A 115,343-nucleotide genomic window follows, 5' to 3' on the forward strand; every position below is an offset into this window, starting at 1 on the left:
GTAAGTGCTGTGAGGCATTGAGCTAACCAATACTAATTGCTCGTGAGGCTTGACCATATAACACCAAAATGGTTTTTACTGTCGTTGTTCCAGACAACGAACAGTACTTCCTCCTTCCATGGAGGTCGAGTGTGAAGAAAACACAACCGCTGTACTACAGACTACGATACCAACACTGGTTTGATACTTGGTTATCACTATTTCAAAAGTTTTATTGTTAAAGACTCAAGTTCACGAACTTGCGTGTTTTGGCTAAGGCAAACAGAAGCCACCCAAAACGATCGCAAACCCGTTTGCTTGACGATCATAGAGGCGTTGAACCACCTGATCCCATCCCGAACTCAGAAGTGAAAGGCGCCATCGCCGATGGTAGTGTGGGGGATCCCATGTGAGAGTAGGTCGTCGTCAAGCATCATACAAAGGAAGCCCTGATAGCCATGCTGTCAGGGCTTTTTTGTGCCTGCGGTTTTCCTAAACGCATAGATTCCGCCCCCCTCCTTTTGTGTCCCGCTTCGCTTACGCTCATCTCATGCTTCGACGTGTCAGTGCGTGACCTCAAAAGCGTGCGCCTTATGGCATCGATTAGAGAAGGCGTTCAGAAAAACAGAGACATAGGCATCACCTGATCCCATCCCGAACTCATAAGTGGCTCTCAACACGCCGCAGGCGCTCACCATCGCCGATGGTATTATGAGGATCCCATGTGAGAGTCCAGCAAGGGGATAGATATCGTCAAGCATCATACAAAGGAAGCCCTGATAGCCATGCTGTCAGGGCTTTTTTGTGTCTGCGGTTTTCCTAAACGCATCCACCACTCAGCTAGACTCCGCACCCCCTTTTGTGTCCCGCTTGCGCCCATCTCATGCTTCGACGCTTAAGCCCGTGACATCACAGGGATACTTAAACCTCGAAAAGTAATCCCTTATATGAGTGCGTTGCTGGCCGTTTGGACGCGATGCTTACTAGGTCTAATGACTCGTACTCAGGAAGAGCAGCTGTAATGACTGACACCGCCCATGCGATAAAACTCTTCTGGGCGCAAACGATAGTATTTATCTTCCATTTCTTGAGACTGCTCTTGGTAGGGGGCATTCAGTACTTCTTGTAGCTCTTTGATCAACGCGTAGTTGCCTTGTTCCGCTTGTTGATATGCTGGTACTACGAGCCATTCCCGCCATGTGTATTTTGGGTTTACCTGTATCATAGTTTTGCTAATGCCGGCTTGTTGCTCGCTGGCATTAATAGTGGTACGCCATCGATCGAGCCATTGCTGCCAATGATTTAATTGCTCTTGGGTTGGCTGTTGGTAAAAGCTACTGGTCAGGGCAGAGATTTCTTGGGGTACGTGGGACAGCTCACGGAAAAACATATTGAAGTCAGCACGAGTACTGACCATCAATTTTAACAGTTGTACCACAAGCTCAGAGTCATAGACTTCAAGTCCTAGTTTGCTCGCCCACATTGCTTCGACTTTTTGTTGCATGACATGGCTGAACTCGTCACGGATTTGCAGCAACGCCTTGTGGGCAGTCGGTTCACTTTGTAGTAATGGCTCTAATGATTTGCAAAACATACTGAAATTCTGCTGCGCAGCTAGTGGCTGATTCAAGAAGGAAAAGTGGCGACCGCCGCCTGTCCAAGGCTGGAAAGCCGGGTCGAATATTTCACAAAATCCGAATGGGCCGTAATCTAGGGTGTATCCTCCTGCGGGGCAGTTGTCGCCATTAAAGTTGCCTTGGCAGTAGCCGACACGAATCCAGTTAGCCACTAAGGAGCTTAGCCTTTCACGGAACAATTGAGCTAGCTTGAGCAGCTTGTCAGAGAAGCCTAGAGCAGGATCGATTTCTTCTTGGTACTCTCTGTCGATTAAATGCAGCACTATCATTTCAAGCTCTTCGAGTGCATCGAAATGAGCGTTGTTACGAGCGCGACGAGCAAACAGTTCTAGCTGACCGACACGTATGAATGACGGCGCGACTCGGGTTGAAATCGCCACTGGATTGGAGACCATTACTTCTGGGTCATTGGACTGAGAGCCTTCGTAGTACCAAGGGCGGTCTACGCGCTCGGATTTTGATACGAACAAGCTAAGGGAGCGAGAACTAGGAATCCCAAGGGCGTGCATCGCTTCTTGTGCTAGAAACTCGCGTACGCTTGAACGCAGTACGGCACGACCATCGGCACCGCGACAATAGGGCGTCCGTCCGCCACCTTTTAGTTGCATTTCCCAGCGCTTATCCTTGAAAACGCCTTCAAATATCGACATAGCGCGTCCGTCGCCATAGCCATTGCCTGTGCGAAAAGGGCATTGCTGATTATATTCAGTACCGTAAATGGAGAGGGCGTAACCGGTAGCCCAGCCAAGCTTTACCATCGGGGCTGGTGCTTTAGACAGGTCCCCAGAAAAAACACTTTGAAAACCTGGTGCTTTTGCCAATTCATGGTCTAACCCAAGTTCATCAAAGAAAGTGGTGCTGTGGGCAATGTATTCAGCGTTTGGTAAAGGCGTCGGCGTTACCGGTACATAATGACCCGAGTAGATTTGTCTTGGTCGATGATCCTCGCCATTTTCGTGAGCTTCAGGGTCAGGCTTGAGTGACTCTATTAAAGAGTAGTCAGCCAACTCAGCGAATTCGTTAATGGTGCAGATCTTGGGGTTGAGATCACTGGTATTGTCGTTTGCCATGCAGGATCTTCTCTCTTAAATAATCGTAGTTTGAATTCGGCTTATTTTGGACTTATGAAAATAAGAATGTTCTCGCTTTATCGCACTATTATAGTACTAAGGGGGTTGGTTAATGAATTTATCGAATTGAACCTTATTGCTTTATGAATAGCTGCGCACTTTTTTTAACTATTTCGATAATATTAGATATTGATATTGTCGATGAAAACAAGGGTTTAGTGAATGAGCAGTCAATCGTGGGTAACGAAGTTATACAAGTGGATTGTACAGTCCAGTGAAAAAGATAATGGAGACAAGCAATCGGTCGCTAAGAACTTTTTAAAATTAATTTCTGCTCAGTTTCTGACGAATACCGGTGATGCCATCGTAAACCCAAAGGTAACGCTGCCATGGTTGATGCAAAGCGTTGGAGCGCCTACATTTTTAATCGCTTGGTTGGTCCCGATTCGTGAGTCAGGCTCTTTGTTGCCGCAACTGTTTATAGCAAGTGCTATGAGGCGGTTAGCAATTCGTAAATGGGTCTGGGTATCTGGAAGTGCCGTACAGGCTTTGTCATTATTGCTCATGGCTTTGGTCGCTAAATCACTAGATGGCCTAGCTGCGGGAGTGTGTATTTTGCTATTGCTGACATTATTCAGTTTAGCGAGGGGGTTAAACTCTGTTGCAACGAAAGATATTTTAGGTAAAACCATTCCAAAGTCTGAACGCGGTCAAGTAACAGGGTTATCAGCTAGTGCTGCTGGATTGGTTACGATTGGTATTGCTGTGATGATGGCTGTGAGCTATCTGTATGACTGGCATACATCGGCATACTTTGTGTGGGGGCTCGTTTTAGGCGCTGTTTTATGGCTTCTATCAGCACTGATATTCTCTAAGGTAGAAGAGCCCAAAAGTGAGACTGAAGAATCTGAGTTTAGTTTTTTTGATTCGCTAAAACAGCTGGCATTACTTAAAACGGATAAATCATTTCGTCATTTTGTTATCACACGAGCGTGTTTTCTAGGTACGGCCTTAAGTGCCCCTTATTATGTTGTGCTAGCAGAGGATCGTATTGGTAACTCTGTTTGGGTTTTGGCAATGTTTATGGGATTAAGTGGTCTTGCTGGCCTTTTATCAGGCCCTTTTTGGGGACGATTTTCCGATGTTTCTAGTCGTAAGGTATTAATTACAGCTTCGACGTTAGGTGCGATGACAGGTGTATTTCTATTTGTCATTGCTCAATTAGCACCTTCGGCATTAAGTTCGGTATGGCTTTTACCGCTATTTTATTTCCTATTAACGGTATTTCATCAGGGCATACGTGTGGGGCGTAAAACGTATTTGGTGGATATGGCTGAGGGTAATAAACGTACCAGCTATGTAGCGGTTGGTAATACCGCGATTGGTGTGATGTTACTGATATTTAGCTTAATCGGTATTTTGGGTGATGTATTTTCACTTGAGCTACTCGTTCTAGTGTATGCCATGATTACACTGATTGGCGTGGTCATGGCCATACGTTTACCAGATGTATCTAAGTCTTAGTGATCGGGTAACGGCACAGATGCACTTTGTTTAATCTTACTCAATACGAGTGTGGAACTAACATCGCGGACACCTTCCATATTCGAGAGCGTGTCACTTAAAAAGTCAGATAAGGAACTCAAGTCTTGAGCAATCACCCTTAACCAATAATCACAACAACCTGTGACTGAGTAACACTCCAAAACAGTGTCTATTGTTAAGATACGTTCTTGAAAATGTTTGCGAGCAAGGCTGTTACCTTTATCTAATGTAACGAAGACAAACGCGGTCACCTGGTAGCCAAGTTCGGCGCTATTTAACTGTGTATTGTAAGATTCAATAAGGTTGCTTTGTTCTAATCGCTGTAAGCGCCTAGAGCACTGTGAGGGAGATAGGTTAACTTGCTCAGATAAAGCAACATTAGATAAGCGTGCATTGGACTGAAGCGCTTTAAGTAGCTTCCAATCGTATGCATCTAATTCTAAGTGATTCATTCAAGGTTCCTTGGGAATGCTGCTCAGCTTATTGTTTGATTAATATGTTTAGTTGCTGAGTTAACAGTCTTATCCTAAGTAATTCTTATGAATAAACAAGCACATTGTTTGCTTTTTTTTGGGCAAATAAGAATAAATTTGTGCTGATATGTAAAAAAGGCTGCCGAAGGCAGCCTTTTCAGTAATTAATCGGAGGGTAAATTCTTCGATAACCAACCAAGCGCTTCATTGTAAGGCGCTGGCATGTTACTCAATGATTTTATAATCGATTGAAGTTGCTCTAAATCACCAGAACAAGCATTCAAATGGCCAACTTTACGGCCTGGACGAACGTCTTTACGATACCAGTAAAGTTCTAGGCCCTTGATTGCTAGCCAATCGTAATCAACGTCAACGCCGATTAAGTTAACCATCATACTTTGGTTTTTAACTTCTGCTGGTGCAAGAGGTAGCCCTGCAACGGCACGAACATGGTTTTCAAACTGGTTCACACTTGCTCCAGCTTGAGTCCAGTGTCCACTGTTATGGACGCGTGGTGCTAGTTCGTTGATTAGCAGCTCCTCACCACAACGGAAACACTCCATTGCCATGACACCGACATAATCTAAGGCATCCATCAGCTTGCCCAGCATGCTTTCAGCTTGGTCTTGTAAGTGTTCAAGTCGCTGCAGAGGAGAGATAGAAGCGTAAAGAATACCGTTGATGTGCAAGTTTAGTGTTAATGGGTAAAAGTACTTCTCACCATTCTTACCACGCACTCCGACAACAGACACTTCTTCATCAAAGTTGATCGCTTGCTCTGCAATCGCTAGGCCTTTCCAATCATCTGGAATCTCTGTGCCTTCGCTCTGTTTCAACCAATATTGACCTTTACCATCGTAGCCACCGCGACGGCGTTTCATTAGCACACGATCGCCCAAGGTTTGATAGGCTTTTTCTGCAGTTGAATCGTCTTCAACAGGAAACCAAGGTGCTGTTGCAAGCTCAAGCTTATCAATCCACTGCTTTTGCGTTAAACGATCAGCAAGTTGTGGAAAGGTTTCCAAGTTAACGAAGTTCGGGTGCGCCGAAAGTTGTTTTGTTGCGGCTGTTTCAGGCCAATCTTCACGCTCAGCTGTAACAATATCATCGGCTTTAAGAGGTAGTGTTTCATCTGTCTCAATATCTACAGGTCGAACATCTAAACCAAGTGGATTTGCCGCTTGTTTCAACATCGCGCCAAGTTGACCAGCGCCTAGTACCCAAATAGATGACATATTTTAAGCCTCACGTGGATCTGGATTAGCTAGAACCGTATCAGTTTGCTCATCACGGAATGAATCGATACGCTGCGCAAGCTCTGCATCTTCGTTAGCTAAAATTTGACAGGCAAGTAAACCCGCGTTGAATGCGCCTGCAGTGCCGATAGCAAGTGTTCCTACAGCAACGCCTTTTGGCATTTGAGCAATAGACAGTAGACTGTCCATACCATTTAACGCTTTGCTTTGAACTGGTACACCTAGAACAGGTAAGCGTGTGTGTGCTGCGACCATACCTGGAAGGTGAGCGGCACCGCCAGCACCGCCAATGATTACTTTGAAGCCACGCTCAACAGCACTTTCAGCAAACTCAGCAAGCTTCACCGGTGTACGGTGAGCTGATACCACCTCTACATGGTACGCAACGCCTAACTTGTCCATGATTTCTGCGGCGGATTCCATTGTGGCCCAGTCACTTTTTGATCCCATAATAAGGGCTATTTTAGCTTGCAAAGTCGTTCTCCTGCGCTGTGCTCCAACGGATATGAGGGGAGTGTCGGAGGTTAAATTCAAATCATAGGAGGAGCTGCGCTCAACTCCTGTAAATAGGGGCGATAATATAGCCGATTTTCGCCGAAACCGCGAGTTAGGCTGAGCTTAGAAACGACTTTTTTAGCGTTTAAGGAGGGATTTAACAAAAACAAAAAAGGCGAGTTTAGGTTCTCGCCTTTAGATAGCTTTCATAGTCCGGAACTTGCTTTTCAAAAGCTTCATCGAACAGCGGTGAGCTGATGAGAAAGTTTGCTGATGAAACGCTGCAGGCGATTGGGATATTCCATACAGCCGCGACACGAAGAAGTGCTTTGATATCAGGGTCATGAGGCATCGGCTCAAAGGGATCCCAAAAGAAAATCAAAACATCAATTTTGCCTTCTGCAATAAGACCGCCCAATTGCTGGTCACCACCAAGAGGGCCACTAATCAATGCAGTTACAGGTACTCCTAGGTGCTTTTGTAACAAATTACCTGTCGTGCCTGTTGCCATTAGCTCATGGTTAATGAGTTTGTCTTTATGTTGTTGAGCCCAAGACGTTAGTTCAGGCTTCATATTGTCGTGAGCCACCAAAGCAACGCGTTTACGCGCTGCAGTGGTGATGGTTTTTTTATCCATTAAACGACTTCGCCCACTTTTACGGCTTTGATCATATTACTGGTGCCATGAGATACCAAGTGATCACCTTTAGTCAGAATCACTAGGTCTCCATCTTTTACTAAGCCAAGCGATTTCACTTTATTCACTAGGCCTGAAATGATGGTGTCTACGTTGTACTCTTGAGAAGAGAAAGCAACCGGTGTGACACCACGGTATAACGCACATTTATTCAGCGTTTCTTGATTTGGTGATAAGGCAAAGATGGGGAGTCCTGATGAAATACGAGACAGTAACAAAGGTGTTGTGCCAGAGGCCGTTAAGCTAATAATCGCTTTCACCCCTTCAAGGTGATTAGCAGCATACATAGCAGACATCGCAATTGTTTCAGAAACCGATGTGAAGGTGATGTCTACACGGTGTTTAGAGCGCATCACAGAGGGTTGCTTCTCAGCGCCAAGGCAAACACTGTCCATCTTCTTAACCACTTCTTCTGGAAACGAGCCCGCTGCAGTTTCAGCCGACAGCATAACCGCATCCGTACCGTCTAATACAGCGTTTGCCACGTCGAACACTTCGGCACGCGTTGGCATCGCTTGAATGATCATGGTTTCCATCATTTGTGTAGCCGTGATCACAGGGCGATTTAACTGGCGACAGCGCTTGATCATATGTTTTTGAACGCCAATCAACTCTGCATCACCGATTTCAACACCAAGGTCACCACGGGCAACCATTACAGCATCTGATGCACGAATGATGGCGTCTAGCGTTTCATCGTCAGCAACGGCTTCAGCGCGTTCAACTTTGGCCACGATACCCGTTTCTAAGCCAGCAGCGATAGCCAGTTCACGGGCTTCTTCAATATCAGCTGCACTTCGAGGGAATGATACCGCAAGATAATCGGCTTTAAGTGCAGCCGCAGTGATAATGTCTTCTTTGTCTTTTGCCGTCAGAGCCGCAGCAGAAAGACCACCACCTTGGCGGTTGATACCTTTGTTGTTTGACAGAGCACCGCCGACAACCACTTTCGTAATGACTTCATTGCCTTTGACTGCAGTGACTTCCAGCACAACACGACCATCGTCTAACAATAGTACGTTGCCTGGAGAAGAGTCCGCCGCTAATTGTGGGTAGTCGATACCAACACGTGTTTCGTCGCCAGCATTCTTGTCAAAGCCAACATCAAGAATGAAAGTTGCACCTTCTTGCAATGTGACTTTCGTCTCTTTAAAGCGAGCAATACGGATTTTAGGGCCTTGAAGGTCACCTAGGATTGCCACATGACACTTATTTTTAGCTGCCATTTCACGCACGACTTTTGCGCGATCAATATGATCTTCTGCTTGACCGTGGGAAAAGTTTAAACGAAAGACGTTTGCCCCAGCCAAAATCAACTTTTCGATCATTTCTGGTGAACTTGAAGATGGGCCTAGCGTAGCAACGATTTTGGTTCTGCGAGTCATTTTTATTCCAAATAGAGAGTTAAAGCGTGGTAACAGTATAACAGAGACGAAAAAGGCTGCGTCAGCAGCCTTTGTGAAAATGCATTATTTAGCGTTTATAAAGGCAATGGTATTGTCTAGCATTCGGTTTGAGAAGCCCCATTCGTTGTCATACCACGCCATAACTTTAACCAGTTTTCCTTGAACGCGTGTTTGAGTCGCATCAAAGTTTGAGGTATACGTGCTGTGATTGAAGTCTGATGAAACCAGAGGTTCGTAGTTTACACATAAAACCTCTGCCAAAGTCGGATCTGATGCAATGGCGTCTTCAATGATTTTGTTCACTTCTTCAGCGCTTGTTTCACGAGGAGCAAGAAACGTTAGGTCGATCAGTGAAACGTTAATTGTTGGAACGCGAACGGCCATACCATCAAATTTACCTGCAAGTGCAGGGACGACTAAACCAACCGCTGCAGCTGCACCTGTTTTAGTAGGGATCATATTCATAGCCGCCGCGCGAGCACGGTACAGGTCTTCATGATAAACGTCAGATAAACGTTGATCATTAGTGTAAGCGTGAATCGTCGTCATTAAACCACTTTCAATGCCTAGCTTTTCATTTAACGGTTTCGCTATCGGTGCTAGACAGTTAGTTGTACAAGAAGCGTTGGATATAACGGTCATATCAGAGGTAAGTACGTCTTGGTTTACACCGTAAACAACAGTTGCATCGACTTCTTTACCTGGCGCTGAAATGATGACTTTCTTTGCGCCTGCTGTAATGTGAGCACCGGCTGTTTCTTTTGTTGTGAAGAAACCAGTACACTCGTAAACAACATCAACACCTAAATCTGACCAAGGCAATTTTGACGGGTCACGTTCAGAAAAAGTTAGGATTTTATCTTCATTGATGTATAGCGCTTCAGCATCAAAATCCACTTTTGCATTGAAACGTCCGTGAACTGTGTCATATTTAGTTAAGTGAGCATTGATTTTGGAATCACCAAGGTCGTTGATGGCTACGACTTGGATTTGGTCGCGCTTGCCAGACTCGTACAGAGCTCGAAGTACGTTGCGTCCGATACGTCCATAACCGTTGATAGCTACCTTAATCGTCATATCTCACTCCTAGTATTAAAGATACATTCTGTCCTAGTCGATAATTGTAGAACAGATTTCTTTCAGTCTTATTGTAAAAACACTACAAAAATAAAAAATTCTTAATGGCTGTAATTGAAGACAATGGCGTTATTGTTCAATAAACAGTCACGTCTTTGTAATATTCAATCATATAGCCTGTTTTATAGCTCTATTCTAACGAAAAAATCAATCCTTGACAGTATTTTTGGTAAAAAAATTACGTAAAAGGGTGCTTTCGACTGGTTTTAGCTTGTTTGTTGTATTTATTTTATTAAAATGTAGTAAAATTACATAAATTGATTTTATGTGTTTCTTATGGAATATAGACGGAGAAGAGATAATGAACCCTATTGTGGAACAAGTAACCCAAGCCATTATTGAGCGTAGTAAAGACCTACGCGCTCAATATTTAGCGGATATGAAGCAGGCTGAGTTAAAGGGTCCACATCGCGGAGCATTATCATGTGGCAACTTAGCGCATGGGTTTGCTGCCTGCCAGCCTCAAGAAAAACAGAAGCTGAAATTGATGGACGAAGCCAATGTCGGCATTGTTTCTTCCTACAATGATATGTTGTCAGCCCACAAACCTTATGAAAGCTATCCTGATATTATTCGTAAGGCCGTTGCAGAGATGGGATCTATTACACAGTTTGCAGGCGGTGTACCGGCTATGTGTGATGGCGTGACGCAAGGTCTTGAAGGAATGGAGCTGTCACTTTTTAGTCGCGACAATATTGCGCAAGGTGCCGCAATTGCACTTTCTCATAATATGTTTGATGCGGCACTATTTTTAGGTATTTGTGACAAAATTGTTCCTGGTTTGCTCATTGCAGCACTTCGCTTTGGCCACCTTCCTTGTTTCTTTGTGCCTGCGGGCCCAATGCCGTCAGGTATCACCAATGCTCAGAAAGCCGCGGTTCGTCAGCGCTTCGCAAAAGGAGAAGCGACTCGTGAGGAACTATTAGAGGCAGAGTCGGCGTCTTACCATAGTGCGGGTACGTGTACTTTCTATGGCACTGCAAATTCTAATCAATTATTGGTTGAAATGATGGGGTTGCAGTTGCCCGGCTCTTCCTTTGTGAACCCAGAAGATCCGATGCGTGAGGCGTTAACGCGCCATGTTGCTCAACTGGCAACGAAGACCACGGCGTTGGGGAATGATTACCGACCTATTTATAAAGTTATTGATGAGCGTTCTATTGTAAATGCCGTCGTTGGATTGCTCGCTACTGGGGGGTCAACCAACCACACGATGCATATTGTCGCGTTCGCTCGTGCCGCAGGTATTCTTATTAATTGGCAAGATTTTTCAGAGCTATCAAAAGTTGTGCCCCTGCTAACACGTATTTATCCAAACGGCCAAGCAGATATTAATCATTTCCAAGCGGCGGGCGGTATGGCGTTTTTAACCAAGCAACTGTTAAAAGGCGGTTTGCTGCATGAAGACGTAAATACCATCATGGGGCACGGCTTAACCCACTACACCAAAGAGCCGTTTATGGATGGTGATAATGTGGTGTGGCGTGACGGTATTGAAGTCAGCCTGGATGAAGAGGTGGTTCGTCCTATTGAAAACCCATTCAGTCAAGAAGGGGGGTTGTCGCTTTTGAAAGGCAATCTTGGTCGTGCAGTGATTAAAGTATCAGCCGTGAAAGAAGAAAATCGCATTATTGAAGCGCCCGCTGCTGTGTTTCACGATCAGAATGATTTAGTGGAAGCGATCCGCAGCGGTGAGCTAAAGCAAGATTGTGTCGCGGTTGTTCGATTCCAAGGCCCGAAAGCCCTAGGTATGCCTGAGCTACATAAGCTCACACCGTACTTAGGTAACCTTCAAGATCAGGGTTATAAAGTAGCGCTGGTGACCGATGGTCGTATGTCGGGAGCATCGGGCAAAGTGCCAGCGGCGATACATTTAACGCCTGAGGCGTTGGCTGGCGGTGTCATTGGTAAGATTCAAACGGGTGATTTGGTGCGATTAGATGCTATAGAAGGCACGTTAACGGTTTTAATTAGCGATGATGAGCTTGGCCATCGTGAGCAAGCACAATGCGATTTAACCGCTTCTCATCAAGGTATGGGGCGCGAACTGTTTGCCAGTTACCGTATGTTAGTGAACGGTGCTGAACAGGGAGCATGTAGCCTGTTTCATGATTAATAGATTTCTCTGACTACTAACGTTTGTTAGTAATGGTGTTTAGGCCTCTTCGGAGGTCTTTTTTTTGACTTCAAAAAATTGAAGTCAAAAACTACCGACGTAGTTGATAGGCAAAAAAAAGCCGAGCACATAATACATGCTCGGCTTTTGTTGATAGTAACTCTATTAAACGTTTAGTCTAAAGTTTCTAGATTCTTTTCGTAAGAATCAAAAGTATCCAATACTTTTTTCTCTGGAGCTCCACTCATTAAGCTGACAACAACAATTGCCAGTGTAGAAAGAATGAAGCCTGGTACGATCTCGTAAACATCGAAAATGCCACCAGAGATTTGTTTCCAAACAACGATCGTAATACCACCGACTAAGATACCTGCTAAGGCTCCGTTACGGTTCATGTTGCGCCAGAATAAGCTAAGGATAACCGCAGGGCCAAATGCTGCGCCAAAACCTGCCCATGCATAAGATACAAGGCCTAATACAGAACTCTCAGGGTTAAAGGCTAGAATCAAGGCAATAATTGACAGAGCAACAACTCCTAAGCGACCCACATTAACAATTTGTTTCTGCGTAGCGTTAGGATTGATCCAAGATTTGTAAAAATCTTCTGCTAAGGCTGATGATGATACAAGTAGTTGAGAATCGGCAGTACTCATGATTGCAGCCAAAATTGCTGCAAGTAAAATACCGGCAACCACTGGGCTAAATACGGCATTTACCAAGATCATAAAGATCTTCTCGCCATCGGCTAATGAGCCACCCATGTTTGTGTCAACATAGACGATACCAACTAGACCGATCAGTAAAGCACCTACCATTGAAATAGCAGTCCAACCAACAGCGATACGACGAGCTGTTGCGATGTCTTTATTTGAACGTGCTGCTTTGAAACGAGCCAAAATATGAGGTTGGCCGAAGTAACCGAGGCCCCAAGCGACCAATGAGATGATACCAATCATACTTAAAGGCTCGCCATTAACATCATTCCATAGTGTCAATAGTTCAGGGTTTTTATCAGCAAGTGTTGTCGTAAGTGTTGACCAATCACCTTCCATGATGGCAAATGGCACGATGGCCAATGCGGCACACATCAAAAGACCTTGAACTAAATCAGTCCAAGATACAGCTAGGAAGCCACCGAATAGCGTATACGAAACAACACAAACAGTACCGATTATAACCGCCCAGCGGTAATCTAGACCAAATACAGTTTCAAATAGTTTACCGCCAGCAACAAGGCCAGAGCTGGTATAAAAAAGGAAGAACAGCAAGATAAAGAAGGCTGAAATCGTCTGAATCAGTTTAGAGTTATCTTGGAAGCGGCTAGAGAAATACTCCGGAAGTGTTAGGGTATTTGACTCAACACTATAAGTACGTAAGCGCTTTGCACAGATTAACCAGTTCAAATAGGTACCCGCTAATAAGCCACCGGCAAGCCAAAGAGACTCCATGCCTGCAGCAAAAGCGTAGCCAGGTAAGCCTAGCAGTAACCAGCCACTCATATCAGAAGCACCCGCTGAGAGTGCCGTAGGCCAAGGACCTAATGAGCGACCGCCAAGGAAATAGTCTTCCGAACTAGATGTGCGTTTGTATGCATATAAGCCAATACCTAGCATGACCACTAGATACGCTAGGAAGGTGAAGCTTATCGCTAAGCTATTGTCGATCATTTTTTAGTCCTCTTATTATCATAGTCAGTGAGGCACATTGTTTGCCAAGCAAGATTGTGACCGGTAAACACAATTAACTCGCTAGGCTGCCCCGTATTTAATAATCTTTATTGTGACAAGAGTTGGCAAAGTGCCACCACTGGCCACTATTTGGCGACAAGGATGCACTTTATTAAATCTAACGGACGATTCTATGTATCAATAGGATAGGATTCTTTCAGAAAAATCCGGCAAATTATCGAAATACTACGATGTAACAATAAAGATGGTTTGAGTGCATGACTCAAAAGTAGAATATGCTCTAAGCCTAGTCCGGCTTAGAGCATAAGTATAGGGTCATTCTTGCTTTGGAAGGCGCGTATCTTGAACACTCAACTTAAGTTTGCGTAGGTGCTCATTAAACTCTGGACCACGTTTTAGCAGGACACCAGTTGCCAACGCATCGATCAGTGTTAAGTACACAATTCGCGAGCTCATTGGCGTATAGATATCCGTATCTTCTGTTTCTTCGATCGGTAACACGATCGAGCAGTGTTCTGTTAGAGGTGATCCTGGGTTGGTTATTCCAACAACAGTCGCACCCGCTTCACGAGCCACTCGAGCGGTTTCAATCAACGGCAATGTTCGGCCAGAAAGTGAAATCACGACCACCGCATCACCCGGGTGAGTGCCCGCTGCAGCCATGCGCTGTACAAGAATATCTGTGTACGCTACAACTGGCATATTTAAACGGAAAAACTTATGGTGAGCATCTTTGGCAACGGGGCCTGAGGCACCTAAACCATAGAATTCAATGCGTCGTGCTTGAGCCAGTACATCAACGACACGGCTGATCAGTGCCTCTGGTAGGAGCTCTTGAGCACGCGTTAAGTTGTTCTTTGCAGCTTCAAAGATTTTGTTGGTGATGGCGCCAGCGGCATCATCAGGCTCAACGTTTAAGTTTACATAAGGTGTTCCTTTCGCCAAACTCTGCGCGAGCGCTACTTTGAAATCAGGAAAGCCACTACCGATCAGACTACGACAAAAACGGTTAACCGTTGGTTCACTTACTTCGGCACGTGCGGCAAGTTTCGCAATGCTGGAGTGAATAGTCGTTTTAGGGTCGGCTAAAATGGCTTCAGCAACCTTACGTTCAGATTTACTCAACGTACTCAGTTTTTCTTGGATTCTGCGAATAATGTCTTCGTGCTTATTCATTTATGTGCTTCAACAGTATTGTATTGACTCGAATGGTTATCAACGACATTCTGACAGCGGTTTGTTCCTCTGGCAATAAGTGATTGAAAATGTGTCCACTTTCTAAGTATTTGAAACAAATGAACTCTATCTTGCCGGAACAGGAGGGCTTGGAGGTTACTGAGTTAGATGAAGGCTTTTCCAACCACACTTATCACATCCATTGGCCTTATAACCTAGGCATTGTCGTAAGAATTTCCGCTTTGAATGACGCTGCTTTCTGTGTGAATCGTAGTGCAGAACTTGAAATATGGCAAAAAGCTGCAGAATATGGTCTGACTGCTCGAGTGCTTTGGAAAAATGAGCTTAACGTAGTCGCCAGTGAATTTTTAAACGGTAAAACCTATTCTTGGGACGTCAAACATACGACGTTGACGTTAGTGCCTATTTGCCAAGCAATGCGTGAATTACATCGTATTGCAGCAGTGACTCATGAGTATGACGTATATTCTCTTATGGCCTCTTGGTTGGATCACATCGAGCATCATCCTAATCATCATGAAATCAAATATTTATATCAGCAGGCTTTGGTATTCTTTGCAGCCTTAGACGCACCTGTTCGACCAGAACGGCTCAGGGTTTGCCACAATGATCTTAATCCTAAAAACATGCTCGTAAAAGATGGCGAGGTGCGTTTAATCGACTGGGAGTGTGCAGGCATGAACGACCCGCTATTTGATTTTGCGGTATTAGTACATTCGCATCATTTGAATGATGAGCAAGCCAAACAAGCTTATCTGATTCTATTTGAAGCGAAGCTAGACGCGTATCACTCTGCAATCATCACTCAATATCGTCAGGCCTACGTGTTAAGGGAATTAATTTGGTTGCTGTTAAAGCACCTCGTCAGTGGCACTCAAGATTTAGACTGTTTGCAGTGGTATCATGCATTGCTAACAGACCCCGTGTTTAACCCTTACTTTACAGCAGAGTGACTATGAACCTTGCAGCCGATTGGCAAGCTTATCTAGCAGAAGAATTTGATAAAGAATACATGCAGTCATTGCGTGACTTTTTGGTAAAAGAAAAAGAGGCCAAAAAGGTGATCTTCCCGCATTCAAGTGATTGTTTTAATGCGCTCAATGAAACTCGATTTGCAGATGTCAAAGTGGTGATTTTAGGGCAGGACCCTTACCACGGTCCGAACCAGGCGCACGGACTTTCATTCTCGGTTAAGCCAGGAGTGAAAACACCGCCCTCATTGGTCAATATCTATAAAGAATTGGAAGCAGATCTTAGTATCCCTATCGCAGATCACGGTTATTTAATCAATTGGGCGCGACAAGGGGTGTTACTGCTGAACAGTGTGTTAACCGTTGAGGCATCAAAGGCAGGTTCGCATCAGAAAAAAGGGTGGGAAACGTTTACCGATCAGATCATTCAACTGATTAACGAGCACCACCAAGGGGTTGTGTTTATGTTGTGGGGGGCTTATGCGCAAAAGAAGGGTCGCCACATTAATCGTGATAAACATCTAGTGCTAGAAAGTGTGCATCCGTCACCATTGTCTGCCTATCGTGGTTTTTTGGGGTGTGGTCATTTTTCTAAAGCAAATGATTATTTGCTTGGTATTGGTAAGGAGCCGATAGATTGGAGCGCTCACCTGCAACCTGTGGAGTAGGGCAAAGCTAAAAAGGCGCGCCGTTCCGCACGCCTTTCTATTAATGGCCTAGTACGTAAGGCAGTGGGATCAATTGCATCTCTTTGCCTTCAGATACCACACTTTTTATATCACTTTGATCGACGTTCAAAATTAACTGGGCGACGGTTACGGTACCAATTTGAGCCACATCGAATATTTCGCCTATCGTTTTGTCTTCTTCGTTAGCGACACTTGAGCCGATGGTAAGTGAGTTATCACTTACGGCTAAAGCTAAATGCTTCTTAGATTTTCCACGGTATTTCATGCGCGCGACAATTTCTTGTCCGGTATAACAACCTTTGGTAAAGCTAATGCCACCGTTGCGATGCATGTTGATCCATTGTGGCAAAATCTCTTCACGAAGACTTTCGCCAATGAGAGGGCGTGCTGCCAAGAGCCCCATTACCTGATGAGCTGCTGGGTCTTCTGCGTCCGGTAATTCTTCCATAGCGGGGGCAACCGTCAACGTTTCTTGGTAATAGGTGTTATTCAGAATTAACTGACTGCAGCCATCTTGATAAGTTGTCAAAATAGCGAGTTCGTATTGCTCTTGTGGCGTAGTGTTATCTGTCAAAGCAAACATAGAACTGACATGGAACTGTTCACTGACATTGTTTAACTCGGTCTTAAAAAATACTGCGTACTTTTTTAAATGAGCTAAAAGAGTGCCCAAAACATCCAGTTTTAATACCAGCTGGTAGGACTCAGGTGCCGTTTGCACGATAAAAAAGTTTGCAATAATACGACCTTTAGGGGTACAGACAGCACCAAATGTGCTGCTCTGCTCCGACACCAGTTTCATGTCAGCGGTGGTTTGGCCTTGCAGTAACTTCGCGCTATCTGGACCAATGACGGAAATGACACCTAGGTCAGAACGGTGACTGTAACTGGTAGCGGGAAGTATTTCACTAAGAAGCTGCTGGAGCTGCATAATGACCTCAAATAAGTAAATTTAATATTACTCATAATGTGGGGTATCCCCTGCTTAATTTCAATGAGTCAAAAGCGTAAATCTGCGTACAGTGTTAGAAGCGTATGATAATTGACGCTTTTTGCCTTGTACTGATACGTAAAAAGCGGATTTCTGTGAATTGATTGACTCCCGCCTTACTTCTTTTAACACTGATGAGATAGGGCGTTTTTAGACGCCGCATAATAATAAGCACATATATTGGGTAGGTAATCATCATGTTCTTAGGGTTGGATTTAGGTACATCCGGATTAAAAGGTGTGGTTATAAATGAGCAAGGGCACGTCGTGGCGCAGGCGAACCAACCTTTGAGTGTGAGTTCACGACGCGCAACATGGTCAGAACAGGCTCCTGAGGCATGGTGGCAAGCGCTTATAAATGTGTGCTCTGCGTTGTCAGACGTTGTCGATTTAAAACAGATTCAGGCGATCGGTTTGTCAGGCCAAATGCACGGCGCAACTTTGATTGATGTGAATGGTGCAGTATTACGCCCTTGTATTTTATGGAATGATGGCCGTAGCCAAGAGCAATGTAAGACTCTTATGGAAACGAACCCAGAGCTTATGTCACTTTCTGGTAACCTTGCCATGCCAGGCTTCACATTACCTAAAATATTATGGGTAAAAGAGAATGAACCGGAGATCTACGCGCAGATAGATAAAGTGCTGTTGCCGAAAGATTATCTCGCTTACCGATTAACGGGGGTATTTTCGAGTGACTGTTCTGATGCCGCAGGAACGTTATGGTTAAACCCACAAACACGTCAGTGGGATGAGCACTTGCTGAAGCTGACGGGGCTTTCTCTTGCTCATATGCCGAGTGTTCATGAAGGTGCTCAAATCATCGGACAGCTGTCGCCCAGTGTGGCAAGTGCCCTAGGTTTTAATGACGTTCCTGTCGTCGCGGGGGCAGGTGATAATGCCGCAGGTGCTGTCGGAATGGGGATAACCGAACCGGGCCAAGGTTTTGTTTCGTTAGGCACTTCAGGGGTCTATTTTGTCGTATCAGAGTCACACAATGCCAACCCTGAAAACACAGTGCATGCCTTTTGTCATGCTTTGCCAAATCGTTGGCACCAAATGGGCGTAACGTTAAGTGCAGCGAATTCGCTATCTTGGTTTGCTAAGACGTTGTCGATGTCTGTTGCGGATCTGTTAGATGAACTTGAACTCTCATCGATTCGTAAAACCTCTGTTGTTTTCTTACCTTACTTAAATGGTGAACGAACGCCAATTAACGATTCCCTTGCTTGTGGACAGTTTTTTGGTCTTCGTAGCAGTACTCGCCGAGAGGAGATGACCTTGTCGATACTTGAAGGGATTGCCTTTTCCTTGCTTGATTGTCAAAACGCTTTGGAGAGTGCGGGCAGCTCAGTGAATGAATTGTCGTTGATTGGCGGTGGCGCTCGCAGTGAATTATGGCGCAGTATCATTGCGAGTATATTGGGTAAAACCCTAACATACCGTGATGGTGGCGATGTCGGACCTGGGCTCGGCGCTGCGCGTTTAGCGCTCTTGGGTAAAAAAGAACAGGACGGTCAAGATATAGAGGCATTGATCAAGCAACACTGTCGTATGCCTGAAGTACTGGCAACCCATTCACCTGAGCAAGATATGCAGTCCTATTATCAAGCCAAGCATGTAATTTACCAGCAGCTCTATCGCAGTACCGAATCACTGAATACTCAGATGTCACAGTTGTGTTGAAATTTTGAATAAGAAAAGCCGTCATCAAGTGGACGGCCAAAATAATCCTTATGACGAAAGTGTCAGAGAAAGGCTTAACCTTCAATACGCTGATAGTATTGAGTTCTAAAATCTCTCGGGGTAACCCCTTTTAGTTCGTGAAAACGGCGGTTGAAATTGGCCACATTGTTGAACCCTACCTGAAAGCAAATATTGGCAATTTGTTGATCTGTTTCGGTCAATAAATTGCAGGCTCGGCTGATGCGCATGCGGTTTACAAACTCTGTAAAACGGTTACCTGTGGCTTTTTTAAAGAAGCGCGAAAAGTGGCTATCGGACATGCCAATCAAGCTTGCGACATCTGCTAAAGTAATGTCATTGGCGTAGTTTTTGGAAACATAATCGACAACAGTATTAATCTTACGCTGTAACGTCTCGCTGGATTTCAAGTCGATTTGTACTGTTGATAATAAACGGTAACTGCGGCTTTGTGATAACTGATGCAGTAGCGGCAAGGCTAGGATAACTCGTTGAAGCCCCGATGCATCGCGTACCTTGGAGAAGGTTTCTTTTAAATAGTGGTAATCTATATCGAAGAACTCAATGCCAGATTTTGCGCGCTGTAACATCGGCATGATCTCCGCAAGTTCAGGAAAAATTTTAGCACCGTATTCAAACGATTCATGATCAAAACGAATCACCATATCACGTAAAGGCACACTGGTGTCTCCGTCTTGGCAGATCCAATTATGCGGAAGACGAGGGCCCGTTAGAATCAACTGTCCAGGTTTGTAATTACCAATGTAATCGCCGACGAACACTTTGCCTTGGGAGGCGACTATAAAGTGCAACTCATAATCAGTGTGCGCATGCCAGCGAATTAGCTCGCTTGGGTAGCCGTGTTCTAGGTAGCGGATCGTCTCAATATCATCATCGACGAGCTCGTATTCGGGGGTGACTCTTTTTGTTGTTATGGCCGACATAGTATTACCTATTTATTCAAACGACACGATAGCCCCAATGCCATGACAGTCATTGGGGCCAGTTGTGTAGACACTTTAGTTTAGCAGGTAAGTGTCTCGTTATTTAGCTATCTAATGGTCGCTATTGGGTCTGGGTGTATTGCTGTTGCATTGATCGAATCGCTTGGCTCAGTTGCGCTATGAACTGCGGATGCTGACGTGGTATGTCGCCCCATAAAAAGCGGTCATTAGCAAATGCCTGAATGCCTTCTTCATCATCGCTGTATGGCTGCAAAGATTCTAAGTTTGGCTCATGATAAGGTGTCGAAATAGAACCTGTGCGTGCTTTTTGAAAGTAAACGAACCAAGCCGCAATACCTTCAATCGTCTTACTGGGCGTTTGGCCTAACTGATAACACCCCGTGAGTGATGGATAAACGAAAATTGGGAATTTGGCATAACCATCGGTACAAATACGCTCAACGGTATCGCCAATGTTGGCATTGCTAAAACGACGCTCGATGATGTCTGCATACGCCTCTAGATTGACAATAGAGTTGCCAATAGCTGGGATGGCATCTTGATGCACAAAGTCACGAAAGTACTGGCGTAAAGCCTCATCGCGCATGGCTTCGTCAAAATATGTCATACCTTTTAAAGCGGCTTGATAAACGACATTGGTATGGCCTGCATTCAGAATGCGAATTTTAGCTTCTTCGTAAGGGTCTACTTGATCGACAAATTGTACACCGACTTGTTCAAGAGGCGGCTTCGCACCCGCGAAATTATCTTCTACGATCCATTGGATAAAGTCCTCGCCCATAACCGTCAGTTCATCATCGGTAGCAAAACGTTGTTGTACGTCTTGCACATGCTCGGGACTGGGTTTTGGTGTAATGCGATCGACCATGGAGCATGGAAAAGCCACATTTTCGTTGACCCATTGTGCGAGTTTTTGGTCGCCTTTTGCATTAAGAAACTGCATTAATCCAGCTTTTAATACGTCTCCGTTATGACGTAAATTATCGCAGCAGAGCAAGGTGATTTTTGCTTGGCTTGTTTGACTCCGAAGTTTTAATCCTGCGTATAAAAAAGCATACAGCGTATGACGTTGACCCGCTAAATCGCCTTTAATTGCGGGATGGTCCAGCATCAAGTGGCGTGTTTCATCAAGGTAATAGCCGCCTTCTGTGACAGTCGATGTGACAAGTTGAGTCGCGCTATCGGCCATCTGCTGATCTACTTGATCGGGGGTTTTCGCACCATCGATTTGTTTCACCAGTGAGCGAATGTGTTGGTATACAGTGGCACCGTCTGCAGCCATTGTTTTAAGAATATATTCGCCATTTTGTTCGATAAAACGAGCAAATTGAGCGCTGTCTTGGGGGCGAAGATTAACCCCTGTAATGCCCCATTTTTTTCCTTCAGGCAGGGCTAATAAACGGTCAAAATAGACCGCTTGATGGGCGCGATGAAATGCCCCGACGCCTAAATGCATCACCCCTGACGTGACATCGCTTCGAACATAATCTTGGCACTGTATTTGATTGGTATTTTGACCGAATGTTAGGCGGTTAGTCATGGCATGCCTCCTCTGCGATCACAGAAAAGACGCGGTCATTCTGGTTAAATAAAATCACTTCTTCACGTTCTAGTGAGATGTGAATTTCCTCGCCATCTTTAATGGTTGTGCGAGCTGGAGCTTTAACGATGATGGTTTGATTATTTGCGAGGCGAACATGGGTATAGGCCTCTGAACCAAGATGTTCAATCAGTTCTACCTTGCCGATAATATCACCACCAGATTCGACGATGTGCATATGTTCTGGGCGCACGCCCATTACAACGCTATCAGGTAGCGGCCCGCGAGTACGAGCAACAGGGAAGTCGATGCTGGCATTGAGCAGTTTTAGATGTAAGGTGTTGCTTTCTCGAACCACATTATCTAACGCAATCAAGTTCATCTTTGGCGTACCAATGAACTCTGCCACAAAGCGGCTGTTTGGTGAGCGGTACAGCTCTAAGGGAGTGCCCACTTGCTCAATTTGGCCAGCGTTTAAAATCACCACGCGATCGGCCAAGGTCATGGCTTCTATTTGATCGTGGGTTACATAAATCATCGTGGTGCCGAGCTTCTTATGCAGGCGCGCAAGCTCTAAGCGCATTTGTACACGAAGGGCTGCGTCTAGGTTTGAAAGCGGCTCGTCAAATAGGAAGACTTTCGGTTGACGAACAATGGCGCGGCCGATCGCCACACGTTGGCGCTGACCACCAGAGAGCTCTTTAGGTTTACGCTCTAACAGTTTGTCCAATTGCAAAGAGGCGGAGACCGATTTGACCTTTTCATCAATCACGCTTTGCTCTTCTTTCGCCAATCTTAGGGCAAAGCTCAGATTATCGGCCACAGACATGTGGGGATACAACGCATAAGATTGGAACACCATGGCCAAATCACGTTTTGATGAAGCCAGTTCGGTAATATCGCGGCCGTCCAATTCGATGTTGCCGCCAGTACTAGACTCTAAGCCGGCAATGGTGCGCAGTAGAGTGGATTTACCGCACCCAGATGGCCCCACAAAGACTATAAATTCGCCTTCTTCAATTGCCAAGTTGATACCACGTAACGCGTGGTAATTATCGTAGTGTTTCTGCAGATCGGTAATGTTTAAGTAAGCCATTATTGTTATTCCTATAGACTATTTCACAGCGCCAAATGTAAGGCCTTGTACCAGTTGCTTTTGGCAGAACCAGCCAAAAATGACGATTGGGGCACAGGCAAGCGTTGAGGCAGCTGACAGTTTTGCCCAAAACAAGCCTTCAGGGCTTGAGTAAGAAGCAATCATCGCCGTTAATGGTGCGGCTTCTGACGCCGTTAAATTGAGTGACCAGAAGGCTTCATTCCAGCATAAAACGATGGACAATAAGCCTGTTGAGGCAATGCCACCAACGGACAGGGGTAACACAACTTTGATCATTTCATCCCATGGTGTCGCGCCGTCCATACGGGCCGCTTCTAGGATTTCTTTAGGTAAATCTTTGAAGTATGAGAACAGCATCCAAACAATGATAGGCAGGTTCATCAGAGTAAAGATGATCACCAGTCCTAACTTTGAATCCAGCAGACCGTAATCACGAGACAAAATGTAAATCGGCACCAGAACCCCAACCGCAGGAAGCATCTTGGTAGATAGCATCCACAGTAAGATGTCTTTGGTGCGTTTGCCCGGGAAGAACGCCATGGAGTACGCTGCGGGAATAGCAATGATCAGCGCTAGAATCGTCGCGCCAAATGAGGTGACGACTGAGTTCCATGCGTGTTTTAGGTAGTCACTGCGCTCTTGTACCACGGTAAAGTTCTCAAGCGTTGGTTCAAAAAACAGCTGCGGTGGAACGGAAATGGCCTGCAATTCCGTTTTAAAGGATGTGATAAACATCCAGAAGATTGGAAAGAACAGCAGTAGTGCAACGCACCAAGATGCTAATCCGACCAGAAGGGTTTTGAGTTTACGTTGTTGCGTTAAAGTCATAATGATTACCTCACACTGTTAGGTTTTTGCCGACAGCGCGGATTAAGAAAAAGGCAACGATGTTGGCCAACAGTACGGCGAATAGACCACCCGCTGAGGCGACGCCTACGTCGTATTGCAATAAAGCTTGGTTGTAAATTAAGTAAGCTATGTTGGTACTGTCGTAACCTGGGCCCCCCCCGGTAGAAACATAGATCTCAGCGAAAACGGCCAATAAGAAAATTGTCTCGATCATGACAACTACGGCAATAGGGCGGGCCAAATGAGGTACCGTTAAGTAGCGGAATATATGCCAACCGTTGGCGCCATCCATTTGTGCCGCTTCTTTTTGTTCCGTGTCTTGAGACTGAAGCGCGGTAACAAATACTAAAATGGCGAACGGTAGCCACTGCCAACTCACCATAATAATGATCGACATAAGAGGATAGTCAGATAGCCAATCGATGGGCTCTAATCCGAAGGATTGAGAGATCCAAGCGAAGATTCCATAGACCGGGTTCATCATCATATTTTTCCAGATCAACGCATTGACGGTTGGCATGATGAAGAAGGGGGAAATCAATAAGACTCGGACAACGTTTCGTCCAAAGAACGGCTTATCAATCAGTGCCGATAAGGCGACCCCGAGCACCACGGTAATCAGTAGTACTGAAATCAACAGAATGAGCGTATTGGAAATGGCAATCCAGAAACCTGGGTCGGTAATGAAAAACTCAAAGTTCATCCAGCCAACGAAGTTATTACGACCCGGGTACAGAAGATTGTAATTGATGGTGGAAAAATAAATGGTCATGGACAATGGCACCAGCATCCATGCTAAGAGCAGTAGCACGGAGGGAGCCATCAGTAAGCGAGTAATGGAACGCTTCATGGGATTTTCTCTCGTTATTGTAGCTTTTAGAGCGCGTCTCACGACGGAGGAAGTACACCGAAAGGTTGTTAACCTTTCGGTGTAGAAGCTCTACTTTGTGAACTTAGTAGTAACCGGCTTGACGCATTTGACGATCAGCAGAACGATTAGCGGATTCCAGAGCTTTATCAACGGATAAGCTGCCAGCTAAGGCACCGGAGACCATTTGTCCTGTTGTTGTACCAATCGCTTGGAATTCAGGAATGGCCGCAAATTGAACACCGACGTAAGGTGAAGGTTCCAGCGTGCTGTCATTTGGGTTGGCTGAATTGATGGCCTTAAGTTCAGCTTCAGCAAACACGGCTGCTTCACGGAACTTAGGATTATCATAGGTTGATTGACGTGTGCCTGTTGGTACGGCACCCCAACCATTTTTAGCCCCTACAAGCTGGATGTATTCTTTAGAGGTGGCCCAGCGTACGAATTTTTGCGCGGCGTCAGCGTTATTCGTCGCGGCCGGAATGCCTAGCGCCCAAGACCAAAGCCAGTTAGCACCTTTCTCTGTAACGGCATAAGGCGACTGAGCAAAACCAACTTGATCTGCAACTTTCGATTGTTTTGGATCGGTAACAAAAGAGGCGGCAATGGTGGCATCAATCCACATACCACACTTACCTTCGTTGAACAGTGCTAAGTTTTCGTTAAAGCTGTTACCGCTGGCACCTGGTGGACCATAGTTATCCAGCAAATCGACATAGAATGAAACGGCATTTTTCCATTCGTCCGACGTTAGCTGCGGCTTCCAATCCATGTCAAACCATCGAGCACCAAAGGAGTTGGCCATCGCGGAAAGGAATGCCATATTGTCCCCCCAGCCAGCTTTACCACGCAGGCAAATACCGTATATGCCATTATCGGGATCATTCATGGCCGCAGCGGCATCACGAATGTGCTCCCAGCTATCGCGGTCGCTAATCGTTACGCCAGCTTTCTCAGCGAGATCTTTACGATACATGACCATAGAGCTTTCCCCATAAAAAGGGGAGGCAAACATAGTGCCATCATAAGAAAGACCGCCACGGATAGAAGGTAAGATATCCTTTACATCATAAGAGCCGCTGGTATCAATGGGCTCTAACCAGCCGCGTTCTCCCCAAATAGGTGCTTCGTACATACCTATGGTCATCACGTCATACAGACCACTACCATTGGCAATGTCTTGAGTGACATTTTGGCGCAACACGCCTTCTTCGAGTGTGACCCATTTTACTTTGATGTCTGGATTTTGTTTTTCGAATTCAGGTGTCAGCTTTTGCATCTCGATCATGTGACCGTTATTTACCGTTGCAACGGTAATTTGTGTTTCAGCAAACGTATTAAAAGTGGCGAGCGTAACAGCGCATGCGATGGCTGTTTTGGTAAGACTTTTCATAGGTTCTCCCATTTGGGTAAGTTTCTTTTTATTGTCGCACCTAAAAAGCTTGATCGATTGTTGATCAAGTAGTGTAAGAATAGGACAAGTCTTAATTGACTCACTAGTACATTAACAATGGATAGTGGTACTTTTTTGTTTCTTTAGAGGCTATATGTATGAATATGTAGTCAAAATAATACTCTTTTGACTGTGTAGATCTTGCTGTCTCACTAAGTAAAATCTAAAGACTCATATCAAGAATGCATTATTTTGCTATATCGGCTGGTTTGCCCGGACTAAGCGAGGGGCTATAATGGCGCCTCTATATTGGGGAGACCTTTCATGACTGATCAAATTGAATCGAAGGATTCACCAGGCTTTAAGCGTTTAAAATGGCAATGCCGCCGTGGAATGTTGGAGCTAGATGTATTATTTGAGCCTTTCTTAGAGGATGTGTTTTTATCACTAGAAGAAGAGGATAAGCAGCGTTTTTACAAGCTTATCGAATGTGAAGATCAAGAAATTTTTCCTTGGTTCATGCAGAAAGAAGTACCTGAAGATCCAGACTTAGCTCGTATAGTCCATGTGATTGTGACTCGTGTGCAGCCAGAGAACTATCGCGCTTAAGCCTTCTAGGCTTGCTAAAGTGGTATCACTGCTATGGCTTATAGCTGTGACTGCTTTAGTGATTTTATTGCAATGGTCAGTAGTGGCTCAATGCCTCTGCTGGTTAGCGTTAGCAGCTATATTTGTACGACAAATGCGCCAACCTGAGGTCATCGTCGAATGTTATGATGACCGAGTGGAGTGGGTTCAAAAGCAAGTTTCTGAGTACTGCCAGTTACACTATCTAACGGAGCATTGGATGGTGGTTAAAGTTCCGATGGCGCAAAAAATTACCTTTTCTGACAAACTCTCCACCCTGATTAACCGCTATCGTTTGGTTTATAGAGACCAAATGACGACAGCGGATTACCGCTATTTACGATCTAGGCTAAGCGTGGACAAGTTGATGGGCTTTCCAGCTCAGAGGAACGAATCCTCGGCTTTAAAATAGTCGGGGTACTCTTTTCGTGCTTGTCTGGATAGTCCAAAGTAAAGTGCAGGCCACGGCTTTCTTTGCGGGCCATGGCTGACTGAATAATCAAGTCTGCAACAACGGCAAGGTTTCGTAACTCAAGTAAGTCGGCCGAAACACGGTAATTGGAGTAGAACTCTTCGATCTCGGAAAGCAGCAAGTCGACTCGGTGTTTCGCTCGCAATAAACGTTTATTGGTGCGCACAATTCCGACGTAATCCCACATGAAACGGCGCAGCTCATGCCAGTTATGGGTGATCACAACGTCTTCATCAGAGTCCGTGACTTTTGAAGAATCCCAATCAGGTATTTGATAATCTGCGCGCGGCTCGTTGTCCGCTAGCATTTTTTGCGCTGCAGAGCGTGCGTAAACAATGCACTCGAGTAACGAATTACTGGCAAGACGGTTAGCGCCATGCAAGCCAGTATAGGACGCTTCCCCAATCGCATATAAGTCGGCGACATCTGTTGTACCATGTTGGTCTACCACAACACCGCCGCAGGTGTAATGCGCTGCAGGAACGACAGGTATAGGGCCTTTGGTCATGTCGTGACCATAGTTTAGGCAGCGCTTATAGATGGTTGGGAAGTGTTCTTTAATGAATTCAGGATCCTTGTGGGAGATATCCAGCAATACGTGCTTAACCCCTAAGCGTTTCATTTCATGGTCAATAGCGCGGGCAACAATGTCGCGCGGCGCGAGTTCGCCACGGTCATCAAAATTGAACATGAAACGAGTGCCATCGGGAAGCAACAAACGACCCCCTTCACCACGCACAGCTTCAGATATTAAGAACGTTTTTGCTTTGGCGTCATACAGGCAAGTCGGGTGGAATTGGTTGAACTCCATATTGCCGACGCGACAACCGGCGCGCCATGCCATGGCGATACCATCACCTGAAGCTGTATCCGGGTTACTGGTGTATAAATACACTTTACTGCTGCCCCCTGTCGCAAGTGCAACACGGTGAGCATGAAATACTTCTACTTTGTCTTCTTTTTGATTCAATGCGTAAAGACCAATGACGCGATTCTCTTCGCTTAAACCAAGTTTCTGGGTGGTCACCAAATCAATGGCGACACGGTCAGGATAGAAGTGAATATTAGGATGAGCCAGCGCATTCTTAACCAGGGTTTTAGAAATGGCTAAGCCTGTTGCATCGGCAGCATGGATAATACGTCTGTGACTGTGCCCCCCTTCTTTGGTTAGGTGGTAGTCTTCGCTTGCTCCATTGCGGGTAAACGGTACGCCTTGATCAATCAACCAGTCGATGCTTTGTTTGGAGTTTTCTACGGTGAAGCGAATAGCGTCTTCATTCCCCAGTTCCGCGCCAGCATTAATGGTATCCTGAACATGGGAATCCACGGTATCTTTGTCAGACATGACCGCCGCGACACCACCTTGAGCGTACAACGTAGAGCCTTCTGAGATGTCGCCTTTCGTCAAAATCGCAACTTTGTGCTCGTTAGCAAGCTCAAGTGCAAGAGTTAGACCGGCTGCGCCTGCGCCGATTATGACAATGTCGTGGTGAAGATGTTTGCTCATGTTGTTGTTCTAAGTAGTGTTAAACAGAATTAATATTACACTTCTTTAGAGCTTCAATGAATACCTCAGTGCGACACTCAAGTCGTACAACAGATGAAATAAATAGAATTCAATGCTTCTTAAAGGTACAAAGTATCTTTTCATGGAACTCTCCAAACCGCACGTTGTCCATATATGCAACAACTTGGTGGGCACAGTATGTTAATGAATTATGAGGTGCCTATGCAGCACGAAACGTCCAGTGATGAGGCGTTAGTTAAGCGAGTTCAGAACGGTGATAAGCGCGCATTTGATTTGCTGGTATTGAAATATCAGCACAAAGTAGCCGCGTTGATATCCCGTTATATTCAGGACAAGCATGAAGTGCTGGATGTGGCTCAAGATAGTTTTATCAAAGCGTATCGGGCAATTGATAGCTTCCGAGGGGAAAGTGCGTTCTACACTTGGCTTTACCGTATCGCGGTGAATACTGCGAAAAATTACCTTGTTAGCCGCTCTCGTCGGCCTCCTACTAGCGATGTTGAATTGGATAACGAAGACGTTCATGCGAGCTATAGGGAACTTTCCGACGGTGGTACGCCAGATGCTAACCTGAACCGTGATCGTTTAGAGTCAGAGATTCAAAGTGCGATCAAAGATCTACCGGAGGAGCTGCGTGGGGCATTAACCTTACGTGAGTTTGATGGTTTGAGTTACGAAGATATTGCCCAAGTCATGGATTGTCCTGTGGGTACTGTTAGATCGCGTATTTTTCGCGCCCGTGAAGCTGTGGAAAAACGTATTCGTCCCATATTTGGGGGAGGAGAGTAGTTATGTCAAAATTCTACGACAAACACAGCTCGGGCAATGATGATAGTTTATCGGCATTTTTAGATGGTGAAGCCACGCATGCTGATATTGATGCATTGTTAGCAAGTGATAGGCAAACGCTCGCAAGCCAAGTCGATCGTTATCACCGCATTCACCAAGCGATACAGCCTGAGCAAACGTTATTGATTGATGATGCGGGATCTTTCTTAGATCAAATTCATCGAAAATTAGACGAAGGTAAGCAAGACACAAATGTGGTGGCATTTCCGACCCAAAGCCAAGCTTTAACTAAGCCTGAAAAACTTGAGCAAGTAACATTGCCAAATATGGCATCAAGATCAAGCTTGTCGAAACGTTCGGTGTTTTCGGGGCTGGCGGTCGCCGCAAGCGTCGCATTTGCTGTTGTCCTCGGCGGTAATGTTTTATTGCAAGGTGATAGTACGGCTCAAACACCAGTATTTGCAGCAACGCCCCCTGTTCAGCAAATGCCTACTGAGCCGTTTAGTGCGCGCAGCGCTGAAGAGGCACTGCAAAACAATGAGCGTCTACAGAACTACTTGCGTCAACATGCTCAGCAAGCTTCGATGACAGTAGGCCAAGGCATGATACCGATGGCGAGAGTCGTGGGTTACCCACAAGGTAAACCGCAATGATTCGTGGGTTAGTCCTTTCACTTTTGGTGCTTACAAGTAGCACCCTCTGGGCTGCCCAGTCCGGAGTGGATTGGCTGGCCCGCATGACTGAGTCGTTTGACTCCGTTGCCTACGATGGCGTATTTGTCCATCAAGAAGCTGGCATGATGAATTCTATGCGTATTCGCCGAGGCTTAATTGGAGGTGTAGAGTACGAAAGTTTAGAGGATTTAGACGGTCAGCGTATTACGGTCATTCGAGTTGATGACAGTGTGATTTGTGTTTTTCCTGAAAAAGAAGATTACGTTGCAGGTTTTTTACCTGCTGAGCCGTTTCGACGTTTTCAAAAGCTCGATAAAGATCGTTTAACCCAAGCGTATGATGTTGAGGTGGCTCAGGAAGGTCAACGTATTGCCTCGCGCAGTGCGGTTAAGCTGACATTGACCCCTAAAGATGAATTTCGCTACGGACATGAGTTTTGGGTAGATAAAGAGAATGGCTTTCTACTGAAGCATGATGTCTTAAACTCTGATAACAAACTGCTCGAGCGAATTCAATTTACCTCAGTCGAGTTTTCGCCTGACTTGAAAGAAGCCGACTTCGCCCCCAATGATGACTCTTATACCCAAAAATTTGTAGAGATAGAGCCTGAAGTTGTTTCCCGTCATTGGCATTTTGACTGGTTGCCAGAGGGCTTTGACCTTGTTTGGAAAGATGCTCGTCGCATGAATGACACCACCAACATGTTATTGCTGTCTGATGGTATGAGCACAGTGTCTGTCTTTGTAGAGCGCACCGATAAAAAGCGTCCGCAAGCCTTAATGAATTTAGGCGCGACCATCGCGGGTGAAAAAAGTATTAAAGTGGGTGACCAAATGTTTCTTTTAACCCTTGTTGGTGAAGTGCCTGCGCAGACGATCCAACGTCTTATGGCAGTTATGATGCCGGGTTCAAATAATGATTGAAGAAAATGGTACGGTGCTGTCTATTGAAGATGGCATTGCAGAAGTGGAAACCATTCGCACCAGTAGTTGCACCAGTTGTCGTGCACGCCATGGTTGTGGTCATCATACGATTGCAAAAGTGTCTAACAGCAACCGTATGTTGATGAAAGCGATCGCTACTGATGACCTAAAAACGGGGCAAAGTGTGGTGGTTGGGATCCCTGAAGACACATTATTGCAGGCCTCTTTGTGGATGTATGCCGTACCTCTACTTGGGCTAGTGCTTGGCGCTTCATTACCTGCACTGGTTACGGAACAAACGATTGTTTCGGTTGTCGGAGCGATAAGTGGATTTGCTGGTGGTTTGCTGGCGGCGAAATGGAAGTCGTCTCAAGAAACTAAGAATCCAGATTATTATCCGCGAGTTCTGAGAATCAATACAAATCAGGCCAAGATCATTCCGGTGGTTCAAAAAGCCTGAAAAATCCCTCTTCACCTGACACTATAGCAACATACTAACTTTGGTACGTCTGAGGAGACCAATACATGAACAGATTGCTAAAACGTGTGAGCTGGGTCAGCGTCAGCTTATTGATGCTGCTCTCTTCACTGGCAAACGCAGCGAATCTTCCTGATTTTACGGATCTAGTTGAAGATGCTTCACCCGCAGTGGTGAACATCAGTACCGAGCAAACCCCTTCTTCTGACAAACGTCAATTAAACCCTGATGCGCGTGAGCTGAACGAGTTTTTTCGTCATTTCTTTGGCCAACAACCGTTTGGTCAGCAGCAACCACAGCAGCCGCGTCAGCGTCAACGTAGTTCACTTGGTTCGGGTTTTATCATTTCCCATGATGGTTATGTATTGACCAATAATCACGTGATTGATGGTGCGGATGTGATTCATGTTCGGTTAAATGACCGTCGCGAATACGAAGCGACATTAGTGGGTACCGATGCTCGTACTGATTTAGCGTTGCTTAAGATTGAAGCTGATGATGACTTGCCCATTGTGAATATGGGTGATTCAGACGATCTAAAAGCAGGACAGTGGGTGCTGGCCATCGGCTCACCATTTGGTTTTGATTACACTGTTACAGCTGGGATTGTGAGTGCTATTGGTCGTAACTTGCCAAGTGACAACTATGTGCCTTTCATTCAAACCGATGTTGCAATTAACCCTGGTAACTCAGGTGGTCCACTGTTTAACCTGGATGGCGAAGTAGTGGGTATTAACTCACAAATCTACACGCGCTCAGGTGGCTTTATGGGTGTGTCGTTTGCAATTCCGTCAAATGTTGCCATGTCTGTGGTTGAACAGCTTAAATCGGACGGCAAGGTCTCACGAGCTTGGCTAGGTGTGTTGATTCAAGATGTGAACCGTGATCTTGCTGAATCGTTTAATCTAGATCGACCACATGGTGCACTGGTGAGTCGTGTGATGCCGGATTCGCCAGCGGAAGAAGCTGGTTTGAAAGCAGGCGATATCATTATGGCCTTTAACGGTAAGACCATTGAACACTCTTCTGAATTACCTTATTTGGTTGGCGAGCTAAAAGTGGGGACGGATGCGAAAGCACAAGTATTCCGCGATGGTAAAGAGCGCACCATTACCATTGCACTAGCTAAACGTCCTGATACAGCTAAAATTGCGCAGCAAAAAGCTGATGAGAATCGTTTGGGAATGACTGTTACTGAAGTGCCTGAAAGCATGGATGTCGACGCAGGTGTCATGATTCAGCAAGTTTTAGGCGGTGCTGCAGCGCGAAATGGCCTTCAACAAGGTGATGTGATCACCATGCTTAACGGCGAAACGATCGAAGGTGTGGCAGAGTTTAATCGAATTGCACAAACCATTCCGGCAAACCGTTCGGTTCCAATGCGTGTTATCCGTGATGGTTACCCAATGTTTATTCCTTTTAAAATAGTGGAATAACACATCATTTAGATGTTTAAAGGCTCGCTATTGTCTCCAGTAGCGAGCTTTTTTTGTGTTTAACTTGAATGAAAAGTTTAGACGTGTAAGTATTTTTGCGATTAATTGAGTCTGTTGTGTGTTCAAATTTTATCTGGAGGGGTTGTGGAGACTGTTGAAAAGGGGATCTGCTTTCGCTTGGGAGAAGAGCGTTATATACACCCGCTTCATTGCGTAAAAGAAGTTCTAAGCTATCAATCTCCTTCGCCTGCACTAGGCAGTAGCCCTGGGGTAGAGGGGATGATCGAGGTTCGCGGTAATATGGTGACGGTTTTATACGGTTCGCATCTTTTGGGTATCAACCCAAACCAGTGTGATAAAGAAGGCCACATTGTCGTCATCGACCTTCCTACTGGTTACTTTGGCGTGAGAGTAGAAAGCGTTGAAAGAGTAATGGACCTGCCAGATTCATTAGAAATAGGCAGTGTAGAATACCGCTCTCATCAGTGCATACAGGGAACTATGCTGGAAGAAGGTGAGTTGTACATTATGGTCGATTTTTCAGAATATTGTTCGGCCCTGAATTGAGTCTGAGTGATAAACCAGCCACATCGATACCGCTGGTTTATCACGATCAAGAAAGCTAACTAGAAAACTAAAACTTTTTTGCAAAAATTTTAGAATTGCGTTGATAGTTATAGAGCGCTTGTTTTTGAGCTGGCAAAGATTCTAGATTAGTTTCTTTGAAACCTCGTTCAATAAACCAATGAGCAGTCCGTGTTGTCAGTAAGAAAATAGTATCAAGCCCCTGCTGTTTTGCTTCGGCTTCAATACCTTTAAGTAAGCGTTCGCCACGATTAGAGCCTCGGTATTCTGGGGAGACTGCGACACAAGCTAACTCTCCAGCACGCTCTTGTTCAAACGGATAGAGTGCAGCACATGCGACAATTGCGCCATCGCGCTCAATCACAATGAAGCGCTCGATCTCATTCTCTAGCAACTCACGGGAACGGCGGACCAAAATGCCTTTGTCTTCCAGTGGTGTTAGCAATTGCATCATGCCGCCTACATCTTCAATGGTTGCTAAGCGCAGTCGTTCATAGCTGTCTTCATCAATCATAGTGCCAGAGCCTTCACGAGTGAATAACTCACTTAGTAGGCCACCGTTTTCATTGAATGAGATGATATGCGAGCGAGGAACTTGTGCCCGTACCGCCATCAGACAGGCTTCTAGAGCATTACGTGTTTCTGGTGAAAGACTACCTTGCGCCAAAATCGTGTCAGCCTGATGCGCCAGTAACTCAGAAAACAACTCGTCTTTTTGATCAAAAATGCCCTCATCTTCAGTAAAGATGATGAGTTTGTCGGCTTTCAGCTGAATTGCTGCTTGGGTCGCAACGTCTTCTGCTTTGAGGTTAAATACTTCGCCAGTGGGAGAAAACCCTAAATGTGGCAAAAGCACCATGTTGTCATCTTCTAGAAGTCGGAAGATGGCATCACGGTCAATGCGGCGCACTTCTCCCGAGTGGCCGTAGTCAATACCATCAACCACACCTAGTGGTCGTGCCACAACGTAGTTGCCACTGCAAACACGCAGGCCGGCATTGGCCATAGGTGTATTCGATAACCCCATGGATAGCTGTGCTTCTAGCTGCACGCGCACCGCTGAAGAGGCTTGAATGACATCGATGAGCTGGTCTTGCGGCGTGACACGATAGCCGTCTTCAATACGAGACGACAACCGTCGGTTACCCAGCGCTCGGTCAATTTGTGGTCGTGCACCTTGCACAAGCACCAGTCGAATGCCAAGAGAATCCAGCAAGGCTAGATCATGGATGATGTTGGAAAAGTTAGGGCTCTCAAACGCTTCACCAGGAATTAAAATCACCAGCGTTTTACCGCGGTGCGCGTTGATGTAGGGTGAAGAGTGGCGAAACCAATCTACGTAATTGAGCTCGTCAGACACGTGATGCCTCATTTTCTGTACTCGGGGTTAAACAATAGCGTTCCACTAATCCTTTGATGACGTGCTGCATGGGCGCGATTTGATCGAGCGCCATAAACTCGTTTGGCTGGTGGGCTTGATCGATGGACCCAGGGCCTAATATTAACGTTTCCATACCTAATTGGTTTAAAAACGGTCCTTCTGTTGCAAAGGCTACTGTGGCGGCATCTTTTTGTGTGAGTCGTTCACACGCTTTAATAATATCGGACTCTTTCTGGGTTGAAAATGATGGTACATCTGGGAACAAGTGATGTAACTCGATTTGAGTTCCTGTATTTTGCTCAATGCGAGGCAACAAAGCGGTGATTTCTTGATACAAAGACTGGTTATCCATCCCCGGTAAGGCACGAATATCGAATTCTAATTCACAACGACCGCAAATACGGTTGGGGTTATCACCCCCATGGATGCAACCAAAGTTCATGGTTGGGTAGTCAATCACAAAGTTGGCATCGCGGTAGGTTTGTTTTAAGCCGTTTCGGTAGATCATCAGCTCTGACATCACGGCGTGCATGGCATCCAATGCATTGCTACCCAGCGCAGGATTTGAAGAGTGCCCCGCTTGGCCAGTGATACGAACTTTCTCCATCATAATGCCTTTATGAGCGTGAATAGGCGTTAATGAAGTAGGTTCGCCAATGAGCGCATAGCGGGCTTTAGGGCGACCTTCTTTGACCAAGGCACGAGCACCGTCCATGGAACTTTCTTCATCGGCCGTCGCAAGAATGATCAAAGGTTGCTCAAGCTTGCTTAAATCCATGTTTTTGAGGGTATCTATGACGATGGCAAAAAAACCTTTCATATCGCAGGTGCCTAAGCCGTAGAGCTTGTTGTCGCGTTCATTAAGCTTAAATGGATCACTCTGCCAGCGGTCTTCATCGTATGGAACGGTGTCCGTATGCCCAGACAGCACTAATCCGCCAGCCCCTTCACCGATCGTAGCGATCAGGTTCACTTTGTCTGGTTGTCCTGGCAGTGGCATGATTTCACATTGAAATCCTAGTCCTGTCAGCCAATTTTCTAATAATAAAATGACACCTTTATTTGACTGATCCCAACTTGCTTGGCTACAACTGATAGAGGGCGTGGCGATCAGTTGGGACATCATGCTCAGTAATGAGGGAAGTGAGGTCATGAGATACTCCTGTTGCGTACAGTGAAATTTATCTTACACACGTTCGCTTCTGGTAAACTTGCTTCTTTGCACAGTTGTCTCCGGCAAATCCGGAAGTTATGAGGTTATGAAATATGGCTACCGAGCTTGAACTAAAGTTAATGGTTCACCCCGAGTATCTCAAGTCTGCATGTGATTTTCTCGATGAATTTTGTGAAAAAAACGTCAGTTCAAGCAGTGCCCGCCAAGCGACGCTCGATTTAATGAATGGCTACTTCGATACTGCTGATGGTTTGTTATTGGGAAACGGCATTGCTCTACGTGTCCGTGCTGTTAATCAAGCCTATATTCAAACCGTCAAAACACGCGGCAGTAGTCGTATCGGTATGCATGCCCGAGGTGAGTGGGAATGGTCTTTACCTTCCGACGCGTTAGATTTAACGCTATTGAAAGAGGTACCGTTGTCCGATGCTTTACAAGACATGGCATGGTCACGGGATTTAATAGAAGTCTTCCGTACCGATTTTAAACGTCATGTCTGGTTAATCCATTATGAAGGTGCCGTCATTGAAGTGGTTTGTGACGAAGGTGAAGTGTCCTCAACGTTTGGTCGGGACAGCATTTGTGAGTTGGAGTTAGAGCTTAAGTCTGGCCCTGAGACCGCCTTGTATAGTTTTGCAAAATACATCGCCATTGATATTCCAGTTCAAGTCAGTGTCGTTTCGAAAGCCCAAAAAGGCTCGCGTTTAAAACACCGTCGTATAGAGTTTCCGAAAAAACCGAATGCGCAAGCATCGATGATGAGCTTTGCGGAGTACTGGTACGAAACATGGTTAGTGTATTGGGAAGCTATGTTCTATCTAAAAGACGAAGCGTTGCTGCAACCCATTCGATCGGCCTTACAACAATTAAAACAATGTGTTCCTGCACAAATTTCCGAGCAGTTGGAATCTCTAGATCAACGATACGATGCTTTTTTCAAAGCCAATGACGAGTCTTTGCTGTCGGGATTGGCAGGCACGTTAGAAACGGGAATAATGATGTTAGAGACGGGGCAGTGGCTGAACAAGCAGCTTGACTAAATCATGCCCGTTGCGTGAATAAAAATAAGGATGATAACTTGACGCTGACACCGATATCCCAAGTACATGCGCTCTTCACCCAAGAACAATTAGACATTAAGAACCAAGCCATTAGCGATGCAATTGCACGTCGCATGGGGCTGGAGGTGCCTAATGATGTATTGAGTCAAGCTGAGCGAATCTGGCTGTTGAGCGAATACGTGCATAAACAGCTGACTCGTTTTCCTCACTGGCTGGAAAGTTTGCTAGAGCCGGCTCAAACATTAGCGCCGCCAACGGTTGAACAGCTCTATGCCGGCGAAAAAGCCTGGGGGCAAGCTGTTAGCGAAGAAGTGCTGTTGCCAGATTGGGATGAAGCCATGCTGATGCAGCAACTACGTCGTTATCGACATTGGTGGATGACGCGCCTGATTACCAGCGATATTCAGCAAACAGTAGACTTGGAAACTCTGACAGCCCATTTAAGTAAGTTGGCTGATGTGGCTGTGAACGTTAGCCAACAATGGTCTATGCGTCAGTACCAAAATTTATACGGTCAAGCGCTCGATAGTGCTGGTGAAGCACAAAAACTGATCGTCATAGGTATGGGGAAACTCGGTGGTTATGAACTCAATTTGTCTTCTGATATCGATTTGGTGTTTGCGTTCCGAGAACACGGGGAAACCCAAGGCGGCAAAAAAGCTATATCACATCAAGAATACTTCACCAAAATCGGTCAGAAACTGATTCAACATTTGGATCAAGTGAATGCGGAGGGTTTTGTCTTCCGCGTTGATATGCGTCTACGTCCGTTTGGTCAATCTGGCGCATTGGTCATGAGCATGGACTCTTTGGAAAACTACTACCAAGATCAAGGCCGTGACTGGGAACGTTATGCGATGATTAAAGCGCGTGTTATGGCGGGTGATGCGCAAGACGTGCTTGAATTTGAGTCGATTCGCCGTCCTTTTGTGTATCGCAAGTATCTTGATTTTGGTGCCATTGGTGCGTTACGTGATTTGAAATCCATGATTGCCAAAGAAGTGCGTCGTAAGGGGATTGAACACAATATTAAACTTGGCGAAGGGGGCATTCGTGAAGTGGAATTTATCGTGCAAGCGTTACAAATACTGCACGGCGGCCGAGATCAAAGCCTACAAAAACCTGCCTTGTTTAAGGCGCTTCCAGTATTAGGTCAAGATGGCTATCTACCAGATGATCAGGTTCAAAGCTTGTTGTCTGCGTACCGTTATCTACGTCGTGTTGAGCATGCTCTTCAAGGTGCTGCAGATGAACAGACTCAGTTGTTACCAGATGACCATTTGTCGCGTACTCGATTAGCCTATCAAGTTGGCGAGCCAAACTGGCAAACTTTGTTGGACACGCTTTGGCAGCATCGACATAAAGTACACGAATGCTTTCAAAATCTTATTGATGATGGTGAAGAAAACTCCAGTGATCAGTTGGCAGAAGAAGCATGGCGAGTGATTTTAAAGCAACCGCAAGAGCAAACGCTGATTGAAGAAGCAATAGATGCGATTGCGTGGCAAGACGCAGAAGTCGCTGCTCAAGTGCTAGCTCAGTTCTTGGGATCACGTGCCGTGGCTTATATGCAGCCGATAGGGCAGGAGCGATTAGCCGTATTCTTAGCGGCATTGATGACCTGTCTGGAAGAGGAAGCCTTTCCCGATTTGGTGCTACAGCGCATCATTCCCATCATGGAAGCGGTAACTCGACGAACCTCTTACCTTGTGCTGCTGTCGGAAAACCAAAGCGCCATCGTACATTTGATAAGGTTGTGTCGTGAAAGTGTTTGGTTTTCTGAGGCGATTTCAAATTCTCCTTCGTTGTTAGATGAGTTATTAGATGCTGATACACTTTTTTCGCCACCCTCTAAGTCGGGTATGGCACAAGAGCTACGACAAATATTAGTTCGATTGCCAGAAGAAGATGAAGAAGCACACATGGATGCCATGCGTCGTTTTCGTCGCTCTATGATCATGCGAATTGCCGCCTGTGATATCACGGGTGTATTACCACTCATGAAAGTAAGTGATCACTTAACTTGGCTGGCTGAAGTTTTGTTAGAGCAAGTATTACAACAGGCTTGGCATTATTTAACTCAGCGTCATGGCTATCCCAGGCAAGATGGCGAACCAGTAACAACGCCTGAGTTGCTAATTGTTGGGTATGGAAAGTCGGGTGGTATTGAACTTGGCTACGATTCGGATCTGGACTTGGTATTTATTCATAATGCCCAGATAAAAAGCACCACTAACGGTGAGCGTAGCGTGGATAACTTGGTGTTTTATACACGTCTTGGCCAACGTATTATTCATTTGCTTACCAGCTTTACGTCGGCTGGGCGCTTGTATGAAGTGGACATGCGTTTACGCCCATCTGGTAATTCAGGCTTATTGGTAGCCAGCTTAGAGTCTTTTAAAGATTATCAACATAAGGAAGCGTGGTCATGGGAGCATCAAGCGCTATGTCGTTCACGTGTGTTAGCGGGTGATACTCAATTAGCCCAGCAGTTTAATGAAACCCGAGCAGAGGTTCTTAGCCGAAAGCGTAATCGCCCTGAGCTGAAAGAAGAAGTCATCAAGATGCGTGAAAAAATGCGTTCGCATCTTGATACCAGTGGTCGTGATAAAGGCTTCGATCTCAAGCAAGGGGCGGGTGGTATTATTGATATCGAGTTTATGGTGCAGTATATGGTGCTTGCTTGGTCTTACAAATATCCTAATTTAAGTGAGTTCTCAGACAATATCCGCCAGCTTGAAGCGGCCGCCGAAAATGGCTTATTAGAGGCTGACGTTGTCGCAAAGATGAAAGATGCCTATACCTTTTATCGTGCTACAGCCCACCGGCAAGCGTTACAAAAGCTGGGGCGTCTGGTGCCAGTGGAGACTCTAGAAGAAAACCAGGCTCTGATCTCCCAGTATTGGGATGATTTTGTAGAACAGCCATGTCAGTAGACATGTTAGAAAGCGCATGAAAGGCTTGAATGTTAAACTTTGTAACTAAAGGCGCTTTTAAAGCGGCTTATGTAAGATTAAGTTAAAGTGTATCGATGCTTTGCCGTAAAGGTGAAGTGAGTAAGACTAGGATAGTGTTGCTTACAGATATTTATTAGGAAGGGATACCACAGAAAAGAGGGTTGACTATGAATAGTGTCACTAATGTCAGCACGTCGTACGCGATGGAAATGATGGGTGTAGCGATGTCGAAAACGCAACAAGAGGAGCAAGGGCGTCAGGCTTTGCAACTGCTTGATAGTACTGCGTCGTCTTCTAAGCAGATTCAGTCTAGTGCGCCTGCTACTGGCAACCTTGGTCAAAACATCAACGTCAAAGCTTAGTATTTGATCGATGTTTAAAAAGCCGTTCACGTTTACCGTGAGCGGCTTTTTGCTTTTTAACGGCTTAAAGTTGGGGGCAATACCGTTTTTGCGGGTTGTCCGGGGATTTCTTTGGCCAATTTAGGCATCAAGTAACCTGGCAATTTCTCTGCGACTTGCCCCATAAGTCGTTGCGCGAATGACACCGATAGATCAAAGTGTGCCCCCCCTTCAATGGGGTCAAAGGTGAACATATAGTACGGTAAAATTCCGGCTGAAAATAAACGTTCGCTTAGGTCTACCTGCGCTTCTACCGAGTCGTTAACCCCTTTTAACAAGACACCTTGGTTTAATACGGTGACGCCTGCTTGTTTCAGTAAGGCTACTTTTTCCGCTACCGCTTGATCGATTTCATTGGCGTGGTTACTGTGCAGTACCAAGATAATGTCTAGGCTGCTGTTGTTGACCCACTCTAACAGTTCATGATTGATACGGTTAGGAATCACAATGGGTAAGCGGGAATGAATGCGTAGGCGTTTAAGTTGTGGCAGTGCATTCAGCTTTTCAATATGCGGCCCTAGCTGACTGTCTTTGAGCATCAAAGGGTCACCGCCACTGAGGATTACTTCGTTTACTTCTGGGTGCTGTTTGAGGTAATCGATTACACTGTCCCATTCTTTTTGCGCCAATTGGTTATCCCCATAGGGAAAATGACGTCGAAAACAGTAGCGGCAATTGACTGCACAGGTGCCTGTGGTAATCACTAAAATACGGCGCTCGTATTTATGTACGATGGCTTTTTGTGGATTGTGATTGCCTTCTTCTAACGGGTCTTTGCTGTAGCCTGCGATGGGCAGCATTTCGATGTCATCGGCTAAAACTTGTCTGAGTAATGGATCATTGGCGTTGCCATACTCCATACGCGCAACAAAAGGTCGTGGTACCAACATTTTAAAAGATGTCATGGCTTGTGTTGCAGACGGCATCGTTTGCTCAGTTAAACCGAGTAGTGGCATGAGCTCCGCTGGAGTTTTGATGGCTTGAGCCAGCTCAGTCGACCAATGAGGGGTCGTAGTATTTTGAATAGGGATCACGTCAAATATCTGCAAAATTAAGTTAAATTGAGTTATTATGTCGGCCAATCTTTGGCCGTTTGGCCAACGGCTCTAGTGAGTCTCGCATTATTATCGAGCGATTGACTCCTTGAACAAAGACTTGTTCGAACAGAGCCTTTATCTAAATCATGACATTGTGAGGATTTATGGCGAGTTATTCTACCAGCGAATTGCGCAGCGGTAACAAAGTAATGGTCGATGGCGACCCTTGTGCAGTATTAGACAACGAACACGTAAAGCCTGGTAAAGGTCAAGCGTTCAACCGTATCAAACTACGCAACTTAAAGTCTGGTCGTGTATGGGAACGTACGTTTAAGTCTGGTGAATCATTAGAAGCTGCAGATGTAATGGATACGGATATGGAGTATCTGTACACAGATGGCGAGTTCTACCACTTCATGTTAACGGATGGATCTTTTGAGCAGCACGGTGCCGATGCCAACGCAGTTGGCGAGACATCGAAGTGGCTAAAAGAGCAAGAAACGTACGTTGTCACACTTTACAACGGTGCGCCGTTGGCCGTTACGCCACCAAACTTCATTGAACTTGAAGTGACAGAAACCGATCCAGGTTTGAAAGGCGATACCGCAAACGGTGGTTCTAAGCCTGCTATTCTTTCAACTGGTGCGATGGTGCGTGTACCACTGTTTATCAACATTGGTGAGGTATTACGTGTTGATACACGTACCGGTGAGTACGTGTCTCGCGCAACAGGTAAGTAATTAGCTTTGTGAGAAAGCCCTCAAGCTGAGTGTTTGAGGGCTTTTTTTGTAGCTAAAATAGGCCATACAAGACGAACTGAGCAGCATGTACAATAAACAGATTTGGCAACCCACAGCGGATTTATCTACGCTGCAGTACCGCGCAAAGGTGTTCCATAAGATTCGAGCTTTTTTCTACGAGCGTGAAGTTTTAGAGGTGGACACGCCTTGCTTGTCGTTAGGCAGCATTAGTGACCCGCATATCGAAGTCTTGTCAACTCAAACAAAAACGCTTGGCAAGCACGTTACCTATTATCTGCAAACGTCTCCTGAATACGCGATGAAACGGTTATTGGCGGCGGGCGCACCGAGTATTTACCAATTAGGTAAAGTGTTTCGTGCTGAAGAAATTGGCCGTCGTCATGGCATTGAATTCACTATGCTAGAGTGGTATCGATTGGGATTCGATCATTGGCAGTTGATGAACGAAATAGACGACTTGCTCAGCGTACTGACGAACGATGTGATTATCTCGGAACGTTTAAGTTATCAAAACGCATTTTTACGCCATGTAGGATTGGACCCTTTTTCTGCATCGTTGTCATATTTACAGCAATGTTGCCACCAACATACAGAATACGGTCTTGAAGAAATGGATCGTGATACGTTATTAGAACTGCTGTTTACGACACTGATTGAGCCTCAAATTGGGCAAAAGCAACCCTGTTTTATTCACTCGTATCCTGCCTCGCAAGCGGCCTTAGCAAAGCAGCAAATTGAATTAAGTGGAGCGCGAACTGCAGCACGTTTTGAGTTGTATTGGCGTGGTATGGAATTGGCCAATGGTTACTTTGAGCTGACAGATGCGAAAGAGCAACAGCAGCGCTTACAAGAAGATATAGCGCAACGAGCCGAACACCATCAAGTGTGGCGCCAAGTCGACGAACGCCTAATTCGTGCGTTGGAAAAAGGGTTGCCTGATTGTGCTGGTGTCGCATTAGGTGTTGATCGTCTGCTAATGTTATTACTTGATAAGGCGCACATTGACAAAGTACTGCCATTTTCGGGTGCCCATGCTTAAACGCTAACAGAGAACTTTGAATGCCACGATTATTTGCTACCTTCAGTGATTGGTTGTCTTCGCCTCAAAGGGGCTTAGATCCAAAGCGATTTGCTTGGTTATATGTGGCGGTGTTTATTATCTGCTTGTTAACGCTGTGGCGGGGTGGCGATGCGCTCAAACAACAGCAAACCCAAGACCTCGCCATCGAAACCCAAGATCAGCTTGATCAACTTGCCAGTGTGGTTGAAAGTGTTATTGCGAAATATCAGCATATGCCGACGCTATTAGCGTCGAATGATCGAGTCCGAAAAGCGTTACGTGATGGGCTGCCATCGGATATCAATCAGCTTAACCGAGAGTTGGAGCAGATTAACCGCATTACCGAAGCTTCTGATAGTTACATTATTAATACTGATGGCGATACGATTGCCGCCTCTAACTACCGTTTAAGTACATCTTTTGTGGGTGGGAATTTTGCTTTTCGCCCTTACTTCAAAGATGCCATTCGTGGCAAACCGGGGCGATATTACGCGCTCGGCACTACCTCAAATCGCCGTGGATATTATTTTTCCTATCCTGTTTTTGAAGGGGATAGCATCATTGGTGTCGCAGTTGTGAAAGTCGACTTGACCCAATTTGAAAAGCGTTTTAGCAATCAAGCTTATGACTTTTTAATGCTAGACCCCGATGGCGTTGTATTTAGCTCATCACGTTCCCAGTGGCTTTATAAAGTAATGGGTGAGCTGTCCCATGAAGAGTTGATTCGGATCGCAGAGTCTCAGCGTTATTTTGATCAAGCGATTGAAACGCTACCAATTGTTAGCCGAAGAGCGTATGGCGAACACTCTAATATCATCGACATGTTAGATAAAGCCACAGATAATTTAGGCAACGAGTTAGTTGAAAGACGCCGTTATTTGGTCATGAGTCGACCGATACAATTACTGAATTTCCAAGTGGCCGTGTTGGTTCCTCTGACACCTATTGAAGAGCAGATTGCACTTTGGCGAGCTATTTTTGCTGGTGGTATTACGATTACCGTGCTCATCTTTGGTCTCGCACACTTACGCTCTCGAATGCTAAAAGAGCGCTCTGATGCCATAGAAATGGCACGGCATAACCAAGCTTATATTCGAGAAGTGATTCAACATACGCAGGCAGGATTGGTGACTCTTGATGACCGTTATCGAATCGAGGCACTGAACCCCGCAGTCGAAACGCTTGCTGCTCGATCTCTTTCCAGCTTAATTGGTCAGCCTTTGTCTGACTTATTTCAGGTGTCCGATAATGATCGTAAGCGATGGGTGACGGCTTTATCGACAGTATCGACAGAAGATGAAATAAGGCTGACAACAGTTGAAGGTAAGTTTGATATTGAGGGAACCTCCCAAGACGTTGCTGTTGAAGCGACTTTATGTGAACTGCAGTTGCCAAATCGTCGAAGTCACTTAGTGACGTTTCATGATATGACCGAACGTAAGCGCTTTGAACAAGAAATCACCGATGCACGTCGAGCGTTGGAAATTCGAGTAAAAGAGCGCACCTCAGAATTGGAAGACGCCAACCAACGCTTGCGTCATGAAATCGATGAACATAAAGCTACTCAACAAGAACTGATACAAACGGCTAAGTTAGCCGTGTTAGGGCAGTTAAGTGCTGGGCTTAACCATGAATTAAATCAACCGTTAACGGCTATCCGCGCGTTTGCAGAAAATGGGCTTAAGTTTTTAGAACGTGGTAAGTATGACCAAGCAAAAAGCAATTTACAGCATATAAACCAGTTAGGGCATCACATGGGTGACATCATTGCCCGATTTAAGGTCTTTGCCCGAAAAGGTAATGTGGTGCATACCCCTATTGATGTGCAAACCGCGATAAAAGGCGCTATGAAAATTATGCAGCCACGCCTAAAAGAAGCCGATATTCAAGTTGATATGCCAGAGAATATTCAGGCGGCCGTATTGGCGGATATGGTTTTTTTAGAGCAAGTGTTGGTGAACCTGTTAGCCAATGCAAGTGATGCCATTTTAGAGACGAAAACAAGTGACAAACGGATCTTTATTCGAGTTCAGCCATTCTACAGAAAAGTGCATATTTATGTACGTGATACCGGCACAGGCTTGAGTGAAGATGCCATCAAGCATTTATTTGAACCATTCTATACGTCTAAGGCCAGTGGTACAGGTCTTGGCCTTGGCTTATCCATAAGTCATAGGATTATGGACTCAATGAATGGTGACTTGACCGCTAAAAATCATCCTCAAGGTGGTGCTGAGTTTTGTGTTACTCTAAACGCTTACGAGTTAGAACAATAATAAGGATTCTGCCATGTCAGAGCTTGATCACGTCATCGTTATTGACGATGAACAGTCGGTCCGAATGGCCATTTCGCAAACTCTACAATTAGAAGACTTTGATGTGGTGGAGTTTGCCAGTGCGCAAGGTGTTGCTGAACACGTATCGATAGACTGGCCTGGGGTTATTGTTAGCGATATCAATTTGCCTGGTATGAGCGGCCTTGAGTTATTTGAACACATTAAAAAAATTGACACTGAAATTCCGTTTATTCTGATTACGGGCCATGGTGACATCAGTATGGCCGTGAATGCCATTCGAGATGGTGCTTACGATTTCATCGAAAAACCATTTTCTAACGACGATTTTATTGAAGTAGTGCGTCGTGCTTGCGAGAAACGTCGACTTACTCTAGAAAACCGTAATTTACGTTTAGAGTTGGCAGCGCATAATGCGCCTGGCCCGCGTATTATTGGTAACACCCCAGGCATCCACCGTTTGCGCCAAGCACTGCTGCATGTAGCGGATACTGGTGCGGACATTCTCGTACAAGGGGAAACAGGTACTGGTAAAGAGATGGTGGCGCGCTTTATACATGAGCACGGCTCACGACGTAGTCATCCATTTGTTGCGATTAACTGTGGTGCTGTGCCAGATTCGATCATGGAATCAGAGTTGTTCGGCCATGAGAAGGGCGCCTTTACTGATGCTAAAACCCAGCGTATTGGTAAGCTCGAGCACTCAAATGGCGGCACGTTGTTTTTAGACGAAATCGAAAGTATGCCTATGTCCATGCAAGTTCGTCTACTGCGTGTATTAGAAGAACGCAAAGTTGAGCGGCTTGGATCAAATAAGGGCGTTGATTTAGATCTACGCATTCTAGCTGCAACCAAAGTCGACCTTAAAGAACTGAGTGAAACGGGTATTTTTCGTGAAGATTTATACTATCGCTTAAACGTTGTACGCGTCGACATCCCACCGCTGCGGGCTCGCAAAGAAGATATTCCTCTCTTATGGCAACACTTTTGTTTGGTTGCCACGGCCCAATATAAGCGTGAATCAGAGCCCTTAACCGCTGAGCGAATGCACAGTTTGATGAGCTATGATTGGCCGGGAAACGTCCGCGAACTACGCAACCTTGCAGAGCGTTATGTTTTGATGGGTGAGTCTGGTTCGTTTGAATTTGATCAAATCATTACCAATGAAACCAACCCAGGCATTATGACACTGCCTGAGCAAATGGAACGTTTTGAAAAAACTTTGTTAGAACAAGAGTTGATGCGTCAAAAAGGCTCCATTAAAGATACCATGGATGCGCTAGGTCTGCCGCGTAAAACCCTTTACGATAAAATGCGTAAGTACGACCTTGATAAGGACTTGTACAAGTCATAATTTATGTAGTCAGGAAAAGGCTGGGTCAAACAAAACTTATGGAGTTGCCAGCCGCTGACTGATCAAAGGGGAATGAATAATATTGATGCTGAGGTGATCATGTTTCAGTATTATTTCTGCTAAATTGGCACCAGATTCTAGTCTTCGATCTGTACGGGGTTGGTGCTGAATAAGTAGCCATCAAAATGAGCTGATTGGTGTTCAGAAAGTTCCATAAGCGTATCTTTTACATTTTCTAGGTGCTGCCACATTGCAACACGTGCGAGGTTTGCATTTTTCTGCTGGATTGCTCGCAAGATATTTTCATGGTCGACAAGCCACTTCTTACGGTACGCTTGGTCTGTAATATGACTATGTAGTTGTTTCCACATGGGACTATTTTCACGTCGATCCCATAGAGTCTTTACTAAATCCACAAGAACACTGTTTTGTGTTGCTTCCGCAATTGCCAAATGAAACAGTTTGTCGGCACCATGGTCATTGCCGAGCACATCGATACTTTGCTTCTCTTGCTCCAATGCTTCACGCATCTTGATAATGTCTTTTTTGGTAGCTTGTGTCGCCGCAAACTCTGCAACATGGCTTTCAAGCAACTGACGTGCTTGCATCATTTCAAATGGACCAACGTCATCTTTATCTAATGACCCTCCTAGGTCGCTACTCACTGAGGCCATATTGACTTCTTTGATCAAATAAATACCGCTGCCTTTACGAACTTCAATCAGACCCATGAGTTCAAGCATGATTAATGCTTCGCGTAACACGGTGCGGCTAACTTCTAAACGTTCTGCTATATCTCGCTCTGGTGGCAAACGGTCACCTACTTTATATTGGCCTTGCATCAATTCAGTGTGTAGTTTGATGCCAACCTCTTGATAAAGTCGTTTTGGTTTTATCAGTGTACTTATCATAGCGTTCTACTTTACTTGATAATGGGAGCGAACAGTTCATTGTTGCGATAGGTTTAGTAGTTATTATACCAGCGTTTTAAGGTGGTCATAGTGTTCACTACATCTCAATCATTGTGTGCTGATTAAATTGATTTAACCTGAGTGCATGTGAAAGTCTTACGACACAGATAGAAGATGAAATTGTTAATTGGTCAAGCAATTTTTGGTCGGTATCTTAATAGGTCTTGAATCACTGTTTAAAGGTATAGATTTAAATTAAAAGATCAGATGTCAATAAAAGGCCTAGGCAAATCATTGTCTAGGCCTTTTAGACATTAGATACTGCTTTCGAAACTACTTACTATCAAGCGCTTTGATACCTTTTACGTATTCAGAGATTGCTGGGTTTTCCTTCGCTTCGTTGAACATAGGCTCAACTGCTTTGATAAAGGCATCTTTATCAACATCTAGAATTTCTACCCCCATTTTGTCAGCTTTCTTTAGCTCTTCAACGGTGTATTCAGCCCAAAGCTTTTTCATGAAAGCGGTTGCGTCTTTACCTGCTTCCATGATGACTTTTTGATTGTCGTCAGATAGCTTGTTCCAAGTATTGGTACCGATAACCAGTACATCTGGAATCATAGTATGCCCGTCTTGACTGAAGTATTTAGCAACTTCACCGTGGCGATATGTGGTGACTGCACCAATGTTGTTCTCAGCGCCATCTACAACACCTTGTTGTAGTGCCGTGTAAAGCTCACCGAATGGCAGAGGCGTAGGAGCTGCGCCCATGAGCTCCATCATCTTAATGGCACTAGGGCTTGGTTGAACGCGAATTTTCATACCCTGTAGGTCGGACGGTGAGCGTACCGGTTTCGTGGTGTAGAAATTACGTGCGCCAGCATCAAAATACGCGACGCCAACAAATCCAAACTTCTCAGAATTACGCAGAATTTTTTGACCGACTTCATTGCTCTCCATTGCTCGGTAATAGTGATCGCGGTCACGAAAAATGTAAGGGATATTGAATGCGCCGTAGGCTGGATCGAATGACTCCAGCTCACTGGCATTCGATTTTGCCATATCCAGTGCCCCACTTTGTAGAAGCTCTAAAGATTCGCGTTGCGTACCCAGTTGCCCATTAGGATAAACACGAACTTTTAGGTCACCATCGGTTTTCTCTTTTACTTCATCAGCGAAATACTTTAAAGCCTTGTGTACTGGAGACTTTGTATCACCATTGTGGCTGAGCTTTAGCGTTTCGGCATAACTGAAAGAAGAAACTCCCAAGCAGCCAACAATGAGCGCGGAGGCAAATTTTAATTTAGCGTCTGTGATTTTTAACATTTGTATATCTCCAGTTTGATATTTTTATTGTCTTTTGGATTAGCAAAACCGATGTGACACAAATAATAATTGCACGCGATTAATGATTGGTCAATCAATTCGTGTGGTTTAGTTGACCAAATATAAAAATTGGTCCAACATGTTTAGGTCAGATAAAAACTAGAATAAGTGATTAATCTCTAAAAGAGGTACTGGGTGATGAAGTTCATGTATTGGGTAGACCGTATATTGTCGGCTATTTGTGTCACGTTGATGACCGTACTTGTTGTATGTGTTGTGTGGCAGGTGTTCTCTCGTTATGTCTTAGGGGCTCCAAGTACATCTACCGATGAGCTTGCGCGATTTCTGTTTATATGGGTCAGCCTATTAGGTGCTGCTTTTACTTTAGGTCAAAAAAAGCATTTAGCAATGGACTTTATGTTGCTTGTATTAGAAGGCAAAAAGAGAGCGACCTTGAATATCGTTATCACGTTAATCGGATTGGTTTTTGCCGTAGTGATTATGTTAATTGGCGGCAGCGGATTAGTACTTAAGACGCTTAGTCATGGTCAAGTGTCACCTGTACTAGGGTGGCAAATGGGATGGGTTTACAGCGCCATTCCCCTCAGCGGTGCCTGTATGGTGGTGTATTTGTTGCGAGACTTATTGGTTTCTAACTCCAAATAGTGGGGTGTCAGTTAATAGGTTGCTGTTTCTTCTTAGTTGTTTATAAAACTCTAATAAAAAAAGGAAAACAATGTGGAATGGTTAGTTGCACTCGTTCTGTTTGGTAGTTTCTTTGTCATGTTGGTGCTTGGTGTACCAATCTCTTTTTCAATTGCGGTGGCGTCGTTGCTGTCTATTATGGTGTCGTTACCATTTGATGCTGCATTGTCGGTGGCGTCTCAAAAAATTGCTTCGGGTATGGATAGCTTTACATTATTGGCTATTCCATTTTTCATCTTAGCTGGAAATATCATGAATCGTGGCGGCTTAGCATTGAGGTTGATTGAGTTCTCTCGACTGCTTGCTGGGCGCCTACCCGGCTCACTAGGTCATGTGAATGTCATCGCTAATATGCTGTTTGGGTCGATTTCCGGTTCAGCTGTGGCTGCGGCCGCCGCCGTTGGTGGCACGATGGCACCTTTGCAAAAGAAAAGTGGTTACGATCCTGTGTTCTCTACGGCTGTAAATATAACCTCTAGCCCAGCAGGTCTACTGATTCCTCCGAGCAACGCACTTATTGTCTACTCACTGATATCGGGAGGAACGTCAATCAGTGCCTTATTCTTGGGCGGTTATTTACCTGGGATTTTGATGGGAGCTTGCGTTATGTTGGCTGTAGCCATCGTGGCAAAAAAGAAAAATTACCCTGTGTCAGAGCCTGTCTCATTCGGCGAGGCTGGAAAAATCACCTTTCGTGCATTGCCAAGTTTAGGGTTAATCGTTGTCATTATGGGGGGGATTATCGGTGGTGTATTCACGGCCACTGAAGCCTCTGCTGTGGCAGTGGTTTACGCATTACTACTGGCTCTTGTTTACAGAGAAGTCTCTTTAAAAGATATGCCGAGTATTATCCTTGGCTCTGTCATGACAGCGTCGATGATCATGCTGTTGATTGGCGCGTCAATGTCGATGGCGTGGGCGATGGCGAATGCTGACATCCCTTATGCTGTGAGTGATGCATTGTTAGCGCTTTCAGATAATCCAATTATCATTTTATTAATCATCAACTTAATCTTGCTTGGTGTGGGTATCTTTATGGATATGACGCCGGCTTTGTTGATTTTTACGCCCATATTTTTACCAATTGCATTAGAGCTGGGAATCGACCCAGTGCACTTTGGCATCATTATCACCTTTAACTTATGTATTGGTATTTGTACTCCGCCAGTGGGCAGCGCCTTGTTTGTTGGGTGTTCTGTGAGTGGTGTCCAAATAGATAAAGTGATTAAGCCTTTGCTGCCGATCTTCTTCCTGTTGTTAGTCGCATTGCTTGCGGTGACATTTATCCCTGAAATTAGTTTGTTCTTACCGTCTCTTTTGCTTGGTTATTAACCTAGAAAGTTTGCCATTTTAATATTTTTGGAGAATTGAAATTATGAAGCCAATTACGAACTGGAAGCTTCTAGGTGTTGAAAATAGCCGCGTGGAAATTGAGTGTGATGACCGTCATCGACTGTATTTCTTTGTATTAGAGCCGAATGTGATTCGCGTGCTTCTGAAGAAAAATAACACGCTGCAATTGGATAACAGTTGGTGTATCTCACCTAATGATACTGAAACCGGTTGGGAAGGCCGCGATCGGATGAGTACCGAAGGCTTTTCTTGTCCCGACTTTCAAGTTTTTGAGCAGGGCGACCAGCTCACGATTGCAACGGCAGCTTTGCGTGTGACCTTATCCACGCCTTTGAAACTTACTTGGGAATACGCCGACGAGGCTGGTCAATGGCAATACCTTGCGTCAGACCGCCAAAGTGGTGCCTATATGTTGGGAGTAAAGTCGAATGACGTGCACCATTACATGGCACGCGACTTGTCAGATAAATATTATGGCTTAGGAGAGAAAACGGGTGATTTGAACCGCCACGGCTCACGCTACCAGATGCGCAATATCGATGCGATGGGGTACGACGCCAAGCATACGGATCCGCTTTATAAACATGTTCCGTTTTATATTGCGAAGACGACTCAAGCCAGCTTTGGGGTGTTCTACGATAACCTGTCTACGAGTTGGTTTGATCTGGGTAATGAGTTAGATAATTACCATGGTTATTACCGCAGTTATCATGCTGACGAAGGCGATTTAGATTTCTATTTTATGTACGGTGACAAAGTTGTCGATGTTACGAAAACCTATGTCAATCTAACCGGGCGTACGATATTCGGGCCGAAATGGAGTTTGGGATATAGTGGCTCGACCATGCTTTACACCGATGCAGAGAATGCGCAAGAGCAGCTCGGTGACTTTATAAAGCATTGTGATAACCACAGTATGCCGTGTGATTCCTTTCAATTGTCGTCTGGCTACACGTCTATTGGTAACAAACGTTATGTATTCAATTGGAACACCAGCAAGGTTCCTGACCCCGTTAAATTGAGTAGTGATTTTCATCAAGCGGGTCTTAAGTTAGCCGCTAATATTAAGCCATGTTTACTACAAGACCATCCGCGATTTGAAGAGGTTGCGTCGCAGAACCTGTTTATCCAAGATTCCGAATTTGACGCACCGGAGTCGTCACAGTTTTGGGATGATTCTGGCTCTCACTTAGATTTCACTAATCCGAATACTGTCCAGTGGTGGAAGAAAAATGTCACTGAGCAGTTGCTTGAGAAAGGTATTGATTCTACTTGGAATGACAATAACGAATACGAAGTATGGGACAGCGATGCACGTTGCGCAGGCTTTGGAAAGCAAACGCCGATCAAGCTGATTCGACCTTTGCAGCCTCTATTAATGATGCGAGCTTCGTACGAAGCGCAAATGGAATTTGCACCTTCGTTACGCCCATATTTGATTTCGCGCTCAGGTTGTCCGGGAATGCAGCGTTATGTGCAAACGTGGAGTGGTGATAACCGTACCAATTGGCAAACACTGCGTTACAACACACGAATGGGACTTGGGATGAGCCTATCTGGCTTATACAACATCGGACATGATGTGGGTGGTTTCTCAGGTGATCGTCCGGACCCTGAGTTATTTGTACGCTGGGTGCAAAATGGTGTGATGCATCCCCGTTTCACGATTCACTCGTGGAACGATGACCACACGGTCAATGAGCCTTGGATGTATCCAGAGGTCACACCGATTATTCGAGAAGCTATGGCGCTGCGTTACCGCTTGATGCCTTACTTATACGATTTGTTGTGGAAAGCCCACAAGCATCATGAGCCAATGTTACGTCCTACCTTTTTAGATCATGAGAGCGATGAGCGAACCTATGAAGAAAGCGATGACTTTTTACTGGGTAAAGACTTGTTGGTTGCGTCAGTCGTCGAACCAGAACAACGGACTCGTAATGTCTACCTTCCTGATAATGGTGATGGCTGGTACGACTTTCATCGCAAGACTTGGTATGCCGGTGGTCAAGACATTACGTTGCCCGCAGCACTAGAAGAGTTGCCATTGCTGGCTCGTGCAGGAAGCGTGATTCCTACCAGTAATCGAATTGCCCACGTTGATGCTGGCAAAGAGACACTGCGCAAATTCCTAGTTTTCCCACACAAAGGTACAGGGCAGCGTCATATATCGATATTTGACGACGATGGCCTCACGACAGGTTATTTGAATGACTTCTATCTGCAGCTCAACATCATTTTGTCATCCGATTTGTCGAGAATTGACTTAACCATCTCGCGAGAAGGCAAATGGAAACCTGCTTATGAAGACATTGCTTTTGTGCTGCCTGAGAGTGAGCAGCGCGACCTCTATGTTAATGGTCAATTGATGACCTCCTCTAAAGTGGTTCGTTTAAGTGGGCTAGTTTAAGCAAGTCAATACCTTGCCTTGCTAAGGAAGTGATATGAAAGCATTTATGACAGAAGATTTCTTACTGAGCACAGAGACAGCGAAACGCTTGTACCATGATTACGCCGCAGAGCAGCCAATTTATGATTACCACTGCCATCTGAATCCCAAGGAAATTGCAGACAATCGTCGTTTCAGTGATTTAGGTGAGATTTGGTTGGAAGGTGATCATTACAAATGGCGTGCTATGCGTACTGCAGGCGTTGAAGAGCATCTGATTACAGGTAATGCGAGCTTTAAAGAGAAATATCAGGCGTGGTCGCAGACCGTACCGCAATGCATTGGTAATCCCATTTATCACTGGACCCACCTAGAGCTACGCCGCCCGTTTGGTATTAACGGTGTATTGTTTTCCCCTGAAACAGCGGATGCCATCTGGGACCAATGTAATGAGATGCTACGACAGCCCGAGTTTTCTGCTCGCGGTATCATGCAGCAAATGAATGTCAAAATGGTGGGGACGACAGACGATCCTGCGGACAGTCTGGAACACCATAAATTGATTGCAAACGATGCAAGCTTTGATATTGCTGTCACACCAAGCTGGCGTCCTGATCGCGCATTCAAAGTGGAGCACGCTGGTTTTGTTGATTACCTCGCTAAACTTGGACGGTCAGCGGACATCGAAATTACTGGCTTCAATGATTTGATTAGTGCTCTGGCGCGACGTCTTGAAGTATTTGATGCACACGGCTGTCGAAGCGCTGACCATGGTATTGAAATCATGCGCTTTGCTGAGATCCCTGTGGAGGCAGATCTCGATACGATCATGTCAAAGCGTATAAACAATGAGTCTCTTAGCGCGCTAGAGATGGCCCAATTCTCCACTGCTGTGCAGGTTTGGCTAGGCCAACAATATGCCAAGAAAGGCTGGGTGATGCAGCTGCATATTGGTGCACAGCGTAATAACTCTTCTCGCATGTTTAAGCTAGTGGGCGGTGATTCTGGTTTCGACTCGATGGATGATCGAGCCTACGCCGCTCCCTTGTCTGACTTTTTGAATGCCTTGGATCAAAGTAACGAGCTACCGAAAACAATCTTGTACTGCCTGAATCCAATGCACAACGAAATGCTCGCAACGATGGTGGGTAATTTCCAAGGTGGCGGTGTGGCTGGCAAAGTCCAGTTCGGCTCGGGTTGGTGGTTCAATGATCAGCTTGATGGTATGCAAAGACAGCTCACCAGCGTGGCTCAGATGGGCTTATTGAGCCAGTTCGTCGGCATGTTGACCGATTCTCGCAGTTTCTTATCGTACACCCGTCACGAATATTTCCGCCGTTTGCTGTGTGACATGATCGGCGGTTGGGTAGAGCGTGGCGAAGCCCCAGCAGACATGACTCTTTTGAGTAACATGATGAAAGGTATCTGTGCGGATAATGCGAAATCATATTTTGGTTTTCAGGAATGATTGCCTCTTTCACCATACTAATAAGGAGTCATCAATGATTACGGTCCAAAGAAGTCATAGCACATACCTTCCTGAAAATGTAGGTGTTGGAATTGTGCATATTGGACTCGGTGCTTTTCATCGCGCTCATCAAGCCGTCTATATCGAGAAAAACCTCAATCGAAATCATGGTGGTGACTGGGGAATTTGCGCAGTGAATATCCGCTCGAATAGTCAATTAGTGGATCAACTAAAAGCCAACGACTGCCGCTATCACATTGCCGAATATCAGGATAGCCAACATGCTGAGTCGCGAGAGGTTAATGCTATTCGTGACGCTCTGTTTGCCGGAGAAGACAAAGAGCCTTTGTTCGACAAATTAGTGTCGCCTTCAACGAAAATCGTGACATTAACCGTGACTGAGAAAGGTTACTACTTAACACCTGCTGAAAAGGCTCTACGCCAAGATGACCCTCATATTCGGCATGATATTGCACACCCCACAGCGCCTAAAACAGCACCGGGGATTTTAGTCGAAGCGTTGCATAGAAGACGAGAGTTGGGCTTGCCGCCGTTTACAGTTTTAAGTTGTGACAACATGCCCAACAATGGCCGTTTAATCCGTAAAGCAGTATGCGCACTCGCGCGCCATCGATCCACAGAATTAGCTGAGTGGATTGAAGACAATGTCGCTTTTCCAAGCTCTATGGTGGATAGAATTGTTCCTGCAATGTCAGATACCTCCCGCGAGCGTCTGCAAGCGGAGTTACAGTGTAATGACCCTAATGCCGTGATGTGTGAGACGTTTAGTCAATGGGTTGTAGAAGACAACTTTCCACAGGGGCGACCTGATTGGGAGCACGACGGCGTGCAAATGGTCGAAGATGTTCACCCGTTTGAAACGATGAAACTGCGCCTCTTAAACGGCAGCCATTCTTTGCTTGCTTACGTCGGGCTTGCTGCAAACTACCAAACGGTTGCAGAGGCCGTAGCTGATAATCGCTTTGCTCAGTTGATTCGTCATTACATGAATGTCGAAGCTTCTCCAACACTGGATTTGCCAAAAAGTGTTGATGTTGAAGCCTACATTGAAAGGTTGGTGGAGAGATTTGGTAACGATAGCTTACAGCACCAGTTGACACAAATCGCAATGGATGGATCACAGAAAATCCCCCAGCGTTGGCTAAACGGTGCACAGGAAAGGCTGGATCATCGTGCTGACATAAATGCTACAGCGCTTGGCGTGGCGGCATGGCTCGCATTTGTAAGAGGTAAGGATCAAACAGGTCGTACCTACACCGTTGATGACCCCATGGCAGAGACATTTAGTGAACTGCACGCTCGTTGCCAAGATGCTAATCAACTTGTGAGTGAAGCGCTTAAATTAGATGACATTTTCCCTCGTCAGCTGGCGCTCAATGAAACATTTTCTAAAGCAGTGCTCAAAGCCTATCAAACAATTATTTCAAGTGGTGTAACGGCATGCTTAGGCGCCGACGACACGACTCATTTCGGAGGATAATATGGAACATACTTGGCGTTGGTTTGGACCCAACGATGAAACCACGTTGACGGATATTCGTCAGACAGGCGCGACCGGAGTGGTAACCGCATTGCATGAAATTCCGAATGGTGATGTCTGGCCTATTGAAGCCATCCAAGCACGGAAATCGATGATAGAAGCGCACGAACTTCGTTGGTCAGTGGTTGAAAGTGTCCCTGTGCATGAAGATATTAAAAAGCGTACTGGCAACTATGAAGAGTACATTGAAAACTATAAGCAATCCCTCCTTAACTTAGCAGCATGCGGAATTGATACGGTTTGCTACAACTTCATGCCAGTTCTTGATTGGACACGTACGGATCTTGATTTCGCTCTACCTGACGGTTCTCGTGCGCTACGCTTCGACCAAACAGCGTTTGCAGCCTTCGAGCTGTATATTCTTGAGCGCAAAGGGGCTGAGTTAGAATACAGCGCAGAAGAAAAGGCACAGGCGAAAGCGTATTTGGAAGCGGTAAGCGACCAGGACAGAGAGCGTTTGGTGGCTAACATTATTGCGGGTCTACCTGGCTCAGAAGAAAGCTATACCCTTGAGCAGTTTCGCGCCAAATTAGATGAGTACGCACACATCAATAAAGATACCTTGCGTGAACACTTGAAGCTGTTCTTGAAAGCTATTGTGCCTGCAGCGGAACAAGCTGGCTTGTGTTTGGCGATCCATCCTGATGATCCACCACGTCCTATATTAGGACTGCCTCGTGTTGTGTCGGTAAAAGAAGACATTGAATGGCTATTGAAAGCTGTGCCAAGCCCCGTTAACGGCATAACACTTTGTACGGGGTCTTATGGGGTCCGAGCCGACAACGATTTGGTCGATATGGTGCAGCGTTTTGGTTCCAATATCTTCTTTACTCACTTGCGTTCAACCAAGCGCGAAGAGGTGGCTGGGAGCTTTCATGAGGCCTCTCACCTTGGTGGGGACGTTGACATGGTAGGCGTCGTCAGAGCCTTGTTGCTGGAGGAGAAAAAGCGTCATGACAGCAACACGCCGCGTCTTATTCCTATGCGACCAGACCACGGGCACCAAATTCTGAATGATCTTGAGAAGAACGCTAAACCTGGTTATTCCAAACTTGGTCGTATGAAAGGTTTAGCGGAGGTCCGAGGCTTAGAGCTGGGCCTCAAGAGCACATTATAAGGGGGGCTGTACTGCATGAATGAGTCGAACAACCCAGTGCGGATCGCTTTCATTGGTGAATGCATGATACAGCTTCAGGGACCTCTGTTTGGCTCACTTAAGCAAAGTTGGGGTGGCGATACCTACAATACCGCATTGTACTTGCGCAGACTGCTGCCAGAGCAGTTTGAAGTGCACTACTTGACGGCGTTAGGGGATGACGCATTGAGTGAATATTTACAGCAAGCATGGCATGCGCAAGGGCTGGAAGTAGGTAATATTCGAACCATAGCTAACAAATCCCCTGGCTTATATCAAATCAGTACGGATGCCAGTGGCGAGCGATCGTTTCATTACTGGCGTAATGATGCAGCGGCTAAATACCTTTTTGACCAGCAGACTGTTGATGAGGTGGCAGATTTTCTCATGTCATTTGATCAAGTGTATGTGTCGGGCATTAGCTTGGCTATTTTGACGCAAGAAGGGCGCTCTGTATTACTGAGTGCATTAGAGCGATACGCCGATCACGCAGGTAAGATCGTATTTGATAATAATTACCGACCAGCTCTTTGGGTCTCGTTAGAGAAATGTCGACAGGCATACCGTCGTATTTTAGCGGTGGCCGATATCGCGCTTATTACCGAAGACGACGATCAGCTATTGTGGCAATACACCCGAAGTGATGAGATCTTTGCAGCCTATCAATGTCCGGAAGTGGTTATCAAGCGCGGCTCTGAAGCTTGTTTACTGCGTGTTAATGGCGAACGTATGGCCGTTCCGACTCAAGCTGTTGATAATGTGGTGGATACCACCGCAGCAGGCGACTCGTTCGCTGCGGGCTATTTGTTTGGGCGTCTGACATCCGAATCGCCAGAGCAATCAGTGCGCTATGGTCATATCCTTGCGGGTCGCGTGATTCGATATGCTGGGGCGATTATTGATGAATCTGCAATGCCAAATTTTTGCTAAATACACAATATTGTGGGTGTTAATCTGCTCGTCATTATTCAATTGATCTGGAACGTTTTGAGCTTCTCTTCAACTTGACTGTAGCGTGGATGCAATATTTCTGTGACGCTATTTATCGTGAATATTCAGTGTACTTTTAACGATTTTAGCAGCACGTTTGAGTACTCAGGGTTACTAAGAGTATTAGACCATTGCTCCAAAAGAATCTGAATAAAGAGGTCAGCCGACGGAGATACTGGAGTCAATGTACGTCGAATTAAACCGATAGAACGGTCAATTTTCTCGCCTGCTAAGGGGCGATAGGTGAGTACACTATTAGTGCCAAATGGCATTGCTAAGCGGGGGACAATAGACAGTCCAAGTCCTGTCTCAACTAATCCAAGTGATGTAGACAAGTGTTGTACTTCGTAAAAACTATTGAGGTTTACTTGGTCGCGTGCAATGGACTTATCTAGTAAAAGCCGATTACCGCTGGTACGGCTTACGCTTATCAATTTGTAATTTTCTAAATCCTTCCAAGTGACTTCTTCCAATGCCGTAAGAGGGTGATCTTGTCGCATACAGACGACGAAAGGGTCATCAATAAGCGGCGTAAAGCTCACTTCCGAATGCTGCGCAATAGCCATATTTATGCCAAAGTCTGCGTCACCTTGAATGACTGACTCAAGACCCTGATTAGCACTTTCATCGAGAATTCGAATTCGAATGCCGGGGTACTTTTCATTAAAAGGTTTGATCACAGAAGGCAAAAAATAAAAGGCGGCTGTCGGAATACAGGCAATGGTGATGGTGCCTTTTTGCTGGCTTGCCATGTCCTTTATCCCCAACACAGAAAGCTCAAACTCTTCTAACATTCGTCTTGCTTTAGGTAAAAACTCTCGACCCACAGTGGTCAATTTGGTTTTCCTAGTTGTTCGCTCAAATAGCGTCGCGCCCAAGACATTTTCAAGCTTCTGCATGCGTCGACTCAAGGCGGGTTGAGATAAAAATGTGGCTTCTGCCGCTTCATGAAAGTTACCCGTTTCTGCGACTTTAACAAAGATAACAAGGTCTTTAAATTCGATCTGATGCATAGATTCACCAATTGGCGGTGCGCCCGCAACAGGCGATTTTCGTTTTACCTTTGATGTAGACTATTTATACGACGGCATTCCTTTGATCGTCGTTGGTTTAGGGATCTTTGCCCTACCAGAAATTATTTCATTACTGATCAAAAATAAGTCGATTGCGACGAAAGGTAATCAGCTTGGTCAGGGGTTAGGTCAAGGCTTGAAAGACGTTATGAGCAACTTACCGCTCGTTGGACGTTCATCTGTTTTTGGTAGTCTTGTTGGTGCTATCCCAGGACTGGGTGGTTCGGTTGTGGATTGGATGACCTACAGTTTTGCCATGAGTGCTAGTAAAGATAAAAGCCAGTTTGGTAAAGGTGAAATCAAAGGTGTTATCGCCCCCGAGTCAGCTAATAATGCTTGTTCGTGCGGTAGTATGATTCCTACTATTCTATTTGGTGTTCCAGGTTCTGGCTCTGCAGCGGTATTTCTGGGTGGTATGTTGTTGCTGGGGATTCAACCTGGCGTATCAATGGTATCGACTCACCTTGACCTGACCTATACCATCATTTGGTCTTTGGCTTTAGCGAATATTTTAGGTGCGGCGTTATGTATTTTCTTAACCCGTCCTATTTCGATGCTTACTTACATCAAGTTCTCTATTTTAGCGCCGGTTATTTTAACCTTAATTCTGTTTGCTGCTTATCAAGCGACTCGTAGTTTTGGTGATTTCTTAGCGTTAGGCGGCATTGCATTGATTGGCGTATTGATGAAGAACGCAGATTGGCCTAGACCTGCATTCTTGATTGGCTTTGTATTGTCTGCGGGTGCAGAAAACTACTTTTTTCAAAGCATTCAGTTTTATGAGTACAGCTGGTTTACACGTCCTGGTGTGTTGATCATTGGTGCATTGATTCTGTGTGGCTTATTCCTGCCTACGGTATTCCGTAGAATGATGCGTAAACGTCAAACTCCTGAAGAGGCAAAAGCCGCGTCTGAAGCAGCACTTGTCACTAACTTCAATTTGGATATATGGATTGCAGGTTTGTTCTTGCTGATAGCCGTTGTATTTGGTTACCAAGTATGGGGCGAACAAACGTTAACAAGGGCCTTTCCATTGATAGCGGTGACTTTGTTGGGTGGTTCTTCTTTGATGGTCATCATTAACCATCTGCGTCATCGTGGGCAAATTGCTACGGCTGAAATTCGACAAGGGCTGTTCTATATAGTGGGCTTTTTCATCATGGCTTTCTTGTATTTCGAACTCGGTTTCTTAACCACTACTTTTGTTTTTTCACTGTCGTTTATTTACTTCTTTGCCCGTGCAGGATCAGTAAAATCGTTATCAATTGCTTTCGGTTTGCTGGTATTCCTTTTGGTGTTAGGTCGAGTGATGAGTGTCGACTATCCAGAAGGGTTGCTAGACGGCTATGTATTGGCAATAGCGAATCTGGTTTAACAAGTATCCGCTGACCCCGCGACTTGTTTAATGCCCGCCTACCTAGGCGGGCATTTTTTTGTCTATTACATAACCTATATAAAGGCTCTTTGCTGTTCGAAAAGGTATCCGCAAGTCTTGCTCAAGCTATTCTCAAAACCATAGTCTTTGTAGTAAATATCGCAACTCCCCAGTTTTTTTTTGCCGCATATATTAAACATGCTTTTGTAGATCGATTTCACATTGAGGCGATATATGCCAGCGCTATGCCATTACAGCATATGCTAAAGATAACAGTACTTGAATAAGCGGGTTTTACAGTTACATCATGCTCGATCTTGCTTCTGTGTATGGTCATCAGTGAAGCCATAGGTATTTAGATTCGCCTAAAGAAGCTAAAAAAGTGTCGGCTCATCATTTTAATCGTATTTTTAATACCATTTAAACGCTGATTGTTGGTCGTCTATTATGGTAGGGCATGTCGTTTTAGTGGAGGACTAGCAAAAAAAAGCGCCCTTAAGGGCGCTAATAACATGACAATAGTTAATGTCATAAAAGGGTGTTACTGGACAATTTCTGGTCCCATGATTGCATATGGAAGTGCAGTCGATAGAGCAGGGATGTAAGTTACAAGGATCAAGAAAACAAACAATACTGCTACGAAAGGCATGGCTGCTTTTACTACTCGAGCCAAGCTCATCCCGGTTATCCCAGAGGTTACAAAGAGGTTGAGACCTATCGGTGGTGTAATCATCCCGATCTCCATGTTTACCACCATGATGATACCTAGATGAATTGGGTCCACACCCAGCTCCATCGCAATTGGGAATACCACAGGTGCAACGATAACCAATAGACCAGATGGCTCCATAAACTGACCACCAATCAACAATAGAATGTTGACAGCGATTAGGAAAGTGAACCAGTTGAAACCAACACCTAGCATCCATTCTGTAATCGCTTGCGGAATACGCTCAGCGGATAACGTATGTGCGAACAGCAATGCGTTAGCGATGATAAACATCAGCATGATGGTTGTCTTAGTACCATCTAGCATGGTTTTACGAGTCTCTTCGCCAAATAAAGCAGGGAAGAAGCCACGTGCCATTAGCGAGAAATTACGACCCCAAATAGGCATACCCTGAGCAATACAGCTAACTAGGCTTGTTTCAAGCTTAGCACCACGTTTTGACACGTAGAAAAGAGCTAGCAACGCACCTAGAACTACACCAATAATAGCTCGTACACCAGCGGTCATTGCTTCACTGCCAGACAGAGCGAAGAAGGACATGATTTCCCATACTAGGAAAAATGACACTCCGTAAACCGTACCATTAAAACCAACACGTGCTGCGGGTGCATCCGTTTCTTTAGTCCATGTCTCGCCTTTAAGTGGCCCCATGTCGCGATACACGAATAGCGCAATGAAGATAGAGTAAATTGCTGCGACAACCGCGGCTTCTGTCGGTGTAAAAGCACCACCATAGATACCGCCCATGATGATTACGATTAGGAACAATCCCCAACCAGCGTCTTTACCTCCACGAATTAAATTGCCAAAGCCTTTCCACTCCTCCGCTGGTAGATTTTTGATACGTGCAACCACATAGATTGCCAACATCAACATACCACCCGCCATCAAGCCTGGGATAACACCCGCTAAGAACATACGACCAACAGATACGTCCGTTGCTGCAGCGTATACCACCATTACGATAGAAGGCGGAATTAAGATACCTAAAGTACCCGCATTGGCGATGATGCCGGATGCAAACTCTTTTGAGTAACCAACTTGGCGCATGCCAGCAATGGCAATGGTACCGATTGCTACCACGGTTGCTGGCGATGAACCAGACAATGCCGCGAACATCATACATGCCAACACTGACGCCATTGCCAGACCACCACGAAAGTGACCGACAGAAGCAATGGCAAAGTTAATCAAACGCTTTGCCACACCACCGGTCGACATGAATGACGACGCCAAAATGAAGAACGGAATCGCCAAAAGTGTGTAGTGTTGACCCGCACCAAATAACGAGATTGCTACCGATGACAAAGAGTCATGGGAGAAAAATGTGATGAACAGAATGGACGTTAAGCCCAAACAAATACCAACTGGCAACCCTATAAAGAGCAGAGTTAGTACCATACCAAATAAAATTAATGCTTCCACGATACGCTCCTAACCAATTAGTCTTTCAATGCACCTTTGTTCTCTTCAACAAGCTCTTGCGCTTCGTGACCACTGATCAACATATCACGCTTGCCTGTTGCGATGGCCAAGAAGGCCTGTAGAGAACGGTACGCTAGTAATGCCAAACTGATTGGCAGAATTACAAGTACTAACCAGCGATGTACACGCGGTTGAATGTCGAACGCTTCTACCATAAAGGCAGGGTAGCGGAGTTCTTCTTGTCCAAGACCAATGCGCCACATCTTGTACCAGTACTCAATGGCACCGCCACGGACGTCTATACCCAACATCGCGACCCAAGTCGAATCGAGCAGGATAAGACCATAGAGCATCGCACCTGCCGCACCGATCAAAGACAGCACTTTTGCAGTACCTTTGGGAACAGCATTCAGAAGGATATCAACGCCAAGATGTGAGCCAGTTTTTATGCCGTAGCTCATGCCTAGAAGGATCAGCCATGAGAACATAACCGTGTTAAATTCCAGCGCTGCGACCCAACCTGTGTTGAAAGCATAGCGCGCAATCACTTGGCCAAATGAAACAACCATAATCGAAGAAATAACTAGGACAAGTAAGTTCTCTTCAAATCGTTCCATGAATTTCGGAAAACGTTTTTCCAGCACCCATAGGGCTAGAATAAATATTAATAAGTATAAATGAGGCCAGTATGCCATGGGGGACTCCTAAACATCAGAAGGCAGCGTAAAAAGGCCTTTCACACCAGAGCTCACGGGTGGGTTAACACGTATGTGAAAGGCACGAAAGGGCTAGCTCCGAATGGAGCTAGCGTTGCTGCTCGGTGAGGCTGTGCTTATGCACCAGCTGCAGAGTTAATTAGATCTGTACCGATATCGCTCTCGAACTGTTTCCAAACAGGTTTCATTGTTTCAACCCATTCAGTACGTTGTACTGGCGTTAGCGTATTGATCGTTCCACCTGCTTTTAGGATATTTTCGCGGTTTGCCGCTTCTTTCGCTTTCACAGATTCATTTGCTTCCTGAGTTACAGCATCAGCAATAGCCATGAATTGAGCACGGTCTTCATCGCTTAAGCTCGATAGGAACTCTGAAGACGTCATAAATAGGTAAGCCAACAATTGGTGGTTGGTTTCCGTAATACTGTCTTGTACTTCGTAGAATTTTTTCGTGTAGATGTTTGACCAAGTATTTTCTTGACCGTCTACAACGCCTGTTTGAAGTGCACCGTATACTTCAGAGAATGCCATTGCTTGTGGTGAAGCACCCATTGCAGAAATCATTTGCTTCGCGACATCTGATGTTTGTACACGGAATTTAAGACCTTCTGCATCGCTAGGTACCATTAATGGTTTGTTAGCAGAAAAGTATTTCATACCTGACATCCAGTAACCTAGACCAACGAAACCAGCGTATTCGTCCATAGCAGTCAGAAGTTCTTTACCTTCGTCAGTATTAGTAAAGCGAATCGCATGATCCATGTCTTTAAAAATGAAAGGTAGATCAAAGACACCGTATTTAGAGGTATAAGAACCGAATTTGGAAAGGGACGGTGCTAGAAGTTGTACATCACCTAATAGAAGAGCTTCAAGCTCTTTGGAATCACCAAACAGTGTTGAGTTAGGGAAAACTTCGATACACAGTTTGCCATTCATTTCCTTGTTAACACGCTCAGCAAAATTATTAGCGGCAACCACTTTAGGGTGCGTTGTGCCACCAGTAACGTGGCTAAATTTAACAACGCGCTCACCTGAATCACAGTTTGCAAAAGCAGTAGTTGCAGTAAGTGCAAGAGCAGCAGTAGTTAGTGCAAGGCTGATTTTTTTCATTTTTATGACTCCAAATTTTAAATATTTATTATTGTTAGCTTGGGTATTGCCAAACATGCAACATAATTTGGTTGTTGCTGTCCGTACTTATTACACATTACGTGCCAACTTTTTAATTAATTGTTAGGTTGTTGAAAAGTAAGGGAATTATTTCTTTTAAGGTTTTTTAAGTATTGTAAGATGTGTTTATATGAGTGGAGCGTCGCCAATTGAAAAATCGAAATGGGTGAGGTTCCACCCATTGAAATTATGCTGATAAAAAAGAGATGACGGTGGCTTTTAGAGATTTAAAGAGATCTTTTTTACCACTGAAGCCTAAGTCATGAGCGTCTTTTTCAGTAAAGAGATTCAGAGCGCAGCCCAGTAATAGCAAGTGTTTAGGGTTATTTGGGTGTAGTTTTTTCTGTTCTAATAAATTGAGCGTTAAACGAAGTAATTGAGAACGCACGGAATCATAAGGGCGGTGGTGTTCAGAAAAATAGGTCAAATCTGACACCTCTTTGTCTGTTAATAATGGAATGTGTGGTTTTTCCCCCATGATACAGCTTGCTGCAATGGTACTAATTAAAATAGGGGTTAAGTCCTGAAGTCCAAGAGGCAGACTGTTTAGCCAGCATTGGCTAAATTGCTGGCACCATAAATGATGAGGGGGTTGGGCTATCTTAGATAGAGGTCTTAGCATCATTAAAGAGTAAGTACCGCTCGCTTGATCTTTTGCACTGCCTAGGCGTACTACCTTAAAGTCGTTTCGCTGCCAGAATGACACCACTTCAGGTGTTGCAGCAAAGCTAGTACAAAGAAAATCGATCTCTTGGCTAAGAGCAGCTTGGTAGATACTCTCGATAAGTTGGCAACCTAACCCTTGTCGTTGAAACGCCGGAGCAATGGCAATACGACTAATGCGCCAATAACGGTATTGACCTGCTTCTGCGATGCCTTCATGTGCTAATAATGACTGAGGTAACAAATGCCCTCGTGGACGACGGCGCCCTTCCATGACTTGATGCGCCAAGTCGTCGGGTAATGAACCTTCCTCACTGACAATCGCCACTCCGACCAATTGCCTTTGCTGGTAAATAAGAAACGTTAATACACTTGGATCATCGACTAGCCATCTCTTATTCTCTGGGCTTGTTTGATAGTGTGCACTCACCAATAATGAAAAAGCTTGATCTAGCAGATGAGGCTGTTGCAGCCACTGGGCTCCAGTTACAACGGTTGGTAAGTGCTCTAAATTTAGGTTTGGCTGATACTCTTGAAACAGCAGTTGATCAAGCCAGTGTTCTAGGGGGTCATTTTCCCCCCATCGTAATGGTTGTGATAAATTATGTTCATAACAGGTTTGTTTCGCCTGCTTTAGCTGCTTTCGAAAGCGTATGCCGAAGCCTCGCCCTGATCCCTCATAGCCATAGTCTGTACTGCTGAATACAACACATCGAGCTTTTCGAAGCATCCGGCTTAGCATAGGCAATGGAATGCTTGCTGCCTCATCAATGACTAAAACATCATAAGTAAGCTCATTGTCAAGCAACGCGTCTGGCGCTAAGAAAGGAAGCGGAGTCTCAGATAGCTCATTATAGCGCTGTGTTAAGACGCTAAGATTGTGAGGGCTGGAAGCACTGCAGACACAAGTTTGACCTTGTTGCTCCGCTTGGTAAATCAGCTCTGCTAGTGCAAATGACTTACCACGTCCCCTTGCAGCTAGCAAAATATGTGCGGATGCTGGCTTTGAGAGAATTCGATCAATCAACGTTTGTTGCTGCTCGGTAAGTTCATTTAGAGCTGGTACGTAAGGCGTAATGTTATCAGGCCAACTTTCTTTAAAAGGGGACTTAGGAGAATGAATGGCTTGCTCAAAAATATGTTTATACGTGCTTTTTACTTGGTGACTTTCTAAAGGCCAAGGTAAATAACGAGCTAATTCTAAATCTTCTCGTGTTCGCCATTGCCTACCTAAATGCAGAACTAGCAGACCACCGCCACGCAATGTCCCAGCTAGGATAGAAAGTGCAGCAAGATGTAAGCCATCAGAAAGATCTAAGAAGATAGCCTCATAGCTGTTGCCCAAGTATCGTTGTAAGCCATTAAAGTTAACTTGTTTGAATGATGACAGAGGTGTGAAATCATCAATGGGTAGCAAGGAGTGGCTAACCAGTAAGCAATGTTCTAGTCCAGAGCAATGTTGTGTGAATCGCGATAAGGTGTCTTCAATCGATGAATAACTGACAACACATTGGCGGTGAAGAGTTGGGTGGGTGAACATAGCAATTCCTGCTTTCAAACAAAGAAGCCTACTTAGTGTAGGCTTCTTTGAATGATACCTAGGTTCTGTATCGGAGCAACAACATAGATATTTAAAGTGTCGGAATAACTTGACTCAATTTCCCCGTAACTACCATTGAAGCAATCTAGAAAAGGGCTTTTTATAAGGTAAAGCGAGTTAAGTTTTTCTTCAGCTCCTGAGCCAAGCTATTAATGCGTTGACTTTGAATTTGCGAGTTTTGTGCTTCTTCATGAGTATTACTTGCAGCGGTCTGAAGGTCATCTACATTGCCTCGAATTTGCGTTGCGGCAACGCTTTGCTCCTCTGTTGATGCCGCTACACTCGAAATGCCATTGGCCACCACATTCATGGAGTCATTGATGCGAGAAAGAATCTGACTTGCACTCTTGGCTTGTTGTACGCTGTTTTCTACTTGATCACGTCCCTGTTGCATTGTATCAACTGCTGAACGGCTGCCTTTTTGTAAACGGTCAACAACTTGTTGAATTTCTTCCGTTGATTGTTGTGTTCGTTGAGCTAAAACACGCACCTCATCAGCGACTACAGCAAAGCCTCGGCCTTGCTCTCCAGCGCGAGCAGCTTCAATGGCCGCGTTAAGTGCAAGAAGATTTGTTTGCTCTGCAATTTCGTTTATCACATTTACCACACTACCAATACTTTCAGTGCTACTTTCCACATCTTGGATGGTTTGAGCCGCATGTTCAAAAGACGTCGAAAGGCTTGCAATCGTCGTTTCAACTTGTTGCGTTGCTTGATAGCCTTCTGTTGTTGTGGCATTCACTGAAACCGTTTCTTCTGACACTTCAGTTGAGCTGTGCGCAACTTCTTCAATAGAAGCGGATACCTGTTCGATGGCGGACGCTACTTGCGCACAACAGTCAGAGCTACTGGTAGCACTTTTTATCAAGTGATCATTTGAAGTGGAAATGTTTTTAGCCGAGTCTAGCAATTGCTCACTTGATGACTGAACTTCCTCTATAAGACTGATGAGTCCGTTGCGCATGTTTTGTACGGACACTTGTAGAACATGTGTTTCATTTTCACTGTTTTTAGAAACATCGTTTTTGAAGCGATATGTGAGATTGCCTTGGCCGATTTCACGAATACCTTTCGCTATGTCTGAAAGAGGTTTAAGTGAGAATTTGATAAATGCCCAGAGTGTTGCCGCTAGTAATATGGCGGTTACTACACAAATACCTATGATATAGAAGAGAACAGAAAGTAACTCTTCATTGTATTCAGCGCTGTACGTTTTAATAGCAACCACCCAGTCCCAGCCATCAACATGGTGATAAATTGCCTTAGATTCTTCGGCATTCTGATCTTGGCCGGCTACTTTGATCGTGTAGTAGATCACGCCTGACTTATCATCATACATTGATTCAAACGCTTTTTTGGCCGTAGGGAATAGGTCGAATAAGTTCTGGCCTAGCACTTTTTCGCTTGGGTGAATTAACAGTTTTCCTTGTTCTTCCTTGGTATCAGTGACGTAGATATAGCCACGTTTACCAATTTTAAGGGTACTAATATTTTGCTGTATCTCTTTTAAAAGGTTTTCATAAGGGATGGCAAGAACAAGCATAAGGTTCGGTTTGCCAGTAATGGTTTGATAGTGCACTAGGTAGTTTTGTTTGTTACTACGCCACTTTCCAGTGAAATGTTTTGTACTTGCTGGAAGAGTAATGTTGTCTGAAAATTTATTGGAAGTTGATGCCAGCAGATTAAGACGGCCGTTGTTTGAAGCTAACAGCAGGACTTCTGCCCCAACGTTATTTTTGATTTCATTCAGCTTTGAAGTCGACGCCTTCAGAGGTGTATTGCCCCAAGACCAAGAATTACCCTGCTGTGTAATTTCGGTTGCTAGAGTCGCATCAATGTATTTTGCCGAGCGCTCTAATGCAGTAGTGATATCAACATATTGAGTATGCAATTCATGGGCTAGTAGCTTTGCTTCTGTTTGTTGGTGATCCGTTACAATTGCATTAAGTTGCTTCTCGAATAATACATAAACAGCAAAAATCAAAATGGTGAAGATCAAAACAATTGCTATTAGCGAACCAGTCGCAAGTTGGGTCGGAAGCGACAACTGTCTAAGACGGCGAAACATAGATGCTAGGTCCTTTAATTATGTTTGCGAAATGCAAAGAGTTTGAGTGATCTTATAAAGAGGCTTACCCATAAAATCCAGCAATATCTTACGATTTTTTTACGTATTTATCATGAGAATTTTTAAGCAATGAGGTAAATCAAAGATATATTTAAAGAATTCGTCTTGAGAAAGTATGAAGAGCGTTTTTGATGGAAGAGCTGTAGAAAGGAGAAGATAATTTAAAGCGTTAGTGCCTGCAATGATGCAGGCACTTTTTGTAGTTAAATAACAAATAGATCCATAAACTTGTGGACCGCTGTTGCTTCCAGTTGTTGCTGATCTTTACATAAAGAGTAAATGTCGTTGCAACGAGCAGAGGGGAACCGAGTTACTAAATTGGCTCTGAACTTCTTCTCGAGTAGCGGAATGCCTTGTTCGCGGCGACGTCGATGACCAATCGGATACTCGACTGACACTTCCTCTGTTGATGTACCATCTTTAAAGAAGACTTGGATCGCATTGGCGATAGAACGCTTATCGGCCTCCAAGTATTCACGAGTAAAGCGTTCATCCTCAGTGATTTCCATTTTTTCACGCAGTTCATCAATAATGGGGTTCTGCAGATGGAAGTCGTCTTCATAGTGTTCAGCGATCAGGTTACCAAATGCGAGTGGTACGGCTGTCATGTATTGGAGACAATGGTCACGGTCAGCTGCGTTCGCTAATGGGCCGACTTTGGAAATGATTCGAATAGCGGATTCGTGGGTACGAATCACAATCTTCTCGATTTGATCTAAGCGATCTTTCACTTTCGGGTGTAAGGTGACGGCGGCTTCAGCCGCCGTTTGTGCATGGAACTCGGCAGGGAAAGAGATCTTAAACAGCACATTTTCCATGACATAGGTGCTGTAGTCCTGAGTAAACTTAAAGGCGCGATCTTCAGGTGCTTTTAACTGCTGGTCTTTATTGGTTTTAGAGAAAGACACATCGTAGAACCCCCATTGCGGCGCAGTAAGTACGCCGGGAATACCCATTTCACCCCGTAATGACATATCGGCTAGACGGACTGCTCGAGACGTAGCGTCCCCCGCCGCCCATGATTTACGTGAGCCAGCATTTGGAGCGTGGCGATAGGTACGTAATGCTGAGCCATCAACCCATGCTTGAGAGATCGCCGCCATGATTTGCTCACGGTTGCCGTCCATTAGCTTCGCAACAACAGCTGCTGAGGCAACGCGCACCAACAGCACATGACATAAACCAACGCGGTTAAAGGAGTTCTCTAGGGCAATCACGCCTTGGATTTCATGGGCCATGATCATGCCCTCTAATACTTCTCGCATGGTCAATGGCGCTTCGCCGCGAGAGACGCGTACTTGAGACAAGTGATCAGCAACGGCCAAAATACCACCGAGGTTATCTGATGGGTGGCCCCATTCTGCTGCAAGCCAAGTATCGTTGTAATCGAGCCAGCGAATAATACAACCGATGTCCCATGCCGCTTTCACAGGATCGAGAGTAAACGACGTGCCCGGTACTCGCGCGCCATTCGGTACAACAGTGCCTTGCACCATAGGGCCAAGGTGTTTAGTACACTCTGGAAAACGTAGGGCTAATAGGCCGCAACCAATAGTATCCATTAGACAGTTGCGAGCTGTATCGAGGGCTTCTTGGCTTTCAATTTTGAAATTTAATACATAATCCGCTATGTCTTGGATGACCTGATCGTATTCAGGGCGGTTATTTAAATCGACGTTTGCACTCATGGTGGTTCCTCTGATTCTTATCTAACCAGCTCATGCTGGTGTATCTGTCTATTAATCTCGGTCTGCAATATCTACCCAAGTGGCTTTTTCAGGGCCCGTGTAATCTGCGCAGGGTCGAATTATGCGATTGTTTGCGCGTTGCTCCATCACATGGGAGGCCCAGCCCGTCACACGTGAACATACAAAAATTGGCGTAAACAGCTTGGTTGGGATACCCATGAATCGATACGCACTGGCATGGAAGAAATCGGCATTACAGAAGAGCTTTTTCTCGCGCCACATAACTTCTTCACAACGTTCAGATACCGCATACAGATGTGTGTCGCCGACTTCTTCAGACAATCGCTTGGACCACTTCTTAATGATGTCATTGCGAGGGTCACGTTCACGATAGATTGCGTGACCAAAGCCCATAATTTTTTCTTTGTTGACCAATTTATCGAGGATCGCAGCTTCGGCTTCGTCGGCACTTTGCCAAGGCTCGATCATGTCCATTGCAGCTTCGTTGGCACCGCCATGAAGCGGGCCGCGTAAGCTGCCAATACCGCCTGTAATACAGGAGTGCATATCGGAAAGCGTTGAAGCACATACTCGTGCCGTAAAAGTAGACGCGTTAAATTCGTGTTCTGCATACAGAATAAGTGAGGCATTCATCACTTTTTCATGTAATGGATTAGGGGTGTCACTGTGCAGCATTGCTAGAAAATGCCCTGCTAGGCTGCTCACCGATGGGTTGAGTGTGTCGATACGAACACCGTCATGACTAAATCGATACCAATACAATATGATGGCAGGAAGCGTTGCTAATAAGCGATCGGCTACATCTTGTTGCTGACTAAAGTCGTTCTCCGTTTCAAGGTTACCTAGAAAAGAGCAGCCTGTTCGCATGACATCCATAGGGTGGGCGTCTTTGGGAATTAACTCCAAAGACGATTTTAGGGCTTGAGGCAGCTCCCGTAGATTCATTAGCTTAGTTTTGTAATGATCCAGTTCTGTTTGGTTTGGTAGTTTGCCATACAGAAGCAAATGCGCCACCTCTTCAAAACAGGCTTTTTCAGCCAATTCTTCTATGTCATAGCCTCGATAAGTGAGGCCAGAGCCCGTTTTACCAACGGTACAGAGAGCGGTTTCGCCTGCACTTTGACCTCGAAGGCCAGCGCCTGATAATTCTTTAGCCATTATTGATCTCCATTTTTATTTTTCGAGACTTCTTCAAAGCTACTACGTTCTTTATTTGTCTCTTTAGTGAGATATCTATTCGTGATCTTAAGTTAATTATTTATCTTTGGAAAAAAGCGCATCGAGCTTTTGTTCGTAATCGTGGTAATTCAAGAAGTCGTATAGATCCATGCGCGTTTGCATCGTGTCGACCACATTGCGCTGGTGGCCATCATTTAACAGGTGTTGATACACATTGAGGGCGGCTTGGTTCATCGCGCGGAAGGCACTGAGGGGATACAGCACCATATCGATTCCTGCGCTGGCTAACTCTTCACGACTAAACAGTGGCGTGGCGCCAAACTCAGTTATGTTAGCCAGTACTGGTACTTTTACAGCATCCACAAACTCGCGGTATTGCTCAAGAGTCAGCATGGCTTCGGGGAAGATCATATCAGCCCCTGCCTCAACGCAGGCCACGGCCCGTTCAATGGCGGAATCCATGCCTTCTACGGCTAACGCATCGGTTCGAGCCATGATGACGAAGCTGTCGTCGCTACGCGCGTCGACACAAGCTTTGATGCGATCTACCATTTCAACTTGACTGACAATGGCTTTATTAGGGCGGTGGCCACAACGCTTTTGCTGAACTTGATCTTCAATGTGAACGGCAGCCGCACCTGCTTTTTCCATTTGTTGCACGGAACGGGTGATGTTAAACGCACCGCCAAAGCCAGTATCAATATCGACCAGCAATGGCAATTGGCTGGCTGCAGTAATACGGCGTACATCTTCTAATACGTCATTCAGATCGGTCATGCCAAGATCGGGCAAACCGTATGAGGCATTGGCAACCCCACCACCTGATAAGTAAATGGCATGGTGGCCTGTTTGTTCCGCCATCATGGCGCAGTATGCGTTGACGGTACCAACGACTTGTAATGGTGAATGGTCTTTTATCGCTTGGCGAAAACGTGCGCCGGGTGATGCTAACGTCATACGATCCTCACTTTTATTGTTATTGGCTCGGTTGGCCAGTGTTACCCTGAGAAATGCTGTTGTGCAGCATCGCTTTTTTCAAAAGACTTGCGGCGCGACTAATGTGGCGACGCATGAGCAGTTCGGCTAGATCGCCTTCGCGGTTGGCGATGGCGTCTAGAATGGCTTTGTGTTCGCGCAATGCTTGACGTGGATCTGGGCGCGAGTCGGCCGTGTAGCGACGATACATACGAATCGTTGCATACAAATCTTGTGTTAATACGCGTATCAGTTTTTTGTTTTGACTGGCGTGAATAATACGCAGATGGAAGTCTTCATTGCCGTTTTGGCTGGCGTAGTGTTCATCTTGATTGGCGTCTAAATGCGCTTGGTGATCTTCTAGAAGCGTATAAAGTTGTTCAATTTCAGCTTCACTAATCAATTCCGCTGCCAAGCGTGCGGCCATTCCCTCCATCGCTTCGCGTAGCGTAAACGTGTCTAACAGGTCGGCTATATTTAGTTCAACTACACGCGCTCCCACATTGGCTGTACGTGTGATGAGGCCAAGGGTTTCCAGTTTTACTAAGGCTTCACGTAGTGGTCCACGAGACACGCCATAGCGTTTGGCGAGTTCCGGTTCTGAAATTTTACTGCCCAGTGGTAGCACCCCATCAATGATTTCAGCAGTTAAACGCTGAGTTAAATCATCCGGCAGTGTGGCAGACTTTAGAGTTGTGACCTTGTTCACGCTCATTTCCTATTTTGTTGTCTACAATGAAACCCGTTATAGAGTGAAAATGAGTATAGATCAATATGAATTGTCGACAATTCGACTTAGGTCTTAGTCTTTAAAGAAAACCAAATCCTACATTGTCGACAATGTTGAAGGTATTTCGGGATGTGTTACCAAGTGATCGATTGGTGGTTCCAGTCCATATAGCTGGCTTTTCCGTCCATTTCTAAGATATCGAGTAAGCTCAATAATTGCGAGGCGACAAACTCAGGTGTAAACAACTTCCCCTCAGGGACAGAGCGTTGGAAGGGTTCAGAAAGCGGTGTATCCGTAGTACCTGGGTGAAAAGCTAACAGCTTAACATTTTTGGCTCGCCTTGCGAGTTCCACTGAAAACGTCTGTACCATCATATTCAGAGCGGCTTTAGAAGCGCGGTAGCTGTACCAGCCTCCTAATTGATTATCACTGATGCTGCCAATACGTGCACTAAAAAAAGCCACTTTACAGGGCTCATTGCTTTTCAAATGCGGCGTTAAGTACTTTAACCAAAGCGAAGGCGTGACAGTATTCGCTTCATAGACTTTGAGCATGTTTTCAGCAGAGATGGCTTCCAGTTTACGTTCAGGTTGCAGAGAGTTTTGGTGCAAAATCCCTTGGCAAATAAATACTTTGCCGACAGGCGCGGTTAACGAAATCTGAGAACAGACTTGTTCAATGCTGGCTTCGTCGTATTGAGTGTTAATGGACGTGATTTTGGAATCAGAGAAAGTTTGTCCTCGGCTTATGGCAAGAATATGTTGGCAAGTATCTTCTTTTACTAACTTATCGATTAATGCTTGTGCAATTTTACTACCGGCACCGACAACAATGGCTGTGTGTGACATGGAGCCTCCTTCGTATAATAATGAAGCATACGCAGAAGACGTGTGACTCGGATGACTAGCGAGGAGGGCAATGGTCTTTGCTGCAAGGCTCGCAGCGCTTTTCGCCAGTTAGCCAATAAGATAGTTTGTGGCGATGTTTGGCAAATAAGAAGTAGCCTTGGTCCGCAAACCAGCGAATGACCGGCCAGCGCAACACTTTAAGCCACTTGTGTCTGCCGATGGCCTGCCAAACGGCCACATTGGCATCTAAACCTGTCACGAGTTGACCGTTGTCTAAAATAGCATGCAGTAAACGATCGGCCGCATGTTGATCAATTTGCGGATAAAGATTGTGGAAGGTGTCACTGTGAATGTCCACTAGGTTTAAGCGCTGTTCGGTATCATAGCGCTTTAGTAATGTGATTTCTTTTACACAAAGTGGGCAGTAGCCGTCGTAGAACAACGTAACCATGAGGGTTAACCTATAACTTTGGGTAGAGCATGAGCAAATGCATAGCACACACTGCTATTGTTAAACCAAAACGCAAATTAGGGTAATAACTTTGATCTGGACGAATTTGTTTCAACCAACGGACTTCCAACCAAAAGATACTGATGTAGCCGCATAACAGTAGCAGTAAAGACATGTGCGGCTGATCAATGAGTAATCCGCACCATGCGATCAACGCCACGACATTACTGGCGATGAGCAGTATTTTACATTTCGATTGAAACGGCTGTTCCAGTACTTGCCCCCAAATTGCACCGCTTAAAAAACTTAAAATAATAGCGCTGTACGCGACGAAAACAGACTGAGCAAGCAGGCCATAATGGTAAAAATTGAAGTGAAAAGCTAACGTACTCGCAATAAATGGGATAAGCCCTAAAACGCCAAGTGTTTTAATAAGCGAGCTAGAATTGTTACGCATTGTTTATCCTAAAAGTAAAAGCTGCTGACAATAATTACGTATTATCTAACAGATTAGATCTTGAGACATTTAAAAAAGTCACTAAGAGCGAACTTTTTCGGCCCATTGAGTACAGCGGGGCCACAGAGTACAATACTGAACTTATTTTATCGGCTACGCCGTTGCGCGCTAGCCGCCCCTAAATTAACGAATTAAGGTGTGTTGAAAAATGCCAGCTAAAACGATGGATGAACTCGTCTCCCTTTGTAAACGTCGTGGATTTATCTTCCAAGGCAGTGAGATTTACGGAGGTATGCAAGGTGCATACGACTACGGTCCACTAGGTATTGAGCTTAAAAACAACCTTAAAGCAGCGTGGTGGCGCGCCATGGTCTATGACCGTGACGATGTTGAAGGCCTAGACGCTGCCATTATCCAAAACAAATATGTGTACAAATACTCGGGTCATGAAGATACCTTTACAGATCCGATGGTGGACTGCCACGAATGTAAATCGCGCTTGCGTGCGGACCACATGAAAGACATCAAAGTATGTGATAACTGTGGTTCAACCAACGTGACTGAGCCTCGTGATTTCAACTTGATGTTTAAGACGAACGTTGGCCCGATGGTGAACGAAGAGTCTTACACGTATCTACGCCCAGAAACAGCTCAAGGCATTTTTACAAACTTCAAAAACGTCGTTGATTCAACATCGCGCGCATTGCCATTTGGTATCGCTCAGATCGGTAAATCGTTCCGTAACGAAATTACACCACGTAACTTTATTTTCCGTGTTCGTGAATTTGAACAAATGGAACTGGAATTCTTTTGTAAACCAGGTGAAGACGAAAAATGGCATCAAACATGGGTCGATCTTCGTACTCAGTGGTGGCTTGATCAAGGTTTGGCGAAAGAGAATATCGAGTTTGAACATGTGACAGGCGATGACCTAGCGCATTACTCAAAAGCGACGGTAGATATTTTGTATAAATTCCCACATGGCTTTGAAGAGCTGGAAGGGATTGCAAACCGTACCGACTATGACCTAGGGTCGCACACTAAGGCTCAAGAAGAGTTCGGCTTGTCAGCCAAGGTTAAACCAAATGCGCACTCAACGACTAAGCTAGCAGTACGTGATTTAGAAGAAAACAAAATGGTTGTGCCATTCTGTATCGAGCCTTCAGCAGGTTTGGATCGTGGTTTGTTGGCGGTGCTAACGGAAGCGTACACCGAAGAAGAGCTTGAAAACGGCTCAAGCCGTACTGTGTTAAAACTTAAGCCACATCTAGCTCCAATCAAAGTTGCTGTTCTACCTCTTAAGAAGAACAAACCTGAAATCGTTGAAGCAGCAAAAGGTATTAAGAACCGTCTACAGAAACTTGGCCTAGGTCGTATTCTATACGAAAATACGGGTAATGTAGGTAAAGGCTACCGTCGCCATGACGAAGTAGGTACGCCGATTTGTATCACAGTTGACTTTGATACGATTGAACAAGAGGGCGCACCGGTGACTGTTCGCCACCGTGACACCATGGAACAAGAAGTGGTTAACACGGCCGATCTTCCAAGTTTCATCTTGAACTACTTTGTAAATCAAGACTAAATCAAAGCCGCGTTCTTAAAAAATCAAAAGCCGATGCAGTGTGAACTGCATCGGCTTTTTTAGTTTTTGAAAAAGACAGGTTCTGTAATGTGTCTATTTGACTAAGGTTTACTTGCCTGCATTTCTTCTAGGCCACCACCATTGATGACATTGACAAAGCCCATATCATAAAGCTGACGTTTTGCGTGGCTGGCACGGCTGCCTGATCGGCAATACACAACAATCGATGTATTTCGATCCAATGGGTTAGCCAGCTTATTTAAACTGCTCAGTGGCATATTTATCGCTTCGTCTAGATATCCAGACTTAAATTCCTGAGCGGTACGAACGTCAATTAACATGGCGCCATTATTGAGGGCTTGCCAGGCAACATCTGAGCGTTTTGACGCCGTTGCAGTAAGGCTGAACACACCAATAATCAAAGCAATTAACGCTAATATAGAAAACTTTATAGGGGTATTGGTATCTAGCGACAAACGTTCCATATTCTTTCTCCGTTAGTATTGTCGAGCAAAAAAATCCGAGATTTCTTGGTCGATAGAGACCTCACTCGGAAGAAACCAAATCAAATTAGAAATTATGTCTACGTGCCCCATTTCTGGGAAGGTTTTTGTGGTGACTTGTCCTCGTTCAAGTTTTATTTTAGTGCTTAATAAATCGATATTGCGTTGGCCCACTAACGTATCTTCCTCTCCCCACATTAGTAGCATCGGTGGCTCATTGCCATCAATAAAGGTCGTAACCGTCATTTGAGGGTAGCGTTCTGGGGGACCAAAGATATCTTTAAGATCCTCTTCCATAGGAATAAAGTCATAAGGTCCAGACAGTCCTGCAAATGCTTTAATATTCTGGTTTGAGTGTCCTTTGTTAGATAGGTATTGTTCGTCTGCACTGATCAGCGCTCCAATGTGCGCTCCAGCAGAGTGTCCCATCACAAACAAATTATCAGGGTTTCCTTGAAAGGATCCGATGTTGTCCATTGTCCAAACAATCGCATCCGCACCATCTTCAACAAAGCTTGGAAACTTAACTTGGGGATACTTACGATAGTCAGGAATCACAACAATGTAACCACGATCAACAAAAGGCTTGGCCACAAAGGGGTACATTTCTTTATGGCCATCTTGCCAGCTACCGCCGTAGAAAAACACAATGACAGGATGTCGTTGGCCTGTTTCTTGTTGTGGCGTGTAGATGTCTAATCTTTGCTCAGGCAAGTTGCCATAACTTATATTTTCGTGGCGTATAACATCCCCAAAATGACTTGGTATGTTTGCTACGTTTACACCCACTTGAGTGCATCCTGAGCTGATGACGGCCGCAACAGTTGTAAAAAGAGATGAAAATTTGATAGGTAGCGCCTATAAAAATTTAATTATTTATTACCTTACGTAAAGTAATGTCAATCGGATCTATTTTTTACTGAAAAAAAGGAATCATTTTAAAAATAATGGACATAACTTGGCCTTACCGTCTTGGCTGTCATAATGCGTAGCATGACAAAGATAAGGAGTTATTGATGAATTCTGTTATGACGTTGTTAAAGTCACACCGATCCATTCGAAAGTTTACCGAGAAGCCGTTAGCAGACGGAATGCTTGAACAGTTAGTCAGTGCAGCTCAAGGTGCGTCATCCAGCAATCATGTTCAGGCCTACAGTATTATTCGAGTAACAGACCCAGAGAATCGTGCTAAGTTGATGGCCCTTTCTGGTGATCAAGTCTACATTCAACAAGCTGCTGAGTTTCTGGTATTTTGTGCCGATATGAAACGCAATACAGAAGCAGCAGCTCGTACAGGTATTAAACCGACCATGGGCATGACGGAACAGTTATTGGTATCAACCATTGATACGGCTTTAGTCGCGCAAAACCTAACCATAGCTGCTGAATCAGAAGGTCTTGGCGTCGTCTATATTGGCGGTGTGCGTAATAATCCAAAAGCGATCAGTGAGTTACTGCGATTGCCTGAGCATGTCTACCCAGTGTTTGGCATGTGCCTTGGCTACCCAGATCAAGATCCAGACGTTAAACCGCGCTTACCCCTAGCAACAGTATTAAAACAAGACTACTACGATGCACAACATGACCCAGTGTTAATTGATCAATACGATTCTGAGATGGGGCGTTACTATCAGGCCCGTTCGGGCGGGAACAAGTCCTCGAATTGGTCGCAAAGTATGGCCCCTATGTTCTCTGGGAAACTGCGCCCGCATATGCGTGATTTTCTGATCTCACAAGGCTTTGAAATGAAGTAAATGCGCTGTAAGCTTTCTCTAATAGTAGTGATAGAGTGAATAGAGCCCTTAGTTGCTTGATTCGTTGGGAGAATTTTACTTAATGTTCTTGGCAAGTCGATGTGGTCTGGCTATAATAGGCGCCGATTTAAGGCCCCATAGCTCAGTTGGTTAGAGCATCCGACTCATAATCGGCAGGTCCCCTGTTCAAGTCAGGGTGGGGCCACCATATAAAAAAGCCCTAGCAGGTTAATACTTGCTAGGGCTTTTTTATTGCTAGCATTTACAGTACCTCGGTTACCGAGGGAAATGCCTTAGGCTAAGCGATCTATTAAAAGTGTGGAGTAATCAGCTTGCAGAGGTCTGGTGTCACACCAAAGAGTCTATAGAAATATTAGAGTGCTGGTGTTGGGTCAGCCAATTCTCAAAGTCCGAAGCAGGTAATGGTTTTGAAAAAAAGTACCCTTGGAAGATTGTGTATCCGAGTGATTGAAGCATTTGCAGTTGCTGTTCATTTTCGACGCCCTCTGCAATCACCGCTAAACTAAGGTTATGAGCAATGGATAAAATAGATTTGCTTATTTCTGTATAAATTAATTTTGGCAAGTTCAAAACAAAAGATCGATCAAGCTTTAGTTGCGATACAGGGATTTGTGCTAGTCGATTAAAGTTGGAAAAACCAATGCCAAAATCATCCAGAGATATTTTAAGGCCAGCATTATAAAGTTCAAAAATAGTTTTCTCTGCTTGGCTATAACAGTTTATTTCTTTGCTTTCTGTTATCTCTATTGTGATATTTTTAGGATGAACTTCGTTATCTTTAAGCGTTTTTAATATTTTTTCACTGAGATACACATCGTTAAAGCTGGATGCCGAGAAGTTGACGGCCATAACGGGGAGTTCGATCCCCTTGTTTTCCCAGTCCGCTAACTGCTGGCAGACATGATCCAATACCCATAGATCCAGCTCTGAGATGAAATTATAACTTTCCGCTAAAGGGATAAACGTATCAGGGGGGATTTGTTCGCCGTCTTGTCGTATCCATCTAACTAAGGCTTCTACGCCAAACAGCGTTTCATTTCCTGCATCGTACTGAGGTTGGTAGTGAACAAAAAGCCTGCCAGCGGCCAAATCACTGACCAATTCATCCATCAGCGTTACGGAAGGGGCGGTGTTGTGAGTAGTCAGTAAGCTCTCATTAACCAACTTGATGTTGAGATACTGGTTGCCAGATATTTCAATTTCTTCTGGCAAAAAACGTAATTCAATAGGAGCGTGATTTTTAACTTTAAAGAGAAGATCGACCTGTTGGCCACTTAACTTTCGGAACTCACTTGGATGAAAAATACGCTGTTCTGATTCGAGCCAAAAGCAATCCAAAGATAAGAAATAACGATTGTGTGAAGGAGAGTAAGTAGCACCCGCCATAGGGTTACAAAAAACCACTGAATCATTACGGTCCAACACAATAAAGCATCGAATCGTTTCTTGTAAGGCAAGCCAATCAGCCGCAAAATCTGTTTTGTTAGTGTTGATCAAGATCCTACCCAAAAATTTACTACAAGCTGAAATTTGCGCCAAAATTGTAGGCTCGAACTAACGAAATAACAAAACGTCTAGGACAGTTAGTGAGGACTAATATTGCCTTAAGGGCAATTAAAGTCAAGCAATTTGCCCGTAATGCGTTGCCTAAATGGCAATAAAATGTCGAGTAATTTGCCCTATTGGTTTTGCCGGAATGGCAAAAAAATACGGATAATTCCGCTATGAATATTGGCTATGTTATAAAAACCCTTCGCAAACAACGTAAGATGACGCAAGAGCAGATTGCACTGGAGGCAGAAATTGCCACCAGTAATGTTTCGCGCATTGAAAAGGGTTTAAGACAACCCTCTCAAAAGGTATTACAAAAAATATCTAAAGCCTTAGGAATCTCGCCCTCAGTGCTTTACGCCGCATGTGAGCTGCCTGTTGCAAGCATCCCAAGCTTCCTAGAGAACTATAAAAGCGCGGCATTGCAAGAACATAGCCACCCGATTGATCTTAATGCAGACACCAGCGCCTTATTAAAGCTTTTTCACGAACTCTCACCGAGTAACAAAAGCTTATTGCTTGAGCAATTGAAAACCCTCCATCGTTGGCAAATTTCCACTGATGTGGACGTCGACAAGCACACCTCTATACATCGCTTTAATTAGGCGCTCGCCAAGGTAAAGACCATGACTGGGGAGTGCGAGGGAATAATACGTAGCAATCTTTTCGTCATTTGTAGAACCTTGGTTTCCGAGGGAAGCACACTTAGACCAAACGATCCTATTAAAAACACAAAGCAATGAGTGTTGGTGTTTTCCAGTTACTTTGTTGCGTCACTCCATGTCACTTCACTTTCTATTTATGCATTAGACTTTTTTTATCGAAAATTGACATTTACGTTTGCTTAGGTAGGTATGTTGAACCATGATAATAATACGCAAGAAGGAACGTAGGGAGAGATGCGTGTTTAAAAATCTTAAGGTATCTAATGCGATCGCGTTGGTGGGCTTTATACCACTGCTATTAGTTGTAATACTCGCTTTTTTCTTGGGTTCGAGTTTATTGAATAGTATCCGAGACACTCAGAAAGCTAATGACATTGTTCATTTAACAGAGAAACTCGATGCTATCGCTCACAACTTTGCTGTAGAGCGAGGCTTAACCGCAGGTTTTCTAGGGTCTAATGGTCAAAAAGGTAAGGATAAGGTTTTAAAACAGCGCTCGGTTGCTGACCAAGCCGAGCAAACTTTACGCAATGTTTCTGCTAGTGATTTTCATGCTTTGTCCACTTCTGAAATAAATATGCTCATTCAACCCACACTGGATTTTCTTAAAAACAAATCTTTAGTCCGTAATAAAGTAGACAGTTTATCCGCGGACAATGGAGCTTTTGCTTTTTATTCTGGTCTAAATGCATCTGCTTTGCGTGCTATCCAACGTAGTATTAATCAAGTTGCCAGTCCTAAGGTGTCACAAGCGTTGTCGTCTCGTTTAAGTCTGCTTTGGATGAAAGAGCGAATCGGACAGTATCGAGGTGCTCTAAATGGCGTATTTGCTGCGGGTGAAGTTGGAGAACGTCGTTTTGTTCAAATAACGAATTTTATTGCTGATGAAGCTGTTTGGGAAAACAATTTTAATGATGTGGCCACGCTTGATCGTCAGCGTCAGCTCGAAAGCTTAAAAAGTCAGTCCGACTGGAAAAGCGTACAGCAAGTCATCAATGATTTTATTAGCAACGATGAATTATCGACGGTTCAAGGCCCGGATAACTGGTTCGCTTTAGCGACGGCAAAGATCGGTCTTGTGAAGGGACTGTCAGACGAGATTGGGTCAACAGTCGATGATATTGCTGATGCTCAAGAAAGCCGTGATGTGACTACCTTTACGTTAGTCGTTATCGCCATCTTAGTAGTGGGATTATTGGTGCTACTACTGACGATCAGTGTGATTCGATCCGTTTCTAGCCGAGTTGCTATGGTTCACGATGCACTGAGTTCTGTGGGTGATAAGAAAGATTTCACAGTGAACTTAGAGGTCAATTCTAAAGATGAATTGGGCCATATAATGCATGAGCTGAATTTACATCTTGGGCACTTATCTAGCACGTTTGGAATGTTGTCGCAGAAGTCTCAAGAATCAAACAGCAGTATGGATGGCTTAATCGTGCAAGCGAAAGAGGCCGCAGCAGAGACTCAAGATCAGTTGGCTCGAACAGATCAAATTGCCGCTGCGATTGAAGAAATGTCATTAACCAGCGGTACTATTTCGGCAGATATGCAGGACGCTGCGAAAGCAACGGAAACGATTCAATCTCGTGCCTCGGAAGGCCGCGCAGGCATGCATTCAATTCAGTCATCGATTGAAACCTTGAGCCGTGAAGTGACCGGTGGTTTTGATTCTGTTCAACAGGTCACTAACCAAACGGAACAAATTGCGTCGATCCTACAAACTATTGAGTCTATTGCCGAACAGACTAATTTGTTGGCGCTGAACGCTGCTATTGAAGCCGCACGAGCGGGTGAACAAGGTCGCGGTTTTGCGGTAGTAGCGGATGAAGTTCGTAGTTTGGCACAGCGAACTCAAGACTCGACAGAAGAGATTCGTTCGATGATAGAGACGTTGATTAGCTCCAGTAAAAATGCTTTAGAGTCGATGGAAAGTTGTTCTTCGATGGCGACGAGCACTGCATCAGAAGTGATCAATAATGCGGAAATGATTGAAGCGTTACTTGAGTCTGTGGATGAGATTAATATGACCATTGAACGTGTTGCTACGGCGTCGGAGGAGCAGTCTCAAGTCACCGAAGACATTAACCGTAACGTGCAGATGGTGCGAGATAGATCAAGCCATATTACGGAGACGGTTAATTTGACCGAGTCTGAGGCACGTCAAACTCAGGATCGCTTTGATGAAGTGCTTAAAGAGTTACAGTCTTACCGACTACGCTAGTAGTTGATGTTGTCTAACGAACTAAGAAAAAGCCGCTCGCAAGCGGCTTTTTTGTGCAGATTATTTTTTGGCTTTGGCAAAGGGGTTACTGCGCAGTCCAGGGCCTTTTGTGACATCCGGTTTAGGTGCTTCAGTTTTCGCTTTGGCTTTTTTGCCTTGCACCTCAGGTGCAGCTTTAACCACTTTTTTCTGACTGCGTGGGTGTGTATCAGGGACGCGATGCTCTGGTTCAAAGCCAGGGATTTCTTTGCGAGGTACGCGTTGCTTTAATAGCACCTCAATAGCCCGGAGGTTTTCTACCTCATCGGCACACACTAAAGAGACTGCTCGCCCTTCTAGTCCAGCACGTCCGGTGCGACCAATACGGTGTATGTAGTCTTCTGCAACGTGTGGCAGGTCAACATTGATTACTACTGGCAAGCCTTCGATGTCCAGTCCACGAGCGGCGACGTCCGTTGCTACAAGGTAGGCTAGCTCGCCTTTTTTAAAAGCATTAATTGCTGATAAACGTGCGTACTGTGGTTTGTCGCCATGCATCGCGAGTGCATTAAAACCTTCTGCTTGCAGAATCTCAGTGATTTCATCAGCACCACGCTTTGTCTTGGTGAAGATCAACGCTTGATTCCAGTGTTGACGATTAAGCAGCTCGGCTAACAGTTCCGGTTTACGTACTTTATCGACGGTGTAAATTTGGTGACGAACGGTATTTGCAACACGGTTGCTTTGTTTTGCGGCGACTTCTTCTGGGTCCCGCAGCCATAGCTTGGCTAATTGTTTGACGGCATCAGAGTAGGTCGCAGAAAACATCATGCTTTGACGTGTTTTTGGTAGCAAAGCAAGTAACTCATTGAGTGCTTCCTCAAAGCCTAGATCCAACATACGATCAGCTTCGTCTAACACTAAAAACTCTAGCTCGTCGAACGCCACGGCATTTTGCTTGAATAAATCCATTAAGCGTCCTGGGGTTGCGACCAGTAGATCTGCGCCGCGCTTCATGCCGTTGATTTGCGGGTAAGCTTGAACGCCGCCATACATAGTCTGACTACGCAGCCCGAGACCTTGGCTGTAGGTGCGTACGCTGTCGCCAATTTGACTGGCGAGTTCGCGAGTAGGCGCCAGAATTAAACAACGAACTTGTGTTGCACTGGCGCGCTTACCTTTGGTTAGTTGTTCGATAATTGGGAGAGTAAAAGCAGCGGTTTTACCCGTACCGGTTTGTGCTGCGGCCAGTACGTCTTTACCCGATAGAATCAGTGGAATCGCTTGTGCTTGGATCGGTGTCGGGGTGTGGTAGCCCAGTTCTTTGAGAATGTCCGTAACAGCGGAAGATAAACCAAGTGTTGCAAAGGTCATTGTATTACCAAATAAAGGGAGGCAACGCTGTTTTAAACGCGTTGCACATCCACAGAAACATTAAGTGATTGACTGTCGCCACCGTCGAAAATCACGCCTTGTAGTGGGGTGACATCAGCGTAGTCACGTCCCCAAGCAGTCACGATGTGTTGTTCTTTAGGCATTAAGTCATTTGTGGGGTCGAATTCTACCCATCCTAGATCAGGAATGAAAATAGCAAACCACGCATGGGAGGCATCGGCACCGACTAATTTTTCTTGTCCTGGCGGTGGCAGTGTTTCGAGGTAGCCACTCATGTAGCGTGCGGGCAGGCCAATTGATCGAATGCAAGCAATTGCTAAATGCGCAAAATCTTGGCAGACACCGCGCTTTTCATCCAGCACTTGTTCTGCTGGGGTGCTGACGCTGGTTGCTGCTGGATCAAAGGCAAACTCTTCGAAAATTTTGTGCGTAAAGTCCATGCTTGCTTGTAGCACTGGAGTGTCATCAAGAAAGCAGTCACGCGCATAGTCTGCTAAGGCCTCGCTTCGACGAATATGCAAAGAGTCTAATGTGTATTCTTTGATCATACGCAGCTGTGGCGTAGGGGGGGTAGTGAGCTGTTCACGTAACTCTTTGCAAGTTAGGCCATGCAATGACAGTTGCCCAGAAACATCATTTGGTTGAATCTCAAAATAACATTCTACATCAATGGCGAGTTTTTTGTGCGGCTCTTGAACGGAGAAGTAGAAGGTCGGATTGCCAAAGTAGTCTTCACCGTTGGTTTGATACACAGGCGTGGGCGATACTTTAATTTGACGACTTAAACAGCGTTGATTGGGTGTATCACGCGGAAGCAAATGCGCCATGTTGTAACACAAGGTGACGGGTGCATTGTATAGGTATTCCGTTATGTGGCGGACGCGATATTTCATACGTTGTTCTTCCATTTCGCTTTCACAAGCTGCTGCGGTCCTGCGGTGTGATCAAAGTACTTATCACTCAGAATGGTAGTCAGATGTTCAAGGTTGTCCATTACCTGAGTCATTATCTCTGTTAGGTTTTGGCGTGTTTGGCTGGTTTCATCAATGTGTGATAATGAATCCAAATCTGCCAATTGAATATCGTTTAACGATTTGATGATTAAACGATTTTCTGGTGATAAACCAAGCATGCCTTGGTTTGTCGTTGGAAGCTCACTGACAAACTTACGCAATTGCTCTACCTGATAAATTAAGGAGCGCGGATTGGTTCGGTCGATCATTAATAAATCTAAACCATAAGAGACGCGCGCACGGGTCCGGTAACGACGGCGGAAAGAAATTAACGCTTCCACACTGAGTAATACCGACTCAAGGACTTGTTGCTGTTGCAAGCTCGGCAGGGGCTCGGATAATGTGTCTTTAAGTAGTTTTGCAGTCAACATTGCACGCTCAGTACGGCGACCAATCTCCTGGAACATCCAGTCCATACCACGTAACATACTTTCATGATTAAGGCCCGAAATCGCTAGCAGTGACGTCACAAGGCTGTCTAAGGACTCCTCTGGAACAGGAGGTAGACCATTAATGTAGGCACGATCGAGGCTGTGAATATGATCACGTAATTCGTTCAAAATGATACGCGTATCCGCTGACAGCATTTCTTTTACTTGTTCGGCACAGGCTAGCATCTGCTGAAGGTTCGATTTGATCGACCCCATACGTTGACTGTCTACAACAAGCGCAGCTAATTCGTCATTCGGGTTTTCAAGCAGCTCAGGTTGATCATGGAACCCCGGGAGTGAGCCACTGATATCAGACATGGCACATAACAGTATCTTTCGACTTTCGATTGGGAAAGGATCAATGCCATTAAGCTGTTTAAAGATCGTACGCATCAAACGCAGACCCATTTCAGCACGTTCTGCATACCGCCCAAACCAAAATAGGTTTTCAATAACTCGACTTGGTAAGTTAGCGGCTTCGGCTTGCGCATCCGAAAAGTTGTCTAAAGGAACATCGATATCGGCTTCTACCGTATCGCTTAACACCCACATATCTTTGCTGCGTGAGCCAGATAAGTTTTTGCTCACGATAGCTTGTTCAGTTGAATCTGCTACTCGTGATAACCCCCCTGGCATAATATGGTAACCCGCATTACTGGCTACACTAAAGGTGCGTAAGATACATGGTCTTGAGCTTAGTTTGCCATCATCCCAAATAGGACTGTGGGAACCGGGGATATACGTTTGTGCGACATAAGCGATTGGGTTTTCTAAGATTGCTGCAGCCATGTCTGCTAGACCTTGCTCATCAAGCCGATGTCCGTACACGCTTTTACTTAACTGGCTACGAAATGCAGGTTTAATGATCAGATTTGGCAGATTATTTAGGACATAATTGAGTTGATCAGCATTACCACACCAGTAACTGTCTACAGATGGTAGTAGCAGTTCTTCGCCCAATAAGCATTGAGCAATATCTGGTAAAAAAGCCAACAGGGCAGGGGTTTCTAATAAGCCTGAACCAAGTGGGTTGGTGACAATAACATTGCCTTGGCGTGCGACTTCTAGCAGTCCGGGGACGCCTAAACCAGAATCAGAACGCAATTCGGCTTGGTCGCAAAAAGCATCTTCTACGCGGCGTAAAATAACGTCCACACGAGATAAACCATCTAATGACTTCATCCATACTTTGCCATTTCGGACCGTTAGGTCTCCCCCTTGAACCAATGGATAACCTAAATGGTTTGCTAAAAAAGCTTGTTCAAAGTAAGTGCTGCTATAAGCACCTGGTGTTAGCACAACAATACGGGGGGATTCGGTAATCTCTGCCGCCAGCTGAGTTAGGGTCTCACGCACGGTTTGAAAGAAACTGGTTAGTCGCATAGTACGGCTGTCGCGAAATAAACTGGGCAAAATACGCGAGACAACTGTACGGTTTTCCAGCGCATAACCCGCCCCACTTGGGGCTTGAGTACGATCTCCAGTGACAATAAAGCGACCACTCTGGTCACGTACTAGATCTACAGCATGAAAGGTCAGTCGATGTTCGCTTGGCCATGGCATATCATGGCATTGGCGTAAAAAGCCGGGGTGAGAAAAAATGATTTCAGAAGGAATAACGCCCTCTTTGAGCAGTCGTTGCTCACCGTATAAATCTTTATAGAGCAAATCAAACAGCTTTGCACGCTGTTGTAATGCGGCTTCCAATGCCAGCCATTCGGCTTTCATCATGACATTAGGAATAATGTCTAATGACCAAACATTAGGCGAAAGAGGATCACTTTTTAAGTTATAGGTGGCCCCATCATCACGCAAAATCCGTTGCGCTCGCAGATGGCGGTCTTGCATCCCTTCAGCACCCAGCTGTTGCATCGCGGTCGAGATCGCTTGCCAAGGCAAGCGAACCGAGCCACGACCATCAAATACCTCATTGTAGGCATTTGATGGAGCTTGGTAAGGTATAACAAACAGTGCATCAGCAGTGTTTGTTATCGATGGAGCAACTGTATCTGTCATAGTTAGACGTTCTAATGGAAATTAGAGCCTAGTATACCTCTTCCTTAGATCAAGAGTATGAGGATATTCATGACAGACCTCTTCTTCTGGTGGTGCCATTGGTCGAGTCGCCTTATCGTGCGCTACCAAACTGCGCAATTCGTTGAATTGAGTTTGTCCTGGTAGCGTGCCTTGAGTAAAACCATGGTCCCAGAAACGGTTGATACGTCGAGCTTCGGCTTCGTTACTGTTGACTGGCAACGTATCGTAGCTTCGGCCACCTGGGTGACTAACATGATAAGTGCAGCCACCTATGGAAACGCCGTTCCAAGTATCGATCAAATCAAACACCAATGGTGTATCCGTACCAAGCGTTGGATGCAATGCTGACGGTGGCGCCCATGCTTTGTAACGTACCGCGCCAACCGCTTCACCTTTACGACCAGTGCTTCTAAGCGGAACTCGGCGGCCATTACAAGAAAGCACGTAGCGTCCTTCAGTTAACCCCGACAAGCGTACCTGCAAACGTTCTACAGAGGAGTCCACATAGCGAGCCGTACCAGATTGAGAAACTTCCTCGCCCAGTACATGCCATGGTTCAATCGCCCAACGCAATTCCAACTCAATATCGTCGATTTGCTGGCGGCCATAGTGCGGGAAGCGGAACTCTTCAAACGGCGCTAACCAATCAAGTTTGAATGGTAAACCGTGTTCTTGAAGGTCATCGACAACGGCTTTTATGTCCTGCCAAACAAAGTGCGGCAGCATAAATTTATCGTGTAACGAAGTGCCCCAACGTACTAATGGCTTGTGATACGGCTTGTCCCAGAAACGCGCCACCAGACATCGTAATAACAGCATCTGTACTAATGACATACGCGCATGCGGAGGCATTTCAAATCCACGGAATTCAAGTAAACCTTGGCGGCCACTGCTGGTGCCTGCGGCATACAGTTTATCAATACAAAACTCTGAACGGTGTGTGTTACCGGTGATATCTACCAGTAAGTTACGCATTAAGCGATCGACTAACCAAGGTTCATCGACCAATCCTTCTGGGATGTTTTGGAACGCAATTTCCATCTCATATAAGGCTTCATCACGACCTTCATCAGGACGAGGTGCTTGGCTGGTTGGGCCAATAAACATACCTGAGAACAAATAAGACAGGCCTGGGTGATGCTGCCAGAACGTTACTAAGCTGCGTAGCAAATCGGGACGGCGTAGTAATGGGCTGTCAGCTGGCGTAACACCGCCTAAAGTGACATGGTTACCGCCGCCGGTGCCAGTGTGGCGGCCATCGTTCATGAACTTTTCAGCACCTAAACGAGACTGATAGGCCTGCTCATACAGTGTTTCGGTATTGTGCAGTAGTTCGTTCCAGTTTTTTGCAGGATGAATGTTGACTTCGATAACACCTGGGTCTGGGGTGATTAAGAATTTCTGCATACGAGGGTCTTTCGGAGGTTCATAACCTTCGATCACCACAGGCAGTTTCAGTTCAGTGGCCACTTTTTCAATGCTGTGAAGCAAGCTAACGTAATGCTCTAAGTTTTCAAGCGGTGGCAAGAACAAGTGCAAACGACCTTCGCGAGCTTCCACACATAATGCGGTACGAATGATCGGTTTGGTTGCATTTTTAGCAGCTTGGCGTTGTGCCATTCGAGCTTGAAGCGTTCGCACTTGAGGTGTTGCTTTAGGTGCTTCGGACTGACTAAACGCAGGCAATGGGCCACGGTCGGCAAAAGGATCACACTCAGGTGTTTGATCTTCTTCTTTGATCGCCGGTAAAGAATTCAATGGCAGACGGTAGCCCATCGGGCTGTCACCCGGAATCAAGGTGATAACATCTGAACGCATTGGCCATAGGTTACTTTGCCATTTAGCACCATCAAACTCGATTGGTAATACATAACCACTGACACGTTCTAAGCCTCGGCTTAAAAGTTTGGCTAAGCGACGGCGCTCTAGGTCATCTTTTAGCGTTGCTTTGCGTGGATTGACGTCGTCTGGTAGAGAGCGCTCTAACCAAAGGTAATAAAGCGTATCCTCGTAAGACGGTTGTAGGAACTTGGTGTCGAGTTTTAACTTTTTACACAGCGCTTGGCCAAAGCGTCCGGCATCTTTTTCTGTGTGACCATAATCTTTGTCGACACGCGCTAAATAGTTAGGATCCTGCCATAAAGCTTCACCGTCTGTTCGCCAGAAACAACCTAAAGCCCAACGCGGTACTTCTTCCCCTGGATACCACTTACCTTGACCATAATGAAGCAAACCATTGGCACCGAATTCTTGTTTCATACGCAACAGTAAATCTTTGGCAAGGCGCAGTTTATCGGCACCCAGTGCGTCGGTATTCCACTGCTCCGAATCCATGTCATCAATTGACACAAACGTCGGTTCACCACCCATGGTAAGGCGAACGTCGCCTTCCTCTAAACGCTTATCAACAGCATGCCCGAGCGCTTTGATATTCTCCCACTCGTCATCGTCATAAGGTTTGGTGACACGAGGGTCTTCATGGATACGAATGACTTTGTTGGTGTAGCTAAATTCACATTCACATTCGTCTATAAGACCTGAAATAGGTGCGGCAGATATCGGCTCAGCAGTACATGCTAAAGGGATATGACCTTCGCCAGCGAACAAACCACTGGTTGGGTCAAGACCCACCCAGCCTGCACCCGGTAAGTAAACTTCACACCAAGCATGCAGATCGGTGAAATCTTCTTCAGGCCCAGAAGGCCCGTCTAACGCTTTGATGTCAGAGGTAAGCTGAACCAAGTAACCTGATGCGAAACGTGCGGCAAGACCGAGGTGGCGTAGAATCTGCACCAACAACCAAGACGTGTCACGGCAGGAGCCTTTTTTTAACATCAGGGTTTCGGCGCAGGTCTGCACACCGGGTTCAAGGCGAATACCGTAGCCAATTTCACTCGCTAGTCGGCTGTTTAACGCCACTAAAAAGTCGATCGTTACCATGGGTGTTAGGTCAACGCTTTTTAGCCATTCGTCTAATTCAGGGCAGCTTTCGGATTTGTTTAAATATGGCTGTAGTTCGTCTAGCAGCTGTTGGTCATATTTAAAGGGAAACTTATCCGCGTATTCTTCAACAAAGAAGTCAAACGGGTTAAGCACCGTCATATCGGCGATGACTTCTACTTCAAATTCAAGGCGATTGGTTTTTTCTGGAAAAACCAGACGTGCTTGAAAGTTACCGTATGGGTCTTGTTGCCAGTTTACAAAATGCTCACCTGGCTCCACTTTAAGAGAGTAGCCATGAATATGTGTACGCGAATGCGGTGCCGGGCGTAAGCGTAGAATATGCGGCGAAACATTGATAAAGCGATCAAACTCATAGGTGGTTTTATGCTGTATCGCGACGCGAATGGTCATGCCGCTTCTCCTTTCTGGAAGTTAAACCAGTTTTCCGTAATTTGCTGGTGCAAGGTAATAATACTCAGCTGAATGTCGTTTAAGTAGTCACTGAACTCATGGTTAAGGTCACTGGAGTGTTCGACGGAACGTGTTTCTTTGAGTAATCGATCCGCACTCATAATGACAATGCCTGAGCGTGGTAGCTCTGCTGCCGCCACTTTGATTTGTTCTAAACAGTAATGCTGTGAGCGAGGGAAGTATTTATCGTTCAGTAAGAAAGTCACCGCTTTGGCGCCGCGAATCGAGCTGCGCATGGTACGTCGGAAGCTCAAGTATGCACTTTGCGATTTCAATACTTTAGACCAGACGACTTGTCCAAGTTCTAGATCTTGCTCCTGTTGAGACTGCATCATCAATGACGCAGCCGCGTCGAGGATACGCGTATTCATGTCAGCACGCTCTAAATAGCGTCCTAAAATTAGGAATTGCCATCCGGCGTCGCGATCCATCGTTGCTGCTAGCAAACCAATGATTTTCTGGCAGCTCTCAATAATCGTATTGAGGTAGGCGTGTCGTGCTGAACGATTAATGCCCTGTTTGATATTCTGTTTGGCGAATAAATCCAATTCGTTAATCAGTTCCCACATTTCGTTGGGCAATACATCACGCGTCGTACGAATGTTTTCACGCACCAATTTGATGGAGTTCAATAGTGAGCTTGGGTTGTCGTCGTCTGACAATAAAAACTTCACCACATTGCGCTCATCTTGCACTTTGTAGCGGTTATTAAAAGCCTCGATACCACTGTTGATCTCGATAAGGTTATACCAAGAGATCTCGACCACATTGTGTGGTAAGTCGAACAGTAAATCGTCGTATACGCTGACTAAACGGGCCGTGTTTTCCACGCGCTCTAGGTAGCGAGCACTCCAATATAGGCGTTCTGCAACTCTTGAAAGCATGATTAGGCTCCTTTTGTATCCACAATCCAAGTATCTTTACTACCACCACCTTGTGACGAATTAACGACTAGAGAGCCTTTTTTCATCGCCACGCGGGTCAATCCCCCCGTCGTGACATAGGTGTCTTTGCTTTGCAAAATAAATGGGCGTAGATCCAAGTGGCGCGGTTCTAGTGATCCTTTTCCGATTAAGGTAGGTGCTGTGGACAGTTTCAACGTGGGTTGAGCAATGTAGTTACGAGGATTATTTTTAATCAACTCCGCAAATTTCTGTTGCTCTTTTTTGGTTGAATGTGGTCCAACAAGCATACCGTAGCCGCCAGATTCATTGGCTGGTTTTACGACTAATTCATCAAGGTGTGCCAGCACGTATTCGCGCTCTTCTGCGTTATCGCATAGGTAGGTTTTGACATTTTTCAGAATTGGCTCTTCGTCAAGGTAGTAACGAATTAACTCAGGGACATACGCGTAAACCACTTTGTCATCGGCAACACCGGCCCCCGGCGCATTGGCTAAGGCTACATTGCCCGCTTTCCAAGCGCGCATTAGACCTGCAACGCCTAATACTGAGTCTGGGTCAAAGGCTTCAGGGTCTAAGAATAAATCGTCAATACGGCGATAAATCACATCAACGCGCTCAGGCCCGTAGATGGTTTTCATATAGACACAATCGTCTTCATCGACGAACATATCTGAGCCTTCGACCAATTCAGTCCCCATTTTCTGAGCCAAAAAGGCGTGTTCAAAGTAAGCTGAATTGTAGATGCCTGGTGTCATCACGACGATCTCTGGTCGCTCAATATCTCGCGGAGATAAGGCCGCAAGCGTGTCAAATAGGTTGGATGTGTAAGCACCCACAGGCAAGATTTCATCGTTTTCAAACAGTTCTGGTAACACACGTTTTGTAATAGCGCGGTTTTCCAGCATATAAGACACACCAGAAGGCACACGTAGGTTATCTTCTAATACATAGAAATCACCGTGCTCATCACGCACTAAGTCTGTACCACAAATATGTGCCCAAACACCGTATTTCGGTGACACGCCAACACATTCCGGACGAAAGTTCTTAGAGTCTTTAATTATGTGTTCTGGAATGATTCCGTCTTTGATGCAGTTTTGATCGTGGTAGAGGTCGTCGATGAAGCGATTAAGGGCGGTGAGTCGTTGTTTTAATCCTTGGGCGGTGACTTCCCAGTCTTTGGCGGCAATGGTGCGAGGGACAATATCAAAGGGCCAAGCCCGGTCAATGTTTCCTTCTTCGGTATAGACCGTGAAACTGATGCCCATTTCTTGAACGGTCGCTTCAGCCGTAATGCGGCGCTTCTCAAGCTCCTCTGACGGCAGGCCATTTAAGTAGTCAAGTAATTCCTTAGCGGGTGGGTGAGCTTGTCCTGATGAATTAATGAGTTCATCGAAAAAAACGCTAGTGTTGTAATTATCTGTCAATTTTTCCATATCTTATTATTCCCCGTTAACGTCTGCGGGAGTGCGTCAACACAGTTCATCCTCATAGCAGTATTAGTTATTGATGAACCAAATGCATGCATATAGCAAGCGAAACTTAGAACTTGCTAATACATTTGCATAATCTCCAGCAAGTATTGCGCCACAATACCTGTAGAATGTTTCCATTTAATTTATCTGTAAAACTTGATGGCTTGCCAAATTTATATCAGGTTTCTGATTTGGGTTTTTGTTATGATGCGGAATGGATTGATCAATGAGTAAGGAAAATACTGTGGCGCATTTAGACCAAGCTAAACAAGTAATCGTCGTAGGTGCTGGCATTGGAGGATTGACGGTTGCTTTAGGGTTAGCCAAGCAGGGCTTTCAGGTCAGAATCTTCGAGCAAGCGTCTTCATTGAGTGAAGTCGGTGCAGGCTTACAACTTAGCCCAAATGCAATAAAAGTACTGCGAGAATTTGGTGTGAAAGACCAAATTGAGAAGCATGCTTATACCCCACAGAAAGCCTGTATTCGAGATTATAAATCGGGTGATTATTATTTAGAAACATCGCTAGGCAAGCACATTGAGCAACGATACGGTGCGCCTTATTGGCACATCCACAGAGCTGATTTACATAAAGAATTAGTGCAAGCCTGTTACAGTGCTGGCGTCGAAATAGAGTTGGATCACAAAGTGCAGGGCTACCGTGAAGATCCTAAACATGCCACGGTACTGCTGGAAAACGGTACTGAACACGCCGACATTGTGATCGGGGCTGATGGGATTCATTCTAAAATGCGTGAGCTAATGCTGGGGGTTCAAGCGCCTATTTTTACTGGCCAAGTAGCATGGCGTGGTACGGTTCCAGTCTCGGCAATCAAAGGCGCTTCCATTCAACCGAATGCCACCGTTTGGGCTGGCCCAAATAAACATCTTGTGACCTACTATTTACGCGGAGGCGAGTTTATTAACTTTGTTGCCGTTGAAGAGCGGGCGGAATGGCGATCTGAATCATGGCGTGAGGCGGGCGATGTAGAAGAGCTCCGCCGTAAATTTTTAGGCTGGCACCCCGAAGTCACTTCGGTTTTAGAAGCCTGTGATGAAACCTTTTTATGGGCTTTAAATGGCCGTCCTACGCTCCCCAAATGGCATGATGAACGTCTGGTATTGTTAGGTGATGCCTGTCATCCAATGTTGCCCTTTATGGCGCAAGGTGCCGCGATGGCCATTGAAGATGCCTATGTTCTGGTGACAACATTGACAAAATACCCATTCAAAGAAGCCTTTGATAAATACGAAAGCGTTCGAAAACCTCGAGTTACTGCGGTTCAACGACAGTCGCGTGATAATGCTGCCTTGTACCATATGCACGGTGGTTGGGAAGGGCGCTTAAAACTCAAAGCGCTTGGTGTTGCCTCAAAATACTTCAGTCGTATCATTGATGCTAAGTTGGATCATATCTATGGACACGATGTGACCACGCTGGCTCTGTAGTGCATTGATCTGCAGCCATTTATTCAACGAAATTCGTGTCATGCATAGGACGCCTCTGTGAGCACTTCTTCTCATCTTAAAGCCGAGCTGATTTTAGTTTTGGTGACTGTCATTGCTGCATTTGGTTGGATTTTCTCCAAAGAGGCATTGGCTGGCTTACCGCCTATTTTCTTTCTTGGCGTTCGCTTTGTACTGGCCGGCTTGATTCTGTTTTTTGTCGGGGCGCGTTTTTTTAAGGGCATTACATGGCATGATCTAAAAGGCGCGATCATGGTTGGTCTCGTCATGGGCGTTGCCATGATGTTCTGGATTATCGGACTTGATCAGGTGAGTAACTTAGGTGTCGGGGCTTTCATCAATAGTCTTGGCGTGATTTTGGTGCCTGTGTTTGCACGCTTCTTATTTAACGAGCGCCCAGCCAAAAGCATTTGGTTTGCCCTGCCTATTGCAATCATTGGTCTAGCGTTGTTGGCATTGGGGAATGGCTTAGCTTTTGAGTTTGCACAGCTGTATTTCTTTATTGCAGCCGTGACCTTTGCAATACAATTCAATTTATTGACGCGTATGTCGAGCCGTTTACATGTGTTAGTGCTTACCTCGATTCAACTCATCACGGCAGGTGCATTATTACTGGTTATATCACCCACTGTAGAAGAGATTCCTCAGACAGTGTCATTACCGATTGTCGGCTGGTTTCTAGCCAGTACTGTAATTGCCACCAGTTTACGATTCTTGTTGCAAACCTATGGGCAAAGTTTAACGCCTGCCAGTCATGCTGCTGTGATTATGAATTTAGAGCCAGTTTGGACTGCACTGCTAGCCGCTATTTGGTTCAGTGAGAAAATGGCTGCCTTACAAGTGCTGGGGTGTGGTCTGATATTTGTCGCAATGCTGGTAAGTAAGTGGCGGCAAGTATTGGTTTTTCTAAGGATTCGTTGATGGTGTTACCTAGCTAATCTGGGAAAAGCTCATTCAGCATGTGTTCAAAAAGTTGATGTGATTGTTGACTAAAAGGCTCTGCGTAGTCTGCACTGCGATGAAATAAACCGTCAGTCAGTGCTACCAGAAAGCGAATGCGCGCCTGAATATCAGCGTCCTCATCAAGCGCATAACGTTGACGAACAATATTCTTGGCGTGCTCGGTTAAACGGCGGTCTGCATCGGCTTGAATCTTAGCCAGCGCTGGCGAGCGGTTAGCTTCAGCCTTGATTTCCATATTGAGAATTCGCTCTATACGAAATTCTTCGCAGTTCTTTTGTTCGAATACGCGCGCCAGCCAATCTTTCTTCTCTATAAAGTCTTCCATCATTTCCATGTATTCTTCCGTTTTACGCTCTACAACGGCACGGATGATGCTCTCTTTGTGTGCAAAATAACGGTAAATTTGACCAACACTTAATTCTGCTGTTTTAGCAACCTCCGCCATGCTGGCTTTATGAAAGCCTTTTTCCACAACGTGTACGATAAATGCATCTATGATTTGCTGGCGACGTTGTTGCTCGTTGACTGGAGGCTTGTTCATATTTATTTGCACGATTAAAAGATGGGAAGTGTAACGTCGCTAGATTATAGTAGGAATGAACGCTCATTCTCAAATGATAATTATTGGAGTTGTCACAGTTTATGCTGTCTCGGAACTTTTTATTAACAGGGGTAGTGCTGGCCTCAGCTATTTTGGCAGGATGTCAAGAAAGCGAAAGCAGTGCAGCGAAAGGTAATGCGCAAGCTCAACAAGCGCCTAAGACCCAAGTGGGGATTATCACCATAGAAAAACAAGCTGTTGAGCTAACGTCCGAGTTACCAGGCCGCACGAAATCCAGTTTAGAAGCGGAGATTCGCCCTCAAGTGGGCGGTATCGTGGAAAAACGTTTGTTTGAAGAAGGGCAAGCTGTTGCAGCAGGTGATTTACTGTATCAACTGGACGACTCCATTTATAAATCTAATTTAGAGCAAGCCCAGGCTGATTTAGACAGTGCCCGAGCTACGCTAACTTCTACAAAACAAACCTATGAACGCTACCGCCAGTTAAAAGCGCGTAATAACGTTTCTCAGCAAAATTTAGACGATGCCAATGTGGCTTATTTGTCTGCGGTGGCTTCTGAGAAACGCGCTGTAGCATCTTTGAACAGTGCCAAGATTGACCTGAAGTACACACAGATTGCCGCGCCGATTGACGGTAAGATTGGTATTTCAGAAGTGACAGTGGGCGCTTTGGTGACCGCTGGACAAGCAACACCAATGACGACGATTCGTACGACGGATCCGATGTATGTGGACCTTGCTCAAACCAGTGTAGAGCAACTTCGTATTCGCAACTTGTTAAGTCTTGAACACGTTGAATTGGGTGATCAAAATGTCACGTTAGTGTTGGAAGACGGATCCGTCTATCCCCATGAAGGTCGTTTAAAAACTCGTGAAGTGAATGTTGATGAAATGACGGGTAGTGTGACGCTGCGTGCAGAGTTTGATAACCCTGACGGTTTATTGCTACCCGGTATGTTTGTGCGAGGACGAATTAACGACTTAACCGACAGCCAAGCGATTTTAGTGCCTCAACAAGGAGTTGCTCGTGATGTAAAAGGCAAAGCCTTTTCATTGGTTGTCAACGCTGACAATAAAGTAGAACGTCGCTTTGTAACCACTGAACGTGCGGTTGGCAACCAATGGTACATTACTGATGGTATCAAAGATGGCGATAAAGTAATCGTTGAAGGCAGCATGAAGGTGCGCCCCGGCGCTGACGTCACGACGGTTGAGCTAAAGCGAGACCCTCAAACAGGTCGCATGGTAGAGGTTAATGCCGCGACGACTGGCCAGTAGCAAAGGGAGCTATAAATGATTGCGCATTTTTTCGTAAAGCGTCCGGTATTCGCGTGGGTTATCTCCATCGTTATTATGTTAGCGGGTGTGCTTGCGATTACTCAATTGCCGGTGTCTCAATACCCCAACGTGGCGCCGCCAACGGTCAGTATCTCGGCGACCTATAATGGCGCGTCGGCAGAAACCGTTGAAAACAGTGTCACTCAGATAATTGAGCAGCAACTGACAGGGATTGATGGGTTGCTTTACTTCTCATCAAGCAGCAGTTCAACGGGGCGCACTAGTATTAGTGTGACCTTTGAACAAGGCACTGATGCTGATACGGCTCAAGTTCAAGTACAAAACAAAGTACAGCAAATTACGTCTAATCTTCCTTCGTCTGTGCAGCAGCAAGGGGTCACCGTGACCAAGTCACAATCCGACTTCCTGCTGATCATGGCGCTGTACGATGAGAACGACCAAGACACCGCGAGTGATTTATCAGATTACCTTGTATCCAACATGCAAGATCCGGTATCGCGACTTGAGGGCGTTGGCAGTGTTCAAGTGTTTGGCTCGGCCTACGCTATGCGTATTTGGTTAGACCCACTTAAACTGGCAACCTACAACCTGATTCCATCGGACGTTGCCAATGCGATCAAAGCTCAAAATGTCCAAGTGGCTGCAGGTAGTTTAGGTAGTTACCCTATTGCCAAAGGCCAAGAGCTGAATGCAACAGTAACGGCTCAGTCGAAGCTGGAAACGCCGGAAGAGTTTGAAAATATCATTCTTAAGTACGACGACAACGGTGCCACAGTACGTCTTAAAAACGTCGCAACGGTTGAAATTGGCAGTGAAAACTACAACTTTTCACCTCGTTTAGATGGCCACCCTGCAACGGGTATGGCTGTGATGCTGGCTCCAAACGCGAATGCATTAGAGACTTCCGAACGTGTCAAAGCAGCGATTGAAGAGCTGAATAGAAACTTGCCAGAAGGTTACAAAACTGCGTTACCGCTAGACTCTACTGAGTTTATTAAGATCTCGATTGAAGAGGTGGTGAAAACTCTGTTTGAAGCCATCGCTTTAGTGGTCATCGTAATGTTTGTGTTTCTGCAAAGCTGGCGTGCGACCTTGATTCCAGCCATTGCTGTACCGGTGGTATTGTTGGGAACGTTCGGCGTACTGCAGGCGTTTGGTTATTCGATTAATACTTTGACCATGTTTGGTCTGGTGCTGTCGATCGGTCTGTTGGTGGACGATGCCATTGTTGTGGTCGAAAACGTTGAACGTGTGATGGAAGAAGAAAAGCTTTCACCGCGAGAAGCAACCATTAAATCTATGAAAGAAATCACCAGTGCCTTGATCGGTATTGCAGTGGTACTGTCAGCGGTATTCGTACCCATGGCTTTCTTTAGTGGTTCGACCGGCGTTATTTATCGTCAATTCTCGATCACCATTGTATCGTCGATGGTATTGTCTGTGATTGTGGCGTTGACGTTGTCGCCCGCTTTGTGTGCAACCTTGCTCAAACCAGGGCAGCATGGCCAGAAGCGAGGGTTAGGGGGCTGGTTTAACCGCAAGTTTGACTCAACCACCAATCGCTACAGTAGCCGAGTATCGAAACTGATCAAGCAACCTGTGCGTTGGTTAGCGGGTTACTTGGTGATTATTGCAGGCATGAGCTACTTGATGCTCAATGTACCGACGGGCTTCTTACCGACGGAAGACCAAGGTAACGTGATGGTGATTGTTTCTTTGCCTGAAGGCGCGTCCATGGCGCGTACCGAAGAGGTGATGGACCAGGTTCAAGATCATTTCTTAGTCAAAGAAAAAGACTATGTCGATTCTATCTTCACGATATCTGGCTTTAGCTTTATGGGAACAGGGCAAAACTCTGGTATGGCGTTCGTGCTGTTGAAGCACTGGGACGAACGTACCGAGCCTGGTAGTTCGGCGTCGGACATTGTTGGGCGTTCTTATCCTGGGCTTGCTGGCATTCGTGATGCGCAAATCTTTTCGTTGTTGCCGCCGTCTATTCGAGGCATGGGACAAAGTAATGGCTTTACGTTTGAGCTTCAGGCAGCAGGTAACACTGACCGTGACACCTTGCTAGAAATGCGTGACCGACTGCTCGGTGATGCCCGTGCAAGTCAGATTTTGTCTGGCGTTCGTATGGGCGGTCAAAGTGAAACGCCACAGCTTCACATTGACATCGACCAAGAGAAAGCATCGGCATTGGGCCTATCTATGACGGATATATCCAGTACGTTGTCAGCTGCTTGGGCGGGTAATTACGTCAATGACTTCGTTGACCGAGGCCGTGTGAAACGTGTGTATATAGAAGGTGATGCGGAATACCGAGGTTCGCCATCCGACTTACAGCACTGGTATGTGCGTGGTAATGGCGACAAAATGACTCCGTTCTCAGCCTTTGCTGACAGCGAATGGACGTTTGGCCCGAAAGCTCTGACTCGTTTTAATGGGCTGCCGTCTTATGAGATTCAAGGTTCTGCAGCACCGGGTTTAAGTTCGGGTGACGCGATGGACGAAATGGCACGCTTAGCGAACCAACTTCCTCAGGGCACGTCGTATGCATGGAGTGGTTTGTCTTTCCAAGAGCAGCAATCTGGTGGACAAACGTACTTCTTGTACGCTGTGTCTATTTTAGTGGTGTTCTTGTGTCTGGCGGCATTGTATGAAAGCTGGACGGTACCATTCTCCGTGATTATGGTAATTCCTTTAGGGGTTATTGGTGCGGCGGGTGCAATCTATCTGCGTGATCTTCAAAACGACGTTTATTTCCAAGTGGCGCTCTTGACCATCATAGGTCTGTCCTCTAAAAATGCCATCTTGATCGTGGAGTTTGCGGAGGCCGCTTACCGCCGAGGTGAAGATGTTTGGACGGCTGCGACCGAAGGCGCGCGATTACGTTTGCGTCCAATCATTATGACATCGTTAGCGTTTATCGTAGGTACGTTACCGTTAGCTTTGTCTTCTGGTGCCGGTGCTAATAGCCGAATTTCAATTGGTACCGGTATCGTGGGCGGGACGCTGACCGCTACGGTTCTAGCGATCTTCTTTGTGCCTTTGTTTTTCGTCATAGTGCGACGTTTATTTCCGAAACGCCCGATTGAAGACTAAATGATCTTGTCATCATAATAAGCCAAAAAAAGGAGCCTAGAGGCTCCTTTTTTTGTATTTGATTGGCTTAGTTTAGCGGGTGTTTTATGTCTTTTTACTGATGAAAAAGCGTGTTTTCTGATGGTTGTTACCCAGTTGGGCGATCTCTGTTGGGCGGCCCTCAGTGTCCAAACGTACATAGCCAATGCCTGATTGGTTAATCAGGCGTTCACCTTTGGAGGCGTGTTCGGGTTTACGAGGAGAGATTCGCAAAGAGCGTCGCTTAGTGAAAAGATTCAACGGAGACCACGGGGCATAAAGCCAACGGTTAAGGCGGTCAAACCATTCTAATAATGTGTTTGGAAACTCATTACGCAAGCCGCTGCTGGTAATCTGCCAAATGGTAGGGCTGCTTTTGTAGCCGCGTAGTTTTATGTCGTACGCAAAAGAGTAGTGCACATCGCCCGATAAAATTACGAAGTTAGTCGGTGTTTTGGCGTGCGTAAACAAATTCATCAAGGCATAAGCTGAACCTGGGTGCGCCATCCAGTTTTCCGCATCCACCATCAAAGGTTTACCGAACCAAGTAAACACTTCCTGAATGGCTTCGATTAGCTTCACCCCGAATACAGGGGCAGGGGAGACTAGAATGACTGAGTCCAAGTCTTTGATATCTTGTTGCAAATCCGTGATGGCTTCCCAATCCATTAACCCTGAAGGATGGTTAAAGTTTTGCTCTGAGCGCCAGCGACGGGTACGAGTGTCTAACACCACTAATTTTGGCTCAGTATCCCACTGATAGTGCCATTGTTCGTAGGCCAAGAGTTGGTCTATGTATTCATCCTGCAAGGCGCTGTCTTGGCTTTGCTGCGCGAGTTCTGCCTGTTTTAAGAATTGATCATCGTACTGAGAGGGGTTATTTCCCCAACCTTGGCAAATCATATAGCCGAACAGAGCATTGCCTAAAATACGTTTCGACAGCTCATGGCCATAAGCGGTTTGTTCCCAGTCCGCGGTTAAGTTCCAGTCATCGGTGACATCATGGTCATCAAACATCATCGCGGTAGGCAAATGAGATAACACGCGCTGAACTTGAGGCAATGTCTCAACAAACTCTTTAATGGCTTTTCGCTCTTCTAAGTAGCGTGTTTTATGATCTTCATTCGACAAACCTTCGGGAATTTCGAGTGATATGTGAGCCCATAAAGTTGGCGACCACACTAATAGATACATACACATCACTTCAGCAAAGCTAATTAAATGGTTGTGTGCCGTATCTGTGGTAAAAACGGGTTTCTTCTTGCCTTTGAAAAACTGGCGGCGAACGTCATCGCCTTCTTCTGATTTTGGCAGCAGAGCTTCACGACAGTAATAGAATGGATCGTCGTGTAAACGGTGCCCTGACTCGGGTAGGCGTTCTTCCTTGATGCCCAACAAGTCTACCGCTTGACGAATTGCGTACAGCATTGGGCCGGCGACATCGTCGGCGTAAATCTGATCCCCCGATAGCATCAGCAAAGAGGGCCAATCGCTTATATTGGTATGGGACAAATGTCGATCTGCTTGTGCTAAACCATCGCCAATGGACGCCCTGCTATCAAGCTGCTGATAGCCAAAATGGGCTTTGCGACAAGAGCCATGAAGCAGTGACGAAATTTCAGGCTTCCAAATAAACTGAATCGTGTCGTCTTTCTCGTCATATAGATAGTTATCACCATTCAGTTCGACAGGACGACCTTCTTCAAATGTTAAGCGGTAGCCAAGGGCTTCTGTTTTAGGGAGTCTGTCTTCAAGCGTGACGGTGATGAGCTTAATAAATAAGCGTTCACCAATTTGAATCGACGTACATTGAGTGTCACTGATAAGGGTATTAGCCCCGTGAAGTATGTTGACCGTTGGCGTGAGATCAAGACTTGTTGCCAGCCATAAATGCATGGCGTGAGCCTCTACTTTGCGCAAAATAGGGCCTGCGATAATTGACGGTAACGTCACATCCGTCGCCATAGAATTCATAGGGAGTGCTCCAAACCGATCAGTAAATTCTTATATCGTACCTCAGAGTCGGTTTGAAAACCTGTAGTGGGATGTAAATACTGATTCACCTTTTTTGCAAAAAGCTTTTCCCTGTAGCCATTGCAACCACCGGATGGATTCGATAGTTTAAACAACTAGAGTTGATATGTGTTTCGTGACTTTGTCACGGGCCTCTTACCCACAAAAGTTTATTTGCTTAAGAGATTCCGATGCTGAAAAAGTCGTTGTATTTACCGTTAGCCTGCGCTTTACCCCTAACAACATACGCCGAAAACCTTTCTACAGAAATGCATCCCTCCTCCCACATAGAGCAAGTATTCCATTCCAAAACCTACTTTTTAATGGCCGTTGATAACGAAATCAAAAGCGCCATTCAATATGACGACGTCAGCAAACTTCTAGGCTTACCCGCGATGAGTAAAGAAGACGCTGAAACGGTTCTTTTTGGCATGCGTAAGTCTTTACTAAAATATGCTGCTCGAGCATGGGATACGGGGGTTGCGGTAAATTATGGCAAAGAAGTAAGTGAAGTAATTGGCTTAGAAACCATCGGAACGGATGAGGTGGACGAAACAAGCTTACAAAATAAACTGTTATTGTTTCGCTACGCACAACAATATGACAACTCAAAACAAGTTATTGATCGCTACAGTGAGCAATTAGACCCCTTAGTGGAATCACTGAGCCTAAGTGCCAGCCTCAGCAACCAAGACTGCATCAATGCGGAACCACACTCCGATTACGAGTTTTATCAAAAACTCTCAACACACCTGCCCAAAACAAGTGCAGGCATATCTTTAGCAAAGAAATACGAAATTTTGATGCCCTGCCAAAAGCTCGCACTTGGAGACTTTCTTGAGCAAAACCAAAGCAACTTAAGCAAAGCTACCTTCCAACGAGGCATCGCCAGCGTCATAGCGGTTAATTAGACCTTTTTTCAATATTGAGGCGCTATTTAAGGTGCTTAAAAAAACAAATCATCAGGGGTGTCTTTCATAGTCATCGCTGTATAATACCCGCCCAATCGAAAAGCAAAACGAACGTGTTAAGGTACTCTCAACAGGTTCGTAGACTAACCTAAAGAGTTTCTAAATGGCTGACCAGCAATTTCTTGATCAAGTAAACAAGCGCAGAACTTTCGCTATTATCTCCCACCCCGATGCCGGTAAGACAACGATCACTGAGAAAGTATTGTTGTTCGGACGCGCGATTCAGTCTGCCGGTACGGTAAAAGGCCGTGGTTCCAATGCGCACGCTAAATCCGATTGGATGGATATGGAGAAAGAGCGTGGTATCTCGATCACGACGTCGGTGATGCAGTTCCCATACAATGATTGCTTGGTTAACCTGCTAGACACTCCTGGGCACGAAGATTTCTCGGAAGATACCTACCGTACGCTGACAGCGGTGGATTCTTGTTTGATGGTGATCGACGCTGCGAAAGGTGTCGAGGCGCGTACCCGTAAATTGATGGAAGTAACTCGTCTGCGTGACACGCCGATCGTAACCTTCATGAACAAGTTGGACCGTGATATTCGTGATCCGATGGAGCTATTAGACGAAGTCGAAAACGAACTGAATATGATGTGTGCGCCGATTACTTGGCCCATTGGTTGTGGCAAGCTGTTTAAAGGTGTGTATCACATTCATAATGATGAAACGATTCTGTACTCCACGGGGCAGGGGCATAAGATTCAAGATCTACGTGTTGTAAAAGGCTTGAACAACCCTGAGCTAGATGAAGCCGTTGGCGAAGAGTTGGCCGAGCAGCTACGAGAAGAGCTTGAGTTGGTGATGGGCGCATCGAATGAATTTGATCAAGAGCTGTTTCTAGCGGGTGAGTTAACGCCTGTTTATTTTGGTACAGCCTTGGGTAACTTTGGTGTCGATCACATGCTGGATGCCTTAACGCAATGGGCACCGGCTCCAATGCCACGGGAAACACATGATCGCCAAGTGGACGCTACGGAAGAGAAATTCTCTGGTTTCGTCTTTAAGATTCAAGCCAATATGGACCCGAAACACCGTGACCGAATTGCGTTTATGCGTGTGGTATCGGGTACGTACAAGCAAGGCATGAAAATGAATCATGTGCGTTTGGGTAAGCAGATCAGTATTTCTGATGCCGTAACCTTTATGGCGGGTGACCGTTCTCGTGCCGAAGAGGCCTTTGCCGGCGATATCATTGGTTTGCATAACCACGGCACGATCCAGATCGGTGACACTTTCACTCAAGGCGAAAGCTTAAAGTTCTCTGGTATTCCAAACTTTGCGCCGGAATTGTTCCGTCGTATTCGCCTAAAAGATCCATTGCGACAGAAACAGCTGTTAAAAGGCTTGGTACAGCTTTCAGAAGAAGGTGCGGTGCAAGTGTTCCGCCCGATGCAAAACAATGACTTAATCGTTGGTGCGGTCGGTGTTCTTCAGTTTGATGTGGTTGTGGCACGCTTGAAAGCGGAATATAACGTGGAAGCCATTTACGAAAACATTAACGTGGCAACAGCACGCTGGGTGCAAGCGGAAGAAGGTAAGAAGTTCGAAGAATTCAAGCGTAAAAGCGAGGCGAACTTAGCGTTGGATGGTGGTGATAATTTAACCTACATTGCGCCGACGATGGTGAATTTGAACCTAGCTAAAGAGCGTTACCCTGAAGTTGAATTCCGTGCGACGCGTGAGCACTGATCTATACTTGACTAGTTTACTTGGTTAAGAGGATAATCTTGCCATTATTTTAATGGTGTAAAGGTGTCTCGATACCTTAGTGGAGAAAGCAATGGTCGAATCAGCTGACCCTATTTCAATGACGGATGCTGCTGCAGCAAAATTGCAGTCATTGATTGTGGAGGAAGAAAACGAGCGCTTGATGTTGCGTGTGTACGTGACTGGTGGTGGTTGTTCCGGCTTCCAGTACGGATTCACGTTTGATGAAGAGTATCAAGAGGACGACACAGAAGTGATGCGCAATGGCGTAAAGCTGGTAGTTGATCCGTTAAGTTTCCAGTACTTGGTAGGCTCAGAAGTCGATTATAAAGAAAACTTAGAAGGTGCGCGCTTTACTGTGGCTAACCCTAATGCGTCTTCAACCTGTGGTTGTGGTGCAAGCTTTAGCATATAAGGGTTCGCGCTGCGAAAGCGTTACCAGTTGTCTTAGAAACCCTCGCGTAATACCGAGGGTTTTTTTATGACCTCTATCTGGTTATGGCACTGTTTGAATGATGGAAGTAGTAAGAGGTGATGCTAGGATAATGACGACGTCATCGGTAAGCTTGTTGCATGATAATCGAGTGATTGCAGCGGACTTGCTTAGAATTTCCACAGCATGACCTTTATCTAATGGGTGCGTGTACGTATGATACTCCGCTTTTTAATGAAACCGACTAGGGGAAGTTATATGAAATTTAAGTCTTACGCTTCGGCGTTGGCCCTGACTGCAGTGACTGCGGTTCCGTTTTCTGCTCAAGCAGAAGATGTTGTGCACTTTTATAACTGGTCGGATTACATCGACGAAGAAACGTTGCCAAGCTTTGAACAAAAAACGGGTACATCGGTTGTCTACGATGTGTTCGATAGTAATGAAGTGTTGGAAGCCAAGTTGCTCTCTGGCCAATCTGGCTTTGATTTAGTGGTTCCCACAAATGACTTTATTGGCAAACAAATTCAGGCGGGTGCGTTTATGCCGCTTGATCGTTCAGCGTTGCCAAACTGGTCGAACCTGGACCCGAAAATCATGTCTTTGTTAGAAGGCGTTGATCCTGATAATAAATATTCCGTGCCTTACATGTGGGGCACAACAGGTATCGGTATAAACGAAACCAAAGTAAAAGAACTTTTGGGTGAAGATGCTCCGATTGATAGCTGGTCTTTGGTGTTTGAAAAAGAATATTTAGAAAAGCTGCAATCTTGTGGTGTCGTAGCGTTGGATGCGCCAACAGAAATCATCAGTTCTGCATTGAACTACTTAGGTCTTGATCCGAATACTACTGATAAAGCGGATATTAATAAGGCAACGGATCTAATGTTGTCTGTACGCCCTTACTACCGTTATTTTCACAGCTCGAAATACATCAATGATCTAGCCAATGGTGACGTTTGTGTTGTGATTGCTTGGTCGGGTGATGTGGCGCAAGCAGCAGCTCGTGCAGAAGAGGCCAATAATGGCGTTGATATCCGATATGTGATTCCGAAAGAGGGCGCGCTGATGTGGTTTGATATGCTGGCTATTCCTCGTGATGCGAAGAATGCGGAAGGTGCCCATGAACTGATTAACTTCCTTTTGCGCCCTGAGATCACGGCAAACATAACGAACTACGTTTGGTACGCCAATGCCAACCCAGCGTCTATGAGCATGGTGGATGCCGACGTAGCCAATGATGAAAGTATTTTTCCAACACAAGAGGTGCGCGATAAGTTGTGGTTACCGAGCGTGTTGGATCAACGTACGACGCGCACCATTACGCGTGCATGGAACAAGATTAAATCCGGTCAATAACCGCATCGCCAGCGGGCGGTGCTCGCTGGCATGATTTTTAGCTTTGAGGGTTTTAAATGATTGAGCCAAGTCTTTCACGCGATGGCGTAGATGGCCACTTTCTTCAGATAAAAAGTATCGTAAAAACCTACGACGATGTGGTCGCCGTTAATGACGTTTCTTTAGACATAGCAAAAGGCGATATCTTTGCATTGCTTGGCGCGTCAGGGTCAGGCAAGTCAACCTTGCTGCGCATGTTGGCCGGATTTGAAACGCCGAACTCAGGCAAAATTATCTTAGATGGCGAAGACATTGTCTCGCTCGCGCCGTATCGTCGTCCGATTAATATGATGTTTCAATCCTATGCCTTGTTTCCACACATGACGGTTGAGCAGAATATTGCGTATGGATTGAAGCAAGACCGTATGCCCAAAGCGATGATTGCTGACAAAGTTGTGCAGATGCTGCGTTTGGTGCACATGGAGAAATACGCAAAGCGTAAGCCAGAGCAGTTGTCTGGTGGGCAGCGTCAACGTGTGGCGTTAGCGCGCAGCTTGGCGAAATCACCAAAGCTTTTACTATTGGATGAGCCAATGGGGGCGTTGGATAAAAAACTACGTAATCGTATGCAGCTTGAGGTGGTGGATATCATCGAAAGTGTCGGCGTGACGTGTGTCATGGTTACCCACGATCAGGAAGAAGCCATGACCATGGCCAACCGTATTGCCATTATGGAAGAAGGCAGTATTGTGCAGTCTGGCACTCCGCGAGATATCTATGAAGCGCCGAATAGCCTTCAGGCAGCAGAGTTTATTGGCAGCATGAATTTGTTCCGCGGTGCGATTGCCGTTGATGCAGAAGATCATGCGGTGATTGATTCAGAAGAAATTAACAATCAGCTGTACGTTTCTTATGGCGTTACTACGGCGATTGAAGACAAACACGTGGTGTTTGCGGTTCGTCCTGAAAAAACACTGATTTCCCGTGATCAGCCACAAGGTGAGTACAATTGGTGTCGTGGCGTGGTACATGACATTGCTTATCTTGGAGGACACTCGGTTTATCATATCCGTTTAGACAATGGCAAAATCCTTTACTCCTTCATGGTGAACTCCGATCGTTTTGCTGATCAACCAACGTGGGAAGAGCTAGTTTACGTTTATTGGTCTGATGACAGTGGTCTGGTGTTGCGTCCATGAAGAAAGTCACTGAGCGTCTAAAACGCCATGCTGAGCACGGTAAACGCTGGGTTATTGCCGTTCCAACCTTATGGCTGATGCTGTTTTTTGCGTTGCCATTTTTGATTGTCTTAAAAATAGCTTTTGCGGAATCGGCGATAGCGATTCCGCCATACACCCAGCTGTTAACTATGGCGGATGAAGCATTTGATCTGCATGTGTATTTTGGCAACTTTATTTTCTTAAGCGAAGATGCGTTGTATCTGACTGCTTATCTGAACAGTTTGAAGATGGCTGCAATATCGACATTTTTATGCTTGCTTATTGGCTACCCTATGGCGTATCACATTGCCCGAGCCAAACCTTCTACGCAAACCGTTTTATTGTTGTTGATCCTGTTGCCGTCATGGACATCGTTTTTGATTCGTATTTATGCGTGGATCGGTATTTTGAAAAGTAACGGTATTTTAAATAATGCGCTTATGTGGCTTGGCGTTGTGGATCAGCCATTAACCATTTTAAATACCAATGTGGCGGTCTACATTGGCATTGTGTATGCGTACCTGCCGTTTATGATATTGCCGCTATACGCTAACCTTGTTAAGCACGATCACAGTTTAATTGAGGCGTCACAAGATCTTGGTGCGCGCTGGCTGCAGTCATTTTGGCGAATCACTTTCCCGCTATCGCGTAACGGTATTATCGCAGGGAGCATGTTGGTGTTTATTCCTGTGGTGGGCGAGTATGTGATTCCAGAATTACTCGGTGGTACTAATTCGCTTGTGATTGGTAAAGTGTTGTGGCAGGAGTTCTTTAATAATCGCGATTGGCCGCTGGCGTCGTCGTTAGCCTTGATTATGTTGTTGCTCTTAATGTTGCCGATTCATTTCTTTAGAAAGTATCAAGAGAAAGAATGGGAGGAAGGCAAATGAAACCGCCTATTCGCTTCTCTAGTGTGATGTTTTGGTTTGGCATGGCATTCCTATATCTGCCGATGCTCAGTTTGGTTATTTACTCATTCAATAGCTCTCGCTTAGTGACCGTATGGGCAGGTTGGTCAACCAAGTGGTACGGTGAATTATTTCGTGATGAAGGCCTGATGGCGGCCGTATGGCGCAGTTTGGAAGTGGCATTTTGGAGCGCTAATACGGCCGTTTGCTTGGGGGTTTTGGCCTCTGTGGCGCTGACACGTTTTGGGCGCTTTCGAGGCCGCTCGATGTTGCATAGCCTTGTTGCAGCGCCTTTGGTAATGCCCGATGTGATCATTGGTTTATCGCTTCTGTTGTTATTCGTGTCGATGACAGATGTACTAGGGTGGCCTCATCAACGTGGTTTGTTCACGATATGGATCGCCCATGCAACCTTTGGCACGGCCTACGCAACCGTGGTGATTAGCTCACGCTTGAAGGAGTTGGACCGTTCTTTTGTCGAAGCTGCCATGGATTTAGGGGCGACTCCCGTTAAAGCTTTTGTGCAAGTTACCTTGCCAATCATCATGCCTGCATTAGTGTCGGCTTGGTTATTGGCATTTACGTTATCGTTAGACGATGTGGTGATAGCGAGTTTTGTATCGGGGCCTGGTGCGACGACGTTGCCGATTGAGGTGTTTAGCTCCGTTCGTCTAGGGGTGTCACCAAAAATAAACGCATTAGCGACGCTGATTATCTTGATTGTGTCCTTGGTGACATTGGTTGCTTGGTGGTTGTCTCGTCGCAAGTTAAAGCGAGATAAGTTCGCCCGTTCATAATGAGTGACTAGGCGCTGGTGTCTAATGTGCCAGAAGGTATATTGTTTTCTTCTGGTGCGTTGGCACCATGCCCGTAGGCTTCGTAATTACCAATATAAATGTAGCCCAGTGTCATATCGCTGATGAGTAATGGCAAGGCATCGTTTTGTCGCTCAAACCAAATTTGTAACCCTGAGAAGCTCACATCGTAATCTGCTTTAGACACCGCACCGCTGTTGTATAAGTCTTCTAAAGGTTCTGCTTCACCATCTTGATCAATTTCAAATACCCATTGTTGCGGCAAAGGTTCAAGCTGCTCTGCTGAGTATGGCGTATGCAGTGTCTGCTTGGGTGATAATTTGACTAGAGCTTGACGTAATGCATCGGATAAATGGTGCGTTACAAACGTCAATAAGCACACCTTTTGGGTGCCGTCAGCGCCTAATAAATGCAGTTCAATTTTCTTATTTTGTTTTTCATGCTTTAGGTCTTTGACGCTGTCACCGTAACTTGGGTCGTTATCTATAAAAGAGGGGGGCGGTGTTTGCAGCGGTAGTTTCCATGAATCGTTAGAGGGGGCAAAATGACTGAGCGCTTCCACGTGAATATGAAGTTGGTCTACTTGCTGGATAACGGCCTCTAGCATGTTAGCTATAATGCTGTCCGTAGGGGTTAGTTCAGTGGCGTATTCATACGTCAAAGTGATTTGCTGGACATGAGAGGCGGCATCACTCAGTGTGAGGCTGTCTTTTGAGGGCCGATTGCGACGCCGACGAAAGTTGGCGTGGTCTTCCCGTTCAGGAAGTTGGTTGATTCGTTTTACAGTGTCGATGAAAAGCATAGCGCGCACTCACTTTTTTAATTATGAGACCTTATCGGCGCTTTAGTTCAAAAATTAAGGCCAGCGAGTGGCTGGCCTTAATCTTAATATGCTTAACGAAGTAAGTTAGATAGCTTCGGGTTCGCTTCTAACGCTGCACGGTGGAATAGTGCAACCTTGCCGATAGTCTGAACAATCTGTGCTTTCAGCACTTTGCCAGTCTCTTCGATCAGCGCGTAACGGGCTTCACGGTCTACAACACTGTAGCGAACTTTGATTAGCTCGTGGTCTTCTAGTGCACGGTCGATCTCGGTCAGAACGGATTCTGTTAGGCCGTTGCCTGCAACAGTGACAACAGGATTAAGTGTATGCCCAATGTTGCGATATTGCTTTTTTTGAACGTTTGTCAAACTCATAATTAAAATTTCTCATCTTAGTTGACCCTCTTTATTGGAGGCTTCAGAGGTTAGGCGATATTATAGCGGAATATCGGGTGAATTAGGTATGATGAAACAGTGTAAGATCAAAAACTAACGATCTTGTGTAAGCGGAACATTTCGACAATCTTTTTGTCAAAATTTCTTGGCAAGAGAGCAATGGCTTTGGTTGATGAAAATCTGATCTTCTAGCGATGTTAGAAAGTATGGATTGGTTGAGTGAATACGACTTCAAACGACCGCTTTTCGAGTAAATTATCGTATAATCTTGCCTAAGTGATCGGAAATCATAGTTAGGTCGTAACTCCTGCTATCGATGCCGTGTTATTGTGACAGGGTAAATGATAGCTGATGCTCTTCATACATCTAAAAGTATACGAAAAAATACCTTTAGGGATTGGAAAACGTGCGTTATATCTTGTAATTTCAACCATTGATCCCAATATCTGTGGTAGCAATGTATTGATAACTCAGATTGTGTGCGGCTGATTCAGCGAAACGATTGCTGAATAGGCATGACGCCTTAGTGGAATTCTTGTTAAGGTCCTTAAAGGCTTGGCTTTTAAAACCTAAATCGATGCAGGGCCCATTGGGTTCTGTTGTCACCCGTAAACCCTATACTTTTCAGCTTAGGCTGCTAAGTGTGCTTACTAGGACGACAAATTAAAGGTTACTAAGTTTGCACGATGACAGTGCTTGCTAAACTAACCGTTAAGAGGTGTGCTCTTGAACGATATGCTTAAAAATATTTTATTGTGGTTGGTGATCGCTGCGGTCTTACTGACAGTGTTTAACAATTTTAATACCTCTGCGGAAACCAATCGAATCTCTTATTCTGAATTCGTACAAGAGGTTCATGACGGTCGTATTGCGAAAGTGGTCATTGAGGGTTATACCATCAGTGGTTCACGTTCGAGTGGTGACAGTTTTGAAACGGTTCGTCCAGCAGCAGCTGATCCAAAAATTATGGATGATCTGTTGAGCAATAATGTAGTTGTTGAAGGTCGTATGCCTGAGCAACAAAGCATTTGGACGCAACTGTTGATAGCCAGCTTCCCAATCCTATTAATTCTGGCAATTTTTGTGTTCTTTATGCGTCAGATGCAAGGTGGAGGCGGTGGTAAAGGCGGACCAATGTCGTTTGGTAAGTCTAAAGCCCGTTTACTACCTGAAGATCAGATTAAAACAACGTTTGCCGACGTTGCGGGTTGTGATGAAGCGAAAGAAGACGTGGAAGAGCTTGTAGACTTCTTACGTGAGCCAGGAAAATTTCAGCGTCTTGGCGGTAAAATTCCACGCGGTATCCTAATGTGTGGACCTCCAGGTACGGGTAAAACATTGCTTGCAAAAGCGATTGCTGGTGAAGCAAAAGTACCTTTCTTTACGATTTCTGGTTCTGACTTCGTTGAAATGTTTGTGGGTGTCGGTGCGTCACGTGTTCGTGACATGTTCGAACAAGCTAAAAAGCATGCACCTTGCATCATCTTTATTGATGAGATCGATGCAGTAGGTCGTAACCGTGGCTCAGGTATGGGCGGTGGTAACGATGAGCGCGAACAAACATTGAACCAACTGTTGGTTGAGATGGATGGTTTTGAAGGTAATGAGGGTATTATCGTTATCGCCGCAACTAACCGCCCTGACGTGTTAGACCCTGCGCTGTTGCGTCCTGGTCGTTTTGACCGTCAAGTAACGGTCGGTCTTCCTGATATTCGAGGTCGTGAACAAATTCTTAAAGTTCACCTTCGTAAAGTTCCTGTTGCGGATGATGTTGAGCCTAAGAACATTGCGCGTGGTACGCCTGGCTTCTCTGGTGCAGACCTTGCCAACTTGATTAACGAAGCGGCATTGTTTGCTGCGCGTTCGAATCGTCGTTTGGTCAACATGGAGTTACTTGAGCTCGCTAAGGATAAAATCCTGATGGGTGCTGAGCGTAAGTCGATGGTGATGAAAGAAGAGGAGAAGCGCAATACGGCTTACCATGAAGCAGGACATGCGATAGTTGGTTATCTGATGCCAGAGCATGATCCTGTTTATAAAGTAACAATCATTCCTCGTGGTCGTGCTTTAGGTGTGACCATGTACTTGCCAGAAGAAGATAAATACAGCCTCAGCAAACGTGGTATCGAATCGCAGATTTGTAGCCTTTATGGCGGTCGAATCGCCGAAGAAATGATTCATGGCTTCGACGGTGTGTCGACGGGTGCATCGAATGATATTGAACGTGCATCAAGTTTAGCTCGTAACATGGTAACGAAATGGGGGTTGTCTGAAGAGTTGGGTGCATTTGCCTACGAAGAAGACGATCAGCAAAGCATGACAGGTAGTAAGAACAATTATTTCTCGCCTGAAACAGGTAAGAAGCTTGATTCTGAAGTGCGTGGCATCATTGACCGTTGTTACCAGAAGTCGATGCAAATTCTTGAAGAGAATCGCGAGAAGTTAGAGGTCATGGCAGATGCGCTGATGGTCTATGAGACGATTGATGCGAACCAAATCAAAGAAATCATGGACGGCAA

The 115,343-nt window shown here is 45.4% G+C and carries 92 protein-coding genes, 1 tRNA gene and 1 rRNA gene (1 of these 94 running past the window's edge); 46 read left to right on the plus strand and 48 right to left on the minus strand.

Annotated elements, in window-relative coordinates; all coding sequences use genetic code 11:
- Positions 1-296: 296 nt before the first annotated feature.
- Positions 297-411, plus strand: a 5S ribosomal RNA gene (rrf, locus tag AYW75_RS02750).
- A gap of 571 nt (positions 412-982) precedes the next feature.
- On the opposite strand, the gene AYW75_RS02755 is transcribed toward rrf, so the two are convergent.
- Complete coding sequence (locus AYW75_RS02755) at positions 983-2,686, minus strand: protein adenylyltransferase SelO (protein ID WP_067095085.1); 1,704 nt, start codon at positions 2,684-2,686, stop codon at positions 983-985.
- A gap of 222 nt (positions 2,687-2,908) precedes the next feature.
- Between AYW75_RS02755 and AYW75_RS02760 the strand changes: the two genes are divergently transcribed.
- Positions 2,909-4,210 carry an MFS transporter gene (locus AYW75_RS02760; protein ID WP_067095088.1) on the plus strand — a complete coding sequence of 434 codons (1,302 nt, stop codon included), beginning with the start codon at positions 2,909-2,911 and terminating at the stop codon, positions 4,208-4,210.
- On the opposite strand, the gene AYW75_RS02765 is transcribed toward AYW75_RS02760, so the two are convergent.
- The 6 genes from AYW75_RS02765 to gap all read right to left on the minus strand — a co-directional run bounded on the left by AYW75_RS02765 (position 4,207) and on the right by gap (position 9,635).
- Positions 4,207-4,683 (minus strand): Lrp/AsnC family transcriptional regulator, encoded by a 477-nt coding sequence (locus tag AYW75_RS02765; RefSeq protein ID WP_067095091.1) that lies wholly within the window; start codon positions 4,681-4,683, stop codon positions 4,207-4,209. The genes AYW75_RS02760 and AYW75_RS02765 overlap by 4 nt on opposite strands.
- Before the next feature lie 185 nt (positions 4,684-4,868).
- Positions 4,869-5,939: a 5-(carboxyamino)imidazole ribonucleotide synthase gene (gene purK / locus AYW75_RS02770; protein ID WP_067095095.1), complete on the minus strand. Its 1,071-nt coding sequence runs from the start codon at positions 5,937-5,939 to the stop codon at positions 4,869-4,871.
- Positions 5,940-5,942: 3 nt separating this feature from the next.
- Positions 5,943-6,434 carry a 5-(carboxyamino)imidazole ribonucleotide mutase gene (gene purE / locus AYW75_RS02775; RefSeq protein WP_067095098.1) on the minus strand — a complete coding sequence of 164 codons (492 nt, stop codon included), beginning with the start codon at positions 6,432-6,434 and terminating at the stop codon, positions 5,943-5,945.
- 202 nt (positions 6,435-6,636) lie between these two features.
- The gene (locus tag AYW75_RS02780; RefSeq protein WP_067095101.1) at positions 6,637-7,092 is read right to left on the minus strand and encodes a methylglyoxal synthase; all 456 of its coding nucleotides are present in this window, start codon (positions 7,090-7,092) and stop codon (positions 6,637-6,639) included.
- Positions 7,092-8,537 carry a pyruvate kinase gene (gene pyk, locus AYW75_RS02785; protein ID WP_067095104.1) on the minus strand — a complete coding sequence of 482 codons (1,446 nt, stop codon included), beginning with the start codon at positions 8,535-8,537 and terminating at the stop codon, positions 7,092-7,094. Before pyk ends, AYW75_RS02780 begins: the two co-directional genes overlap by 1 nt.
- Before the next feature lie 84 nt (positions 8,538-8,621).
- Positions 8,622-9,635 (minus strand): type I glyceraldehyde-3-phosphate dehydrogenase, encoded by a 1,014-nt coding sequence (gap, locus tag AYW75_RS02790; protein WP_067095107.1) that lies wholly within the window; start codon positions 9,633-9,635, stop codon positions 8,622-8,624.
- Between the two features lie 361 nt (positions 9,636-9,996).
- Here gap and edd point away from each other — a divergent pair, with 361 nt between their 5' ends.
- On the plus strand, positions 9,997-11,811 hold the full coding sequence (edd, locus tag AYW75_RS02795) for a phosphogluconate dehydratase (RefSeq protein WP_067095110.1): 1,815 nt from the start codon (positions 9,997-9,999) through the stop codon (positions 11,809-11,811).
- Positions 11,812-11,984: 173 nt separating this feature from the next.
- Here the strand turns inward: edd and putP are convergent, their stop codons facing one another.
- Together putP and hexR are read right to left on the minus strand one after the other, a co-directional pair.
- Positions 11,985-13,478 carry a sodium/proline symporter PutP gene (putP, locus tag AYW75_RS02800; protein ID WP_067095113.1) on the minus strand — a complete coding sequence of 498 codons (1,494 nt, stop codon included), beginning with the start codon at positions 13,476-13,478 and terminating at the stop codon, positions 11,985-11,987.
- 336 nt (positions 13,479-13,814) lie between these two features.
- The gene (hexR, locus tag AYW75_RS02805) at positions 13,815-14,675 is read right to left on the minus strand and encodes a transcriptional regulator HexR (RefSeq protein ID WP_067032579.1); all 861 of its coding nucleotides are present in this window, start codon (positions 14,673-14,675) and stop codon (positions 13,815-13,817) included.
- Positions 14,676-14,764: 89 nt separating this feature from the next.
- Between hexR and AYW75_RS02810 the strand changes: the two genes are divergently transcribed.
- Positions 14,765-15,649 (plus strand): phosphotransferase, encoded by an 885-nt coding sequence (locus AYW75_RS02810; protein WP_067095116.1) that lies wholly within the window; start codon positions 14,765-14,767, stop codon positions 15,647-15,649.
- Positions 15,650-15,651: 2 nt separating this feature from the next.
- Positions 15,652-16,335, plus strand: a complete 684-nt coding sequence (gene ung, locus AYW75_RS02815) for a uracil-DNA glycosylase (protein WP_067032577.1) — start codon at positions 15,652-15,654, stop codon at positions 16,333-16,335.
- A 40-nt stretch (positions 16,336-16,375) separates the two neighbouring features.
- Here ung and ygfZ read toward each other — a convergent pair whose 3' ends face one another.
- On the minus strand, positions 16,376-17,287 hold the full coding sequence (ygfZ, locus tag AYW75_RS02820) for a CAF17-like 4Fe-4S cluster assembly/insertion protein YgfZ (RefSeq protein WP_067095118.1): 912 nt from the start codon (positions 17,285-17,287) through the stop codon (positions 16,376-16,378).
- A 257-nt stretch (positions 17,288-17,544) separates the two neighbouring features.
- Here ygfZ and xylB point away from each other — a divergent pair, with 257 nt between their 5' ends.
- Positions 17,545-19,032, plus strand: a complete 1,488-nt coding sequence (xylB, locus tag AYW75_RS02825) for a xylulokinase (protein ID WP_067095121.1) — start codon at positions 17,545-17,547, stop codon at positions 19,030-19,032.
- 74 nt (positions 19,033-19,106) lie between these two features.
- On the opposite strand, the gene AYW75_RS02830 is transcribed toward xylB, so the two are convergent.
- The 6 genes from AYW75_RS02830 to AYW75_RS02855 form a co-directional block, all read right to left on the minus strand.
- Complete coding sequence (locus tag AYW75_RS02830; RefSeq protein WP_067032569.1) at positions 19,107-19,994, minus strand: helix-turn-helix domain-containing protein; 888 nt, start codon at positions 19,992-19,994, stop codon at positions 19,107-19,109.
- Positions 19,995-20,115: 121 nt separating this feature from the next.
- Positions 20,116-21,555, minus strand: a complete 1,440-nt coding sequence (locus AYW75_RS02835) for a mannitol dehydrogenase family protein (RefSeq protein WP_067095125.1) — start codon at positions 21,553-21,555, stop codon at positions 20,116-20,118.
- Entirely contained in the window at positions 21,548-22,651 is a 1,104-nt protein-coding gene (locus tag AYW75_RS02840; RefSeq protein ID WP_067095128.1) for an ABC transporter ATP-binding protein, read from the minus strand. The genes AYW75_RS02835 and AYW75_RS02840 overlap by 8 nt, the downstream gene beginning before the upstream one ends.
- A gap of 18 nt (positions 22,652-22,669) precedes the next feature.
- Positions 22,670-23,500 (minus strand): carbohydrate ABC transporter permease, encoded by an 831-nt coding sequence (locus tag AYW75_RS02845; protein WP_067095132.1) that lies wholly within the window; start codon positions 23,498-23,500, stop codon positions 22,670-22,672.
- 10 nt (positions 23,501-23,510) lie between these two features.
- Positions 23,511-24,371, minus strand: a complete 861-nt coding sequence (locus tag AYW75_RS02850; RefSeq protein ID WP_067095135.1) for a carbohydrate ABC transporter permease — start codon at positions 24,369-24,371, stop codon at positions 23,511-23,513.
- 103 nt (positions 24,372-24,474) lie between these two features.
- Complete coding sequence (locus AYW75_RS02855; protein ID WP_156490796.1) at positions 24,475-25,782, minus strand: ABC transporter substrate-binding protein; 1,308 nt, start codon at positions 25,780-25,782, stop codon at positions 24,475-24,477.
- Positions 25,783-26,106: 324 nt separating this feature from the next.
- Between AYW75_RS02855 and AYW75_RS02860 the strand changes: the two genes are divergently transcribed.
- Both AYW75_RS02860 and AYW75_RS19195 read left to right on the plus strand, forming a co-directional pair.
- Positions 26,107-26,391, plus strand: coding sequence for an FAD assembly factor SdhE (locus AYW75_RS02860; protein ID WP_067095140.1), 285 nt, complete (start codon positions 26,107-26,109; stop codon positions 26,389-26,391).
- A 46-nt stretch (positions 26,392-26,437) separates the two neighbouring features.
- Complete coding sequence (locus tag AYW75_RS19195) at positions 26,438-26,821, plus strand: hypothetical protein (RefSeq protein WP_407943034.1); 384 nt, start codon at positions 26,438-26,440, stop codon at positions 26,819-26,821.
- Here AYW75_RS19195 and nadB read toward each other — a convergent pair.
- Positions 26,754-28,388, minus strand: a complete 1,635-nt coding sequence (nadB, locus tag AYW75_RS02865; RefSeq protein ID WP_067095143.1) for an L-aspartate oxidase — start codon at positions 28,386-28,388, stop codon at positions 26,754-26,756. The genes AYW75_RS19195 and nadB overlap by 68 nt on opposite strands.
- 222 nt (positions 28,389-28,610) lie before the next feature.
- Between nadB and rpoE the strand changes: the two genes are divergently transcribed.
- The 6 genes from rpoE to AYW75_RS02895 all read left to right on the plus strand — a co-directional run bounded on the left by rpoE (position 28,611) and on the right by AYW75_RS02895 (position 33,276).
- Positions 28,611-29,198, plus strand: coding sequence for an RNA polymerase sigma factor RpoE (rpoE, locus tag AYW75_RS02870; protein WP_197478891.1), 588 nt, complete (start codon positions 28,611-28,613; stop codon positions 29,196-29,198).
- A 2-nt stretch (positions 29,199-29,200) separates the two neighbouring features.
- Positions 29,201-29,851, plus strand: coding sequence for a sigma-E factor negative regulatory protein (locus tag AYW75_RS02875; RefSeq protein WP_067095146.1), 651 nt, complete (start codon positions 29,201-29,203; stop codon positions 29,849-29,851).
- A complete protein-coding gene (locus AYW75_RS02880; RefSeq protein ID WP_067095149.1) occupies positions 29,848-30,795 on the plus strand; it encodes a MucB/RseB C-terminal domain-containing protein in 948 nt (315 codons plus the stop codon). The genes AYW75_RS02875 and AYW75_RS02880 overlap by 4 nt, the downstream gene beginning before the upstream one ends.
- Positions 30,788-31,255: a SoxR reducing system RseC family protein gene (locus AYW75_RS02885; RefSeq protein ID WP_067095152.1), complete on the plus strand. Its 468-nt coding sequence runs from the start codon at positions 30,788-30,790 to the stop codon at positions 31,253-31,255. Before AYW75_RS02880 ends, AYW75_RS02885 begins: the two co-directional genes overlap by 8 nt.
- Positions 31,256-31,320: 65 nt before the next feature.
- Entirely contained in the window at positions 31,321-32,709 is a 1,389-nt protein-coding gene (locus AYW75_RS02890; RefSeq protein ID WP_067095154.1) for a DegQ family serine endoprotease, read from the plus strand.
- Between the two features lie 144 nt (positions 32,710-32,853).
- On the plus strand, positions 32,854-33,276 hold the full coding sequence (locus AYW75_RS02895) for a chemotaxis protein CheW (RefSeq protein WP_067095157.1): 423 nt from the start codon (positions 32,854-32,856) through the stop codon (positions 33,274-33,276).
- A 67-nt stretch (positions 33,277-33,343) separates the two neighbouring features.
- Here the strand turns inward: AYW75_RS02895 and argA are convergent, their stop codons facing one another.
- A complete protein-coding gene (gene argA / locus AYW75_RS02900) occupies positions 33,344-34,666 on the minus strand; it encodes an amino-acid N-acetyltransferase (protein WP_067095160.1) in 1,323 nt (440 codons plus the stop codon).
- Positions 34,647-35,828, minus strand: a complete 1,182-nt coding sequence (argE, locus tag AYW75_RS02905; RefSeq protein ID WP_067095163.1) for an acetylornithine deacetylase — start codon at positions 35,826-35,828, stop codon at positions 34,647-34,649. Before argE ends, argA begins: the two co-directional genes overlap by 20 nt.
- Before the next feature lie 113 nt (positions 35,829-35,941).
- On the opposite strand from argE, the gene AYW75_RS02910 reads away from it, so the two are divergent.
- The 3 genes from AYW75_RS02910 to AYW75_RS02920 all read left to right on the plus strand — a co-directional run bounded on the left by AYW75_RS02910 (position 35,942) and on the right by AYW75_RS02920 (position 40,229).
- Positions 35,942-36,889 carry a CYTH domain-containing protein gene (locus tag AYW75_RS02910; RefSeq protein ID WP_067095166.1) on the plus strand — a complete coding sequence of 316 codons (948 nt, stop codon included), beginning with the start codon at positions 35,942-35,944 and terminating at the stop codon, positions 36,887-36,889.
- 38 nt (positions 36,890-36,927) lie between these two features.
- Positions 36,928-39,846 (plus strand): bifunctional [glutamate--ammonia ligase]-adenylyl-L-tyrosine phosphorylase/[glutamate--ammonia-ligase] adenylyltransferase, encoded by a 2,919-nt coding sequence (gene glnE / locus AYW75_RS02915; protein ID WP_231886134.1) that lies wholly within the window; start codon positions 36,928-36,930, stop codon positions 39,844-39,846.
- 188 nt (positions 39,847-40,034) lie between these two features.
- Complete coding sequence (locus AYW75_RS02920) at positions 40,035-40,229, plus strand: hypothetical protein (protein WP_067095169.1); 195 nt, start codon at positions 40,035-40,037, stop codon at positions 40,227-40,229.
- Positions 40,230-40,285: 56 nt separating this feature from the next.
- Here the strand turns inward: AYW75_RS02920 and epmB are convergent, their stop codons facing one another.
- Positions 40,286-41,302 (minus strand): EF-P beta-lysylation protein EpmB, encoded by a 1,017-nt coding sequence (gene epmB, locus AYW75_RS02925; RefSeq protein WP_067095172.1) that lies wholly within the window; start codon positions 41,300-41,302, stop codon positions 40,286-40,288.
- A gap of 167 nt (positions 41,303-41,469) precedes the next feature.
- Between epmB and efp the strand changes: the two genes are divergently transcribed.
- The 4 genes from efp (at position 41,470) to AYW75_RS02945 (ending at position 46,774) form a co-directional block, all read left to right on the plus strand.
- The gene (gene efp / locus AYW75_RS02930) at positions 41,470-42,045 is read left to right on the plus strand and encodes an elongation factor P (RefSeq protein WP_067032494.1); all 576 of its coding nucleotides are present in this window, start codon (positions 41,470-41,472) and stop codon (positions 42,043-42,045) included.
- An 85-nt stretch (positions 42,046-42,130) separates the two neighbouring features.
- Complete coding sequence (gene epmA / locus AYW75_RS02935; protein ID WP_067095175.1) at positions 42,131-43,105, plus strand: EF-P lysine aminoacylase EpmA; 975 nt, start codon at positions 42,131-42,133, stop codon at positions 43,103-43,105.
- Between the two features lie 20 nt (positions 43,106-43,125).
- Positions 43,126-45,402, plus strand: coding sequence for an ATP-binding protein (locus AYW75_RS02940; RefSeq protein ID WP_082856365.1), 2,277 nt, complete (start codon positions 43,126-43,128; stop codon positions 45,400-45,402).
- Between the two features lie 13 nt (positions 45,403-45,415).
- On the plus strand, positions 45,416-46,774 hold the full coding sequence (locus tag AYW75_RS02945; protein WP_067095178.1) for a sigma-54-dependent transcriptional regulator: 1,359 nt from the start codon (positions 45,416-45,418) through the stop codon (positions 46,772-46,774).
- A 137-nt stretch (positions 46,775-46,911) separates the two neighbouring features.
- Here AYW75_RS02945 and AYW75_RS02950 read toward each other — a convergent pair whose 3' ends face one another.
- Both AYW75_RS02950 and AYW75_RS02955 read right to left on the minus strand, forming a co-directional pair.
- Positions 46,912-47,685, minus strand: coding sequence for an FCD domain-containing protein (locus AYW75_RS02950; protein WP_067095180.1), 774 nt, complete (start codon positions 47,683-47,685; stop codon positions 46,912-46,914).
- A gap of 333 nt (positions 47,686-48,018) precedes the next feature.
- On the minus strand, positions 48,019-49,011 hold the full coding sequence (locus tag AYW75_RS02955; protein WP_067095185.1) for a TRAP transporter substrate-binding protein: 993 nt from the start codon (positions 49,009-49,011) through the stop codon (positions 48,019-48,021).
- Positions 49,012-49,209: 198 nt separating this feature from the next.
- On the opposite strand from AYW75_RS02955, the gene AYW75_RS02960 reads away from it, so the two are divergent.
- From AYW75_RS02960 to AYW75_RS02990, 7 genes are all read left to right on the plus strand, one after another.
- A complete protein-coding gene (locus tag AYW75_RS02960; RefSeq protein WP_231886144.1) occupies positions 49,210-49,677 on the plus strand; it encodes a TRAP transporter small permease in 468 nt (155 codons plus the stop codon).
- 72 nt (positions 49,678-49,749) lie between these two features.
- Positions 49,750-51,048, plus strand: coding sequence for a TRAP transporter large permease (locus tag AYW75_RS02965; RefSeq protein WP_067095191.1), 1,299 nt, complete (start codon positions 49,750-49,752; stop codon positions 51,046-51,048).
- 43 nt (positions 51,049-51,091) lie between these two features.
- On the plus strand, positions 51,092-53,479 hold the full coding sequence (locus AYW75_RS02970; protein WP_067095195.1) for a glycoside hydrolase family 31 protein: 2,388 nt from the start codon (positions 51,092-51,094) through the stop codon (positions 53,477-53,479).
- A gap of 34 nt (positions 53,480-53,513) precedes the next feature.
- Entirely contained in the window at positions 53,514-54,926 is a 1,413-nt protein-coding gene (gene uxaC, locus AYW75_RS02975; protein WP_067095198.1) for a glucuronate isomerase, read from the plus strand.
- Positions 54,927-54,960: 34 nt separating this feature from the next.
- Positions 54,961-56,427, plus strand: a complete 1,467-nt coding sequence (locus AYW75_RS02980) for a mannitol dehydrogenase family protein (protein WP_067095201.1) — start codon at positions 54,961-54,963, stop codon at positions 56,425-56,427.
- 1 nt (position 56,428) lies between these two features.
- On the plus strand, positions 56,429-57,604 hold the full coding sequence (uxuA, locus tag AYW75_RS02985; protein ID WP_067095204.1) for a mannonate dehydratase: 1,176 nt from the start codon (positions 56,429-56,431) through the stop codon (positions 57,602-57,604).
- A gap of 15 nt (positions 57,605-57,619) precedes the next feature.
- Complete coding sequence (locus AYW75_RS02990; protein WP_067095208.1) at positions 57,620-58,552, plus strand: sugar kinase; 933 nt, start codon at positions 57,620-57,622, stop codon at positions 58,550-58,552.
- Between the two features lie 125 nt (positions 58,553-58,677).
- On the opposite strand, the gene AYW75_RS02995 is transcribed toward AYW75_RS02990, so the two are convergent.
- A complete protein-coding gene (locus AYW75_RS02995; RefSeq protein ID WP_067095210.1) occupies positions 58,678-59,625 on the minus strand; it encodes a LysR family transcriptional regulator in 948 nt (315 codons plus the stop codon).
- A 10-nt stretch (positions 59,626-59,635) separates the two neighbouring features.
- On the opposite strand from AYW75_RS02995, the gene AYW75_RS03000 reads away from it, so the two are divergent.
- Positions 59,636-61,060 carry a tripartite tricarboxylate transporter permease gene (locus tag AYW75_RS03000; protein ID WP_231886145.1) on the plus strand — a complete coding sequence of 475 codons (1,425 nt, stop codon included), beginning with the start codon at positions 59,636-59,638 and terminating at the stop codon, positions 61,058-61,060.
- Positions 61,061-61,601: 541 nt separating this feature from the next.
- Here AYW75_RS03000 and AYW75_RS03005 read toward each other — a convergent pair.
- The 12 genes from AYW75_RS03005 to AYW75_RS03060 all read right to left on the minus strand — a co-directional run bounded on the left by AYW75_RS03005 (position 61,602) and on the right by AYW75_RS03060 (position 75,840).
- Positions 61,602-63,215, minus strand: a complete 1,614-nt coding sequence (locus tag AYW75_RS03005) for a TRAP transporter large permease (protein ID WP_067095216.1) — start codon at positions 63,213-63,215, stop codon at positions 61,602-61,604.
- 17 nt (positions 63,216-63,232) lie between these two features.
- A complete protein-coding gene (locus AYW75_RS03010) occupies positions 63,233-63,910 on the minus strand; it encodes a TRAP transporter small permease (protein ID WP_067095219.1) in 678 nt (225 codons plus the stop codon).
- Positions 63,911-64,047: 137 nt separating this feature from the next.
- Positions 64,048-65,040 carry a TRAP transporter substrate-binding protein gene (locus tag AYW75_RS03015; RefSeq protein WP_067095222.1) on the minus strand — a complete coding sequence of 331 codons (993 nt, stop codon included), beginning with the start codon at positions 65,038-65,040 and terminating at the stop codon, positions 64,048-64,050.
- Between the two features lie 247 nt (positions 65,041-65,287).
- Positions 65,288-67,303 (minus strand): GNAT family N-acetyltransferase, encoded by a 2,016-nt coding sequence (locus AYW75_RS03020; protein ID WP_067095226.1) that lies wholly within the window; start codon positions 67,301-67,303, stop codon positions 65,288-65,290.
- 160 nt (positions 67,304-67,463) lie between these two features.
- The gene (locus AYW75_RS03025; RefSeq protein WP_067095230.1) at positions 67,464-69,431 is read right to left on the minus strand and encodes a methyl-accepting chemotaxis protein; all 1,968 of its coding nucleotides are present in this window, start codon (positions 69,429-69,431) and stop codon (positions 67,464-67,466) included.
- 263 nt (positions 69,432-69,694) lie between these two features.
- Positions 69,695-71,179 (minus strand): 2-methylcitrate dehydratase, encoded by a 1,485-nt coding sequence (gene prpD / locus AYW75_RS03030; protein ID WP_067095233.1) that lies wholly within the window; start codon positions 71,177-71,179, stop codon positions 69,695-69,697.
- A 51-nt stretch (positions 71,180-71,230) separates the two neighbouring features.
- Positions 71,231-72,358, minus strand: a complete 1,128-nt coding sequence (prpC, locus tag AYW75_RS03035; RefSeq protein ID WP_067095235.1) for a bifunctional 2-methylcitrate synthase/citrate synthase — start codon at positions 72,356-72,358, stop codon at positions 71,231-71,233.
- Positions 72,359-72,454: 96 nt separating this feature from the next.
- A complete protein-coding gene (gene prpB / locus AYW75_RS03040; protein ID WP_067095238.1) occupies positions 72,455-73,336 on the minus strand; it encodes a methylisocitrate lyase in 882 nt (293 codons plus the stop codon).
- A 19-nt stretch (positions 73,337-73,355) separates the two neighbouring features.
- Positions 73,356-74,063, minus strand: a complete 708-nt coding sequence (locus AYW75_RS03045) for a GntR family transcriptional regulator (protein WP_197467832.1) — start codon at positions 74,061-74,063, stop codon at positions 73,356-73,358.
- Positions 74,064-74,218: 155 nt separating this feature from the next.
- Entirely contained in the window at positions 74,219-74,932 is a 714-nt protein-coding gene (locus AYW75_RS03050; protein WP_067095244.1) for an SDR family NAD(P)-dependent oxidoreductase, read from the minus strand.
- Between the two features lie 55 nt (positions 74,933-74,987).
- Positions 74,988-75,383, minus strand: a complete 396-nt coding sequence (locus AYW75_RS03055; RefSeq protein ID WP_067095246.1) for a thiol-disulfide oxidoreductase DCC family protein — start codon at positions 75,381-75,383, stop codon at positions 74,988-74,990.
- A 10-nt stretch (positions 75,384-75,393) separates the two neighbouring features.
- Entirely contained in the window at positions 75,394-75,840 is a 447-nt protein-coding gene (locus AYW75_RS03060) for a DUF3429 domain-containing protein (protein WP_067095249.1), read from the minus strand.
- A gap of 208 nt (positions 75,841-76,048) precedes the next feature.
- Between AYW75_RS03060 and AYW75_RS03065 the strand changes: the two genes are divergently transcribed.
- Positions 76,049-77,425 (plus strand): glycine--tRNA ligase, encoded by a 1,377-nt coding sequence (locus tag AYW75_RS03065; protein ID WP_067095251.1) that lies wholly within the window; start codon positions 76,049-76,051, stop codon positions 77,423-77,425.
- A 101-nt stretch (positions 77,426-77,526) separates the two neighbouring features.
- On the opposite strand, the gene AYW75_RS03070 is transcribed toward AYW75_RS03065, so the two are convergent.
- Both AYW75_RS03070 and AYW75_RS03075 read right to left on the minus strand, forming a co-directional pair.
- Entirely contained in the window at positions 77,527-77,910 is a 384-nt protein-coding gene (locus AYW75_RS03070) for a rhodanese-like domain-containing protein (RefSeq protein WP_067095254.1), read from the minus strand.
- A 12-nt stretch (positions 77,911-77,922) separates the two neighbouring features.
- Positions 77,923-78,717 (minus strand): alpha/beta hydrolase, encoded by a 795-nt coding sequence (locus tag AYW75_RS03075; protein ID WP_231886135.1) that lies wholly within the window; start codon positions 78,715-78,717, stop codon positions 77,923-77,925.
- Between the two features lie 227 nt (positions 78,718-78,944).
- Between AYW75_RS03075 and nfsA the strand changes: the two genes are divergently transcribed.
- Both nfsA and AYW75_RS03085 read left to right on the plus strand, forming a co-directional pair.
- Positions 78,945-79,682: an oxygen-insensitive NADPH nitroreductase gene (gene nfsA, locus AYW75_RS03080; RefSeq protein WP_067095260.1), complete on the plus strand. Its 738-nt coding sequence runs from the start codon at positions 78,945-78,947 to the stop codon at positions 79,680-79,682.
- A gap of 131 nt (positions 79,683-79,813) precedes the next feature.
- Positions 79,814-79,890, plus strand: a tRNA-Ile gene (locus tag AYW75_RS03085).
- Positions 79,891-80,030: 140 nt separating this feature from the next.
- Here the strand turns inward: AYW75_RS03085 and AYW75_RS03090 are convergent.
- Positions 80,031-81,200, minus strand: a complete 1,170-nt coding sequence (locus AYW75_RS03090) for an EAL domain-containing protein (RefSeq protein ID WP_067095263.1) — start codon at positions 81,198-81,200, stop codon at positions 80,031-80,033.
- A 227-nt stretch (positions 81,201-81,427) separates the two neighbouring features.
- Here AYW75_RS03090 and AYW75_RS03095 point away from each other — a divergent pair, with 227 nt between their 5' ends.
- Together AYW75_RS03095 and AYW75_RS03100 are read left to right on the plus strand one after the other, a co-directional pair.
- A complete protein-coding gene (locus AYW75_RS03095) occupies positions 81,428-81,859 on the plus strand; it encodes a helix-turn-helix domain-containing protein (protein WP_067095267.1) in 432 nt (143 codons plus the stop codon).
- A gap of 298 nt (positions 81,860-82,157) precedes the next feature.
- Entirely contained in the window at positions 82,158-84,143 is a 1,986-nt protein-coding gene (locus tag AYW75_RS03100; protein WP_067095270.1) for a methyl-accepting chemotaxis protein, read from the plus strand.
- 60 nt (positions 84,144-84,203) lie between these two features.
- Here AYW75_RS03100 and AYW75_RS03105 read toward each other — a convergent pair whose 3' ends face one another.
- From AYW75_RS03105 to AYW75_RS03130, 6 genes are read right to left on the minus strand one after another with little or no spacing between them, the layout of a single operon-like run.
- A complete protein-coding gene (locus AYW75_RS03105; protein WP_067095272.1) occupies positions 84,204-85,496 on the minus strand; it encodes a DEAD/DEAH box helicase in 1,293 nt (430 codons plus the stop codon).
- A 32-nt stretch (positions 85,497-85,528) separates the two neighbouring features.
- Positions 85,529-86,410, minus strand: a complete 882-nt coding sequence (locus AYW75_RS03110) for a transglutaminase family protein (protein ID WP_067095275.1) — start codon at positions 86,408-86,410, stop codon at positions 85,529-85,531.
- Complete coding sequence (locus AYW75_RS03115) at positions 86,407-88,977, minus strand: circularly permuted type 2 ATP-grasp protein (RefSeq protein ID WP_067095279.1); 2,571 nt, start codon at positions 88,975-88,977, stop codon at positions 86,407-86,409. The genes AYW75_RS03110 and AYW75_RS03115 overlap by 4 nt, the downstream gene beginning before the upstream one ends.
- A gap of 21 nt (positions 88,978-88,998) precedes the next feature.
- A complete protein-coding gene (locus AYW75_RS03120; RefSeq protein WP_067095281.1) occupies positions 88,999-92,352 on the minus strand; it encodes a transglutaminase family protein in 3,354 nt (1,117 codons plus the stop codon).
- On the minus strand, positions 92,349-93,296 hold the full coding sequence (locus AYW75_RS03125; protein ID WP_067095284.1) for an alpha-E domain-containing protein: 948 nt from the start codon (positions 93,294-93,296) through the stop codon (positions 92,349-92,351). The genes AYW75_RS03120 and AYW75_RS03125 overlap by 4 nt, the downstream gene beginning before the upstream one ends.
- A 2-nt stretch (positions 93,297-93,298) precedes the next feature.
- Positions 93,299-94,753, minus strand: a complete 1,455-nt coding sequence (locus tag AYW75_RS03130) for a circularly permuted type 2 ATP-grasp protein (RefSeq protein WP_067095287.1) — start codon at positions 94,751-94,753, stop codon at positions 93,299-93,301.
- Between the two features lie 265 nt (positions 94,754-95,018).
- Here AYW75_RS03130 and AYW75_RS03135 point away from each other — a divergent pair, with 265 nt between their 5' ends.
- On the plus strand, positions 95,019-96,239 hold the full coding sequence (locus AYW75_RS03135) for an FAD-dependent monooxygenase (RefSeq protein ID WP_067095290.1): 1,221 nt from the start codon (positions 95,019-95,021) through the stop codon (positions 96,237-96,239).
- A gap of 57 nt (positions 96,240-96,296) precedes the next feature.
- Complete coding sequence (locus tag AYW75_RS03140) at positions 96,297-97,178, plus strand: DMT family transporter (RefSeq protein ID WP_067095293.1); 882 nt, start codon at positions 96,297-96,299, stop codon at positions 97,176-97,178.
- 13 nt (positions 97,179-97,191) lie between these two features.
- Here AYW75_RS03140 and AYW75_RS03145 read toward each other — a convergent pair whose 3' ends face one another.
- Positions 97,192-97,761 carry a TetR/AcrR family transcriptional regulator gene (locus tag AYW75_RS03145; protein ID WP_067095296.1) on the minus strand — a complete coding sequence of 190 codons (570 nt, stop codon included), beginning with the start codon at positions 97,759-97,761 and terminating at the stop codon, positions 97,192-97,194.
- A gap of 101 nt (positions 97,762-97,862) precedes the next feature.
- Here AYW75_RS03145 and AYW75_RS03150 point away from each other — a divergent pair, with 101 nt between their 5' ends.
- Positions 97,863-99,059, plus strand: a complete 1,197-nt coding sequence (locus AYW75_RS03150; RefSeq protein WP_067095299.1) for an efflux RND transporter periplasmic adaptor subunit — start codon at positions 97,863-97,865, stop codon at positions 99,057-99,059.
- A gap of 15 nt (positions 99,060-99,074) precedes the next feature.
- Positions 99,075-102,182, plus strand: a complete 3,108-nt coding sequence (locus AYW75_RS03155; protein ID WP_067095301.1) for an efflux RND transporter permease subunit — start codon at positions 99,075-99,077, stop codon at positions 102,180-102,182.
- A gap of 84 nt (positions 102,183-102,266) precedes the next feature.
- Here the strand turns inward: AYW75_RS03155 and AYW75_RS03160 are convergent, their stop codons facing one another.
- Complete coding sequence (locus AYW75_RS03160; RefSeq protein ID WP_067095304.1) at positions 102,267-104,174, minus strand: metallophosphoesterase family protein; 1,908 nt, start codon at positions 104,172-104,174, stop codon at positions 102,267-102,269.
- A gap of 230 nt (positions 104,175-104,404) precedes the next feature.
- On the opposite strand from AYW75_RS03160, the gene AYW75_RS03165 reads away from it, so the two are divergent.
- From AYW75_RS03165 to AYW75_RS03195, 7 genes are all read left to right on the plus strand, one after another.
- The gene (locus tag AYW75_RS03165; RefSeq protein ID WP_156490799.1) at positions 104,405-105,124 is read left to right on the plus strand and encodes a hypothetical protein; all 720 of its coding nucleotides are present in this window, start codon (positions 104,405-104,407) and stop codon (positions 105,122-105,124) included.
- 163 nt (positions 105,125-105,287) lie between these two features.
- Complete coding sequence (prfC, locus tag AYW75_RS03170; RefSeq protein WP_067095309.1) at positions 105,288-106,877, plus strand: peptide chain release factor 3; 1,590 nt, start codon at positions 105,288-105,290, stop codon at positions 106,875-106,877.
- Between the two features lie 91 nt (positions 106,878-106,968).
- Complete coding sequence (gene erpA, locus AYW75_RS03175; protein WP_067032299.1) at positions 106,969-107,310, plus strand: iron-sulfur cluster insertion protein ErpA; 342 nt, start codon at positions 106,969-106,971, stop codon at positions 107,308-107,310.
- 276 nt (positions 107,311-107,586) lie between these two features.
- Positions 107,587-108,684, plus strand: coding sequence for a polyamine ABC transporter substrate-binding protein (locus AYW75_RS03180; protein WP_067095311.1), 1,098 nt, complete (start codon positions 107,587-107,589; stop codon positions 108,682-108,684).
- A gap of 56 nt (positions 108,685-108,740) precedes the next feature.
- On the plus strand, positions 108,741-109,862 hold the full coding sequence (gene potA, locus AYW75_RS03185) for a polyamine ABC transporter ATP-binding protein (RefSeq protein WP_067095315.1): 1,122 nt from the start codon (positions 108,741-108,743) through the stop codon (positions 109,860-109,862).
- Positions 109,859-110,773: an ABC transporter permease subunit gene (locus tag AYW75_RS03190; protein ID WP_067095318.1), complete on the plus strand. Its 915-nt coding sequence runs from the start codon at positions 109,859-109,861 to the stop codon at positions 110,771-110,773. Before potA ends, AYW75_RS03190 begins: the two co-directional genes overlap by 4 nt.
- On the plus strand, positions 110,770-111,588 hold the full coding sequence (locus tag AYW75_RS03195) for an ABC transporter permease subunit (protein ID WP_067095321.1): 819 nt from the start codon (positions 110,770-110,772) through the stop codon (positions 111,586-111,588). Before AYW75_RS03190 ends, AYW75_RS03195 begins: the two co-directional genes overlap by 4 nt.
- Positions 111,589-111,595: 7 nt before the next feature.
- Here the strand turns inward: AYW75_RS03195 and AYW75_RS03200 are convergent, their stop codons facing one another.
- On the minus strand, positions 111,596-112,408 hold the full coding sequence (locus AYW75_RS03200) for a hypothetical protein (RefSeq protein WP_067095324.1): 813 nt from the start codon (positions 112,406-112,408) through the stop codon (positions 111,596-111,598).
- A gap of 92 nt (positions 112,409-112,500) precedes the next feature.
- Entirely contained in the window at positions 112,501-112,803 is a 303-nt protein-coding gene (locus AYW75_RS03205; RefSeq protein ID WP_067095327.1) for a YhbY family RNA-binding protein, read from the minus strand.
- A gap of 747 nt (positions 112,804-113,550) precedes the next feature.
- Between AYW75_RS03205 and ftsH the strand changes: the two genes are divergently transcribed.
- On the plus strand, positions 113,551-115,343 hold the 5' portion of the coding sequence (gene ftsH, locus AYW75_RS03210; RefSeq protein WP_067095329.1) for an ATP-dependent zinc metalloprotease FtsH. 190 nt of this gene lie beyond the right edge of the window; 1,793 of the gene's 1,983 nt are visible here — the first part of the coding sequence; the start codon lies at positions 113,551-113,553; its stop codon lies beyond the right edge, outside the window.

Source organism: Marinomonas atlantica, assembly GCF_001639725.1.
Lineage (GTDB): Bacteria > Pseudomonadota > Gammaproteobacteria > Pseudomonadales > Marinomonadaceae > Marinomonas > Marinomonas atlantica.

Bases quoted from the DNA above. Each gene is read 5' to 3' on its own strand.
- AYW75_RS02980 (WP_067095201.1), top strand. From the start codon at position 54,961: ATGATTACGGTCCAAAGAAGTCATAGCACATACCTTCCTGAAAATGTA.
- AYW75_RS03020 (WP_067095226.1), bottom strand. From the start codon at position 67,303: ATGTTCACCCACCCAACTCTTCACCGCCAATGTGTTGTCAGTTATTCA.
- uxaC (WP_067095198.1), top strand. From the start codon at position 53,514: ATGAAAGCATTTATGACAGAAGATTTCTTACTGAGCACAGAGACAGCG.
- AYW75_RS03165 (WP_156490799.1), top strand. From the start codon at position 104,405: ATGCTGAAAAAGTCGTTGTATTTACCGTTAGCCTGCGCTTTACCCCTA.
- AYW75_RS03110 (WP_067095275.1), bottom strand. From the start codon at position 86,410: ATGAAATATCGCGTCCGCCACATAACGGAATACCTATACAATGCACCC.
- AYW75_RS03055 (WP_067095246.1), bottom strand. From the start codon at position 75,383: ATGGTTACGTTGTTCTACGACGGCTACTGCCCACTTTGTGTAAAAGAA.
- AYW75_RS02970 (WP_067095195.1), top strand. From the start codon at position 51,092: ATGAAGCCAATTACGAACTGGAAGCTTCTAGGTGTTGAAAATAGCCGC.
- argE (WP_067095163.1), bottom strand. From the start codon at position 35,828: ATGACCTCACTTCCCTCATTACTGAGCATGATGTCCCAACTGATCGCC.
- AYW75_RS03125 (WP_067095284.1), bottom strand. From the start codon at position 93,296: ATGCTTTCAAGAGTTGCAGAACGCCTATATTGGAGTGCTCGCTACCTA.
- xylB (WP_067095121.1), top strand. From the start codon at position 17,545: ATGTTCTTAGGGTTGGATTTAGGTACATCCGGATTAAAAGGTGTGGTT.
- nadB (WP_067095143.1), bottom strand. From the start codon at position 28,388: ATGAGCAAACATCTTCACCACGACATTGTCATAATCGGCGCAGGCGCA.
- potA (WP_067095315.1), top strand. From the start codon at position 108,741: ATGATTGAGCCAAGTCTTTCACGCGATGGCGTAGATGGCCACTTTCTT.
- prpB (WP_067095238.1), bottom strand. From the start codon at position 73,336: ATGACGTTAGCATCACCCGGCGCACGTTTTCGCCAAGCGATAAAAGAC.
- AYW75_RS02955 (WP_067095185.1), bottom strand. From the start codon at position 49,011: ATGTTAAAAATCACAGACGCTAAATTAAAATTTGCCTCCGCGCTCATT.
- hexR (WP_067032579.1), bottom strand. From the start codon at position 14,675: ATGAATAAGCACGAAGACATTATTCGCAGAATCCAAGAAAAACTGAGT.
- AYW75_RS03180 (WP_067095311.1), top strand. From the start codon at position 107,587: ATGAAATTTAAGTCTTACGCTTCGGCGTTGGCCCTGACTGCAGTGACT.
- AYW75_RS03015 (WP_067095222.1), bottom strand. From the start codon at position 65,040: ATGAAAAAAATCAGCCTTGCACTAACTACTGCTGCTCTTGCACTTACT.
- AYW75_RS02990 (WP_067095208.1), top strand. From the start codon at position 57,620: ATGAATGAGTCGAACAACCCAGTGCGGATCGCTTTCATTGGTGAATGC.
- AYW75_RS03130 (WP_067095287.1), bottom strand. From the start codon at position 94,753: ATGGAAAAATTGACAGATAATTACAACACTAGCGTTTTTTTCGATGAA.
- AYW75_RS03195 (WP_067095321.1), top strand. From the start codon at position 110,770: ATGAAACCGCCTATTCGCTTCTCTAGTGTGATGTTTTGGTTTGGCATG.
- prfC (WP_067095309.1), top strand. From the start codon at position 105,288: ATGGCTGACCAGCAATTTCTTGATCAAGTAAACAAGCGCAGAACTTTC.
- epmA (WP_067095175.1), top strand. From the start codon at position 42,131: ATGTACAATAAACAGATTTGGCAACCCACAGCGGATTTATCTACGCTG.
- AYW75_RS02950 (WP_067095180.1), bottom strand. From the start codon at position 47,685: ATGATAAGTACACTGATAAAACCAAAACGACTTTATCAAGAGGTTGGC.
- AYW75_RS03190 (WP_067095318.1), top strand. From the start codon at position 109,859: ATGAAGAAAGTCACTGAGCGTCTAAAACGCCATGCTGAGCACGGTAAA.
- AYW75_RS02885 (WP_067095152.1), top strand. From the start codon at position 30,788: ATGATTGAAGAAAATGGTACGGTGCTGTCTATTGAAGATGGCATTGCA.
- AYW75_RS03010 (WP_067095219.1), bottom strand. From the start codon at position 63,910: ATGGCATACTGGCCTCATTTATACTTATTAATATTTATTCTAGCCCTA.
- AYW75_RS02810 (WP_067095116.1), top strand. From the start codon at position 14,765: ATGTGTCCACTTTCTAAGTATTTGAAACAAATGAACTCTATCTTGCCG.
- AYW75_RS02880 (WP_067095149.1), top strand. From the start codon at position 29,848: ATGATTCGTGGGTTAGTCCTTTCACTTTTGGTGCTTACAAGTAGCACC.
- AYW75_RS02890 (WP_067095154.1), top strand. From the start codon at position 31,321: ATGAACAGATTGCTAAAACGTGTGAGCTGGGTCAGCGTCAGCTTATTG.
- AYW75_RS02760 (WP_067095088.1), top strand. From the start codon at position 2,909: ATGAGCAGTCAATCGTGGGTAACGAAGTTATACAAGTGGATTGTACAG.
- rpoE (WP_197478891.1), top strand. From the start codon at position 28,611: ATGCAGCACGAAACGTCCAGTGATGAGGCGTTAGTTAAGCGAGTTCAG.
- AYW75_RS02855 (WP_156490796.1), bottom strand. From the start codon at position 25,782: ATGAAAAGTCTTACCAAAACAGCCATCGCATGCGCTGTTACGCTCGCC.
- AYW75_RS03155 (WP_067095301.1), top strand. From the start codon at position 99,075: ATGATTGCGCATTTTTTCGTAAAGCGTCCGGTATTCGCGTGGGTTATC.
- AYW75_RS02845 (WP_067095132.1), bottom strand. From the start codon at position 23,500: ATGACTTTAACGCAACAACGTAAACTCAAAACCCTTCTGGTCGGATTA.
- pyk (WP_067095104.1), bottom strand. From the start codon at position 8,537: ATGACTCGCAGAACCAAAATCGTTGCTACGCTAGGCCCATCTTCAAGT.
- uxuA (WP_067095204.1), top strand. From the start codon at position 56,429: ATGGAACATACTTGGCGTTGGTTTGGACCCAACGATGAAACCACGTTG.
- AYW75_RS03095 (WP_067095267.1), top strand. From the start codon at position 81,428: ATGAATATTGGCTATGTTATAAAAACCCTTCGCAAACAACGTAAGATG.
- AYW75_RS02840 (WP_067095128.1), bottom strand. From the start codon at position 22,651: ATGGCTTACTTAAACATTACCGATCTGCAGAAACACTACGATAATTAC.
- edd (WP_067095110.1), top strand. From the start codon at position 9,997: ATGAACCCTATTGTGGAACAAGTAACCCAAGCCATTATTGAGCGTAGT.
- AYW75_RS03160 (WP_067095304.1), bottom strand. From the start codon at position 104,174: ATGAATTCTATGGCGACGGATGTGACGTTACCGTCAATTATCGCAGGC.
- AYW75_RS02780 (WP_067095101.1), bottom strand. From the start codon at position 7,092: ATGGATAAAAAAACCATCACCACTGCAGCGCGTAAACGCGTTGCTTTG.
- AYW75_RS02835 (WP_067095125.1), bottom strand. From the start codon at position 21,555: ATGACTAACCGCCTAACATTCGGTCAAAATACCAATCAAATACAGTGC.
- AYW75_RS02755 (WP_067095085.1), bottom strand. From the start codon at position 2,686: ATGGCAAACGACAATACCAGTGATCTCAACCCCAAGATCTGCACCATT.
- AYW75_RS03120 (WP_067095281.1), bottom strand. From the start codon at position 92,352: ATGACCATTCGCGTCGCGATACAGCATAAAACCACCTATGAGTTTGAT.
- gap (WP_067095107.1), bottom strand. From the start codon at position 9,635: ATGACGATTAAGGTAGCTATCAACGGTTATGGACGTATCGGACGCAAC.
- prpC (WP_067095235.1), bottom strand. From the start codon at position 72,358: ATGGCTAAAGAATTATCAGGCGCTGGCCTTCGAGGTCAAAGTGCAGGC.
- AYW75_RS03145 (WP_067095296.1), bottom strand. From the start codon at position 97,761: ATGAACAAGCCTCCAGTCAACGAGCAACAACGTCGCCAGCAAATCATA.
- ygfZ (WP_067095118.1), bottom strand. From the start codon at position 17,287: ATGCAGCTCCAGCAGCTTCTTAGTGAAATACTTCCCGCTACCAGTTAC.
- AYW75_RS03050 (WP_067095244.1), bottom strand. From the start codon at position 74,932: ATGTCACACACAGCCATTGTTGTCGGTGCCGGTAGTAAAATTGCACAA.
- AYW75_RS02765 (WP_067095091.1), bottom strand. From the start codon at position 4,683: ATGAATCACTTAGAATTAGATGCATACGATTGGAAGCTACTTAAAGCG.
- AYW75_RS03205 (WP_067095327.1), bottom strand. From the start codon at position 112,803: ATGAGTTTGACAAACGTTCAAAAAAAGCAATATCGCAACATTGGGCAT.
- efp (WP_067032494.1), top strand. From the start codon at position 41,470: ATGGCGAGTTATTCTACCAGCGAATTGCGCAGCGGTAACAAAGTAATG.
- AYW75_RS02960 (WP_231886144.1), top strand. From the start codon at position 49,210: ATGAAGTTCATGTATTGGGTAGACCGTATATTGTCGGCTATTTGTGTC.
- AYW75_RS02945 (WP_067095178.1), top strand. From the start codon at position 45,416: ATGTCAGAGCTTGATCACGTCATCGTTATTGACGATGAACAGTCGGTC.
- purK (WP_067095095.1), bottom strand. From the start codon at position 5,939: ATGTCATCTATTTGGGTACTAGGCGCTGGTCAACTTGGCGCGATGTTG.
- AYW75_RS03150 (WP_067095299.1), top strand. From the start codon at position 97,863: ATGCTGTCTCGGAACTTTTTATTAACAGGGGTAGTGCTGGCCTCAGCT.
- argA (WP_067095160.1), bottom strand. From the start codon at position 34,666: ATGAGGCATCACGTGTCTGACGAGCTCAATTACGTAGATTGGTTTCGC.
- ung (WP_067032577.1), top strand. From the start codon at position 15,652: ATGAACCTTGCAGCCGATTGGCAAGCTTATCTAGCAGAAGAATTTGAT.
- AYW75_RS02940 (WP_082856365.1), top strand. From the start codon at position 43,126: ATGCCACGATTATTTGCTACCTTCAGTGATTGGTTGTCTTCGCCTCAA.
- AYW75_RS03105 (WP_067095272.1), bottom strand. From the start codon at position 85,496: ATGACCTTTGCAACACTTGGTTTATCTTCCGCTGTTACGGACATTCTC.
- prpD (WP_067095233.1), bottom strand. From the start codon at position 71,179: ATGAGTGCAAACGTCGATTTAAATAACCGCCCTGAATACGATCAGGTC.
- AYW75_RS03135 (WP_067095290.1), top strand. From the start codon at position 95,019: ATGAGTAAGGAAAATACTGTGGCGCATTTAGACCAAGCTAAACAAGTA.
- AYW75_RS03070 (WP_067095254.1), bottom strand. From the start codon at position 77,910: ATGGAACGTTTGTCGCTAGATACCAATACCCCTATAAAGTTTTCTATA.
- nfsA (WP_067095260.1), top strand. From the start codon at position 78,945: ATGAATTCTGTTATGACGTTGTTAAAGTCACACCGATCCATTCGAAAG.
- erpA (WP_067032299.1), top strand. From the start codon at position 106,969: ATGGTCGAATCAGCTGACCCTATTTCAATGACGGATGCTGCTGCAGCA.
- AYW75_RS02875 (WP_067095146.1), top strand. From the start codon at position 29,201: ATGTCAAAATTCTACGACAAACACAGCTCGGGCAATGATGATAGTTTA.
- AYW75_RS02850 (WP_067095135.1), bottom strand. From the start codon at position 24,371: ATGAAGCGTTCCATTACTCGCTTACTGATGGCTCCCTCCGTGCTACTG.
- AYW75_RS03115 (WP_067095279.1), bottom strand. From the start codon at position 88,977: ATGACAGATACAGTTGCTCCATCGATAACAAACACTGCTGATGCACTG.
- AYW75_RS03025 (WP_067095230.1), bottom strand. From the start codon at position 69,431: ATGTTTCGCCGTCTTAGACAGTTGTCGCTTCCGACCCAACTTGCGACT.
- AYW75_RS02860 (WP_067095140.1), top strand. From the start codon at position 26,107: ATGACTGATCAAATTGAATCGAAGGATTCACCAGGCTTTAAGCGTTTA.
- AYW75_RS03065 (WP_067095251.1), top strand. From the start codon at position 76,049: ATGCCAGCTAAAACGATGGATGAACTCGTCTCCCTTTGTAAACGTCGT.
- AYW75_RS03060 (WP_067095249.1), bottom strand. From the start codon at position 75,840: ATGCGTAACAATTCTAGCTCGCTTATTAAAACACTTGGCGTTTTAGGG.
- AYW75_RS02920 (WP_067095169.1), top strand. From the start codon at position 40,035: ATGAATAGTGTCACTAATGTCAGCACGTCGTACGCGATGGAAATGATG.
- AYW75_RS02830 (WP_067032569.1), bottom strand. From the start codon at position 19,994: ATGTCGGCCATAACAACAAAAAGAGTCACCCCCGAATACGAGCTCGTC.
- AYW75_RS02910 (WP_067095166.1), top strand. From the start codon at position 35,942: ATGGCTACCGAGCTTGAACTAAAGTTAATGGTTCACCCCGAGTATCTC.
- putP (WP_067095113.1), bottom strand. From the start codon at position 13,478: ATGATCGACAATAGCTTAGCGATAAGCTTCACCTTCCTAGCGTATCTA.
- AYW75_RS03200 (WP_067095324.1), bottom strand. From the start codon at position 112,408: ATGCTTTTCATCGACACTGTAAAACGAATCAACCAACTTCCTGAACGG.
- AYW75_RS02995 (WP_067095210.1), bottom strand. From the start codon at position 59,625: ATGCATCAGATCGAATTTAAAGACCTTGTTATCTTTGTTAAAGTCGCA.